The sequence below is a fragment of the Streptomyces sp. NPDC001568 genome, assembly GCF_042893755.1.
In the GTDB taxonomy this organism is placed as follows: Bacteria; Actinomycetota; Actinomycetes; order Streptomycetales; family Streptomycetaceae; genus Streptomyces.
In genome coordinates this window covers 285,025-397,252 of sequence record NZ_JBIAVF010000006.1, presented here as the reverse complement: position 1 = coordinate 397,252, position 112,228 = coordinate 285,025, and the positions used below count along the sequence as shown (strand labels likewise).

The following is a 112,228-nucleotide window of genomic DNA, read 5'->3' as shown; positions in this document are numbered from 1 at the left end:
CCGAAGTCCTTCGGAGTGAACACGGCGGCCACCCCGGCCGCCTTCAGCGACACCGCGTCGGCCTGGGGAATGATGCCGCCGACGATGACGGGGATGTCGCCCGCCCCCGCCGCGCGCAGGCGCTCCAGGACGTCGGGCACGAGCGCGCTGTGCGAACCGGACAGGATGGACAGTCCCACGCAGTGGACGTCCTCGGCCAGCGCCGCCGAGGAGATCTCCTCGGGCGTCAGCCGGATGCCCTGGTAGACCACCTCGAAGCCCGCGTCGCGGGCCCGCACGGCGATCTGCTCGGCGCCGTTGGAGTGCCCGTCCAGACCGGGCTTGCCGACCAGCAGGCGCAGTCGGCCGGAGCCGAGCTCGTCGGCCGTGCGGGAGACCTTCTCGCGGACGAGGGCCATCGGCGTGCCCGCCTCGGCCGTGACCGCGACCGGGGCCGAGGAGACCCCCGTCGGGGCGCGGAACTCGCCGAAGACCTCGCGCAGGGCGCTCGACCACTCGCCGGTGGTGACGCCGGCGCGGGCGCACTCCAGGGTGGCCTCCATCAGGTTCTCGGTGCCCGCCGCGGCTTCCTTGAGGCGTTCGAGGGCCTGCTGGGTGGTCGGGAAGACGAAGGGATCGCCGTTGCCCTGGCGGTCGGAGGACTCCTGCCGCTCGGCGCGCCAGCGACGGATGCGCTCCACGGTCAGCGCCTCGGTGGCCGGGTCGACCGTCATGATGGCGCCGTCCAGGTCGGCGGTGAGCGGGTTCTCCTCGGTCTGCTGGAAGCAGTTGACGCCGACGATCTTGTCCTCGCCGGCCTCGATCCGGGCGCGCCGCTCGGCGTGCGAGGAGACCAGCTGCGACTTGAGGTAGCCGGACTCGACGGCGGCCATCGCGCCGCCCATCTCCTGGATCCGGTCGATCTCGGCGAGGCACTCCTCGACCAGGGACTCGACCTTCGCCTCGATGACGTGGGAGCCCGCGAAGACGTCCTCGTACTCCAGCAGGTCGCTCTCGTGCGCCAGGACCTGCTGGATGCGCAGCGACCACTGCTGGTCCCACGGTCGGGGCAGGCCCAGCGCCTCGTTCCAGGCGGGCAATTGCACCGCGCGGGCGCGGGCGTCCTTGGAGAGGGTGACGGCCAGCATCTCGAGCACGATGCGCTGGACGTTGTTCTCGGGCTGTGCCTCGGTCAGGCCCAGGGAGTTGACCTGGACGCCGTAGCGGAAGCGCCGCTGCTTCTCGTTGGTGATGCCGTAGCGCTCGTGGGTGACCTTGTCCCAGATGCGGCCGAAGGCGCGCATCTTGCACATCTCCTCGATGAAGCGGACGCCCGCGTTCACGAAGAAGGAGATCCGGGCGACGACCTCGCCGAACCGCTCCTCGGGCACCTGGCCCGAGTCGCGCACCGAGTCCAGGACGGCGATGGCGGTGGACATCGCGTACGAGATCTCCTGGACCGGGGTGGCCCCGGCCTCCTGCAGGTGGTAGCTGCAGATGTTGATCGGGTTCCACTTCGGGATGTGGTTGACCGTGTACGCGATCATGTCCGTCGTCAGGCGGAGCGAGGGCCCGGGCGGGAAGACGTGCGTCCCGCGCGAGAGGTACTCCTTGACGATGTCGTTCTGGGTGGTGCCCTGGAGCAGGGCGATGTCCGCGCCCTGCTCCTCGGCGGCCACCTGGTAGAGCGCCAGGAGCCACATGGCGGTGGCGTTGATCGTCATCGAGGTGTTCATCTGCTCCAGGGGGATGTCCTGGAACAGTCGGCGCATGTCACCCAGGTGGGAGACCGGGACCCCGACCCGACCGACCTCGCCGCGGGCGAGGATGTGGTCGGGGTCGTAGCCCGTCTGCGTCGGCAGGTCGAAGGCGACGGACAGGCCGGTCTGGCCCTTGGCGAGGTTGCGGCGGTACAGCTCGTTGGACGCCTCGGCCGTGGAGTGGCCGGCGTACGTCCGCATGAGCCACGGCCTGTCCTTCTGGCGCTCTGTCATCTCAGGCGATCCTCTGCGGACTTCAGATGTTCCGGAACCGGTTGATGGCGTCGATGTGCTGGGCGCGCAGCTCGTGGTCGCGGACGCCCAGGCCCTCCTCGGGGGCCAGCGCGAGGACGCCGACCTTGCCCTGGTGGAGGTTGCGGTGGACGTCGTAGGCGGCCTGGCCGGTCTCCTCCAGGGAGTAGACCTTCGACAGCGTGGGGTGGATCTTGCCCTTGGCGATGAGGCGGTTGGCCTCCCACGCCTCGCGGTAGTTCGCGAAGTGCGAGCCGATGATGCGCTTGAGGGACATCCACAGGTAGCGGTTGTCGTACTCGTGCATGTAGCCCGAGGTGGAGGCGCAGGTGGTGATGGTGCCGCCCTTGCGGGTGACGTAGACGCTGGCGCCGAAGGTCTCGCGGCCGGGGTGCTCGAAGACGATGTCGATGTCCTCGCCACCGGTCAGCTCGCGGATGCGCTTGCCGAAGCGCTTCCACTCCTTCGGGTCCTGGGTGTGCTCGTCCTTCCAGAACTTGTAGCCCTCGGCGTTGCGGTCGATGACCGCGCTGGCGCCCATGGCCCGACAGATGTCGGCCTTCTCGGGGCTGGAGACCACGCAGATCGGGTTGGCGCCGCCGGCGAGGGCGAACTGGGTGGCGTACGAGCCGAGGCCGCCGCTGGCGCCCCAGATCAGGACGTTGTCGCCCTGCTTCATGCCGGCCCCGTTGCGGGAGACCAACTGGCGGTAGGCGGTCGAGTTGACCAGGCCGGGGGAGGCGGCCTCCTCCCAGCTGAGGTGGTCGGGCTTGGGCATCAGCTGGTTGGACTTGACCAGCGCGATCTCCGCCAGGCCGCCGAAGTTGGTCTCGAAGCCCCAGATGCGCTGCTCGGGGTCGAGCATCGTGTCGTTGTGGCCGTCGGAGGACTCCAGCTCGACCGAGAGGCAGTGCGCGACGACCTCGTCGCCGGGCCGCCAGGCGTTGACGCCGGGGCCGGTGCGCAGCACGACGCCCGCGAGGTCGGAGCCGATGACGTGGTACGGCAGGTCGTGGCGCTTGCTGAGCTCGCTGAGCTTGCCGTAGCGCTCCAGGAAGCTGAACGTGGAGACCGGCTCGAAGATCGAGGTCCACACGGAGTTGTAGTTGACCGACGAGGCCATGACGGCCACCAGGGCCTCGCCCGGGCCCAGCTCGGGCAGCGGGACCTGGTCGAGGTGGAGGGACTTGCGCGGGTCCTTCTCGCGGGTCGTGAGCCCCGCGAACATTTCCGCTTCGTCCTTGTGCACGGTGATCGCGCGGTACGAGTCGGGCAGCGGCAGCGCCGCGAAGTCTGCGGCGGTGGCGGACTGCGACTGAATCGCGTCCAGGATGTCCTTCACGGTATTGCCTCCGGCGAGCGCTGATGAGGGTGCGCTGAGGGATACGCGGCGTGCGCGTGGTGCGTGTGGTGTGGATGGTGCGAGTGCCGTCGGTCCGGCTGAGCGGTGGTGCGGGCCTGCCTGTGGTGGGGCGGGCGGGGGCCTGGTGACGCAGGCATCCGGGGCGCGTTCCGTGCCGAGTGGGCGTGGGCCGCGGGGACATCCGGACGAGATTCAACGTATGGCACCCCGTGTCACTCGACAAGGCACCGCGTGCCAAAACTTTCTCTCATTTGCCGATTGACCTGCGCAGATGAGCGATGATCGATCAGAGTTACCCGCGAGTAGGGGCAAGATGGACATACGACGACGGCCGCCCCCGAAACCGGGAGCGGCCGTTGTGACCGGAACCACCCGGCCGATGGCCGGGACGTTCGCCTACTTCTTCCTGAGCGCCTCTTCGATGGTCCGCATGACCTCGTCCAGCGGGGCGTCCGTACGGGCCACCGCGACCAGCACCTCGCCCTCGGTGCGCACCGCGGCCGGCGCCGGCGGCGCGGTGGCGCCCGCCGTGCGGCCCGCGCCGATCCCGGAACCGAAGGTCTTGCGGACGATCGAGAAGGCGTGGTCCAGCTGCGTCTCCACGTCACCCTGCCCGCCGGCCCGCAACCAGCGCCGCAGCACGTGGTTGTGGGCGGTCACCACCGCGGAGGCGGCCACCTCGGCCAGCAGCGGGTCGTCGTTGCCGTCGTGGTGGTCGGTCTCGTCGAAGTGCGCCAGCAGGTACCGGGTGAACAGCCGCTCGTAGCGGGCCACCGAGGCGATCTCCCGCTCGCGCAACGCCGGTACCTCGCGGGTCAGCCGGTAGCGCTCCACCGACACCGAGGGGGAGGCGGCGTACATCTTCATGACTTCCTTGATGCCCCGGCACACCGTGTCCAGCGGGTGCTCGTGCGCCGGTGCCACGTCCAGCACGGCCTCGGCGCGGGTCAGGGTGTCGTCGTGGTCCGGGAAGATCGCCTCTTCCTTGGACCGGAAGTGCCGGAAGAAGGTCCGGCGGGCCACCCCGGCGGTCGCGGCGATCTCGTCGACCGTCGTGGCCTCGTACCCCTTGGTCGCGAACAGCTCCATGGCCGCCGTGGCGAGCTCCCGGCGCATCTTGAGCCGCTGGGCGGCCGCACGGGTGCCGGCCGCGCTCTCCGGGACGTCCGGGGCGGAGGAGGCGCGGGGTGAGGTCTTGGCGGGCTGGGACATAGAGCGAAAGTACTTCATTCGCGCAGGGGAGCGCGCCTGTGGGGGGTGGACGGGGGACGGATGCGGGGGAGGGCCCGCACTGGGCTCGGGAGGGTTCGTCCGCCGTGAGGGTCCGGCGGACCCGAGCAACCCTCCCCACGCATCCTGCTCGGGGCCCGGCCGGTTACCGGCGGGCGTACTCACGGAATCCGCGGCCGGTCTTGCGCCCCAGGCAGCCCGCCGCCACCAGGTGCTCCAGCAGCGGGGACGGGGCCAGACCGGGATCGCGGAACTCCTGGTGGAGGACCTTCTCGATGGCGAGCGACACGTCCAGGCCGACCACGTCGAGGAGCTCGAAGGGCCCCATCGGGTAGCCGCCGCCCAGCTTCATCGCGGCGTCGATCTCGTCGATGCCCGCATAGTGCTGCTCGACCATCTTGATGGCGTTGTTCAGGTACGGGAACAGCAGCGCGTTCACGATGAAGCCGGCCCGGTCGCCGCAGTCCACCGGGTGCTTGCGCACCTTGCCGCAGACCTCGCGGACGGTGGCGTGCACGTCGTCGGCCGTCAGGACGGTCCGCACGACCTCGACCAGCTTCATCGCGGGAGCCGGGTTGAAGAAGTGCATCCCGATCACGTCCTGGGGCCGCGACGTCGCGCGGGCCACGGCGATCACCGGGAGCGAGGAGGTGGTGGTGGCCAGCACCGCGCCCGGCTTGCAGACCTTGTCCAGCCCGGCGAACAGCTCCTGCTTGACCACGAGGTCCTCCGCGACGGCCTCCACGGCGAGGTCCACCTCGGCGAACGCCTCCAGCGAACCGGCCGGCGCGATCCGCCCCAGGGTCGCGGCGGCGGCCTCCTCGGTCAGTCGGCCCTTGGACACCGCACGGCCCAGGGACTTCCCGATCGCGGCCTTGGCGGCCTCCGCCTTCTCCTGGCTGCGGGCCGCCAGCACCACGTCGTAGCCGGCCTGCGCGAAGACCTGGGCAATACCGCTCGCCATCGTCCCCGAACCGGCCACGCCGACCGAGGAGACCGGGCGACCCGCGCCGAGCAGCGAACCGTCCGGCGGGGTCTGCAGGTCGCGGACGATCACCGAACTGCCCGGAGCCTCGTACGTGTAGAAGCCGCGCCCGGACTTCTGCCCGGTCAGGCCGGCCTCGGCGAGGTGGCCGAGGATCGGGGCCGGGGCGTGCAGCCGGTCGCCGGAGGAGGCGTACATGGCCTCCAGGACGGTACGGGCCGTGTCCACGCCGACCAGGTCGAGCAGGGCCAGCGGCCCCATCGGGAGGCCGCAACCGAGTCGCATCGCCGCGTCGATGTCCTCGCGCGAGGCGTACTTGGCCTCGAACATGGCGGCGGCCTGGTTGAGGTAGCCGAACAGCAGGCCATCGGCGACGAATCCGGGCCGGTCGCCGACCGGCACGGGCTCCTTGCCCAGCTCGCGCGCCAGCTCGGTGACCGCCTCGACGGCCGGCGGCGCCGTGAGCACGCAGGACACGATCTCGACGAGCTTCATCGCGGGCGCCGGGTTGAAGAAGTGCAGGCCCAGGACGCGTTCGGGGCGCTGCGACTCGGCGGCGAGCCGGGTCACCGACAGGGCGTTGGTGCCGGTGGCCAGGATCGTGTCGGGCCGCACGATCGCGTCGAGCTCGCAGAACAGCCGGTGCTTGAGCTCGTAGTCCTCCGGGACTACCTCGATGACGAGGTCGGCGTCGGCGGCAGCGGCGAGGTCGGTGAAGGTGCGGAACCGGGCGAGGACGCCCTCGCGCTCCTGCTCGGTGATCAGTTCCCGGGTGACGGAACGGGCCGTGGCGGAGGCGAGGGAGGCGGTGGCGCGCCGGGCGGCGGCCTCGCTGACGTCGATGCCGATGACCTCGCGGCCGGCCCGGGCGAGGATCTCGGCGATGCCGGTCCCCATGGTGCCGAGGCCGACGACGGCGACGGTCCGGAGGGTGGACTGACTGGACGTGGACGGACGGTCCATCGCGGGACTCCAGTGGGAAGAGGGTGACGACTGAGGGTGGCGGCGCGCGGTGCACGGCGCGCGCGGAAGCCGCACGGAGGAAAGGAGGCCGTACGGGAGCAGGAGAAGAAGTCGCACGGTAAGGAAGGGAAGCCGTCGGCGAGGAGCCGTGCGGAAGGAACCGTGCGGGGCGGGCCCGGAGGGAAGCGCCCTGAGGGAGGGGCGCGGCGGGCCGGAGAAGCGGCACGACCCTGTCCCGGGGTCCTGCCGTGGTGGTGCGGTCGAACCGACTGGTACGGGGCGGCTGCGTCACCAGGCCGTCCACGTACGTATGGCAGTGACTGTAACCCGCCGGTAACTGGTGCGCCAGAGTGCGGAGATGTGACCTGGAACGCCCAAATGTACCGATCATCGATCATCGATCAACGAGGTGTTCGGAACGCCTGATTCCGGGGACCCGGCGCCCCTAGGGTGGGCGGGTGAACGACGTGCTGGAGCGCCTGCGGGCGGAGTCGACCGGATCCCCGGAGTACGAGGCGCTGCTCGCGGCGGACCCCGACGGCCTGGCGGACTCCCTGACCTCGGCCGGCCTGCCCCTGTGGGCCCGCGAACTGGCCGCGTACCGCCTCGGCCTGGCCGGGGACCGGCGGGCCTTCGAGGCGCTGGTGCTGCTCCTCAACCACCGGGACCCGCCGCGCTGCGAGGCCGCCGCCCGGGCGTTGGCCGTCCTCGACGACCCCCGCACCGCCCGCGCGGCCGCCGCCCTGGCCACCAACTCCCTGCGCACCGCCTACGCCCTGCACCCCGTACGGCTGCTGGCCGCGCTGCGCGCCCCCGAGTCGGCCCCCGCCCTGATCGCCACCCTGTCGCGGCTGCTCGCGCCGCACGACCCGTACTGGCGGGTGGCGCTCGCCTGCGTGGAGGGGCTGGGGGCGCTGGCCGACACCCGGTCCCGGGACGTCCTGGTCCGCGCCCAGTCCCACCCCCGCCTCGCGGTCGCGGCGACGGACGCCCTGGGCCGCCTGCCGGGCGCTTAGGTCGTCCCTGTCGAAGGGGCGGGCCCGGACCCCCGTCCCGCCCCGCCCCGGCCCGGATCAGTGGCGGAAGCCCAGGAGGCCGTGCAGGGCGGCGCCGCCCGAGGAGGGCGGGAGCGCCTTGGTCGCGGCGGCCGGGGTCGGGGCGGGCTGGGCCGGGCAGGTGGCGTCGGCCGCCGCTCCCGTGCGCAGGTACGCGGCGAGCTTCTCGTCCAGGCACTTGTTGCCGCTGAGCGCGATGCCGTGGTTGCCGCCGCCCTCCTCCACCACCAGCGCCGAACCCTTCAGCTTGTCCCGCATGCTCACCGCGCCGCCGAAGGGCGTGGCCGCGTCCTCCGTCGCCTGGAACAGCAGCGCCGGCGGCAGTTCGGAGTTCGTCACGTCCGGCGCCCGCAGGGACTCCGCCGGCCAGAACGCGCAGGGTGCGTTGTACCAGGCGTTGTTCCAGGTCATGAAGGGCGCCTTGGCGTGCGTGCGCCACATGTCGGCGCGCCACGCGTTCCAGTCGGTCGGCCAGGCCGAGTCCCGGCACTGCACCGCCGTGTACACGCTGTACCCGTTGCCCGCCGAGGGCTCCACCGCGCCGAACCGCTCGTACGCCGCCACCAGCGGCTTCGGGTCCTGCTTCAGGACGTACGCCGCGAAGGCCTCGGCCAGGTTCGGCCAGTAGCCGTTGTAGTAGCCGCCCGGCATGTACGTGTCCTCCAGCTCGGCCGGGCCCACCTTGCCGCCCGCCGGGGTCCCGCGCAGCGACTCCCGCATCCCGTACCAGAGCTTTTCGATCCGCGCCGGGTCGGTGCCCAGCCCGTACGTGGCGTCGTACGTGGCCACCCAGGCCAGGAACGCCTTGTGGCGGGCGTCGAACGCCAGGTCCTGGGCGAGGTTGTCCTGATACCAGACCCCGGCCGGATCCACCACGGAGTCCAGGACGAGCCGGTGCACGCGGTCCGGGTGCAGGCGGGCGTACACCGCGCCGAGGTAGGTCCCGTACGAGTACCCGAAGTAGCTGAGGCGCTGAGCCCCGAGGGCCGTGCGCAGCACCTCCAGGTCGCGGGCGGCGGAGACGGTGCCCACGTGCGGCAGCACGTCCGCGTGCTTGGCCCCGCAGGACGCGGCGAAGGCACGCACCCGCTCCAGGTTGGCCCGCTCGGTCTCCGGGTCGAGCGGCACCGAGTCGGGGCGCACGGGTTTGAAGTGCCCGGCGGCGCAGTCCAGCGTCGGCTCGCTCCTGCCGACGCCCCGGGGGTCGAAGCCGATCACGTCGTACTGGGCGGCCACGTCCTTGGGCAGGGCGGAGGCGATGAACCCCGCCAGGGCTCGGCCGCTGCCGCCCGGGCCGCCCGGGTTGACCAGCAGCGGGCCCTGGGAGGTGGCGGCCGTGTGCGGCACCCGGGTCAGGGCCAGGGAGATCTGCCGCCCGGCGGGCCGGTCGTGGTCGAGGGGGACGGGGAGGGAGGCGCACTGGAGCGTCGGGTGGCGCGGTGTCGCGCAGCCGGTCCAGCGCAGCGCCGCCTGCCCGGGCGCGGCGGCGGCCGGGGCCGCGGGGTCCGCGTCCGCGGGAGCTGCCGTGACGGGGCTCGTCAGCGCGGCGGCGACGGCGGAGATCGACAGCAGGACGGCGGCGCGCCTCTTCGCGGCGGCGCGCTTCTTCGTGGGGTGGAGCATGGGGCCTCCCAGCCGAGTGTTCTGGGCGGAATCGTCCCGGAAATCGGGCCCGGAAGGCGGGATTGGGCCGCGCGTTGGCCCGATGTGATGACCCTTCAAGGAACGCCGCGGGTCACAGCAGGGTCAGCTGCGTCGGTCCGGCCGCCGTCGTCCCGGCCGCCCCCGGCGCCGGGGGCCGGACCGCCCCGGTCCGGCGGGATGCCCCGCGCCCGCCCGGACCGATGCCGAATTCGGCCGCCAGTCGGTGGACTTGACGGGTGATCTGCCGCTGGTACCAGGTCGGCGCGTAGGAACCGCCCGCGTACATCCGTTCGTACCGTTCGACCAGGTGGGGGTGGTGCTCGCCCAGCCAGGCCGTGAACCACTCGCGCGCCCCGGGCCGCAGATGGAGTACCAGGGGTGTCACGGAGGTGGCCCCGGACTCCGCGACGGCCCGGACGGTGTCCCGCAATTGCTCGGGAGCGTCACCGAGGAAGGGGATCACCGGGGCCATCAGCACCCCGCACTCGATGCCCGCGTCGGTCAGGGTCCGTACGGCGTTCAGTCGGGCGGCGGGGGAGGGCGTACCGGGCTCCACGGTCCGCCACAGGGAGGTGTCGGTGAAGCCGACGGACACGGAGATGCCCACGTCGGTGACCTCGGCCGCCTCGCGCAGGAGGGGGAGGTCGCGCAGGATCAGCGTGCCCTTGGTGAGGATGGAGAACGGGTTGGCACGCTCCCGCAGCGCCTCGATGATGCCCGGCATCAGCCGGTAGCGGCCCTCCGCCCGCTGGTAGCAGTCCACATTGGTGCCCATCGCGATGTGCGCGCCGGTCCACCGGGGAGCCGCGAGTTCGCGGCGCAGCAGCTCCGGGGCGTTGGTCTTGACGACGATCTGCGAGTCGAATCCGAGGCCCGTGTCGAGGTCGAGGTAGGCGTGCGTCCGGCGCGCGAAGCAGTACACGCAGGCGTGGCTGCAACCGCGGTACGGGTTGACCGTCCACTCGAACGGCATGCGCGAGGCCCCCGGGACCCGGTTCACCAGGGACCGGGCCCGGACCTCGTGGAAGGTGATCCCCCGGAACTCGGGGGTGTCGATGGTGCGGGTCACGACGGCGCCGGCTCCGAAGAGCGCGGCGGGGCCGGTGGCGCGCGCGGCCCCGGCGCCGTCGGCGGTTCCGCCGGCGTCGGCCGCGCCGTCGGGGCCGTCGGCGGTGTTCGCGTTGTCGGTCAGGCTGTCCCAGCGCATCGGCGCCTCCCTCGGTGGCTCGGCCCGACAATAGAACAAATGTTCCCATGATCGTGCGGACCGGCACCTGCGGCCCGCGGGGGCCGGTGGCGGGGCGGACCGGATTTGGGCGCCCGGGCCCGAGGTGGTTGGCTTCGCCGTGACGAGCGATCACAACTGCTGGAGGAACAGGTATGGCGCAGGTCGAGGCCACCACGGAGCGGATCATCGCGGCCGACGCGGAGACCGTGTTCGACACGCTGGCTGACTACAGCGGCTCCCGCGGCAAGCTGCTCCCCGAGCACTACAGCGAGTACGAGGTCCGCGAGGGCGGCGACGGCGAGGGCACCCTGGTCCACTGGAAGCTCCAGGCCACCAGCAAGCGCGTGCGCGACTGCCTGCTCGAGGTCACCGAGCCCACGAACGGCCAGCTCGTGGAGAAGGACCGCAACTCCTCCATGGTCACCACCTGGACCGTGACCCCGGCCGGCGAGGGCAAGTCCAAGGTCGTGGTCGGCACCGTCTGGAACGGCGCCGGCGGCATCGGCGGCTTCTTCGAGCGCACCTTCGCGCCCAAGGGCCTCGCCCGCATCCACGACACCTTCCTCGACAACCTGGCCCGAGAAGTGGAGAACTGAGCGGGGCGGTTCGCCCGCCGCCCCGGGGCTCACCGGTTCGGGTGGAATTCCGGCGGTCCCGGGCCGCCGGAACCCCGTCCCGGTCCCGGGCCGCCGGCGCCGTCGGCGCTCCCGAGGCCGGCCCCCGCGGTGCGCCGCGCCACCGGCGCGGGCCGCTCCCCGCGGATGGCCCGCCCAGGGCCTAGGGTGGGCCTCCCGCGACCCGACCCACCGGGGGCCCGATGAAGATCCTCATCTCCGCCGACATGGAAGGCGCCACGGGCGTCACCTGGCCCGAGGACGTCCTACCCGGCGCGTCCCAGTGGGAACGCTGCCGCAGCCTGCTCACCTCCGACGTGAACGCCGCCGTACTCGGCTTCTACGACGGCGGCGCCGACCAGGTCCTCATCAACGAGGCCCACTCGACGATGCGCAACCTGCTGCTGGAAAAGCTCGACGCCCGCGCCGAACTGCTGACCGGCCGCCACAAGAACCTCTCCATGGTCGAGGGCGTCCAGCACGGCGACGTCGACGGCATCGCCTTCGTCGGCTATCACACCGGCGCCGGCGCCGAGGGCGTCCTCGCCCACACCTACCTCGCCAACTCCATCACCGGGGTCTGGCTGAACGGGCTGCCGGCCAGCGAGGGCATGCTCAACGCCCACGTCGTCGCCGAGTACGGAGTCCCCGTCATCCTCGTCACCGGCGACGACCTGACCTGCGTCGACGCGGCCGGCTACGCCCCGGACGCGATCACCGTCGCCGTCAAGGACCACGTGTCGCGCTACGCGGCCGTGTGCCGCACCCCCGCCCGCACCGCCGCCGACATCCGGGCCGCCGCCACCGAGGCCGCACGGCTGGCCGTCCGGTACGAACCGGCACGCGGCGGCCCCTTCACCGTCGAGGTGGAGTTCGACGCCGAACACCTGTCGCTCGCCGCCGCCGTCGTCCCCGGCGTCGAACGTCGCGGCGAGCGCAGGGTCGCGTACACCAGCGGGACCATGTACGAGGGGATCCGCACCTTCAAGGCGGTCACGACCGTCGTCTCGGCTGCCGTGGAGGAGCAGTATGGCTGACATGCACCGGGCGGCCGAGGGCGACGCGGCACTGGACGGAACGGCGTTCGACGAGGTGGTCGAGTTCACCTCCGCGCTGATCCGGATCGACACGAGCAACCGGGGCGGCGGTGACTGCCGCGAGCGGCCCGCCGCCGAATACGTCGCCGAACGGCTGGACGGCGCCGGGCTGGAGCCCCTCCTGCTGGAACGCACCCCGGGCCGCACCAACGTGGTGGCCCGCCTCGCGGGCACCGACCCCACCGCCGAGGCCCTCCTCGTCCACGGCCACCTCGACGTGGTCCCCGCCGAGGCCGCCGACTGGAGCGTGCACCCCTTCTCCGGCGAGGTCCGCGACGGGGTGGTCTGGGGCCGGGGCGCCGTGGACATGAAGAACATGGACGCGATGCTGCTGGCCCTCGTACGGGCCTGGGCGCGCCGGGGCGTACGGCCGCGCCGGGACATCGTGATCGCCTACACCGCCGACGAGGAGGACAGCGCCGTCGACGGGTCCGGATTCCTCGCCGACCACCACCCGCACCTCTTCGAAGGCTGTACGGAGGGCCTCAGCGAGTCCGGCGCCTTCACCGTGCACGCCGGCACCGGCCGCGCCCTCTACCCGATCGCGGCCGGTGAACGCGGCACCGCCTGGCTCAAGTTGACCGCGCACGGCACCACCGGCCACGGCTCGAAGCCCAACCGGGCCAACGCCGTCACCCGGCTCGCCGCCGCCGTCGCACGGATCGGCGCGCACGAATGGCCGGTCCGCCTGACCGCCACCGTCACCGCCTGCATCACCGAACTCGCCGCCCTGCAAGGCCTGTCCGTCGACCCCCGGGCTCCCGGCTTCGACGTCGACGCGCTGCTTCCCAGGCTCGGCCCGGTCGGCGCCCTCGTCGACGCCACCGTCCGCAACAGCGCCAACCCGACGATGCTCAGCGCCGGGTACAAGCTGAACGTCATCCCCGGGCACGCCACCGCCTACGTCGACGGACGCATCCTCCCCGGCGGGGAGGCCGAGTTCATGGCCACCCTCCAGGAACTCACCGGCCCCGACGTGCACTGGGAGTTCCACCACCGCGAGGTCGCCCTCGAAGCACCGGTCGACGGGCCCACCTTCGCCGTACTGCGCGAGTCCGTCGAGCACTTCGACCCCGACGGACACGTCGTGCCCTTCTGCATGGCCGGCGGCACCGACGCCAAACAGTTCTCCCGGCTCGGCATCACCGGCTACGGCTACTCCCCGCTCAAACTGCCCCCCGGCTTCGACTACTGGTCCCTCTTCCACGGCGTGGACGAACGGGTCCCCGTCGACGCCCTCCACTTCGGCGTCCGCGTCCTCGACCGCGCCCTGCGCGCGCTGTGAAGGGAGTCCTGTGATGGCGGCCCCCGGCCCGGTCCTGCCCTACGGCAGCTGGCCCTCCCCGATCGACGCCGCGCTCGCCGCCTCCCACGACGGTCGCCCCGAGTACCTGGGCACCGTCGGCGCCGAGGTGTGGTGGACCGAGCCCCGCCCGCGCGAGGGCGGCCGGCGCACCCTCGTGCGCCGCCCCGCCGACGGACGGGCCGCCCGGTCCGTGCTCCCCGCGCCGTGGAACGTGCGCAGCCGGTTCACCGAGTACGGCGGCCTGCCCTGGGCGGGCGCCGAACGGCCGACCGGCGGGCCGCTCGTGGTGTTCGTCCACCACGCCGACCAGCGGATGTACGCGTACGAACCCGACGCACCCGGTAGCCCCGGCCCGCGCCCCCTGACCCCGCTCTCCGCGGTCGGGGGCGGCCTGCGCTGGGCCGACCCGGTGCTGCGCGGGGCCGAGGTGTGGTGCGTGCTGGAGGAGTTCACCGGCCCCGGGCCGGGCGACGTGCGCCGGGTGACCGCCGCCGTACCGCTCGACGGCTCGGCCGCCGCGGACCGCGGCGCCGTACGGGAACTCACCGACGACCGGCACCGCTTCCGGACCGGGCCCCGGTTGTCCCCCGACGGGCGACGGGTCGCCTGGCTGGTGTGGGACCACCCCCGGATGCCCTGGGACGGCACCGAACTGCAACTCGCCGACGTGACCCCGCAGGGCACGCTGGGCGCGCCCCGGACGGTCCTCGGCGGCCCGGACGAGGCGGTGGCCCAGGTGGCGTGGGCCGCCGACGGGAGCCTGCTCGCGGTCAGCGACCGCAGCGGCTGGTGGAACCCGTACCGGGTGGACACCGGGGGCGGCGGGGCGGTCAACCTGTGCCCCCGCGAGGAGGAGTTCGGCGGCGCCCTGTGGAAGCCGGGCCTGACCTGGCTGGCCCCGCTGTCCGGCTCCCGCGCCGAGGGCTCCGGCGGCGGCCTGCTCGCGGCCTTGCACGGCCGCGGCTCCGCGGTGCTCGGCGTGCTCGACCCCGACAGCGGCGACCTCGTCGACGTCGCCGGCCCCTGGACCGCCTGGCAGCCCACCCTGGCCGTCAGCGGCACCCGCGTCTACGGGGTCGCCGCGAGCCCGCGCAGCGCCTACGAGGTCGTCGAACTGGACACCGCGACGGGCCACGCCCGCGTCGTCGGCGCCCACGCCACCGACCCCGTGGACCCCGCCCACTACCCGGAACCGCAGACCAGGACCTTTCCGGGCCCGGGCGGCCGGGAGATCCACGCGCACGTCTACCCGCCGCACCACCCCGCCGTACGGGCCCCGGCCGCCGAACGGCCCCCGTACGTGGTGTGGGCGCACGGCGGCCCCACCGACCACGTGCCGCCCGCCCTGGACCTGCACATCGCCTATTTCACCTCGCGCGGCATCGGCGTCGTCGAGGTGAACTACGGCGGCTCCACCGGATACGGCCGCGCCTACCGGGAGCGGCTGCGCGAACAGTGGGGGGTCGTCGACGTCGAGGACTGCGCGGCCGTCGCCCGCGCCCTGGCCGCCGAGGGCACCGCCGACCCCGCCCGGCTCGCCGTCCGCGGCGGCAGCGCCGGCGGCTGGACGGCGGCCGCCTCGCTGGCCGCCACGGACCTCTACGCCTGCGCCGCGATCATCTACCCGGTACTGGATCTGCGGGCCTTCGCCGCCGAGACCCACGACCTCGAATCCCACTACACCGACGGGCTGGCCGGACCGCCGCAGACCCTGGCCCTGCGCAGCCGCGAGCGGTCCCCGGTGGCCCGCGCCGACCGGATCACCGCCCCCTTCCTGCTGCTCCAGGGACTGGACGACCCGGTCTGCCCGCCCGCCCAGGCCGAGCGGCTGCTGACCGCGCTGCGGGGCCGCGCGGTACCGCACGCGTACCTCACCTTCGAGGGCGAGGGCCACGGCTTCCGGCGCGCGGAGACGATGATCACGGCCCTGGAGGCGGAACTGTCCCTGTACGCGCAGGTCTTCGGGATCGACCGGGACGACGTCCCCCGTCTGGCCCTGCACAGCTGACCGCCGGGCGCCCGGCGGGCGGATCATGGGCCCATGACCCACCAAGCCCCGAAGGGCGGCTCCTCCCCGGGCCGCGGCACGTTCACCCCGGCCCGCGTGGGCTTCCTCGTCCTCGCGGTCCTCACCCTCGTCTTCATCTTCGAGAACACCCGGTCGACGGAGATCCGGCTGCTGGTCCCGATCGTCACGATGCCGCTGTGGGTGGCGCTGCTCAGCACGGCGGTGCTCGGCGGGCTCTGCGGGGCCTACCTGGCCCGGCGCCGTCGCCCGAGGTAGCGCGGGCGGCGACGCCGGGCCGGCCCGGACGCGGCGCCCGACCGTTCGCCCGCGCCGACCGTTCGCCCGCGCCGACCGGCAGGGTCGCGCCGACCGGCAGGGTCGCGCCGGCGTCGGCTCGGGCGGGGGGCTCCTCGTCGACGGCTCAGGCCGTGTGCAGCCAGACGCGGAGCGGGCCGATCGGGGCGAAGCCGGCGCGGACGGCCGCGTCGAGGTCCTCCCCGTGCTCGTAGCCCACGACCGGCAGCCCCGGCCACAGCTCGGCGGCGGCGTCGAGGGCTGCCGCCCACGCGGAGTCCGTGCCGGCCGGGTCCGGGGCGAACAGGTTGGACACCCCGACCACCCCGCCCCCGACGTTGAGCACGGCTCCCGCCACGATGCGGCCGCCGGCGCGGCCCGCCAGGAAGGCGACGTCCGGGCGGAGCAGCTCCGGGCGGAACGGCCCCGACGGCTCCCCGCCGCCCCACGCCGCCGCCCAGTCGGCCAACTCCCCGGGGCCGCAGACCCGCGACCACCGCGGGCCGGCGCTCGGACGGGACGGCGCGGGCCCCGCCGGGCGGTGGATCCACCACGCCTCGAACAGCACCTCGAAGCCCGCCGGGGCCAGGTCCAGCGCGGCGAAGCCGTCCTTCACGCTGCATCCCGGCGAAGCCGTGTCGACGCCGGCCAGCACCTCGGCCGGCGTGGCCACCGGGGTCAGGGACACCGCGTCCGGATACAGCGCGGGGGTGCGTACGGCGCCGCTCCAGGCGGCCGGGGTGAAGGTGGTCGGCACCCCGTGGGCGCGGCTCACGGCGTCGCACCAGTCGGCGTTGTTGCGGGCCGCGGCGAGCAGCAGGGCGGAAAGGTCCTCAGCGATGATCACCGGGGGATGTTGTCACGGCCCCTAGCCTGGGGCGATGGAATATTCGCACTACGTCGTCACGGGCCCGGCGGTCGGCCTGCGCCCCTTCCGGCAGTCCGACGGACCCGAGTTCACCGCCCGCGCGCACGAGAGCCGGCACCTGCACCACCCCTGGCTGTTCCCACCCGTCACGGTGGCCGAGTACGAGCCCTACGCGGCCCGTCTCGCGGGCGACGAGGGCCGCGCCGGGTTCCTGGTCTGCGAACTCGCCACCGGGGCCATCGCCGGCTTCGTCAACGTCAACAACATCGTGCTCGGCGCCTTCCGGTGCGGCGCCCTCGGCTACGGGGCCTTCGCGCACGCCGCCGGACGCGGGCTCATGGGCGAGGCCCTCGGCCTCGTCGTCGACCACGCCTTCGCGCCGGCGGACCGGGGCGGCCTCGACCTGCACCGCCTGGAGGCCAACATCCAGCCGGCCAACACCGCCTCCATCGCCCTGGTCAGGGGCCGCGGCTTCCGCCTGGAAGGGTTCTCCCCGGACTTCCTGCGCGTCGACGGTGCCTGGCGCGACCACGAACGCTGGGCCGTCACCGCCGGAGAACCCCGTCGGTCGAACACCGGGACGGCGGAGCCCTCGTCGCCCAGGATGGGCTCATGAGAAGCCTCGTCCTCCTCGACGCCCCCTCCAACCTCGGCCTGCGGCCGCCCGCCCCCGGCACCGTACCCGGCGTCTACAAACTGGCCGGCGCCCTGCGGGAGCAAGGGCTGCTGCACCGGCTCGGCGCCCGAGAGGGCGGGGTCGTCGTCCCGCCGCGCTACGACCGGGGCGACTGGCGGGAGGGCGACGGCGTCTTCCACGCGACCGCGCTCGCGCGATACTCCACCGTGCTCGCCGACCGCGTCGAGAAGCACCTGCGGGCCGGCGAGTTCCCCGTGGTCCTCGGCGGCGACTGCTCCATCCAACTCGGCGCCGCGCTCGCCATGCGCCGCATCGGCCACTACGGACTCGCCGCGATCGACGGGTCCGCCGACTTCCGCCACCCCGGCAACGAGGCCGTCAACGGGCCCGTCGGCGCCGCCGCCGGCGAGGAACTCGCCCTGGCCACCGGCCGCGGCCAGGCCGACCTGACCGGCCTGGAAGGCCTCGGCCCCTACCTGCGCGACGAGGACGTACGCCTGTTCGGGCTCCGTGACGGCGACCCCGACCTCCCCGAGCTGCGCGCCGCCGGGATCACCGCCGCCACCGTCGGGGACATCCGCGAGCGGGGCGCCGCCGCCGTGGCCCGGGCCGCGCTGGAGGGACTGCACCCGCCGCGCACGGACGGCTTCTGGATCCACCTCGACGCCGACGTGTTGGACCCGTCCGTCATGCCCGCCGTGGACAGCCCGGACCCGGGCGGGCTGCTGCCCGACGAACTCGCCGGACTGCTCGACGTACTGGCCCGCTCGCCGCGCTGCGTCGGCCTCAACGTCACCGTCTACGACCCGGACCTGGATCCGGACGGGCGTGCGGGAGCACTGCTCGCCGATCTGGTCGCGGACGCCTTTGCGTAATCCTGACCGGTGGTGATCCGCGGAACCCCTGTGCACCGGCCGCGCCGGCGTGTTCCATTTCCCCATGGCCACCACCGTCCGACGTGCCCTGCTGACCCTTCCCGCAGCCCCGTTGGGTCCCGACAACCCCCTCCCCGCCCTGCGCGCACCCGACGGGGTGCACGTACCGGACGCACGCGCGCGCGACGGGCTGCCGCGCGACATGGCCCGCCAGATCGGGTACGAACCGCTGCGCTCGCTCCTGCCCGTCCCGGTCCGCGACGGGTACGGACGCGAGCGCGCGGAGCGCGAGTTCGCATCGGTCGTCATCGACAACGGCCTGCTGCGCGTCACGGTGCTGCCCGAACTCGGCGGCCGGATCCACTCCCTGGTCCACCTGCCGACCGGCCGCGAACTGCTCCACCGCAACCCGGTGTTCCAGCCCGCCAACCTCGCCCTCAACGGAGCCTGGTTCTCCGGCGGCATCGAATGGAACATCGGCGCCACCGGACACACCACCCTGTCCTGCTCACCGCTGCACGCCGCGCCCGTCCCCGCACCCGACGGGGGCGTGATGCTGCGGATGTGGGAATGGGAACGGCTGCGCGACCTGCCGTTCCAGGTGGACCTGTGGCTCCCCGCCGACTCGGAGTTCCTGCACGTCGGCGTCCGCGTCCGCAACCCGCACGAACGCCCCGCGCCCGTGTACTGGTGGTCGAACACCGCCGTCCCCGAGGAGCCGGGCAGTCGCGTCCTCGCCCCCGCCGACGAAGCCTGGCACCACGGCCACGAGCGCTCCCTGCGCCGTGTCCCCGTACCCGTCTGGGAGGGGGAGGACCGCAGCTACCCGCTGCGCAGCGAGTACCCGGCCGACTTCTTCTACGAGGTGCGCGACGCGGACGCGAACCGGCCCTGGATCGCCTCCCTCGACGCCGACGGGTACGGGCTGGCGCAGGCCTCCACCGCCCGGCTGCGCGGCCGCAAGCTGTTCGTGTGGGGCTCCGGAGCGGGCGGCCGGCGCTGGCAGGAGTGGCTGACCCGGCCCGGCGCCGGCGGCTACGCCGAGATCCAGGCCGGCCTGGCCCGCACCCAGCTGGAACACGTACGCCTCGAACCCGGGGCCGAGTTCAGCTGGTTGGAGGCCTACGGGCCGCTGCGCGCCGACCCCGCACGGGTGCACGGCGCCGACTGGGCGGCGGCCCGGGGGGCCGCCGCCGAAGCCCTGGACGACGTCCTGCCGGCCGCGACCCTCGACGCCGCCCACAAGGCGTGGCGGGCCCGCGCCGACACCGAACCGGGGGAGCGGATCGCCACCGGCTCCGGCTGGGGCGCCCTGGAGGTGCTGTGCGCGGGCCACACCCTGCCCGGCACCCCCTTCGAGGAATCCACCCTCGGCGCCGCCCAGGAACCCTGGCTGAGGCTGTGGCGCACGGGAGTGCTGCCCGCGCCGCGCAAGGCGGCCCCGCCCGGGGAGGCCCTCGTCGCCGGGCACTGGCGGGACATGCTGGAGACGGCCCCCGCCGACCCGCTCACCGAGTACCACCTCGGCGTCGCCCAGTGGCACGCCGGTGACGTGGCCCAGGCCGTGCGGAGTTGGGAACGCGGCCTGGCCCTGGCCCCCTCCCGCTGGCCCCTGCTGCGCTGCCTCGCGGTGGCCGACGCCCTGGCCGGGGATCCGCTGCGGGCCGCCGACCGGTACGCCGAGGCCTTCGCCGACCTGGTCGCGCAGAGCCGGGGCGGCGAGGCCTGGACCGCCGCCGAATCCGCCCTGGGCCGGGAGGCGATGACCGCGCTGCTCGCCGCGGGCCGGCCGGCCGCCGCGCGGGAGGTGTGGGACGGGCTCCGCCCGACGCTGCGCGAGCAGGGCCGGTTCCGGCTGCTCGCCGCCCGGCTGCTGGCGGCGGAGGGCCACGTCGGCGCGGCCCGCCGGCTCTTCGAGGACGGCTTCGAACTCGCCGACCTCCGCGAGGGCGAGGAGGCCCTGTCCGAACTCTGGGCCGAGCTGACGGACGCCCCGCTGCCGCCCGCGTACGACTTCCGCGTGCGCCCGCCGGGCGGCGAGGGCCCGGTGGGGTCGGCCTGAGAGGACCTCACGCCGGGCCGAGTTCGGCCCGGACGACCTCGGCCACCGGGCGGCGCAGCCGGGTGTGGTCGGGGTCGGCCGCGTACCGGGGGTGCCGGGCCAGGGACAGCTCCAGGGTCGGCAGGTCGAGCGGGACGGGGAAGGTGACCAGCCCGAACCGGCGAGCCGTCGCCGAGTGCACGCGGTCCCCGAGGAGGCCGACGAGGTCGGTGTCGAGCAGGGCCGGCAGGGCCGAGGCGCACGTCGGGTGGACGGCCACCACCCGGCGGGCGCGGCCCTGTTCGGCCGGCGGCGTGTCGATCGGGCCGGTGAACCGGCCGCGGCGCGAGTAGGTGAGGTGGTCGGCGGCGGCGAACCGATCGACGGTGACCGCGCGGTCCAGCAGGGGGTGACCGACCCGGAGGACGCCCCCGAAGCGGTCCGCCAGGAGCGGCTCCCTCCGGGTCTCCGGGGCGGGGTCGATGACGTCGCCGAGCTCCAGGTCGGCCAGGCCCTCGCGGAGGAACGGGACGTCCTGCGGGCCCTCGCCCAGGAACCGGAGGGCGACGCCGGGCGGAGCGCTAGCCGCGGCAGATCAGTTCGCCGTTCAGGACGGAGAACCAGGCGTCCGGGGCCTCGCCCCAGGTGTGCCAGGCGTGGGCGGCGGCGTCCAGGTCGGCGCGGGTGGCGTGGCCGCCGTCCGTGGCGATGGCCGCGTAGGCGGAAGCCGTCGTACGGTCCGCCCACAGGGAGGACCACCAGGCGATCTCCTCGGCCGTGGCGTAGCACCAGGCCGTCGCGGAGGCGGTGATCTCCGCGAAGTCCGCCGCGCGGGCCCACGACAGCAGGCGGCGGCCGGCGTCGGGCTCGCCCCCGTTGGCCCGGGCCACCCGCCGGTACAGGTCCAGCCACTCCTCCAGGCCCGGGGTCGCCGGGTACCAGGTCATCGCCGCGTAGTCGGCGTCGCGCACGGCCACGATGCCGCCCGGCCTACACACGCGGCGCATCTCGCGCAGGGCCCGTACCGGGTCGCCGACGTGTTGCAGCACCTGGTGGGCATGGACCACGTCGAAGGAGTCGTCGGGGAAGTCCAGGGCGTGGACGTCCGCCGTACCGAAGTCGATCGACCCGGCCAGGCCGCGTTCGACGGCGTGGGCGCGGGCCTGCTCGACCACGTCCGCCGCCGCGTCCACGGCGGTCACGCGGCCACCGGGGGCGACCAGCAGGGCCAGGTCCGCCGTGATGGTGCCGGGTCCGCAGCCCACGTCCAGTACCCGCATGCCCGGGCGCAGTTCCCCGGTCAGGTAGGCGGCCGAGTTGGCGGCGGTGCGCCAGCGGTGGGAGCGCAGCACCGACTCGTGATGGCCGTGCGTGTAGACGGCCGTCTCGCGGGCGGCGTCGGGCGCGTGGGCGTCGGTGGTGTGGGTGGCGTCGTTCATGGCGGAACCCCTCTTCGTCGAAGCGTCGTTGATCACGGTAGGGGATCGGGCCGGTATGTGAGACCTGCGTTTTGACATGTGGACACGATGCATGTGCGGCAAGGGAACGGGTCGAAGGCGCGGCGGGAGATGTGGGGCAACTCCCGCGTGGGGAGGTCGGTGGGCCGGCCGACGGGCGAGGTAGCCCGAACAGCCGTATAAAGGGCAGGGACGGGGGGCTGGTCGGCGGCGGCGGAAGGTGGACGCGGTGGCGGGGATGGCCGAGGGGACGACGCACGGCCTGGGCACCGCCCGGGCCTGGGGTCCGGTGTCCGTGGGACGCGGGCCCGTCCGGTACGGCCCCCCCGCCCCGGAACCCGGTCTGCCCGCCCTCCCCGAGCTGACCGCCGCCCTCGCCGCCGCCGCGGACCGGGCCGCCCCCGAACCGCCGGGTGGCGGGGAGCCCGTACGCGAGGCCGCCTGCCGGCACTGGGCCCGCCGCGGGCTCGCCACCGCCCCCGAGAACGTGGCCGCCGGGCCCGGCGCCCCCGCGCTGCTGCTGGCGCTGCTCGGCGCGTACGGCGGCGACGTGTTGCTGCCCCGCCCCTGTCCCGCCTGGTGGACCCCTCAGGTCCGACTGCTGGGACGGCGTGCCTACCACGTGCCGACCCCCGCCGAGTGCGGCGGCGTACCCGACCCGTACGCCCTGCTGGAAACCGTACGGAGGGTCCGCGCCGAGGGCGGCGACCCGCGCGTGCTGCTGCTGTCCGTGGCCGACGACCCGACCGGGACCGTGCCACCGCCCGAACTGCTCCGGGAGGCCTGCGAGGCCGCGGAGTCCGCCGGACTGTTCGTGGTCAGCGACGAGAGCTGGCGCGACACCGTCCACCGGCCCCGCGACACCCTCGTCCTGAGCCCCGCCGAGATGCTCCCCGACCAGGCGGCCGTCCTCGTCGACCTCTCCGGAGCGCTACTGCCCGGCGGTTGGCCCGCCGCCGTCCTGCGCCTGCCCGGCACCCCGCGCGGCACCTGGCTGCGCGCCCGGACCCTGGACATCCTCACCGCCACCGGCGCCCTGATCGCGGGCCCCGTCGCCGGGGCCGCCGCCCACGCCCTGGACGAGCCCGACGCGGTCACCGCGCGGGCCCGCGCGGCCGCCGCCCTGCACGGTTCGGTCGCCGCCGCCGCACACCGGGTGCTGCTGGCCGCCGGGGCGTTCGCCCGGCCCCCGGAGGCCGGCCGGCACCTGTACGCCGACCTGACGCCGCTGCGTGCCGGCCTGGCCCGGCACGGGGTGGGCGACGCCATGGAGCTGGAGGACTGGCTCGGCGCCCGGCTGGACGCTGCGACCCCCGGCGGCCAGCGCTTCGCGGACGACCTGGGCGCGCTGCGGGTCCGCCTCGCGACCGGACCGCTGCTGGGCGGCGACCCGCGGCAACGACTGGCCGCGCTGGAGTCCCCGGACCCGCTGGGCCTGCCGCACGTCCGGGCGGCGCTGGACGGGCTCGGCTCGGTCCTCGCCGAGCTGGCGGACTGACCGCCGCCCGTCCCCGAACTGGTGTCGTAGGATCCCCTGTTCATGGACGCGAGTGCGGAACCCGGGATGATCGCCGTCCCGCCGGGGCGGGTCACCCTGTCGGACCGCAGGACGCGGCGCAGCTGGGCCGTGGACCTCGCGCCGTACCGGATCGCGGCCCTGCCCGTCACCCAGGACCGGTACGCGGAGGTCACGGGGCTGCGCCCCGCCGCGGCCCGGGGCGACCGACTGCCCGTCGAGAGCGTGTCCTGGTGGGACGCCGTCCGGTTCTGCGACGCGCTGTCGGAGGGCGAGGGCCTGGCGCCCGTCCACCGCTTCCACCCCGACGGCCGGAGCGTCGAATTCGACGGATCCGCCGACGGGTACCGGCTGCCCACCGAGGCCGAATGGGAACACGCCTGCCGGGCCGGCACCACCGGACCGCACTACGGTCCCCTCGACGAGATCGCCTGGTACCGCGGCAACTCGGACGAACGCGTCCACGAGGTGGGCGGCAGGCTCCCCAACGCGTGGGGCCTGTACGACATGATCGGCAACGTCTGGAACTGGTGCTGGGACGTCTACGACGCCGAGGTCTACGGCGACTACCGGGTGCTGCGCGGCGGCGGCTGGTTCGACGAGCACTGGAGCTGCCGGGCCTCCGCGCGCCGCCGCAGCCACCCGAGCTTCCGGGTCGAGGACGTCGGCTTCCGCGTGGCCCGGTCCATGCCCCCGACCCCGACCGCGGGCAGCACCGCACAGGACGGAGAGGAAACCGATGGACGACCGTGAGCTGGTGTTCCTGGGCTCCGCCCGGCAGGCCGAACTCGTACGCGCCGGCAAGGTGTCGGCGCGCCGGCTCGTGGAGGCGACGCTGCGCCGGGCCGAACGGCTCGACCGCCTCGGGGCCTTCCGCGTACTGCTCGGGGAGCGCGCCCTGGCCGAGGCGGACGCCCGCGACGCGGCCCTCGCGGCGGGCGGACCCGGCGCGGCCGGACCGCTGCTCGGCGTCCCCGTCGCGATCAAGGACGAGCTGGACGTCGCCGGGGAGGTGACCACCTTCGGCGGCGCCGCCAACCTGGCACCGGCCCCGCACGACGCCGAGGCCGTCCGGCGGCTCCGAGCCGCCGGAGCGGTGATCATCGGAAAGACCACGATGCCGGAGTTCGGCCAGTGGCCGTTCACGGAGTCGGCCGCGCACGGCTACGCCCGCAACCCCTGGAACCCGACGCGCACCACCGGCGGATCCAGCGGGGGCAGCGCCGCCGCCGTCGCCGCCGGTCTGGCCGGCGCGGCGCTCGGCGGGGACGGCGGCGGCTCGATCCGGATCCCGGCCGCCTGCTGCGGCCTGTTCGGCCTCAAACCGCAGCGCGGCCGCGTCCCCACCGCCCCGCACCCGCACCTCTGGTACGCCCTCGGCACCATCGGACCGCTGACCCGCACGGTGCTGGACAGCGCCCTGCTGTACGACGTCCTCAGCGGCCCGGCCGAAGGGGACCGCTGGACGGCGCGACCCGCCCGGACGAGCTTCGTCCACGCCGCTTCCACCGAACCCGGCAGGCTGCGGATCGGGTACTCGGCCGTCCCCGCGGTCCCCGGCGTGCGCCCGCACCCCGAACACGTCGCCGCGCTCGACGACACCGTACGGATCCTGCGCGAACTCGGGCACGACGTACGGGAGGTGGACCCCCGCTACCCCGACACCACGGCGGCCTTCGCGGCGCAGTTCTGCGGGGGCGTCCGGGCCGAGGCGGCGGCCGTGGAACGGCCGGAGCTCCTGGAGCGGCGCACCCGCGGCACGCTGCGCCTCGCCCGGCTGGCGCCCGGGGCCGTGGTGGAACGGGCCGTTCGCGCGGGGGAGCGGCTGGCGGAGCGGGCCGATCGCTGCTTCGCCGGGGCCGACCTGCTGCTCACCCCGACCTTGGCCGCCCGGCCCCGGCGCGTCGGAGCCCTGGACGGGGTGGGCACGGTCGGCGCGATGGTTCGCTCGCTCCCGATGATCGCCTACACCGCCCTGTGGAACGTCACCGGTCACCCTGCGGCCTCCGTCCCGGCCGGCTTCGGCTCGGACGGGCTCCCGCTCGCCGTCCAACTGGTCGGCAGGGAACACGAGGAGACCACCGTCCTCCAGGTCGCCGCGCAACTCGAGGCCGCCCGCCCGTGGGCCCACCGGACCCCCGGCTCCTGACCCCGCCGCGGTAGGCCGACCGGGGGCGACCAGGACCGTCTCGTGCGGATCCTGCCGGGCCCTCCCCGTCCGGGGCTCGACCGACAGGATCCGAAGGAGACGGCCTACCGCCGGGCCCGCCGCCACACGGCCGGGCCCGCGCTGATCAGGAGCGTGACGCCGACGGCCAGCGCCACGCCCTTCCAGGGCTCGGAGAACAGCGAGCCGCCCAGGATCCCGATCAGCCCGTACGTGGCCGCCCAGGCGAGGCAGGCCGGGGCGTCGCCCCGGGCGAAGCGCCGCAGCGGCATCCCGGCCAACAGGCAGGCCAGCATCACCGGGATCCGGCCGGCCGGGACCAGCCGCGACAGCACCAGCACCATCACGCCGTTCTCGTCGAGCTTCGCCTGCGCCCGCTCCAGCCGGTCCGGTGCGGCCCGGCCGCGCAGCGACTCCAGCCAGCGCGAGCCGCCCCGCGAATGCACCCCGCGCCGCCCCAACCAGTACAGCGCGACGTCCCCTAGGAACGCCGCCGACGCGGAAACCCCGAACACCAGCAACAGCCCGAACGGCAGCGCCTGGTGGTGGAACGCCACCACGGCCGCCGTACTCACCAGCGCCCCCGTCGGGATCACCGGCACCAGCGCGCCCAGCGCCACCAGCACGAACAACGCCGGATAGCCGACCGCCTGTTGAGCGCTCTCCTGCGGCACCTGACCGGCGGCCAGGGCCGCCTCCCGCCACGGGATCACGGCAGCCGCACCCGCTCCCCGTGGGCCGGCACCCGTACCGTCACCTTCGGCGCGAGCCGACGAGCGTGCCGCGCGAACTCCTCACCCGGCGCGTGGAACTCGTGCGGACGCACCGCGTCCATGCCGATCGGCCAGTACGTCCCGTAGTGCACCGGCACCGCCGCCGCGGGAGCCAGGTCCGCCAGCGCCCTCGCCGCCCGCTCCGCGTCCAGGTGCCCCGGCCCCAGGTACGGGCCCCAGCCGCCGACGGGCAGCAGCGCCACGTCCACCGGCCCGACCTCCTCGGCCATCGTGTCGAACAGGCCCGTGTCCCCGGCGAAGTACGTCCGCGACGCGCCCTCGACCACGTACCCGAGCGCGGGCGACCGGTGCGGTCCGAACGGCAGCCGCCGCCCGTCGTGCCGCGCGCTGACCACCCGTACCCGTACGTCGTCCCGTACGGCGACCTCGTCGCCCGGGGCCACCTCCGCCACCACCAGGTCACGCAGCTCCGCGAGCCGCTCCAGGCCCGGCACCGCCCGGCGCGCCCCGCGCGGCACCAGCAGCCGGGTTCCGCGCGGCACGCGGGCCAGCGACGGCAGGTGCAGGTGGTCGGAGTGCAGGTGCGACACCAGCACCACGTCCGCCCGGGCCGCCTCGGGCGGGGGCAGCGCCCCGCGCCGCCGCCGCAGGTGCGCGAACCGCCGGGCGAACAACGGGTCGGTCAGCAGCCGCACCCCCGAGTCCCGCACCGTGCACGTCGCGTGCCCCCACCAGGTGATCTCGACCGCCACTGCGACCCTCTCCCTCCCTCGACCCCCTCCCGAGCTTAGGGGTGCCCGCGGGGATCCGCGCGGACGCGACCTCCCGGGCCGGGATCCCGCGACCCGATCCTCGCGGTCCCCTCCTGCGCGGGCCCGGATCGGAGTAGGGTCGGGCGCCATGGATGAGCTGCGCGTGGCCGCGATCGCCAGCCTGGCCCCGCTCGAGGAACTCGACACCGATCCCTTCGCCGTGGACACCCGGAGCCAGCACGCGATGTGCGGGCGCTGGGCCGCCGACCGGGGCTACGTGGTCACCCGACACCTGCTGTTCTACGGGTTGCGGGCCGACCACTGCGGACTGTGGTGCGACGTTGACGACGGCCGGATCGACCTGTTCGTCGCCCCCAACCGGCGGGTCCTGGCCCGGGCGCTGAGCTCGGTCGAGGAGTTCGCCGCCGAGTGCGAACGGCGCGGCGTACGGCTGGAGACCGCCGGGCTCGACGAGCCGCAGTACACCTCGGCGATGAAGGCCGAGGTGCACCGCCGGCTCTCCATGCCCACGGCCGGCTACGACGGAACCTAGGTCTCCTCCCCGCCTGCCCGCCACGGCTGCGCCATCCACCACCCGCCGTACGTCCGTGCGTCACCCGTGTCCGGCGCACCGCCCCACCGCCTGTGCGACGCTGGCCGGGGGGCCGCCGGCGGGGCGCGGCCCGGGACGCGAGGGACGGAGAACGGGCGTGGGGCGAGGGCGTTGGCGGTGGCGGGCCGCGGGCGGTGCGCTGATGCGGGTGGTGATCGTGTGGGCGGTGTCCACGCTCACCATGCTCGTCCTCGCCGGGATCCTGCCCGACTTCCGCCTCCAGTCCTCCGACAGCGACAGCATCACCCGGATCGGACTGACCGCCGCCTGGGGCGCCGGGGCCTTCGGCCTGCTGAGCGCGCTGGTGTGGCCGGTGATCGTACGGGCGCTCCTGCTGGTGCCCGCACTGGTCCTCGGGCTGCTCGTGTTCTTCCTCAACGGCTCGATCCTGCTGATGGCGCTCAGCCTGATCCCGGACGGCCGCGGCGCCGCCGCCCCCGAGACGGCCGTCGTCGTCGCCGCGGTGATGTCCGCGGTGGCCTCCGCCACCTCCACCGCCCTCGCGGTCCGCGACGACGAGGCGTACCGCCGGCGGCTGTACCGGCTCGCCGACCGCAGGCGCCGCCGCCAGCGCCGCACGGCCTCGCCCGGTGCGGCCGAGGCCGCACCCGGGGTGGTCTTCCTCCAGCTCGACGGCGTCGGGTACGAGGTGCTGCGCCGGGCCGCCGCGGACGGCCTGATGCCGACGGTGGCGGACTGGCTGGAGCGCAGCCACCGCCTCGCCCCCTGGCGCACGGACTGGTCCAGCCAGACCGGCGCCAGCCAGCTCGGCATCCTGCACGGCTCCAACTTCGACGTACCGGCCTTCCGCTGGTACGAGAAGGACACCGGCGAGGTGATGGTCTGCAACCGGCCCACGAGCGCCGCCGAACTCCAGCGCCGGGCCGTGCGCCGTACCGGGGACGCCGGGCTGCTCACCCTCGACGGCGCCAGCCGGGGCAACCTGTTCGGCGGCGGGGCCGACCAACTGGCGCTGGTGCTGTCCGTCGCCGCCCGACGGGGACGCGACAACCGCTCCCGCGCGGGCTACTTCGCGTACTTCGCCGATCCGGCCAACGCCGTCCGCACCGCCCTGTCCTTCACCGCCGAGGTGGGCCGTGAGATCGGTCAGTCGCTGCGCTCCCGGGCCCGCCGGACCGAGCCGAGGGTGGCGCGCGGCGGCCTGTACCCGGTGATCCGGGCCTTCGCGACGGTGATCGAGCGGGACGTGGTCGTCGCGGCGGTGATGGGGGACGTCCTGGCGGGCCGCGCCGCCGTCTACGCCGACCTCGTCGCGTACGACGAGGTCGCCCACCACTCGGGCCCGCACGGCGGGGACACCGACCGGGTACTGGCCCGGCTGGACCGGAGCCTCGCGCTGATCGCCCGGGCAGCCGAGCACGCCCCGCGCGGCTACCGCTTCGTGCTGCTCTCCGACCACGGCCAGAGCCCGGGGGAGACCTTCCTGGGCCGGTACGGGCTCACGCTGAAGGACCTCGTCCGGGCGGGCTGCGGACTGCCGGTCTCCCGGCGGGCCGGCGGCACGCGCAGCGGGGCCGAGGCCCGCGCGGCCGTGCTGGCGGCCCTGCACCGACCGGAGGACGAGGGTGAGGAGGCAGGGACGCCGGCGGGCTCCGACCCGGTGGTGCTGGCCTCGGGCAACCTCGCGTTGATCTCCTTCCCGGACCTGCCCGGGCGGGCCACGCGCCGGGCGATCGAGCGGGCCCACCCCGCCCTGCTGGCCACCCTGGCCAACCACCCCGGGGTCGGCTTCCTGCTGGTGGACGGCGAGGTGCTGGGCCCGGACGGCGCCTCGGCGCGGCTCGACGTCCCGGGCGCGGCGGAGGAGCTGCTCGCGCCGTTCGGCCCGGGCGCGGCCGAGGCGGTCCGCCGGACGGACTCCTTCCCGCACGTGGCCGACATCATGGTCAACTCGGCGTACGACCCGGCGAGCGGGGCCGTGCACGCCTTCGAGGAACAGATCGGCTCGCACGGCGGCCTGGGCGGGGAGCAGGCGCGCCCGTTCCTGATGTGGCCCATCGACCTGTCCGATCCGGGTCGGGAGCTGGTGGGGGCCGAAGCGGTGCACGTCGTCCTGCGCCGCTGGCTCCGGGAGGCGGACGGCCCCCAGGTTCCGCTCACCGACCGCCCGACGGAGGATCCCCGGCCTGAGCCCGAACCGGGCGGAGCCTTTCCTTCCGCAGGGGTGCCCGCACCGGACGAAACCCGGTGATTTGGTACGGAGTTCACGGTGCCCGACCATGGGGCGTCCTGACCAGCATGTGAGACATTCCGAGGCGCACCACCGATGACCAGCACCGCAGCCCCGACCATCGCCGGGGCCACGGGCCCCGCAGAGATCACGGACCCCACGGACTCCAGCGTCCCGGGCGATGGTGGCCCGCACGCCCGCCGCTTCGGCCTCCCGGTGGCCCTCTGCCTGGTCATGGGCAACATCATCGGCGGCGGGATCTTCCTGCTCCCGGCCTCGGTGGCGCCCTTCGGCACCATCAGCCTGGTCGCCTTCGCCGTCCTGACCCTCGGCGCGATCTCCCTCGCCCTGGTCTTCGGCCGCCTCGCCGAACGACACCCGCGCACCGGAGGCCCGTACGTCTACGTCCGCGCCGCGTTCGGTGACTTCGCGGGCTTCCTCGCCGCCTACAGCTACTGGATCACGGCGTGGGTCTCGAACGCCGCCCTCGCGGTGGCGGCCGTCGGCTACCTCGCTGTGCTGTTCCCCGCGATCGGGGACCACAAGTGGTCCATGTGCCTGGCGGCCCTCACCGTGCAGTGGCTGCCCGCCCTCGCCAACCTGGCCGGCACCCGGTACGTGGGCGCCGTCCAGGTCGTGGCCACCGTACTGAAACTCGCGCCCCTGCTGCTGGTCGCCGTCGGCGGGCTGTTCTTCTTCGACCCGGCCAACCTCGGCCCCTTCCGGGCCGGTGACCAGAGCGCCGTCGGAGCCGTCTCCGCCTCCGCCGCGATCCTCCTCTTCAGCTACCTCGGCGTCGAGTCCGCCGCCGTCAGCGCCGGCGAGGTCCGCGATCCGGCCCGCAATGTCGGCCGCGCCACCGTCCTCGGCACCACGGGCGCCGCCGTCGTCTACCTGCTCGGCACCCTCGCCGTGTTCGGCCTGGTCTCCCACGACGAGCTGATCTCCTCGCAGGCCCCCTTCAGCGACGCCGTCAACGCCATGTTCGGCGGCACCTGGGGCGGCACGCTCGTCGCCTGCGCCGCCGTGGTCTCGATGCTGGGCGCCCTCAACGGCTGGACGCTGCTCAGCGCGCAGACCCCGTACGCGGCCGCCAAGGACGGGCTCTTCCCGAAGGCCTTCGCGGTCAAGCGGCGCGGCGTCCCCGTGGTGGGCGTCCTGGTCACCGTGGCCCTCGCCTCCGGCCTCACGGTCTACAACTACACGGCCGGCTCCGAGGGCGTCTTCGAGGTGCTGGTCCTGGTCACCACCTTCACCGCGACCGTCCCCTACCTGCTCTCCACCGCCGCGCAGCTGTACTTCCTCGCCTCGGGGCGGGCCGACGAGGTCGCGCGGGGTCGCCTGGTCCGCGACGCCGTCATGGCCTGCCTGGCCTTCGGCTTCTCCATGTGGCTGGTCGCGGGCTCCGGCTACGCGGCCGTCTACCAGGGCGTGCTGTTCCTCTTCGCGGGCGTCCTCGTGCACGCCCTGATGGCAGCCCGCCGCCGCGCGACCGGCACCGCTGCCTGACCGGGGCCGAACACGACGACACCCCGGGGATCCGCGCGGGCTCGCGCCGGATCCCCGGGGTGTCGTCGTGCCGTGCCCGCCCCGGGGGCCGGTGTTCCGGCACGCCCGGGGCTCCTCGACGGTTTAGTCGAGGTAGTCGCGCAGCACCTGCGAACGCGACGGGTGGCGCAGCTTCGACATGGTCTTCGACTCGATCTGGCGGATGCGCTCACGGGTGACCCCGTACACGCGGCCGATCTCGTCGAGGGTCTTGGGCTGGCCGTCGTTGAGGCCGTAGCGCATGGACACCACGCCCGCCTCGCGCTCGGAGAGCGTCCCCAGGATCGACTGGAGCTGCTCCTGGAGGAAGGTGAACGACACCGCGTCGGCCGGCACGACCGCCTCGGAGTCCTCGATGAGGTCACCGAACTCGCTGTCGCCCTCCTCACCCAGCGGGGTGTGCAGGGAGATCGGCTCACGACCGTACTTCTGGACCTCGATGACCTTCTCGGGGGTCATGTCGAGTTCCTTGCCCAGCTCCTCCGGAGTGGGCTCCCGGCCGAGGTCCTGGAGCATCTGGCGCTGCACGCGGGCGAGCTTGTTGATGATCTCGACCATGTGCACGGGGATGCGGATGGTGCGCGACTGGTCGGCCATGGCACGCGTGATCGCCTGCCTGATCCACCAGGTCGCGTACGTGGAGAACTTGAAGCCCTTGGTGTAGTCGAACTTCTCCACCGCGCGGATCAGACCGACGTTGCCCTCCTGGATCAGGTCCAGGAAGAGCATGCCGCGGCCGGTGTAGCGCTTGGCCAGGGAGACCACGAGGCGGAGGTTGGCCTCCAGCAGGTGGTTCTTGGCACGCCGGCCGTCCTCGACGAGGATCTCCAGCTCGCGCTTGAACGCGGGCTTGTGGTCCTCCTCCTCTTCGAGCTTGTACTCGGAGAACAGACCCGCCTCGATGCGCTTGGCGAGTTCGACCTCCTGCTCGGCGTTGAGGAGCGGCACCTTGCCGATGAGCTTCAGGTAGTCCTTGACGGGGTCGGCGGTGGCACCGGCCACCATGACCGTCTGCGCCGGGGCGTCGTCCTCGTCGTCGTCGGACAGGACGAAGCCCTGGGTGCCGCCGGTCTTGGGGGCCTCCTCCTCGGGCTCGTCGGCGAGGTCCTCGGCTGCCCAGTCCTCGCCCTCGGCGGCGGGGGTCTCGCCCTCGTCGGAGTCCTTCGCGCCCTTCTTGCCGGCGGCGGTCTTCTTGGTCGCCGTCGCCTTCTTGGCGGCGGTCTTCTTGACCGTGCGCTTCTTGGGCTCGGCGGCGGCATCGGCCGCCACCTCCTCCTCGGCGCCGGCCGGCGAAGCGGATATCGCCGCCGCGGTGGCCGGGGCCGCCGTCTTGCGCGCGCCGATGGGGCGCGGCGCGGCGGCTGCCTTCTTGGTCACGGTGCGGGCCGGGGCCGCGGCCGCCTTGCGGGGCTTCTTCGCGGGAGCCTTGGTGGCGGGGGCGGCGCTGACGTGGAGGGCGACGCCCTCCTCGTCCAGGACCTGGTTCAGGCTGCGCAGGACCCGCTTCCACTGGTCCACCGGGATGCGGCCGGCCTCGAAGGCCTGGCGCACGTCGTCACCGTTGATGTGACCCTGCTCGCGGCCGCGCTCGACGAGCGCGACGAGGGCCTCCGATTCGGCGATCTCCGGAGGGAACGTACGGGACGGGCTGAGCGACACAAGGAGCCTCTCGTTGCGAACAGATAAGGGGTGAGCGGGACATCATCGCGCGAACTCGGGAAACAGACCCGAGGGGGGTCTGTATTCCGGGGCCGCGCGAGGACACCTGTCGGTTCATCGCATGCCCGAGTCGATTCGTTACGCGCTGAATTGAGTGACCTGCGCCACGCTGTGGCCGCGCAACCGATCCGGCGAAGATCCGTCCGCTCCGCGAACGCCTTTCCGTAGGCCCTCCTCTCAGTCCGTTTTGCGGGCTTCGATGAGGAAACGGGCGGTATGCGCGACGAACGGGCCCTCGCGTTCGATCCGTTCGTGGAGCTCGCGCAGCCGGTCCCGGTACTGCCCGACCGTGAAGCCGGGCACCATCCAGATCACCTTCCGTAGAAAGTAGATCACGGCTCCGATGTCATGGAACTCCGTCCGCAGTCGTTCGGAACGCAGATCGATCACTTCGAGGCCCGCCTTCGTGGCGTCGGCGACCGCGTCGTCGGGGTGCCGGCCGCGCCGGACGTGATCCGGCTGTGGGCCGAGGAAGTACTCGACGAGCTCGAAGACGCTCGCCGGGCCGACCTGCTGGGAGAGGTAGGCGCCGCCCGGCGTCAGTACCCGGGCGATCTCGTCCCACCAGATGGTCACCGGGTGTCGACTGGTGACCAGCTCGAAGGCCCCGTCGCCGAAGGGCAGCGGAGGCTCGTCGGTGTCCGCGACCACCACCGCGCCCAGGGGGTGCAGCAGACGGGTCGCCTTCTCGATGTTCGGCGGCCACGATTCGGTGGCCGCCATCAGCGGCGGCAGCGGCCCCGATCCCGCGAGCACCTCACCACCGCCGGTCTGGATGTCCAGGGCGGAGCGCACCCGGGCCAGGCGTTCACCGAGGAGCCCCTGGTAGCCCCAGGAGGGCCGCTGCTCGGTCGCCCGCCCGTCGAGCCAGGAGAAGTCCCAGCCGTCCACGGACACGGATTCGGCCTCGGCGACGAGATGGTCGAAAGTGCGCGTCATGTCTCGATCGTCCCAGCTCCGGCGCCGAGGAACCAGTGGATAAGTCGACTACAGTGGGCGGCGGGCCGTGACTGGCGTTCGGGTGGATCACCACCGGGGAGCGGCCCGGCGTACGTCGTACGTCGACTGCCGCGCGCCTGGGCGAACCGCGATCCGCAGCGACGTTCAGGAGATCCCATGACGACTGCCACTGCCCAGCTGATGGACGGCACCGCCGTCGCCCGCCGCATCTCGGAGCGGACCGCCGCCCTCGCGGCGAAGATCACCGAGCGCACCGGCACCGCCCCCTGCCTGGCCACCGTCCTCGTCGGCGAGGACCCGGCCTCGGTCACCTACGTGCGCATGAAGCAGAACCGTTGCGCCAAGGCCGGCATCACCTCCCGCCACGTGGAACTGCCGGCCGCGACCACCACCGAGGAACTGGTCGCCGCCCTCAATGAACTCTCGGCGGACCCGCGGATCAGCGGCATCCTGCTGCAGCACCCCGTCCCGCACCACATCGACGAGCGCGCCGCCTTCGAGGCCATCGCCCCCGGCAAGGACGTCGACGGCGTCACCATGCACTCCTTCGCCGCCATGGGCTTCGGCCTGCCCGGCTTCGTCTCCTGCACCCCCGGCGGCATCATGCGCCTGCTGGAGGCCTACGACGTGGACCTCACCGGCAAGCACGCCGTCGTCGTCGGCCGCAGCGCCATCCTCGGCAAGCCGGCCGGCATGCTGCTGCTGGAGCGCAACGCCACGGTCACCTACTGCCACTCCCGCACCGTCGACCTGCCCTCGATCGTGCGACAGGCGGACGTCCTGGTCGCCGCCGTCGGCAAGGCCGAGTTCATCCGCGGCGAGGACATCAAGCCGGGCGCGGTCGTACTGGACGCCGGATACAACGAGGGCAACGTCGGCGACGTCCACTTCGAGTCGGCCGCCGCCCGCGCCTCCCTGATCACCCCCGTGCCCGGCGGCGTCGGCCCGATGACCATCGCCGTCCTGCTGGAGCAGACCGTGCGGGCCGCCGCCGCGCAGGCCGGGCTGGACCTCGCGGAGCTCTGACCGCTGCCGCGCACGACGGCCTTCGGCGTGCGGCGAACGCCCCGGACCCCCGCGGTCCGGGGCGTTCAGCCCTTCCGGTCCCGGTCCCGGCCCGAACGGACCCCACCCCGCGCGTACGGTCCGTTCAGGCCGGGGCGGGCGCGGTCGCCGCGCGGCGGGCCGCCGCGACGACGGGGGAGCGACGGAACTCCCTGGCCAGCGGAGCCAGCGGCTGCCCGCCGAGCCGGTACGGGGCCGGTCCGTCCGGGCCGGCGCAGGCCGGGGCGCCCCCGCCGGCCGCCCGCTCGGCGGCCGCCCGGTGCCGGCAGGCGGCGGCGAGCATGGCGGCGTCCGCCACCACGGCGGCGGCCGGCCCGTCGAGGCCCTGGCCGCGAGCGGCGTCGTAGGCGGCGGACCGTACGGCGGGGTCGAGCCAGTGCGCGAGGGCCAGTAGCCCGTCGTCGATGACCGACTCGCGGTGGATCAGCCGGATCCCGACCGGGGACCACCAGGTCAGCGGCACCGTCGTCACGCTCCGGGAGGCGAACCCGCGCAGGGCCTTCCACAGCGGGCGCAGCCGCCGGTACTGGCTGAAGTCCCGCCAGAGCGCCGACCCGCCGAGCATCGGCACGAGGAACCCCGACCCCACCAGCAGCGCCGCCGCCGAGGCCATCGGCGGGGCCGCGTACGTGGACAGGAAGTCCCAGTCCCGCCCGGCCCAGCGCGCGCCCACCGCGGCCCACTTCGCGGCGAGGTACCCGAGGTCCATCAGCCCGCCGAGCATCAGCAGCGCGAGCCCCGAGCGCAACGGCCGCAGCGCGGGGTCCACGCGCAGCGTCCACTTGAGGCAGAGCACGCTCAGCGCCGTACTGCCCACGGTGTGCGCCAGCAGGTAGCAGACGATCATCTCGCGCAGCCACGGGGTGTTCGCGTAGTACGTGTCCAGGTCCCGCAGCCGTTCCACCGGCGCGTCGCCGATCACGAACAGGGCGACGATCAGGGCGCACACGGTGCCGAACGCCCACACCGTCACGCGCGTGGCCCGCCGGACGTCGGCCGCCGGGCCCCCGGCCCAGTGCAGGATCAGGACGACCGAGGCCCCCGAGAACGCGGTGAGGAAGCCGTAGACGAGCGGTGCGGCGCAGTTCACCACGCCGGTGACCTCGTTGACCGCTGCCAGCGACGCCGGCGCCGCCAGGAAGGTGAGCAGGCAGCCGACCACCAGCAGCGCGCAGACGGCCCGCATCAGCGGTTGGTCCCAGTTCCGGCGCAGCGCGGGGGCCTTGATCAGCAGGGCCAGGACCATGACCGACCCCGCGCAGTACAGGGCGAGGTCCTCCCTCACCGGGAGCGGCCGGCCGGGTCCGGGTCGGCTCCCAGGCCCCGCCCCCGGGTCCCGCCCCTTCCGTCCGCTCCGCCCGTTCCGCGTGCTCCGCCCGATCCGTCGGACCCGTCGAGCCCGGCGACGGTCCGTTCGGCGGCGGTCAGCGGCGGGGCCTTGAGGGCGCCCCGCGGGGAGGCCCGCAGCACCCGCCGGAAGACCTCGGGGCGCAGCCGGCGGGTGGGCGGGCCGGTCAGGGTGATGACCTCCAGGAACGCGGCGGTCAGCGGCTCCTGGGTGGTGGCCCCGGTCATGAGCCGGCCCACGTACGCGTCGAGGAGCACCGCGCCGGGCCCGGGCCTGGGGCCGGTCGCCCCGGGATACCGGATGTCCTGCGAGGTGGCCAGTTCCCACGCGGTGGCGACCTGCCGGGCGAGCGCGCGCTGGGCGGCGTTGCCGAAGCCGGGCCGGGCGAGGCCGCCGGCGCGCAGCAGGGCGCGGACGGCGAGCAGGCCGCGGGCGGCGACCGTCATGCCGTGCCCGTAGAGCGGGTTGAAGGTGGCGACGCAGTCGCCGACGGCGAAGAACCCGTCGGGCAGGTCGGCCTGCTCGAAGTGGATCCGCCGGTTCGCGGTGTCCTGCGTGACGACGACGTCGCTCAGCGGCTCGCGGCCCGCCAGGAGGTCGCCGACGATCGGGTGCCGCGCGGCCCTGGCGAACGGGAGGAAGGCATCGGGGTCGTCGGTGGGACGGCCGCCCCGGGTGCCGGACAGGGTGGCCTGCCACAGGCCGTTCTCGATCGGCACGATCGTCGCGGTCCGCCCGGGTACGGGGACCCGCGGGTCGGCCTGCACGCTGACGATCGGGAAGCCCAGCTCGTGCGCCCCCTCCGGAGCCTCGAACAGGCGCGTCGCGCAGACCAGCCCGGAGTCGACCTCGGAGCGCCGGATGCCGCTCACGCCGACCGCCGCCAGCCGGCTCAGGGCCCGGGAGCCACGACCCCCGGCGTCGACGACGAGATCGGCCGCCACGAACCGCCCCTCCTCGTCGGGGGTGTCGACGCGGACGCCGGTGATCCGGTCGGCCGTCCCCTCCAGGCTCCGTACGCGGCTCCGCCGGAGGGTGGTGACCCCCGGGAGCGCGGTGACCCGGTTCCGGACCACGGAGTCGAGCAGGTCCCGGCTGCAGGAGACACCGAATTGCTTCTCGCCGCACCGGGGGAGCCAGCCCCGCGCCGTCATGACGACCAGGTCCGTGGGCAGGCCGCGGCGGATCGCGCCGGCCGCCGTCCACTGCGCGCCGATGCCCGGCAGGATGGCCTCGATCGCGCGCGCCCCGCCCGACCACAGGACGTGGGCGTGCCGCGCCTGTGGGAGGCCGCGCCGGGGCCGCGGGCCGTCGGACGCCCCATCGGCGTCGACGATCGTGACCGTCGCGTACTCGGCGAGTACGGCGGCCGCGAGGAGGCCGGCCAGGCCGCCGCCGATGACGACGGCGTGGCGGGGCGGGGTGGACTGGGTCATCGTGTGGTGCTCTCTGTCAGGCCGCGCGGAGGGCGGGCGGCGAAGCTGGGGAACGGCGGGCGGCCAGGACGGCGACGCCGTGCGGGGCGGCTCAACGGCCCCATCCGAGCGAGGTGTTGATGCGCTCGATCTCCTCCGGGAACTGCTCCTGTCGGGTCGGCGGAAGGAAGGCCTTGAGGAGCATGCCGAGGTACAGGCCGAAGGTCTCGGCCCGGATCTCCGCGGGATCCTCCCGGTCGGCGCGGGCGGCGGCCTGCCGGACCACCCGGCCCAGCGGCGCATCCGCGCGCAGCAACTCCACGAGACCGCCGTGGGGGGCCGCCAGGCGGGCGGCGACCGCCATGCCGGGGCCGTGCGCGTCGCAGGTGCCCTCGTGGACGTGCCACAGCTCGTGGCAGGCGATGACGAGCTGGTGTTCGGGCCGGGTGCGGGCCTCGATGACGAGCAGGTCCCGGTCCTCCAGCTCCAACCACAGGCCGCTCGCGGTGTCGGGCGGAAAGGGAACCAGGCGGAACTCCAGTGGCCGGCCGCCCCGGCGGCGCGCGAACGCGGAGCAGAGCGCGCCGATGAGCCGGTCGACGTCGGAGGGCGCCACCGGGCGCACATCGGCCAGCAGCGCGGCGCCGAGGCTCCGCATGGTCCGGCTGGTCCTCATGACGCCTTCTCCCCGTCGGGTTCCGTCGGCCCGGGACCGGCTCCGGGCGCGGGTACGCGGGGCGCCGGTCGGCCCTCGCGCGCGAGGAGTTCGTCCAGGTAGTCCGCGAGGGACTTCCAGCCCGCCGGGGAGAGCCGTCCGGCGCGCGTGACGATGCTCCGTACGTCATGGGCGCGCAGCACCGAGAGCATGGGGTTCTCCCCGTTCGTGCCGTCCGCCCCACCGGACCGCAACTCGCCCTCGATGCAGCCCAGTACGCCGGCCAGCGCCTCGGCGTCGCCGGCCATCAGGAAGCCGCCCTCCACGCCGTAGAAGCGCTGGATCCCGGCAGCCGCGGCGAGGTTGGGCAGCCCCTCGCCGCGGGTGAGCCGGGTCAGGGACTGGCCGGAGGCGTCGAAGGACCCGGCGATGGCCGTCAGGGAGTGGGGTTGGCCGTCCGCGCGCGGTCGGGTCCGGCGCAAGTGCTCGAACCGCAGCCGTACTTGTTCGCGCAGCGGCAGCCTCGGCGGGTTCCCGTCGAGGGTGAGGCGGATGGCCCGCGGGGTGAGGCCGCTGAGGTACGAGAGGTGGTCGAGGTCGTCCGCGGCGGCGGGACCGTCCGGGGCCGCGGTGGCCAGGGCCCGCTCCACCGCGCTCTTGCTGTCGGCCAGCAGGAAACCGGCGTACACCCCGAAGAACCGCTGCACACCGGCCGCGTGGCCGAGCCGGGGCAGTCCGGTGCCCGCGTTGAGCGGACCGAGGGAGGCGCCGGGGGCGTCGAAGTCCTCGGCGATGGCGGCGAGGGACCACTCCCGGCCGTGCTTGTCGCGGCGGGTGGCCCGCAGCCGCAGGAACCGCCCGTGCACCCGTCGCTCCAGGGGTACTTCGACCGCTGTGCCGGTCACCACCCCCGGAATCATGGCCGGTTCGACCCCGGACAGATGCGCGAGCCGTTCCACGGACAGCACTTCGGCGGGATCCTGACCGCACTGCCCGGCCAGTTCCGCCACACGGTCCCAGGCCGCGCTGAGGTCGGGTCGGGCGGGGGCTCGCACCGGGAAGCCCTCCGTAAGTCGACAGGACGTTCGAGTGAACGGACTCCGTGAAGCCTAGTCCCCGGCCCTTCACCGAACCAGCACAACCCCAACATTCCCTGCGGTCGGTCTCAAAGAAGGTTGGCCCTCCGCGCCGTGAAACACAGTCGTGACGGCCCCCACCGTGCTGGTAGGAAAGGACGATGGATATCGAAGACCTCCACCCCACGGACCGTCTGATCGCCGAACGGGCCTGCGAGCGCCTGATCCTGGAGTTCGTCCGCGAGCTCGATCTCGGGCACCCCGGTGACGTGGCCGAGCTCTTCACCGAGGACGGCGTCTGGGAATGGGCCTTCGACGGCCGAAGGTCCCAGGGTCGTGAGGCGCTTCGGGCCTACTTCGGTTCCCGACCCGCGGACCGGCTCTCGCGCCGCCTGTGCACGAACATCCTGGTGACCCTCACCTCGGCCACGACGGCGACCGCGACCACCTACTTCACGACCTACCGCGTCGACGGACACACCGGCGCGGGCTACGTGCCCCCTCGCATTCCCACGCAGGTGGGGCACTACGAGGACGCCTTCCGCAAGGTCGACGGCCGTTGGCTGCTCAGCCGCCGCTCGCTGTTCCTGTCCTTCGCCGGCCCCACCGACCGACTCGCCCCGGCCGACGAGCGGTAGCGGGCGCGCGGCGCTCCACGGCGCCGCCGGATAATGCCGTGCCGCGCCGCCGGCCGCAGGGCAGACTCACCGCATGGTGGACATGTGGGCGTTCCGGGACGCGGTGGGCGAATGGGCGGCGGGCGGGCCCGGCGGACCGGCCGGAGAGCTGGCCGCGCGGCTCGGGCTGCGGACGGCGGTGCTGCTCGAAGGGCCGAGCGACCTGGAAGCCGTCGAGGCCCTGGCCGAACGGCAGGGACGGGACCTCGCCGCCGAAGGGGTGGCCGTCCTGTCGATGCGCGGCGCGATGAACGTGGCCCGGTACGCCGGCCTGCTCGGGCCGCCCGGACTGGGCCTGCGCCTGACCGGCCTGTGCGACGAGAACGAGCGGGGCTTCTACGAGCGCGGCCTGGCGCGGGCCGGAGCGCCGGGCGCGACCTTCTTCGTCTGCGCGGCGGACCTGGAGGACGAACTCATCCGCACGCTCGGCACGGCGCGCGTCGAGGAGATCATCGAGGCCGAGGGCGACCTGCGCGCCTGGCAGACCCTGCTGCACCAGCCCGCTCACCAAGGCCGCCCCCGGCAGCGACTGCTGCGCCGCTTCCTCGGCACGAAGAAGGGCCGCAAGATCCGCTACGGCCGTCTCCTGACGGAGTCCCTCGCCGCGGACCGGATCCCGCCCCCGCTCGCCGACCTCCTACGAAGCCTGTGACCACCCCGCGCGGGGACCGGATCCCCTGACGTACGCCGGCACCCACTGCTCGCGAGTCGCAGGTGAGAAGGGGGGCGCGCGCGCCCGTTCACGGCATGGCGTCACCCCGTTCCAGCACGTTCCTTCATCGACGCTTGCCGGGACGTCGGGCTGTCCAGGTGGACCACCACGCTCGTGTAGAAGCGGTGAACGGCGTCGTCGACGCTGCGGATGAAACCGGTCTCGGCATTCCCGCGGCTGCTTCCCATGCCCTTGAACAGGGACAGGCGGAAGCCGGTGATGCGGGTGTTGCTGTTCGGGGGGAGCATGCCCGCCGGCTCCGGGCGGAGCCGTTCCAACGTGCCCCGTGGCCCTCCCGTCCCTCCTTCGACCCGGGTTTCGACGTGGAGGTCTGCCGGCGCCTCCGCCAGACGTCGGACGAGGCGTTTGGCCCAGGTCAGCGGGTAGCCCTGCTCGGGTGCGGGGAACTCGATGGAGGTGCGAAGCTTGCCGGTACGCAAGTCGGCGCAGATCCCCAGGATTCCGGGCGTTCCCTCGATCCGGAGCTCTGCCTGAAGCTTGCCGTCGAGGCACAGCTGATCGGCACATTGGATGCGGCGGGTCTTCGGATCCGCTCCACGCTTGGATCTCTGGACGGGCAGAACCTTCTGTCCGAGTTCACCACCGAGACTGAGGCAGATCTGACGGATGAGCCGTTCCCAGCTCTCGACCAAGTCCAGGGAGCGCGGATCGCCCTGGCACAGCGTTTCGTCGTTGATTCCGTTGCGTACGGGAACCCAGGCCGATCCCATGTTCTGGAAGCCGTGGCAGCCGGAGTTCTCGTGCCGCAGGTAGTGGAGCAGTTCTTGGAGCAGCCAGGCATGCGCCTTGTCCCCGACGCCCTCGTACCGGATCAGCATCTGTGCCTGGTAAGCGACTTCGGCCCACGACAGGTGCCGGAGAGCCACCTTGTGCTTGCGCCTTCCGTCGATCTTGATGTCGACGAGCGGGCTGCCTTCCAACGCGACGTCGTTCGACAGCGTGATCACGGCCTCGTAGCCACGACGTGCGGCGATGTCCACGTACGCCTGCACCTGCTCGGACTTGAGTGCGTTGCCGTTGGTCTTGGCCTCCACCAGAGCGGTCCACAGTTTGCCGGCCCGCTCGACACGAATCACCCCGTCGGGGCGCCGCGGTGTATCTCCGTGCGGCAAGGAGACCTCGGTGAACGTCTCCATACGGCCCGCCGGCGCTCCGAATGCCGCGGTAAGTCTCCGTCCGAATTCCGGCACCTGCGCCATCACTGACAGCAGTACCGACGTGGCGCGCATCTCTCGGTCCCGGTCGCTCCTGAGCACCGAGAGCGGGAAGAGCCTGGCCTGCTGCCAGGACTCATTGTCCGCCAAGGATTTCCGGGCAACGCTGGGCAGCGTGACCTTCTTCTTGGCGGTGCGAGGCCTCGCCGCCTTCTTCGCTTCCACCTCGTCGAAGGGCGGACGGGGATCCGGAACCAGGCCCGGCGAAACGCGGGATTCCTGCTCAACTGCCGCAGCAGGAACCGACGCCACGGTTTCCGCGCTGCTCTCTTCGCCGCTCGGAACCTCTTCCGCGTCCGCGCGGTCGTCGATGTCGACACCGAAGTCCGCGGCCAGGCCCGCCAGGCCGGCTCCGTAACCCTGTCCGACGGCGCGGAACTTCCATTCCTCCTCACGCCGGTACAACTCGCCGAAGATGATCGCGCTCACCGGGCCGGCGTCATCAATGGCAAAGCTGAGAAGGTTCTCCCCGCCTCCATCGGCCAATGTCACCTTCAGGTCTTCCAGCTCTCCGAAGCCGGCTCCTTCGTAGCGGCTCGCCGCTACGACCATCCGGTCGATGCCGGGCGGCACCACGGTCAGGTCGAAGCTGATCCGGTCCTCGTCGCCGCTTTCCGTCGGCGTCTTCCCGAGCAGTTGTACGCTTCCGTCAGGTGCTACCGCGTTGTTGTAGAAGTAGAAGTCGCCGTCACCGCGTACTTTGCCGTGCGCGTCGAGCAGCAGGACGGACACGTCCGCGTCGCCTTCACCGGTCGGGCTGACCCAACTCAAGCTGACGATCAGCGAACTGACGTTCTCGCTCAGCGCGGCCAGCGCCACGTTCGAACCCTTGACCATCTCACGCATGGAACCCCCCAGATCTCGCACATCGGGCACGCGACCGCCCCACCGAGCCACCCGTCCCGGGCTGCCGCCGCGAGACGCGCGGCGCCTTCGGACTCGTGTGCTGTTCAGTTGACGGTGTCGGGCGACAGCACCGTGGATGCGGCGGCGTGATCCGGGCAGGCGGCCCACCAGCTGTCGCCGCCGGCGTCGCCGACCCGCACGCTCCATGCCGGGGTGCGGGAGCAGGGAGCTCCCCAGGTGCACTCGCCCCGTGCCGAAGCCGTGCCGCCCCCGTGATTGTCAGCTGCCCACGGGCGCTTCTCTCGGAGTTCCATGGCGCACATTGAAGCGGAGGTGCCCGTGCCCTCGCCGCGGAACGGGCTTATTCGCCAGAGCCATCGGAGGCGACACGGCCTGGATCCGTGGGGACGGGCATGGACGACAGGACGCGCGCACCCCTGGGGCGGGCAGGTACGGGGGGCCTCGTACCCGAGCCCTCGTCCGGCCCTTCCTTACGTCGGAGGTAATCGACCACCGTCCCGGGCGGCGGCACAGTGGGGGCATCGGGTTCCGGGGGCGCGCACTCGCCTCCGGGGTCCGGTGCCCACCCCCGCGCATCCGACCTCGATGGAGGCTGACCACCATGTCCGCGACCCTGTTCGGCATCGCCCGCACCACCGTCCCGCAGACCGCCCTGCGCCGCTTCCTCGCACTGGACGCCGTGGTCACCTCCGGCAACGGGGTGGCGTACGCCGCGTTCTCCGCCCCGCTCGGCCGGCTGCTCGGCGTCGACGGGACGCTCCTGTTCGGCCTCGGGGTCTTCCTGCTCCTGTACGGCGCCGGCGTTGGGCTGCTCGCCTCCCGGCCCCGGCCGTCGGCCTTCCCGGTGAAGGTGGTGATCGAGGCCAACTACGCCTGGGCGGCCCTCAGTCTGGTCGCGCTGTTCGTCGGACCGGCGCCCACCACCGCGGGCGCGGTGTGGATCCCGGCGCAGGCGCTGACGGTCGCCTCGTTCGCGCTGCTCCAGCAACTGGCGCTGCGCGCCGCCGACTCAGGAACCCGTTGAGCGCAAGTACTTCGCCGTCGCCGGGTCGGCCGGCAGGAGCGTTTCGATGGCCAGCTCGGCGACGGTCACGTCCATCGGCGTGTTGAAGGTGGAGATCGACGACACGAAGGACAGGATCTGCCCGTCGTGCTCGACCCGCAGCGGCAGCGCGATGTACGGGACCGACTCCCGGGGCTCGGCGTCGTCGGGTCGGTCCGCGACCGGGTACGCGGCGACCTCCTCGTACAGGGCGCGCAGCGCGGGGGAGCGGGCCAGGGCGATCTGCCGCTCCATCTGCTCCAGCAGGTGACCGCGCCATTCGCGCAGGTTGTGGATCCGCCGGGCCAGACCGTCGGGGTGCAGGGTGATCCGCATGACGTTCAGTGGTGGGGCGAGGAGGTGTTCCGGCATCCCGTCGAGGAGCATCATCACGGCCCGGTTCGCGGCGACGACGTCGTAGGTGGCGTCGACCACCAGCGCCGGATACGGGTCGTAGGCGGTCATCAGCCGTTCCAGGCTCTCGCGGAGCACCTCCATCGCGGGGGCGTCCAGCGGGGTGTGCGCGTACCGGGGGGCGTAACCGGCGGCGACGAGAAGGGCGTTGCGGTCCCGCACCGGTACGTCGAGGTGATCGGCGAGCCGCAGCACCATCTCCTCGCTCGGCCGGGACCGGCCGGTCTCCACGAAGCTGATGTGCCGGGAGGAGGAGTCGGCACGGCCGGCCAGCTCCAGCTGGCTGATGCCGCGCCGCTCCCGCCAGGTGCGCAGCAGGTTCCCCACAGTCGCCGTCGTCATGGCCCCGACGTTAGCCGAGGACGGCGCGATCGAAAGCCCCGGCGGGACACGCACGCACCGTGGCGCGGTAGGTCCCCTGCGGCCCGTGTTGTGCGAACCTTGACTCCACGTCACGGACGTGCAAAAGACGTGGAGTCAGTGGAGCCGAGGGACGAGGAGCCGGTGCATGCCGAGTGAGCCGCTGTCGCAGAAGGACATCGAGGACCGCCTGCGGGAACTTCCGGGCTGGGCCTTCGAGGACGATCGGATCTTGCGCACCTACCGGCTGGGCACGCACTTCGCGGCCAGTGCGCTGGTCGCCCACATCGCCGCCGTCCAGGACGAGTTGAACCACCACTCCGACCTCACCCTCGGCTACGACACGGTCCGTCTCTCGGTCAACAGCCACGACGCCGGCGGGGCCGTCACCGAGGCCGACTTCGCGCTCGCCGAACGCGTCGAAGCCCTCGCCCCGGCCCACGGCGCGAGCTGAGGCCCCGCTCCGGGCGGGGCCGGCGGCGGTCACGGCGGGAGCCCCGTACCCGAGGTGTCGGGTACGGGGCTCCGTACGTCCCTGGAGGCGCCGCTACAGCGGCTCCAGCCGCCACCACTGGGACGGGGAGTCGGTGTCCTCGCCCTGACGGGCCCGGCCCTCCGCATCGGCCTCCAGGGGCAGTCCGCTGATGCAGGCGATCAGCGACACCACCCCGGGGTCGTCCAGGTGCTGCTCGACGAGCCACTCCTGGGCTCCGAAGGCGTTGGGCCGCCACACCTGCACCCGGGCGCCGCTGTCCGTGGAGGCGTTCGCGACGTCCAGGCGCCGCTCGTTGTCCTCGCTCACCAGGTGGAAGACGCCGCCGCCGCTGTGCACGGGGGAGATCCGCCAGCGGCGGGCCGCCGCCGGCGCGGGAGGCCCGTCCGGGCCGACCCGCACCCGCGAGGCGCCCTCCAGCTGGAGGACCAGCCCGCTCTCGACGTTCCTGATCCGGTAGAGCCCGTCGGGAAGGTTCACGCCGGCGCCCTCAGACGTCGAAGACGGCCGGGTCCGGCCCGATGCGCCGGCCCGCCGCACTCGCGCCCAGGGCGTCCAGCGCGGCGAGGTCGGCGGCGTCCAGCTCGAACCCGAAGACGTCCAGGTTCTCCCGGATCCGGGCGGGGGTCACGGACTTCGGGATCACCACGTTGCCCAGCTGGAGGTGCCAGCGCAGCACCACCTGTGCGGCGCTGCGGCCGTGCCGGGCGGCGATCTCCGCGACGGCGGGCAGCGTCAGCAGCTCCTTGCCCTGGCCCAGCGGGGACCAGGCCTCGGTGACGATGCCCCGCTCCGCGTGCAGGGCGCGCAGCTCCTCCTGCGGGAACAGCGGATGCAGCTCGATCTGGTTCACGGCGGGCACCAGGTCGCTCACCTCGCCGAGCCGCTCCAGGTCCCGGGGACGGAAGTTCGACACGCCGACGGCCTTCGCGCGGCCGTCGGAGGCGATCTCCTCGAAGGTCTTCCAGATGGTGAGGAAGTCCTCGCGCATCGGGCGCGGCCAGTGGATCAGGTACAGGTCGACGTGGTCGAGGCCCAGCTTGCCCAGCGAGTCCTCGAACGCGCGCAGCACCGCGTCCCGGTCCCAGGTCCGCGACGACCCGTTCCACAGCTTGGTGGTGACGAACAGCTCCGCGCGCGGCAGTCCGGAGGCGGCCAGCGCCCTACCGGTACCGTCCTCGTTGCCGTACACGGCCGCGGTGTCGATGCTGCGGTAGCCGGCCTCCAGCGCGGTGCCGACGGCCTCTCGCGCCTCGGAGTCCGGGACCTGCCAGACGCCGTATCCGAGCTGGGGCATGAGCGTGCCGTTGTTGAGCTTGACGGTGGGGACCTGGTTCACGTGCGGTCGATTCCCTCGGGTCGGTGCGGCCGTGGCGCGCCACGGTGTACGAGGGGCGACAACCGGCCCCCCGTACACCGTATTCCCGCCACCGGACGCGAGGCCCCCCGGCCGGCCGGGCCGTGAACCGCGTCAGGTCGTACCGAGGTACGCCTCCCTCACCCGGGGATCCGCCCGCACCTCGGCCGCCGTCCCCTCGGCGAGGACCGCGCCGAGGTCCAGCGCGACGACCCGTGCGCACAGGTCCATCACGAAGGCCACGTTGTGCTCGACCAGCAGCACCGCGCAGCCCTCCTCCTCGGCGAGCCGCCGCACCACCGCGGCGAGCTGCTCCCGTTCCGGCGCCGACATCCCGGACGCCGGCTCGTCCAGCAGCAGCACCTTCGGCGGGTCGGCCACGGCGCGCGCCAGCTCGGCCATCCGGGCCCGACCGACGGGCAGCCCGCCCGCGTACCGCTCCCCGAGCGCCCCGATCCCGCAGGACGCCAGGACCCGTTGCCCCCGCTCGCGCCGCTCCCGCTCCAGTCGGCGGCGCGCCGGGAGCGCCAGCAGGTCGGCGCCGAGGCCGCCCCCGCCGCCCCGCCACTCCTGGGCGACGAGCACGTTGTCGGCCACGCTCAGCTGCCCGAACAACTGCTGGCGCTGGAACGTACGGCGCATCCCGTGTCGGGCCCGCCAGACGGGGGAGCGGCGGGTGACGTCCGCCCCGTCGAGCAGGATCCGCCCCCGGTCGGGCCGACGGATCCCGGACAGGACGTCGAACAAGGTGGTCTTCCCCGCCCCGTTCGGCCCGATCAGCCCGCACACCTCCCCGGCGCGGACGCCCAGGTCCACCCCGGTCAGGGCCCTCACCCCGCCGAAGCGGACACCGACCCCGCTCGCCTCCAGTACGTAGCCGCTCATGTCGCCATCCCCAGGTAGGCCTCGGTGAGCCGGTCCGTCTCCACCTCGGCCCGGGGGCCGCACCAGGAGACCCGGCCCTGGGTGAGGTAGGCCACGGTGTCGGCGATCCCCAGGATCTCCGCGGCCTTCTCCTCCACCAGCAGCAGCGCGCTGCCGGCGTCCCGGATCTCGGTGAGCAGCCCGTACACCTCGTCCACGACGCGCGGCGCGAGCCCGAGCGAGGGCTCGTCCGCGATCAGCACCTGCGGCGGGCGCTCCAGCAAGGGGGCGAGGGCCAGCATCTGCTGCTCCCCGCCCGACAGCGCCCCGGCCACCACGGCCCGCCGCTCCCCGAGGCGGGGGAAGCGGTCGTAGACGGCGGCCCGGGCGGCGGCCTCCGGGAGGTACAGGGCCAGGTTCTCCTCGATGGTGAGCGCGGGGAAGATCCCCCGCCCTTCCGGCGCCAGCAGGACCCCGGCCCGGGACCGGAGCACCGCCCCCTCCCCGGTGGCGTCCCGCCCGCCCACGAGGACCGTCCCGCCGGTGACGGGCAACAGTCCGGCGGCGACCCGGCAGGCGGTGGACTTCCCGGCCCCGTTGGGTCCGAGCACGGCGAGGATCTCACCGCGACGCACGGTGAGACCGACCCCGTGCAGGACGAGCCCGCCGTCGTACCCGGCGGTGACGTCCCGCAGTTCCAGCGCGGGCACCCCCGGAGCGCGACGGCCCCCGTCCTCACCTCCGACCGTCGAAGGGGGCCGGCCATGCGGCCGACGGGCGGCCGGGACGGTGACCGGGCCGGGACGCGCACCGGGCGACCCGGCGGCGGTCCCCGGCTCCGGCCCGTCCTCCGTAACGGCTCCGCTTCCGCTTCCGGCTCCGGCTCCGGCTCCGGTTCCGCTTCCGGTTCCGCCGCCGGGCGATGCCGGGTCCGCCCCGGGCGACGTCCCCGCCCCGGCAGCCGCCGCCCGGCGTGCCCGGCGTACGGGGAGGGCGGCGCAGTACCCGTCCGGATCGTTGGCGAGCGCCAGTCCCGCCAGCCCGAAAAGGATCACCGGGAGGTGCGCCGACTCCGTCACCCAGTCCGACAGCACCCGCGGGGCCACGGCGAAGACCAGCCCCGCCACCACCGCGTACTGCGGTCGCCGCACCCCGGCCGCCACGACGACCGCGAGCCACACCAGCCCCGTCATGGCCGTGAAGTCGGTCGCCGTGATCCGGGTGTTGTACGAGGCGTACAGGACGCCGCCGAAGCCGGCCAGCCCGGCCGACAGCATGAACAGCGTCAGCTTCGTGCGCAGGACGGACACCCCGGACGCCATGGCCGCCGCCGGCGCCGACCGTACGGCGAGCATCGCCCGCCCCGACGGCGAATCGCGCAGCGCGCCCAGCGCGGCGGCCACCACGGCGGCCAGGACCACGAGGGCCACCCCGAAGGCCCGGTCGTCCGACAGGTCGAGCGGTCCGATCACCGGCCGCGGGACGGACCAACCGGAGTCGCCGTTGCGCAGCCACCGCAGCTGGAACAGCACCTGGTCGGCGAGGAAGGCCAACGCCAGCGTGGCCAGTGCGAGGGAACGCCCGCCGAGCCGCAGCGCCGGCAGCGCGACCAGCGCCCCGAGCAGGGCCGCCGCGCAGGTGCCCACCGCCAGCGCCGCCACGAAGGGCCAGCCCCGACTCATCAGGAGGCCCGCGACGAGCGCGGCGCCCGTGACGAAGGTGGCCTGGGCCAGCGACACCATCGCGCCGAGCCCGGTCACCACGGTGAACGACATGAACACCAGCGCGATGGCCAGGCCCTGTGCGAGCAGCCCCGTCCAGAAGGGGGTGGTGACGGTGTAGAACGCCACGCACAGCAGGGCCGCGGCCACCGCCCAGCCACCCCAACGACGCGTCCAGGACGCGCCCGCCAGATGGTCGGGGGACGGTACGTCGACCGCGGCGACCCCCGCGGTGCGCGCCCGCCGGGTCAGCACGAGCAGCCCCCCGAACAGGATCAGGAACGGCACCGCCGTGCGGAACCCGGTGATCCCCTCGGCGAAGGAGGCGTAACCGGCGACCAGGTTCTGCAGGACCCCGAGCCCCAGCCCGCCGGCGAAGGCCAGCGGTACGGACGCGAACCGGCCGATGACGGCGGCGGTCGCCGACACGAACAGGAACAGGGTGAAGTCGTGCGCGGACAGCCCCAGCAGCGGGGTCGCGAGCACCCCCGCGAGCCCCGCCAGACCCGACGAGATCATCCACGCCACCGACGACAGCCGGTCGGCGCTGATCCCGCGCAGCTCGGTCAGCGACCGGTTGTCGACGGCGGCCCGCAGCCGCAGGCCCAGCCGGGTGTGACGCATGAGCACCCACAGGGCGACGGCCACCACCGCCGTGACGACCCAGGTGATCAGCTGGTCGGAGTCGATGCCGACGCCGTCCGCGAGCTGCCAGGACCGGGCCGGGCTCGGCCCCACCCCGGGCAGCCCGAACTGGTTCTCGGCGGGCCGGACCGGCGCTCCCGCCTCGCCCAGCAGCTCCACCGTCCACAGCCCGGCGGCGGGCAGCGCCACGAGCAGCCCGATGGTCGCCACGATCTGGGCGGTCTCCCCGACCCGGGCGAGCCGCCGGAACATCAGCCGGTCCAACCCCCAACCGAGCCCGGGCGCCAGGACGCACACCACCAGCAGCGCCGCGGGGACGGCGGGCCAGCCCAGTCCGGAGTGCAGCTCGTAGAAGGTGAGCGCGCACAGGTAGGCGGTGGCGCCGTGCGCGAAGTTGAACAGCCCGGACGCCGAGTACGACAGCACCAGCCCGGTGGCCAGCAGCGCGTACAGGGCGCCGGACACCAGGCCGCTCAGTACGAAGACGAGCAGGTCTTCCATCCCGCTGCCCCGGCCCTCAGGTGAAGGGGATCGGTTCGTGGCACTTGAACGGCACGGACACCTCGTACGTGCCTTCCCTCAGCTGTACGAGCGCCCCGCAGCCGAAGCTGTCCTTCTGCCCCTTCGGCAGCGACCGGTCGCCGACGAGGGTGCCGGTGTCGGAGAACCCCTGCGCGGCGGCCTGGAACGACGCGACGGTCAGGTCCTTCCCGGCCTTCTGCGCGATGGACAGGAAGAGGTCGGCGGACATGTAGCCGGTCAACATGTGCATGTTGAGGGGCACTTCCTGACCGCCCGCCGCCGCCTTGATGTCCGCCTTGAAGCGGGCCATGCCGGCGCTCCGCGATTCGAAGGGCTCGAACTGGAGCAGGACGTGCACCCCGTCGAGGGCCTGCTTGGTGGCGTCCTTGGCGAGCAGCCCCGGGTCGTAGTCCGTCGGGTCGGACAGCAGCCCCTTGTAGCCGCCGCGCTTGAGCGCGGTGAACAGACCGATGTTGTTGGGGGTCTGCATGACGGAGACGACCGCGTCGGGGGCCTTGCCGCCGTTGCTGCCCAGGATGTCCTTGACGTACGCCGACCAGTCGCTGGGCACGGCGGTCGCCGGGACGGAGGCCTTGGCGTAGGACACCGTGAACCCGGCGCTGGTGAAGCCCTGTTGGAACGTGCGGATGCCGAACTTCCCGGCGTCGCTGTCGTTCGCGATGATCGCCACCGACTTGCCCTGCTTGCCGCCGAGGACCTGGCCGATGCCCTCGGGCCAGGTCTGGTTGATGCTGCCGCCGGGACTGGGGACCAGGCACCCGTTGAACCCGTAGATGTGCTTGGGGCCGCAGAAGGACGGCAGGGTGCCCCAGCCGAAGGTGGGGACCTGCTCCTGTTCCAGGAAGTCGGCTCCGGAGAAGGTCACCGAGCTCATCGGGGAGACCGCGAACACCTTGTCCTGCTGGACGAGTTTGCGGGCGGCGGCCAGGTTCCTACCGGGGTCCTGGCCGTCGTCCTCCGCGCCGATGTAGTCGATCCTGCGGCCGTTGACGCCGCCCTCCGCGTTGGCCCGCAGGTAGCGGGCCTTGGCCCCGAGGTCGGTGTCCTTCTTGCTGTAGCCGCCGGCGCTCGTCATCGACACGATGCCGCCGACCTTGATGGAGTCGGCGCTCACTCCGCGCACGGCCTGCGCCCCGGTTCCGGGCTTGCCGGGATCGGTGTGGTTGGAGGCGGAGTTGCAGGCGGAGACGAGCGCGAGGGCGGCCGCCACGGCGGCCAGGGCGCGGATGGGTCGCGACATGGGTGGATCCCCCTCGGGTCGGAATCCCCGCATTCTGTGCGTGAGCTGACGTACCGTCAATATCAATGACGAAGTGAAATGACGGGCCGTCAGATTCCGTCGGTTCCCTCGTCGGCGATCCGCCGGGGGTGCGTCGCCGCTTGCGGCGGACCTACCCGTCACGATGGGTACAGGTCCGCCACCTCCCGCGCGTACGCCTTCTCGATCGCCCGACGCTTCAGCTTCAGCGACGGGGTCAACAGCCCGCGCTCCTCGGTGAACTGCTCGGCCAACACCCGGAACGTCCGGATCCCCTCGGCCTGCGAGACCAGGGTGTTGGCCGCCACCACCGCCCGCCGCACCTCGGCCGCCAGCTCCGGATCACCCACCACCTCGCGGGCCGTCAACTGCGGCAACCCCCGCATCGACAGCCAGTGCGCGACCCCCTCCATGTCCAGGGTCACCAGCGCCGCGATGAACGGCCGGTCGTTGCCCACCAGGACGCACTGCGCCACCAGCGGGTGCGAGCGCACCCGCTCCTCCAACGCGGTCGGCGACACGCTCTTGCCGTTGGAGGTCACCAGGATCTCCTTCTTGCGCCCGGTGATGGTGAGGTACCCGTCGCGGTCGAGCCGGCCCAGGTCCCCGGTCGCCAGCCAGCCGCCGCGCAACACCTCCGCCGTCGCCCGCGGATCGTTCAGGTAGCCGGAGAAGACGTGCCCGCCGTACAGCCACACCTCTCCGTCCTGCGCGATGTGGACCGTACTGCCCGGGATCGGCTGCCCCACCGTCCCGTACTTCGTCGCCCCCGGCGGATTCGCGGTGGCTGCCGCGGACGACTCCGTCAATCCGTACCCCTCGAACACCCTGATCCCCGCGCCGTCGAAGAACAGCCCGAGCCGTCTCGACATCGCCGAGCCGCCCGACATCGCGTGCCGCACCCGGCCGCCCATGGCCTCGCGGACCTTCCCGTACACCAACTTCTCGAACAGCTGGTGCTCCATCCGCAGCCCCGCCGAAGGTCCCGGTCCCGTCCCGAAGGCCTTCTCCTCACGGGCCTCCGCGTACCGCACGGCCGTCTCCACCGCCCGGTCGAAGGGCCCCGTACGCCCCTGCGACTCGGCCTTGCGCCGGGCCGCCGCGAACACCTTCTCGAAGACGTGCGGCACCCCCAACACGAACGTCGGTCGGAACGCGGCCAGGTCCGGGAGGAGTTCAGCCGCCGCCAACACCGGTTGGTGCCCCAGCTTCACCCGCGCCCGCACCGCCGCCACCTCCACCATCCGCCCGAAGACGTGCGCCAGCGGCAGGAACAACAGCGTCGACGGCTGCTCGCCCGGCCCCGCCCGGAACACCGGCTCCCAGCGGGCCACCATCGTGTCGGCCTCGAACATGAAGTTCGCGTGGGTGAGCACACAGCCCTTGGGCCTGCCCGTGGTCCCCGAGGTGTAGATGACGGTCGCCACGGCGTCCGGGGTGACGGCCCGCCGGTGCCGGTGCACCACGTCCTCGGCGACCGTGCGGCCGTCCGCCACCAACTCCTCCACCGCGCCCGCGTCGAGCTGCCACAACCGCCGCAGCCCGGGCAACCCCTCGATGCCCGACCCGACCGTCATCGCCTGGTTCTCGTCCTCCACCAGGCACCCGACGCAGTCCGCGTCCTGGAGGATCCACTGGACCTGGTCCGCCGAGGACGTCGGGTAGATCGGCACCGGCTGCGCCCCGATCGCCCACAGCGCGAAGTCGAACAACGTCCACTCGTAGCGGGTACGGGACATCAGCGCGACCCGGTCCCCGAACCGGATGCCCTGCGCGAGCAGTCCCTTGGCCAGCGCGAGCACTTCCCCGGCCAGCTCCCGCGAGGTCACGTCCCGCCACACCCCGCCCGTCTTGCGGCCGAGGACCACCCGGTCCGGGTCCTGCCCCGCGTACTCGAAGACCACGTCGGCCAGACCGCCGACCGGCGCGCCCGCGACCACGGGTGGGACGGTGAACTCGCGCAACATCCCGCTCCTCTCCCTGGGGCGCCGCGACGCTACCCCACGGGGCCCCACCCCCGGCAGCCCCCGGGAAACCTCCACAAGATCCCTACGGGCAGCTTCGGGGCCCGGTCCGACCCCGGCCCGGTGCCCTGCCCGGCGGCCCGGTGTCCGACCCGCCGGCCGGCTCCCGCCGCCGGTTCACGCCGGCCTGCTGAGCCGGTCCCCGCCCGCGAGGACGGCGGCCGCCAGGGCCTCACCGGCCGGCGTCGGCCGCCGGCCCTGGAGCAGCGCGAACTCCACCGGCCCCAACTCCGGCAGACCTCCCACCCGGGCCAACCCCGGCGGGATCAGCCCCCGGGCGTGCGCCATCACCCCGAGGCCGGCGCGGGCCGCCGCGATGAGGCCGCTCAGGCTGCCGCTCGTACAGGTGATGCGCCAGGCCCGGCCGTCGCGCTCCAGTACCTCGAGGGCCCGGGCCCTGGTGATCCCCGGCGGCGGGAACAGGATCAGCGGCACCGGACGCTCGGGATCCACCCGCAGCCCCTCGGCCCCGATCCACACCATGCGGTCCCGCCACACCAGCCGGCCCCGCTCGTCCTGCGGACCGCGCCGCTTGGCCAGCACCAGGTCCAGCCGCCCCGCGTCGAGCCGCTCGTGCAGCGTGCCCGACAACTCCACCGACAGCTCCAGGTCCACCTCGGGGTGCTCGTGCCGGAACCCCTCCAGGATCTCCGGCAGCCGGGTCAGCACGAAGTCCTCCGACGCCCCGAACCGCAGCCGCCCGCGCAACCGGGTCCCCGTGAACCAGGCGACCGCCCGCTCGTGCGCCTCCAGAATGGTCCGCGCGAACCCCAGCAGCGCCTCACCGTCCTCGGTCAGCGCCACGCTGTGCGTGTCCCGTACGAAGAGCGGTCGCCCGGTCGCCTCCTCCAGCCGCCGCACGTGCTGGCTGACCGTGGACTGCCGCACCCCGAGCCGGTCCGCGGCCTGCGTGAAGCTCAGCGTCTGGGCCACCGTGAGGAACGTACGCAGCTGAACCGGGTCGTACATGCGGCCATGCTAGGCCGTACCTCGGCCGGTCGAGCGGGCGGCGCGGGTCGGGTGGGATCCCGGGGACGGGACGGCCCGCACCGTGCCGTCCCCCGCGCGGCGAACCGGTGACGCGCCCGACCCGGTCGGTGGGCGGGGGAGCCGCCCGCCCCGGCGGCCGGCGCACCTGCCGTCGCCGGGGCTCCATCGCGATCCGTGATGACAGTCAGTGTGGTGTGCCGGTTTCCCGATGAGCGGGGATTCGCGACCATGGCAGTGGTCCCGCCCCGCGGCCAGGCCGCGGAGCCCCGATCGGCCCGTCCGGTCCGGCCCCGCCCGTACGCCCCGACAGCAAATGAGCCCCGCATGCGCCGCCCCCGACTGCCCTCCCGGCTCCCGCTGGACCCGTACATACTGGCCCTGCTCGGGACCGTCGGGCTTGCCGCCCTGTTCCCCGCCCGCGGCCAGGCCGCCGGCGTCGCGAGCGGCGCCGCGACCGCTGCGGTGGCGCTGCTCTTCTTCCTCTACGGGGCCCGCCTCTCCACCCGCGAGGCCCTGGAGGGCCTGCGCCACTGGAGGCTCCACCTCACCGTTGTGGCCTGCACCTTCGTGCTCTTCCCGCTGCTCGGCCTGGCCGCCGGTCTCCTCGTGCCCGGCCTGCTGACGCAACCCCTCTACAGCGGCCTGCTCTTCCTCTGTCTGGTCCCCTCGACCGTCCAGTCGTCCATCGCCTTCACCTCCATCGCCCGGGGCAACGTCCCCGCCGCGATCTGCGCCGGCTCCTTCTCCAGCCTCATCGGGATCGTGCTGACCCCCCTGCTCGCCGCCGCCCTGCTCGGCGGCGGCTCCGGAGGCTTCTCCCTCGACTCCCTCCTCAAGATCGTCGTACAGCTCCTGGTGCCCTTCCTCCTCGGCCAGTTCCTGCGCCCCCGGGTCGGCGGTCTCCTCGTCCGCCGCCGGCAGGTCCTCGGCCTCGTCGACCGCGGCTCGATCCTGCTCGTCGTCTACGCCGCCTTCAGCGCGGGCATGGCCGCCGGGATCTGGCGCCAGGTCAGCCTTCCGCGGCTCGGTGCGCTGATCGTCGTGGAGGTCGTGCTCCTCACGGTGATGCTGCTCGCCTCCTGGTACGGGGCCAAGCGCCTCGGGTTCAACCGCGAGGACCGCGTCGCCATCCAGTTCGCCGGTTCGAAGAAGAGCCTCGCCGCCGGAGTCCCCATGGCGGGCGTCCTGTTCGGGGCCCAGGCCGGCCTCGCGGTGCTGCCGCTGATGCTGTTCCACCAGATGCAGTTGATGGTCTGCGCGGTGCTGGCCCGACGGCGCGCCCAGGACCCGGTGCCCCGCGCCCCCGATGATGTGGCGGAGGTCTCCCACGCCGTCCGACACCCCGCCGCACAGGGCCGGTAACGTGCGTCGGTGACCTGGATACGCCCGCTCGCCGCCAACGCCCCACGCCCCTGCACCCTGGTGGTCTGCCGGGGCTGCTGTTGCGGGGACCCCCGCAAGAACCCGGGCTCCGACCACGCCGGTCAACTCGCCCGGCTGCGCGAGGCCGCGGCCGCGTCGGGGGGCCTGCTGGCCGTCCGGACGAGCGACTGCCTCGGACCGTGCGCCCAAGCCAATGTCATCGTCGTGCAACCCACCACGGAGAACCGCCGCAGGGGAGCCCGCGCGGTCTGGTTCGGCTTCGCCCTGGACGACACCGCCACGGACGAGATCATCGCCTGGGCCGAGTCCGGCGGACCGGGCAGCACCCCGCTGCCCGCCACCCTCGACCTCCACCGCATCGACCCGCCGGAACCGAAGCCGGCCCCCACCCCGCGCCGCGGTCGCCGTCGTTAGGTCGTCCCCTCCGCCCGGGCCGGGGCCTACGGAAGGTCGATCCGGTGCTCGCCCGCGTACACGTTCATGTCCCGGCCCCGCAGGAAGCCCACCAGCGTCAGACCCGACTCCAGCGCCAGGTCCACCGCCAACGACGACGGGGCCGACACGGCCGCCAGGACCGGTATCCCGGCCATGACCGCCTTCTGCGCCAGCTCGAAGGACGCCCGGCCCGAGACCAGCAGCACCGCTCCCTTCAGCGGCAGTCGGCCGGCCTGGGCGGCCCGTCCGACGATCTTGTCCACCGCGTTGTGCCGCCCCACGTCCTCCCGTACGTCGAGCAGCTCGCCCGCCGCCGAGAACAGCCCGGCCGCGTGCAGCCCGCCCGTACGGTCGAACACCTTCTGCGCCGCTCGCAGCCGGTCCGGCAGCTCGGCGAGGAGATCCGGGGTGACCCGTACCGGATCGTCGGCGATGCCGGGGAAACGCGTCGCGGTGCGGACCGCGTCCAGGCTGGCCTTGCCGCACAGGCCGCAGGAGGAGGTCGTGTAGACGTTCCGTTCCAGCGTGATGTCCGGCAGCGGCACTCCCGCGCCCAGCTGCACGTTGACCACGTTGTAGGTGTTGGAACCGTCCTCCGTGGCGCCCTCGCAGTAGGTCACGGCCCGGACGTCGGAGGCGTGCGCGATGACGCCCTCGCTCACCAGGAAGCCGACCGCCAGCGCGAAGTCGTCCCCCGGCGTGCGCATGGTGATGGCCAACGGTTTCCCGTTGAGCCGGATCTCCAGCGGCTCCTCGGCCACCAGCGTGTCCGGGCGGACCCCGACCACCCCGTTCCGGATTCGCACGACGCGGCGCCGTTCGGTCACCCGTCCCATGGCGATCGACCATCCGTTCTGTCCTCGTCGTGCACCTGACGAGGACATTCTCCCGGATCTGCGGCCCACGACGTCCTCGGCAGGAAGTTGCTCGGAATTCTCCAAACATCGGTGTGAGATTCCTGTTGGGTCACGCGCCCCCGTACCGACCGGTAGCAGGCGAAGCTGGGAAATCCTGACTTCCGTACAAAGGGGGACCCCGCCCATGACCGGTTCACGCGTGGTGGCGCTAGGGCACTACCAGCCCGCGAAAGTGCTCACCAACGAGGACCTCGCGGCCATGGTCGACACGAACGACGAGTGGATCCGGTCCCGGGTCGGCATCCGGACCCGGCACGTCGCGGGCCCCGAGGAACCGGTCGACGAGCTGGCCTACCAGGCCGCCGGGAAGGCCCTCGCGAACGCCGGACTGACCCCCGACGACATCGACCTCGTCCTGGTGGCCACCTCCACCGCCATCGACCGCTCGCCCAACATGGCCGCGCGCGTCGCCGCCAAGCTCGGCATGGGCGGCGGCCCGGCCGTGATGGACATCAACGTCGTCTGCTCGGGCTTCACGCACGCGCTGGCCACCGCCGACCACGCCATCCGGGCCGGTTCCGCCACTCGCGCCCTGGTCATCGGCGCCGACAAGATGACCGAGATCACCGACTACACCGACCGCGCCACCTGCGTCCTGACCGGCGACGGCGCCGGCGCGGCCGTCGTCGAGGCCTGCGCGGAGCCGGGCATCGGGCCCGTCCTGTGGGGGTCGGTACCGGAGATGGGTCACGCGGTACGCATCGAGGGCACGCCCCCGGTGTTCGCGCAGGAGGGCCAGTCCGTCTACCGCTGGACCACCAGCCAGCTGCCGCCGCTGGCCCGCAAGGTCTGCGAGAAGGCCGGGATCACCCCCGAGGAACTCGCCGGGGTCGTCCTCCACCAGGCCAACCTGCGCATCATCGAGCCCCTCGCCGCCCGGATCGGCGCCGTGAACGCCGTCGTCGCGCGGGACGTCGTGGACTCCGGGAACACCTCGGCGGCCAGCATCCCCATGGCCCTCTCGAAGCTCGTGGAACGCCGTGAGATCCCCGCCGGCGCCCCCGTCCTGCTGTTCGGCTTCGGCGGCAACCTCTCCTACGCGGGCCAGGTCATCCACTGCCCGTAGCCGAGGGCCGCACCACCCGGGACCCCGATGCCGTGTCCGTACCGGCATCGGGGAGGGCCGGGGGACCCGCACGACCGGAAGGGTCGGTACGGGCGACGGCTCCACGCGACGACCGGCTGAACGCGGGAGCCGAGCGCTCATCGCCGGGCCCCTCGCGAGACGATCCGTCCCGCCAACCGGCGTCAGGCATGCTCGCAGGTCAGCGCGGCGTGGCGGAGTGCGGGCGCCCCGGATAACTGGTCGGAACCCCGCCGATCCTTTGCTATTGTTGTCCATGTCGCCGCGGGAAACCGGGGCCGACCACCTGGTCCGGGTGGCGGAATGGCAGACGCGCTAGCTTGAGGTGCTAGTGCCCTTTATCGGGCGTGGGGGTTCAAGTCCCCCCTCGGACACGAGCAAGAGCCCCACACATCGTGTGGGGCTCTTCTGCGTTCCCGTGTCCCCCGTGTCGGGGGAGGCGGGCGGGCGTCACATCCGGAGCACCCCCAGGCCGTCGGGGGGCGGGAGCGTGCCCGGCACGACCTCGGTGAAGGTGCGGGGGAGCGAGAGGCGCGGGCCGTCGGGGGCGGGCGCGTCGAAGAGGTAGGCCGTCGCCGCAGCGGGGTCGCTGACCAGGTGGGGGCCGTCCGGCGCGGGCGCGCCGCAGCTCATCCGGGTCAGCGGGGCACGGAAGAGCCGGCCCAGGTGGCGCAGCGTCTCCGGTGTCATCCGGGTCGACGGGGGCGCGGCCTCGGGTACGGGGCCCGCCGGCGCGGCGTCCGGCGGGATGGCGCCCGACAGCAGCAGCGCCAACAGCACCGGGACGGCCTTGCGGCGCAGGGCCTCGGTCGCCGAGCGCAGCCGGTGGGCGTGGGCGGCGGGCAGGGACAGGGCGAGGCTGCCGGCCGCGTCGCCCGTCGCGATCGGGACGGCCGCGCAGACGACACCGGGGGAGTACTCGCGGAGGTCGAAGACGGGGGCGCCCGGGGCGACCGCGTCGAGGGCGTTGAACAGGGCCCGGCTGTCGGTGATGGTGCGCGGCGTGAGCCGGGCGGGACGGTGGCGGGCCACGTGGTCGGCCCGACCGTCGTGGTCGAGCTGTGTCAGCAGGCACTTGCCGACCGCGCTGGCGTGCGCGGCCGCACGGAAGTCCACCCACTCCCGCACCGGCGGAGCCCCCGGCCCGTCCGCCATCTGGGTGATCCGGACCTCGCCCTCCGTGTACCGGCTCAGGTACACGGCGGCGCCCGCGCTGTCGCGGGCCAGGGCCAGGGTGCGCTGGAGCTGCCCCGCCAGGCCCTGCCCGCCGGGGGCTCCGAGCCGGTCCAGGGCCGGGCCGCGCGCCCAGACCCCCGCGCCCGGGCGGTACGCGTACTCCTCCTCGCACAACATGGTGAGCAGCGGGCCGAGTCGCGCCTCGGTCAGGCCCGTCTCCCGTGCCAGCAGGCCGGTCCGGACGCCCAGCGGGTACCGCTCCAGCACCCGTACGACGTCCAGCGCGCGCCGCGCCTGCGCCATGGCCTCGCCGGTCCCGGCGGCCCGGGAGCCCGCCGCCCGCGCGGCCGAGGTCAACGCGGGATGGCGCAGCGGCCCCGCGCCGGGGCGGGGGTGGGGGGCGCGGAGCGGGGGCGGCGGCAGGAACGCGGCCAGCACCGGGACCAGCCCCGGCAGCGGCAGCGGCACCGGGCCCAGGTCGGGATCGTCCGACTGGTCGACGTAGCGCAGGACCGCGGCCTGGGCGCACAGCCGTACCTCGCGCAGTTCGCGGCGGCCGCTCGGACGGAAACCGCGCAGGCCCAGCTCGCGAGCCCAGACCCGGGCGTCGTGGTGCTCACCGCGCCGGGAGTGGTCGAGGAAGAGACAGTAGGCGGCGGGCGCGGTGCGCGCGGTGCCCGCGCCGGCCGCGAACTGCCACCAGAAACGCGATCCTTCGCGCAGGCCGGCCAGGTGCAGCAGGCAGCCGAAGACGACCGCGCCCGGCAGGTCGGCGTGCCCGCTGTCGAGGAAGCGGCCGAGATCGCGCTCGGCGCGCGGGTCGCAGACGACGGTGAGGCAGACGGCTTTCAGGTCGCGGCGGGCCCGCTCGGCGTCGAGGGGGCAGTCGCGGGCCGGATCGCTCCAGCCGAAGGGACGTCGCCGGGCCCGGACCGGGGAGGGCACGCCGGGTACGAGGGGGACGCGCAGCAGCCTGGCCTCGGCGCTGCCGAGGTCGTAGTGCGGATAGCGGTCGCGGACGCCGGCCCGGTCCAGGAACTCGGCCAGCGGGCGCGGGTTCCCGGCGCGGTCGCGGCCCTCCGGCGGCCTCATGATTGCGCGTCCGCGTCGAGCAGCCGGGCCAGCCGCCGGTGCGCCTGGCCGAGCTGCGAGCGGACCGTGGCCTCATCGACGCCCATCACGGCGGCGGCCTCTCCGGGGGTGCACCGGAGTCCGTAGCGGAGCATCACGGTGTCCCGCTGCCGCTCCGCGAGGCGCGAGACGGCGGAGTAGAAGCGGATCGTGTCGGTCAGCACCTCGTACCGATCGGCGTGCGCCTCCTTGAGGGCGGCCTCGAAGGCGCTGATGTCCATCGGCTCGGGCTGCCCGCGGCGGGGGTCGCGGCGGCGCTGCCGGTCGACGAGGCGCTGCTTCAGGACGGTCCAGGCGTACGCGTCGAGGCGGTCCATGTGGAGCATCCGGAGCCACTCGTTCATGATCGAGTCGAAGGTGGCGTCGACGGCGTCCTCGGCGGCGGCGTCGGAGCCGAGCTGGAGGTACGCGAAACGCATGTACGCGGGCCGCCGGTTCGCGTGGAAGGCCCAGTACGACAGGCGCGCGGTCGGATCCCACTGGCTCATCGGCGTCGGCTGCCGGCGCCGACTCGGCAGCCCCACGGCCCCACCGGACTCCTCCGGTCCGCCATCGTTCACCGTTCCCCACCTCATCCCCTGGTGCGGGGGCCATCAGATCAGCGCGGGCGCACTCGGAGGGCGCAGAGAAGAAACCTGGAAATATTACGTTCGGTGATGACCGAATCCCGATCGATCTCGATCGCGTGAGGGCCTGACCAGCGCATACGCATATGCCGGATGCGATCCCGGAGTCGTCGCGCACCGGAGGACGAGCCCACGGCGTGTGACCATCCCAAGATTCACTCGTTCGTCTGAGCGTGGCCACCTCACAGCGATTCGGTTCCACCGCCGTCGAACAGGCCGAGGCGGTGCTCGTCGAGCACTACCCCCACTTGGTCCGCCTCGCGTACGTCACCCTCCCCGACTCCCTCGGGCGGCACCCCCGGGTGCTCCTGGCGCACCGGGCCGTGCAACGGGCGCTGCCCCGAGCCGGCGGCGGCCCCGACCCGGGCGGGCCCGGCGGCCCCGACAGCCCGGGCGGACCCCTGGGCGGCGTACGGGTCCGGGTGCTGCGCGCCGCCCTCGCCCCCGCCGGGCGGGCGCGCGGGCTGCTCGCCCGGGTCGGTTGGCCGCCCGCGCCGCCCTTCGTCTGGGGGTTGCGGTTCTGGCCCCCGGCCGGCGGGATCGACGAGGCGGCCCGGCTGTTGGCGGGCGCGCCGGCCCCGGTCCGCGCCGCCTTCGTGCTGCACCGGCTGGACGGACTGCCCGAGGAGGCCGTCGTACGGCTGCTCGGCGCGGCCGGCGCCGCCGACCCGGCCGACGGGGTCCGCGAAGCCCTGGCCGTACCCGTCGACGCGGAGCTCCTGTCGGCGCTGCGCGCCCCGGAGTTCGACTCCAGCATGGTCGGCACCCGACCCACCGACCTGCTGCGCCGCCGCCGCAGGGTCCGCGCCGGGTGGGCCGCCGTGGCGGCACTGGCCCTGATCGGCGGGGTCCTCGTCGCCGACGGGAGCCCGGTCGCGACCCCGACCGCACCCGCCGCGGGGCCGGTCGCGGCAGGGGTGCTCGACCCCGCGCGACTGGTCCGGGTCCCCGCCGAGGCCTGGGCCGACACCGCCCGGGTCGACTTCACCGCCTGGCCCGCCCGCGGCGCCCGCACCGCCGACCGGTCCCTCCTCGCCCGGGCGCTGGGCGCCTGGGCGGCCCGGCCCGGCGGCGTCACCGTCACGGCCGCCCCCGGTACCGCCACCGATCCGCCGGCGCACCACCCCCACCTGCTGTACGCCGGGAACGTCGCCGGAGCGGGGGCCGGGGCGGGCGGAGGCGCCCGGGCAGTGGTGCTGCTCCTCGACGGCGACCGCGTGGTCCGCTACACCGAAGCCGCGGCCGCCCCCCGCGGACGGACCCTCGACTTCGCCCGCACCGACGAGGCCGGGGTCACCACCGCCGCGGCCCTCGCCCTCGGCCCGCCCGCCGACGGGGAACCCGCCCGCTACCTGCTCGCCCCCTGGATCGCCACCGCGGGAACCCGCGACCTGCTCCGCCCCGGGGACGCCACCACCGCACTGGTCGTCGGCGCCGACGGGGTCACCGCGCCGGCCGCGACGCCCCGGGGCGCCGGGCCCTGCGACGCCTGGCCCGCGCTCGAACTGACCTCCTCCGCCCGGATCGTGGAGAAGCACTCCTTCGTCCTCGCCGACCTGGGCACGCCGACCCCCGTCCACCTCACCTACACCCCGCTGCCCGACGGTCCCGGGGCCGTCGCCGCCCGCCAGCCCCGCGAGGCCACCGGCGCCGCCGCCCGCGCCGCCTGGGCGCCCGTCGCCTGCCGGCTGCGGGAGCTGCGCGGTGGCGGCGTACGGGCCGTGAACGTCTGGGACTTCGCCGCCTCCGAACTCCCCGACGGCGCCGGCCGGGCCGTGTGGACCTGCACCCGCGCCTCCGGCTGGGCCGGACCGGGCGACGTCCTCGTCCAACTGCGGTTGCCCGCCGGGCCGCCGCAGGACGTCACGCGGGCCCGGTCCACCGCCGCCTGCGGACGCTTCGGCCAACACCTCCTCGCAGGCACCCGCTGGCGCTCCCCGGCGGGCCGCTGGTACCTCCTCGCCGCCGGGAGCCGCGAGGTCGCCGGCATCACCGCGTCCGGCGCGGTCCGCGCGGAGGCGAACGGCCGCACCCTCACCGCCCCGTCCCCGGCGGAGGCGGCGCCGGTGTCCCTGACGGGCCGCCTCGCGAGCGGCGGCCGGATCACCGCCCTGGACGGCGCGGGGGGCGGCCGGGACTGAGAGGGGCGGTGGTCGCGGCCGGCGCGTTCGCGGTGTCCGTCGCCGGCTCGGACCGGCGTCGTGGCCGGTCCGGCTCCCGGACGCCGGTCGGGGGCCTGGTCCGCCGCCTGTAGCATGGGCCCATCGCGAGGGCCGTGACGGAGAGGTCACCACCCTCGCTTTTGCGTTACGTCCACCCCGACAAATGCGGCGCGTGCCCTTTCGACGGTTCGATACGATGAACCCCATCACGGTCCGTCACCGGCACATCGTCACCGCATGAACGAAATGGAGCATCCGAGGATGGCTCGACACCTGATCACCAGCGCGCTTCCGTACATCAACGGGATCAAGCACCTGGGCAACATGGTCGGGTCGATGCTTCCGGCGGATGTGTACTCCCGGTACCTCCGCCAGCGCGGCCACGACGTCCTGTACATCTGCGCCACCGACGAGCACGGCACCCCCGCCGAACTCGCCGCGAAGGAAGCCGGCATCTCCGTCGCCGACTTCTGCGCGCAGGCCCACGACGCCCAGAAGGCGGTCTACGACGGCTTCGCGCTGTCCTTCGACTACTTCGGCCGCAGCTCCTCCCGGCAGAACGCGGAGATCACCCAGCACTTCGCGCGCAAGCTCCAGGAGAACGGCTTCATCGAGGAGCGGGCGATCCGGCAGGTCTACTCGCCCGCCGACGAGCGCTTCCTGCCGGACCGCTACGTCGAGGGCACCTGCCCGCACTGCGGCTACGACAAGGCCCGCGGCGACCAGTGCGAGAACTGCACCCGCGTCCTGGACCCCACGGACCTGATCGAGCCCCGCTCGGCCATCTCCGGCTCCACCGAGCTGGAGGTCCGCGAGACCAAGCACCTCTTCCTCCTCCAGTCGAAGCTCCAGGTCGAGGTGGAGGCGTGGGTCGCCGAGCACGAGGAGGAGTGGCCGCAGCTGGCGTCCTCCATCGCCCGCAAGTGGCTGACCGAGGGCCTGCACGACCGCGCGATCACCCGTGACCTCGACTGGGGCGTACCCGTCCCGGCCGACACGTGGCCCGAACTGGCCGCCGACGGCAAGGTCTTCTACGTCTGGTTCGACGCCCCGATCGAGTACATCGCCTCCACCAAGGAGTGGGCGGACGCCGACCCGGCCAACCGCGACTACACGTCCTGGTGGTACGAGGCCGAGGACGTGCGCTACACGCAGTTCATGGCCAAGGACAACGTCCCGTTCCACACGGTGATGTTCCCGGCCACCGAGCTCGGCACCCGCGAGCCGTGGAAGAAGGTCGACTACGTCAAGGCCTTCAACTGGCTGACGTACTACGGCGGCAAGTTCTCCACCTCGCAGAAGCGCGGCGTCTTCACCGACCAGGCCCTCGCCATCCTCCCGGCCGACTACTGGCGCTACTTCCTCATCGCCAACGCCCCCGAGTCCGACGACTCGTCCTTCACGTGGGAGCACTTCGCCGCCACGGTCAACAAGGACCTCGCCGACACCCTCGGCAACTTCGTCAACCGGGTCCTGTCCTTCTCGCGCAAGCGCTTCGGCGACGACGTCCCCGCGGGCAACCAGGCCGGCGAGGTCGAGGCGAAGCTCGGCGGGCAGATCGCCGAGCTGCTGGCCGAGTACGAGGGCCACATGGAGACCCTCCAGTACCGCAAGGCCGCCGCCGCGCTGCGCGCCCTGTGGTCGGCCGGCAACTCCTACCTGGAGGAGAAGGCCCCCTGGCTGGAGATCAAGACCGACCCGGAGGGCGCGGCGCTCACCCTGCGCACCGCGATGAACCTCATCCACCTCTACTCGGTGGTCTCCGAGCCCTTCATCCCGGCCTCGGCGCACGCCATGCGCTCCGCGTTCTCCCTCGCCGACGACACCGCGACGTGGGTGACGCCGGAGCAGGCGAAGGCGCTGGACGCGGTCCCGGCCGGCACCCCGTTCACCGTCCCGCCGGTGCTCTTCGCGAAGATCACCGAGGAGGACCTGGAGTCCTACCGCGAGCGCTTCGGCGGCTCCCCGGAGGCCTGAGGCTCCCGGAGGCCCGAGGCCCCCACGCCTGCCCGCCCGGAGGGGCGCGGCCCCACCACGGGCCGCGCCCCTCCGGCGCGTGCGGGCGGCGTCGGGAGGTGGGGAAACCGGGTCGCCAGGTAGGGGAAACCCCACCACGAAGAGGCCACCTGGGCGTGCAGACCCGGCGGGGGTCGCGCGGCTGGAATGGGTCCATGACCCCTTCCCGTACCGCCCGGTGGACCGCCGGCTGGCTGCTCGCCGCCGGCTGGGCGCTCTCGTTCCCGCTGTTCTCCTCGCTCGGGCCGCACCGGCTGTGGGGGTGGTGCGCCGGAGCCGGGTACCTCGCCGCCGCCGGGGCCACCGCCCTCGGCCGGCGCCGTGCCGCCCTCGGCGCGGCTCTGCTCGGGGCGATCGCGGTACCGCTCGTGTACCTCGTGCTGACGGGTCAGGGGCAGTCCGAGGTCGCCGTGATCGAGCGGGCCGGGCGGCTCCTGCTCCGGACCGGACGGATCTACGTCGACCAACCCGCCGGGGTCGAGGAGTACACCCCCTACCTGCCCGGCATGGCGCTCCTCGGCGTGCCCCGCGCCCTGCTGGAGGGCGCCTTCGGCGCGGGCGGGAGCTGGGCGGTGCGGCCGTTGGGGGACGCCCGGATCTGGTGCGCGGCCGTCCTGTTCGGCGCCCTGTGGGCCGGGCGCCGACTGCTCGGCGGAACCCGCTCGCCCCTGCTGCCGGTGCTGGTGGCCTCCCCGGTGGTGGCGCTGCCGCTGGTGGTCAGCGGGGTGGACCTGCCGTTGGCGGGCCTGTGCTGCCTGGCGCTCGCCGCGGCCGGATCCGGGCGACCCGGGCTGTCCGGGGCGGCGCTCGCCGCGGCGTGCGCCCTCAAGTGGACCGCGCTGCCCGCGGTGGCGGTCGCCGTCGCGCTGCTCGGGGCCCTGCGGGGAGCGCGGGCCGCCGTGCGCTGCGCCGCCGTCGCCACCGCCGGAACCGTCGCGCTGGTGCTGCCGGGCCTGCTGCTCCAGCCGGCGGAGCTGTGGCGGCAGGTGTTCGCCTTCCCCACCGGCCGCGCGGACGTGCCGACCCCGGCGAGCAGTCCGCTGCCGGGACACCTGTTGGCCGAACTCGGCCCATGGGGTTGGTATCTGACAGTAGGTCTGTTGCTGCTCGGCGGCGTGGCGGTCGCCGTCTCGCTGGTGGTGCGACCGCCCCGTACGGTCGAGGCCGCCGCCCACCGGCTCGCCCTCGGCCTGACCCTGGCCTTCCTGTTGGCGCCGGCGGGCCGCTTCGGCTACCTGGCGCTCCCCGTCCTGCTGGTGGCCTGGGCCCGCACCGCGGCTCCGGTGGGCGCGTCCCGCGTGGTGGCCCGCTCCCGGCGGCGCGCGGAGCCGGCCGAAGTCCGGTAGGGACCCGTGCCGGCGCGGCCCGATCCCCCGAGGGGGCGGCTCAGGCCCCGGCTGTGGAGCCGCGGAGGTGGGCGAGGACCGCCAGGACGCGGCGGTTGCCCTCGGTGGGGTCCAGCTCCAGCTTCGCGAAGATGTTGCCGGCGTGCTTGACCACCGAGGCCTCCGTGATGAACAGGCGCTCCGCGACCGTCTGGTTGTTGAGTCCCTCCGCCATCAGTGACAGCACCTCCCGCTCGCGCGGGGTGAGGCGGCCGAGGGGTTGCTCCCGCGGCGCGGGAGCGAGCAGGATGCGGACCACCTCCGGGTCGATGACCGTCTGTCCGGCGTGCACCCGCCGCAGGGCGTCGAGGAACTCGGTCACCTCACCGACCCGGTCCTTGAGCAAGTAGCCCAACCCGCCCCCCGGGCCCGCCGAGAACAGCTGGGTCGCGTACGCGGTCGCCACGTACTGGGACAGCACGAGCACCGGCAACGAGGCGTCCCGAGAACGCAGTTCCAGCGCCGCGCGCAGCCCCTCGTCGCGCAGGCCGGGCGGCATGCGCACGTCGGTGACGACCACGTCCGGCCGTTCGGCCTCCACGGCCCGCAACAGCCCGGGAGCGTCACCGACGGCCGCCACGACCCGGTGCCCGCCGAGGGTCAGCAACTCCGACAGTCCGGCCCGCAGCAGTACCGAGTCCTCGGCGAGGATCACCCGGAGCACGGCACCTCCACGCGGAGTTCCGTCGGCCCGCCCGCCGGACTGGACACCATCAGCCTGCCCTGCAACATCGCCACCCTGTCCGCCAGACCCGCCAGGCCCGCCCCCGCGCCGGGGTCCGCCCCGCCGCGGCCGTCGTCGGTGATGGTGAGGGTGAGCCGGCCGCTCTCGACCCTACCGGCGACACCGACGTGCGAGGCGCCACTGTGCTTCGCGGCGTTGGCGAGGGCCTCCGTGACGGTGAAGTAGGCGGTGGTCTCCACCGGTTCGGGCAGTCGCGGCACCGGCAGGTCCACGGTCACCGGCACCGGATGGCGCAACGCCACCTCGGCGACGGCCGCCGCCAGGCCGTGGTCGGTCAGCACCTGCGGGTGGATTCCCCGTACCAGGTCCCGCAGTTGCTCCAGGGCGAGCTTGGCCTCGCCGCGCCCCCGGCTCACGAGCCCGGCAGCGCCGGCCGCTCCGGGAACCTTGCGCAGCTCCAGCTCGGCCAGGCCCAACGTCATGCTGAGCGCCACCAGTTGTTGCTGTGCTCCGTCGTGCAGGTCCCGTTCGATCCGTCGTCGTTCCGCCTCGAAGGCGTCGACGAGACGCACCCGCGAACGGGTCAGCTCCAGTACCCTGCCGTCCTCCTCGCGCGGCCCCAGCAGCAGTCGCGCCGTCTTCACCTGCGCCCCGGCGAGCAGGGCGCCCGCGTAGGCGGTGACGACCAGCCCCACCAGCCCCACCGCGGTTCCGGCCAGGCCCTCCACGGGATCCGCCACCGCGCGGCCGGGGATCAGCATCACCGTGTCCGGGGCGATGGCCCACACGGTGACGGGCGTGGCGATCAGGATCGCCGAGAACGCCAGCAGCGTGATCACTCCGAAGCCGGCCGCCCCGAAGACGGGCCCGAGCAGCGCGGCGTACCCGAACTCCCGCCAGGTGGACCGCTCCCGCAGCCGCGTCCGCAGCCGGGCTGCCGGCCCCGCCCCGGCCAGGGAGGTGTGCGGATCCGCCACCGGGTGCGGATCGACCCAGCGCAGCCGTCGCCGCTCCAGCCGCCCGAGCGGGACCGCGCCGGCCACCGCCGCGAGCAGCAGCCCCAGCCCGATCCCGACCACGGACAGCACCACCCCGAACCCGACGAGCAGCACCAGCACCACCAGCACCGGGTACCCGACTACGGCTCCGCTCGCCAGGTACGCCCAGCAGCGCCACGGCCACCACGAACCCAGGAAGCGCAGCGGCCGGCGCATCGCGCCCCGTACGGCGACGGCCGGCTCGCCGCCGCCCGTGTCCCCCACGGCCCCCACTACGCGCCGACCGCCACGTCGTCGGTCCCGGTCCGGGAGCGGACCTGCTCCATCGGACCGTCGTCCTCGTCGAAGAACTCCTCCGGGATGGCGAGCCGGGGCATGGGTCTCCTCCGTAGGGTCGGTAGGGAGCAACCCTACGTACCCCGAAGGCGCGGTGGCACGCCGCACCCGCCGCACCCGCCGGCTCCGCGTCCTGCGCCTGCCGCCTGCCGAACAACGGATCCCCGGGGCGGCGTTCCGCTCACAGGGCCGCGCCCAGGGCGAGGAACCCGCAGATCGGCACCAACGGGATCGCGGGCAGGGGCCGGACGAACAGTGCGGAGAGCTGCGGGAACGACCAGTCCAGCTCCCACGCGTACGGGCGGGCGTCCGCCACGGATGACGTACAGGATCGTGACCACGGTGAGCACCACCCCCATGACGGAGCGCGGCAGGATGCCCTCGCCGAGGGAGGCCGTGCCGGGCGGGCCGGGCCGGCCTTCCGGTGCGGCCGGGGCGGTGCGGCCGGGGCGGTGCGGACTGGGCGGGGGCGTTCGTCCGCGCCGCGAGGGTGCCCTGCTCCGGTGCTGCCACCCGTCACCGTCCTTCCGCCACCCGGGCGATCCCCGCTGAGCTGCGGATTCGCGCCTCCGATCATGGGTGGGGCGGTCGGACGCGGCGTGGTGTGGTGGGCCGGCAGGGTGGAGGGAGGACAAGAGGGGGATAGTCGTAAGGGGACTCGTGCCGGCCGCGGGACCGGCCCCTCCTCCGTACCCGGACGTGCATAGGATCGGCGACATGAACCGGACAGGGCCCAGGGCAGAACTCGGCGACTTCCTGCGGTCGCGCCGCGCGCGGATCCGTCCCGAGGACTCGGGAGTGGCCTCCTTCGGCGGCCGCCGCAGGGTTCCCGGGCTGCGCCGGGAGGAGCTGGCGCAGCTCGCCGGGGTCAGCGTGGACTACTACACCCGGTTCGAGCAGGGCCGCGCCGAGAACCCTTCCGAGACGGTCGTGGCCGCCGTGGCCGCCGCCCTGCGGCTGGACGCGGCGGAGACGGACCACCTCACCCGGCTGGTGCGCAACACGGGCCGGGCCGGCTCCGCGGTGGACCCCGCCGCGGCGGCCGCGGCGGCGGACGCGCAGCAGGTCCGTCCGGGGCTGCGCAGGCTGCTGGAGGCGATGCCCGAGACCCCGGCCTTCGTGCTGGGCCGGCGCACGGACATCCTCGCCTGGAACCCGCTCTTCGCGACCCTGGTGACCGACTTCGCGGCGCTGCCGCCGGAACGCCGCAACAAGGCCTGGCTGGTTTTCCTGCACCCCGAGGTGCGCGGCCGTTTCGTCAACTGGGAGACGAAGGCACGCGACCTCGTCGCCTACCTCCGCTTCGACCTTGCCCGGCACCCCCACGATGCCCGCTTCACCGCGCTGATCGAGGAACTGGCCGATCGCAGCCCGGAGTTCGGGCCCATGTGGCAGGCCCAGGAAGTGGCGGAGAAGACCCACGGCGGATACCACCTGAGGCATCCGCTGGTCGGCGAGTTCACCCTCGCCTACGAGAGCCTCAGCCCGCCCGACGATCCCGACCAGACCCTGATCACCTACACGGCGGAGGCCGGCTCGCCGTCCGAGGCCGCGCTGCGGATCCTGGCCGGTACGGTCGCCCCGACCACCGACACCCCGGCGCGACCCGGAGCGCCCAGCGACAGTCGTACGTAGACCGTTCCTCTCGGACACGGATCCCGACCTGTTCGCCGCGTGTCGAACTCGCCCCTTGATCGTTTCTTCAGCCGTAACCCTCATGTGGCTGCCGATCGGGAGGACCGCGGTGACGGCTTGGCAGTACTTCGCCGGGGCGGGCCTGGTGGCCGCGCTCTGCCCCCTGCACGGTCACGTGGCCGTCGCGGGTGACGGCAACGGCCGCGGGGCCCGGGTGGACGTGTGCGTGCCCGGAGGGACGGTACGACCCCCCGGTGGCCGGCCGCGCCCCGTCGAGCCGCCCGTGGTGCGCCCCCCGGCGCCGTCCCCGGTGACGCCCTCCCCCCGGGTCACGGTGTCCCCGGCCGGGCGGCCCACGGCGCACCACCCCGGGGTCGCCCCCGGCCTCCCCGCGCTCCCCGCCCCGGCCGCCCCCGCCGACCCGCCCGGGCCCGTGGCCCCGGCGCCGGTTGACGACGCGAAGCCCGCCGCGGCTGCGCCGGCCGCCGGGGAGCAACCGGAGACCGCGACCACCGAGGACGCCGCCCCGCCCGCGCCCGGGGCCGCCGTCGCCTTCGCCAGTGCCTTCCGCATGCGCCCGTACCACTCGGCGGCCTTGGAGCGGCGCGGCCCGGACGGTCTCGGCACCATGACGCTCATGGCCGTCGTCACCACCCCCGCCGTGCTCGCGGCCGCCGCGCTGCGGCCCCGCTCCAAGAGCCGCGGATAGCGGCCCCGACCCGCGCACCCCTCGTACCACCGCACCAACGAACGGGAGATCCCTCGTGTCCGAATGGCTGGTCCTGGCCATCGCCATGGCGCTCGTCTGCGCCCTCGTCCTCACCATCACCACGATCCGGCACCGCCGGGTCGCGGCCGACGAGGACACCAGCGAGACCCCCGACGTCATCGAGTACATGACGATGATGGTCGGGGTGGTCTACGCGATCGTCCTGGGCCTGGCCATCGCGGGCGTCTGGGAGGCGCGCGGCGCCGCCGAGGACAGCGTGCGCCGCGAGGCCCAGTCCCTGTACGAGGTCACCCAGCGTGCCGACGTCTACCCGGCCGCCGTCCGCGACCGGATCCGCGGCGAGGTGGACGCGTACGTCACCCACACCGTCGACGTGGACTGGCCGCGGCTGACGGCGGGCGAGGCGACCACCCCCGAGGGCGGCGTGCTCCTCGGCAAGCTGCGCACCGACGTCACCCACCAGAGCCCGGCCACCGAACTCCAGGCCCAGGCCTACCAGCCGCTGCTCGACCACATCGCGACCGCCGACGACGCCCGCCACTCGCGCACCCAGAGCTCCGGGTCCACCCTGCCCGGGGTGGTCTGGTTCGGGTTGCTGGTCGGCGGCATCGTCACGATCGGGCTGATCTTCACCCTGCAGATCCGCCGCTCCGGGCGCGAACTGCTGCTGGCAGGCCTGTTCAGCGCGCTGATCGTGTTCCTGCTGTTCATGGTCTGGAGCTTCGACGCACCGTACGGGCGGGACGGCGTCGACTCCGCCGGCCCCTTCCAGGACCTGTTCCCGGCGGTCTCGGTGACCGCCTCCCGCTGAACCGCGGCCGGGACCGCTGCCTGATCCCCGTCCGGGGGTCAGGCCCCCGGTACGGGCGCGTGCCGTCGCGCGGCGGCCACCAGCGGCGAATGCCGCAGGGCGTGCGAGATCCGTACGAGGTCGCGCGGCCCGTCGGCCATGATGAGCACGTGGTCCTCCGCGTCCGCGTCGAGGTCCCCGAGGCCGTCCGGGTCGGCGGCGCAGGCCCGCACGGCGGCCGCCACCATCGCCGCGTCGGCGACCGCGCGGGCCGTCTCCTCGTCCGCGCCGTCCGCCAGGGCCCGTTCGTAGGCCTCCTCCCGCTGCCGGCGGTCGAAGCAGGGGCCGAGCCGCAGGAACCCGTCGTGGATGTCCGACTCCCGCTGGATCACCCGGATCTCGGCCGGTGACCACCACGACATCCGGACCGACGGCGTCCCGCGGGGCGCGGTGCTGTGCACCTCGTGCCACAGCGCGCCGAGCCGCCGGTACGTCGCCCAGGTGTGCCAGTGGTCGGAGGCCCGCTGGCACACCAGCGGCATCACGAAGCCCACGGCGCTGACCAGCGCCCCGGCGGAGGCCAGCGGCGGGGCGGCGTAGGTGCTGAGGTCGTCCAGGTTGTTGCCGGTCCAGCGGGCGATGACCGCCGCGAACTTCGTGGCGTCGTAGGTGAGGCTGAAGGCGTAGCCCGACACGATGGTCACCAGGCCCGTCCGCAGCCAGCCGTGCACCTGGAGGGACCAGCGCCAGCACATCGCGACCATCGTCATCGCGGCCACGTTGTGGGCCAACAGGTAGAAGGCGATCATCACGCGGATGTACGGGGTGTTCGCGTAGTGCGTGTCGAAGTCGCGCAGCCGTTCCTCGGGCACGTCACCGAGCACGAACAGCACGATGATCGCCACGATCACGACGGAGTAGCCGGCGATCCAGCGCTGCGAGGTGCGCCGCGTCTCCTCGGCCGGACCACCGCGCCAGTTGAACACCAGGACCAGGCAGGAGGCGCTGAAGGCCGTCATCAGGCAGTACACCAGCGGGGCGGAGAGGTTGGGTATCCCCGTCCAGCGGTTGACGGCCGCGATGGTGGGCGGGGCGGCGAACGTGAACACCGCTCCGGCCAGGACGAGCAGTACGCAGACGGATCGCAGGAGCGGGTCGCGCCAGTTGCTGCGCAGCGCCGGCAGTTTGAAGACGAGGGAGATCGCCATCGCGGCTGCCGGGATGTAGTAGTCCTGACCCTTCAACGGTGGTTCCTGTTCGACTTCAACGTTCTTTCCTGTGCCCCCGGTAGCCGAGCGAGGTCTCGATGCGACCCGCCAGTTCGTCGCGTTGGGCCGGGGCCCGGTGACCGGCGGATCCGGCGAGCCAGGTGCGACACCTACTGCCCAGGAGTAATCCGAAGGTCTCGGCCTCCGTCTCCTCCTGGACGTCGGCGCGGGTGCGCGCGGCGACCCGTCGGACGGTTTCGCCGAGATCGGCCTCGTCGGTGAGCAGGCGGGCGGCGACGGCGGCGCCGTCGACGTGGTGGCTGCAGTGGCCGGCCTTCATGTGCCACAGCTCGTGACCGAGGATCACCAGCTGGTGATCCGGTGCGGTGCGTTCCTCGATGACCACCAGGTCGCGGTCCGCCATGTCGAGCCACAGCCCACTGGCCGTTCCCTGCGGGAACGCGGCCATACGGAAGTCCACCCGACGACCCCGGTGCCTGCTCATGCCCGCGCACAGGGCGGCGTAGAGGTCCACGGGTTCGACGGGGGCGGTCAGCGTGAGGCCGGCCACCAGCTCCGCGCACAACCGCCGCTGCGCTCTGCCTATGCTCACCGTTCTCCCCGTCGGCGTGGATCCGGATCAGGATTCAAGGATCAGATCCAGACTTTCGACTGGGTCATGATTCGTTCGGTTTGACACTTTCGAGAAGCATGTCCAGCCATTCGGTCACCTTGTCCCGGTGCTTGTCGCTGGGCAGTTGGGCGGCGCGCCAGGCGATGCCCCGTACACCGTGGTTCTGCAGGAGTCTTGCCAGCGGATCGCCGGCCGAAGCGGCTTCCGCCGGTACGGTTTGCCGTTCGCGCCCCGCGAAGTCCTGGAGCAGCTGCTGCTCGGTGCGCTGGAGGGCGTCGGTGAGGGCATCGGCGTCGTGGGCGGTGAGGAAGCCGGCGTGCACTCCGAAGAAACGCTGGATCGCGTCACAGTGTTCCATGGTGGGGCGCCGGTCGCCGTTGATGAGGGCGCCCGCCTGCTGCCGGGACATTCCGGCGCCGTCCGCGATCTCCTGCTGGGTGTAGCGCCGGCCGTTGGGTTTGACCCGGGTGCGCCGGAGCAGGTCGAGGCGCTGGAGGAAGCGGGCCTGGAGGTCGGGTTCGCCGGCGGGGCGACCGTCGAGGAGGGTTTTGATCACGTCCGTCGGGACGCCGGAGGCCTCCGAGAGTCGCCGCAGGTCGAAGACCTGGTTCAGGGTGCGGCCCATTTTGTTCGCGAGTTCGGCGACCCGCGTGACGGTCGCTGCCAGGGGCGCGTTGGCCACCGCGACGGGAGCCGGGAAGCCGTCTGTCACCAGTGGTTCTCCTAGATCGCGCGAGGTCAGTGGGCACGTGGTCGGCCTCAGGGAATCTATCCGCTCTGCCTCGGGAGAGCTAGAACTTGCCACAGCTGTGGCGGGAATGAGCTGTCGCCAGGCTGGAATTGCCACAATAGTTGACACTCGAATGAAGTCGGTAGCAGGATCGCCACACGGAAATGAAGATCCAGACCGTGAGGAGGGGGAGCTCTCGGTGCCACATCTCGCAGCGGTGGGCCCGTCCGATGGCCTCGTCCGAGCCGGTGAGGAACGCCTGGCGGGCGAAGAAACCGCGCGTGGCGCAGTGCGGTCGGAACGGCGCAAGGAGATTTTGCGCCAGCGCCGTGAGGAACTTGGGCTGAGCCAGGAGGACCTCGCGTCGCGGCTGCGCATCAGCGTGCGCGCCTACGGAAACTGGGAGCGCGGACTCGTCAAGGAGTGGACGGACCGCAAGCTCCTCGCCCTGGCCGAGGCCTTGGAAATGAGCGAGCGGCAATGCTTCTGGCTCTTCCGGGTCATGGTCGACCGCGATCCGCCGCCCACCTGGCGCGCGGCCGAGGAGAGCCGGCTGCCCCAGGACCCGGCCCAGCGCGACTACCTGTGTGACTACGCGGCCCTGATGGAGGCCGTTCCCTACCCGAGTTTCCTGGTGGACCACCGATGGGACGTGGCCCTCACCAACTCGGCCTTCGACCAGCTCTTCCAGTCGGTGCGCCCGCATCCGACGGCCCTGCCGGACGACAACTTCCTGCGCTTCGTGCTGTTCCACCCGGACGCCGCGGCCGTGTTGGAGGACCACGAACCGGGCTGGTGCGTACCGCTGTTGGCGCAGTTCGCGACCGCGCTGTCGGCCGCGCCCGAGGACGAGGGGCTGCGGAGCATCCGACAGGAGGTGGCCCGTGACCCGTTCATGGAGGCCGCCTACCGCTACGGCGTCCCGCACTGGCTGAGCACCCACGGCGAGGCGGCGGCCGAACAGGACGGAGCGGTACGAACGGTGCGTCATCCCGACCCGGGGTGGGGCGTGGTGCGCTGCCGCATGGTGGCGGAATCCAGCCGAATGCTGGAAGCGATGGGACTCACCCGGATCACCCTGGTGCTCTCGGCCCCGCAGGGCCTGCCCAAGGGACCGGTGCGCGGCGGGGGCGGAATCCCGCAGCAGCAGGGGGCGCGGCTGCGGGCCGTGCCGTCGTTGGAGGACTGACCTACCGGGGCCATCGGCCCCCGCCCGGCTGTCGCGGTGGGTCACCACCGCCTGGATGCCACGATCCGTGCCACGATCCGCGTCACGCGCGGAGGCCACGGACCGTGGCATCGTTCGTGTCGGGGGACGCGGCACGGACCGCGGCTCCCGGCGGACGCGACGACCCCTCGGGTCCGGTGGTCCGGCGGGTCCGCCGGTCCGGTGGTGTCCGGTGCGGTGGGTCCGGTGGTGACGGCGAAAGGACGGTAAGAGGCGTGCGGTTGACCATCCTCGGCGGGGGCGGATTCCGCGTCCCGCTCGTTTACGGAGCACTTCTCGGGGATCACGCCGAGGGCCGGGTGTCACACGTGACCCTGTACGACGAGGATCCCGGCCGGCTCACCGCCATGGCCCGGGTGCTCGCCGGTCAGGCTGCTGCCGCCGGCGTCCCGGACGCCCCGACGGTCACCGCCACCCGGGACCTGGACGAGGCCCTGCGCGGGGCCGACTTCGTCTTCTCCGCCATCCGCGTCGGCGGCCTGGACGGCCGGGCCGCGGACGAGCGGGTGGCGCTGGCCGAGGGGGTGCTGGGTCAGGAGACGGTCGGCGCGGGCGGTGTCGCGTACGGCCTGCGGACCGTGCCGGTGGCCCGGGAGATCGCGCGCAGGATCGCCCGTACGGCGCCCGATGCCTGGGTCATCAACTTCACCAACCCCGCCGGCTTGGTCACCGAGGCGATGGCGGAGGAACTGGGTGACCGGGTCATCGGCATCTGCGACTCGCCGGTCGGGCTCGGCCGCCGGATCGCGCGACTGCTCGGTGCCCGTCCCGAGGACGCCTGGATCGACTACGTCGGCCTCAACCACCTCGGCTGGGTGCGCGGCCTGCGGATCGCCGGCCGCGACGAACTGCCCCGACTGCTGGCCGACACCGAGGCGTTGGAGTCCTTCGAGGAGGGCCGGCTGTTCGGGGCCGAGTGGCTGCGCTCGCTGGGGGCGATCCCGAACGAGTATCTCCACTACTACTACTTCAACCGTGACACCGTACGGGCCTACCAGGAGGCCAAGCAGACGCGCGGCGCCTTCCTGCGCGACCAGCAGCGGAGCTTCTACGCCGAGGCCGGGGGACCCGGGGCGTCCGCCGGATCCGCGCTCTCGGCCTGGGACCGGACGCGGGCCGAGCGGGAGGCCACGTACATGGCCGAGAACCGGGAGGTGGCCGGCGTCGGCGAGCGCGAGGAGAGCGACCTGGAGTCCGGTGGCTACGAGAAGGTCGCGCTCGCCCTGATGCGGGCCATCGCCCGGGACGAACGCGCCACCTTGATCCTCAACGTCCGCAACCGGGGCACCCTGTCCGTGCTCGACGCGGAAGCGGTCATCGAGGTGCCCTGCCTCGTCGACGCCAACGGCGCCCACCCGGTCGCCGTCGCCCCGCTGCCCCTGCACGCGGTGGGCTTGGTGACCTCGGTCAAGGCGGTCGAACGTGAGGTGCTGGCCGCGGCGCGGAGCGGCTCGCGGACGGACGCGGTCAAGGCCTTCGCCCTGCACCCGCTGGTCGACTCCGTGACCGTGGCCAGGAAGCTGGTCGACGGCTACGCGGCGGAGCACCCGGGCCTCGCCCACCTGCGCTGATTCCGGGCCGGGATCACCCGTACGGCCTTGTGCCGCATGCGGGACGGCGGGGGCGCTGTGAGAGTGCGACTGTGACCACAGCCCCCGCCACGGCCCCCGCGCCCCCGGTGCTCGACCGGCGGCGGCGCAACGTCATCTTCGGCACGATCATGCTGGGTGTGCTGCTCGCGGCCCTCGACCAGACGATCGTGGGCACCGCGCTGCCCACCATCGTGGCGGACCTCGGCGGCGGCGACCACATGTCGTGGGTGGTGACCGCCTACCTCCTCGCGGAGACCGTCTCGACGGTGCTGGTCGGCAAGTTCGGTGACGTCTTCGGCCGGAAACTGATCTTCCAGATCTCGGCGATCGTCTTCATCACCGGGTCCTTCCTGTGCGGCTTCGCGAGCAACATGACGCTCCTGATCCTGTGGCGCGGAGTCCAGGGCGTCGGCGCGGGCGGGCTCATGGTCACCGCGATGGCGCTGATCGCCGACGTGGTGCCGCTGCGCGAACGCGGCAAGTACCAGGGCGCGATCGGCGCCGTCTTCGGCGTGGCCACCGTCATCGGGCCGCTGCTGGGCGGGCTGTTCACCGACTCCCTGAGCTGGCGCTGGTGCTTCTACGTCAACGTCCCCATCGCCATCCTCGTGGTGATCGCGGCCGCGCGGACCATCCCCTCGGTCCGGGCCGCCGGCAAGACCGTGATCGACTACCTCGGCATCGCGCTTGTCTCGGTCGGCGCGAGCGCCCTGATCCTCGGCACCAGCTGGGGCGGCAACGAGTACGCCTGGTCCTCCCCGATGATCATCGGCCTGTTCGGGATCGGTGTCCTGGCCCTGGCGCTGTTCTGTCTCGCGGAGGTCCGCGCCGCGGAACCCATGCTCCCCATGAGGCTGTTCGGCAATCCGGTCTTCTCGATCTGCTCCGTCCTGAGCTTCGTCGTCGGCTTCGCGATGCTCGGCGCGATGACCTTCCTGCCGACCTACCTGCAGTACGTGGACGGCGACTCGGCCACGGTCTCGGGCGTCCGGACCCTGCCGATGGTCATCGGACTGCTCATCGCCTCCGTCTTCAGCGGCAACTTCGTCAGCAAGACCGGCCGCTACCGGATCTTCCCCATCGCCGGCTGCGCGGTGATGGGCCTCGGCCTGTACCTGCTGTCGCTGATGGGACCGGGCACCAGCGCCTGGTTGGCATCCCTCTACATGTTCGTACTGGGCACCGGCATCGGCCTGTGCATGCAGGTGCTGACCATCGTCGTGCAGAACACCGTCGACTACGCCGACCTCGGCACGGCCACCTCCGGCGTCACCTTCTTCCGTACGCTCGGCAGCGCCTTCGGGACCGCCGTGTTTGGCACCATCTACGCCAACACCCTGACCCCCGCGCTGAAGACGGCGGTCGCCGAGGCGGCCCGCGCCACGGGCGAGGACCCGGCGCGGCTGGCCGCGGCCTCGCAGAGCCCCATGGGCGTACGCGGCCTCGATCCGGAGGCGGCCGCCCCGGTGATCGCCGCGTACTCGGACACCATCCAGACGGTGTTCCTGTGGACGGTCCCGGTGGCCGTGGTCGGCTTCGTGGTCGCGCTGTTCCTCAAGGAGGTCAAGCTGCGGGACTCCGCCCGCGCCGGGTCCACCGACATGGGCGACGGCTTCGGTTCGCCCGCCACGGCCTCCGGGGACTCCGCCAAGCTGCTGGAGCTGGCCGTCGGCAAGATCGTACGGAACATGGGAGCGCAGGACGCGCGCGGCATCGTGAACGCCTCCGACACCCGGCTGGACATCGCGGGCGCGTGGGCGGTCATGCAGGTCGAACGGATGACCCGGACGATCGGCCACGCGAGCCTCGGCCTCATCGCCGGGCGGCGCTCCGTGCCGCCCGAGGTCCTGCTCCCCGTCTACGACCGGATGGTGGAGGAGGGCTACCTCACGCGCGACGGGCACTTCTTCTCCCTGACGCGGGCCGGGCAGCGGGAGGCGGACGTCATCTCCGCGGCCTGGGCGCAGTGGCTCGGGGACCAGTTGGAGAAGGACCGCGGTCGACCGCGCAGCGCGGAACTGCGGGTGGCGGCCGACGCGATCGCGAAGCGGCTGCTGGCGGAGGACCTGGCCGAGGGCAACTTCGCGCCGGGCGTCGGACAGCGGGCCTGAGGGGGTTGTTCCGGTTCGCCTTGGGGAGGGCGTGGGGTGGAACTCCCGTGCGAGCCGGGGGAACTCCCGGTGGACGGCGGACGTCCTACGTGGTGAGACGTGTGCGGTGACGGGGACGACGGGGGACGGACATGGCGATCACGTTGGCCGAGGAGATCATGCTGTTGTCCCTGGACGACGAGTCCGGGGCGGCGAAGCAGCGGCAGGCGGCGGGATGGGCCGTAGCGGGCGCCATCCTGCTCGAACTCGTCATGGCGGAACGGGTGTCGGTGTCGGGCAAGTACCTGACGCTCGTCGACGCCGACCCCACCGGGGAACAACTCCTCGACGGCAGGATCCTGTTGATCAAGGCCTGGCTGCGGGACCGGGACAAGCGTCGGGTGACGGAGTGGCTGACCAAGGACCACACCAAGGCGGTCGCCGCGACCCTGGAGAGCCTGGGCGAGCGCGGGCTGGTCGTCGAGGAGGTGCGCAAGGTCTTCGGGGTGTTCCCGCAGCGGCGCTACCCCGAGGCCGACGGCTCCGTGGAGCGCGCACTGCGTGAGCGGCTCGCCGCGGTCGTCCTGGAAGGCTCCGAGCCGGACGAGCGGACGGCGGGGCTGATCTCACTGCTCCACTCGGCCAAGCTGCACCGATTGGCCTTCCCGGGTCGGGAGGACAAGGCCGTGGTCCCGAGGATGCGGGAGCTGGCCGCCGGTCAGTGGGCCGCCGAGAGCGTGCGCATCGCCATCCGCGACATGCAGGCGGCGATGCTCGCGGTCACCGCCGCCACCGTCGTGGCGGCCACCGCCTAGTGCTCTGACCGCATAGGTTCACCGGCTTGGGGTGGTGTCCGGAGCTGGAGGTATCAGCTTGGGGCCGTCTTACCGTTCGTTGGGGGTGTTCTCCATCGCCCACCTGCGGAAGAGGACGAGTACCTCGGTGAGGTTGCCTGGTCCGCATGCGGCGTCGAAGGTCATGTCGGAGGTCCGGGCCATGACCCAGTCGTTCTTGCTGCGTTTGAGGTCCTGGCGAGGGAAGTCGTGTCCCTCCAGGTCGGTGTCCTCCAGATCGATGCGGACGGACCAGCCGGGGTTGTCGAGCGTCTCGATCTTGACACCCCACTCGTGCTCCCAGTCCTCGTTGCACTGTGCGGAGTACCAGGCCTGCAGCCACTCCAAGACGTTCTCGGCTTTGTTCATGGCACGAGATGCTAGGTCAGCCGCGAGGCCAGGGCCGGACCGCGGATGGTGTTCGCCTTCGATGAATTCGGCCCGCTGGGAATCCGCCCCACCACAGGCTCCTGCTGGGCTGCCCAGACCAAGCCCGACCGCATCCCGGTGACCTACCACCGCACCCACGGCGTCACCTGCTTCCACGGCTGCTACTCCATCGGCGACGACACCCTGTGGGGCGTCAACCGCCGCCACAAAGGCTCTGCCCAGTCCCTGGCCGCGCTGGGATCGATCCGTGCGGCCCGACCCGACGACGCACCCATCTCTCGCCGCCGAACGCAAGGAACGCGCCCGCATCCGCAGCGCGAAAGCCATCCGCTGGGGCGGATGCCCCCTCACCGACGCAGCCTGACCCCAAACCGGTGAACCTCTGCGGTCAGAGCACTAGGTTCGGGGCGCGGAAGCCGTCGGGCGGGCCCGACGGGCTCGGCGGGCGGCCTCGGCGGGTGGGTCGGCGTCGGTTCAGGAGTCGGCGCCGGCCGTGTTGCGGCAGGTGTAAGAGGCGTCCTGGGGCGGGGGAGCGAGCTCCGGGCGCCAGCTGTGCAGCACCGCGGCCGTGGGGGCGTAGAGCTCCCCCGGAATTCCGGCCGGGGCGAACCACTCCCAGCGGACGATCTTGTGGGGTTCGGTGACCCGGGGCGTGCCGGTGGCCGAACGGGTCACGGCCGCCGCCGTCAGCCGGGTCACCCCGGACGTCGAGTCGATCCCGACGGCGAGCACCTCGACGCCGTCGGGCGCGGTGCGCAGGTCCGTCTCCTCGGCCAGTTCGCGGGCCGCGGCCTGCTCGAAACCCTCACCGGGGTCGACCTTGCCGCCCGGGAGCTCCCAGCGGCCGTCGTGCGCCTGCCCGAGCAGGATCCGGTCATCGGCCCCGATCACGATCAGTCCGACGCCGACCACGGCGTGGGGGCGGGGCGCGGCTCGTTCGGGGCGTTCGTTCCCGTCGGTCATGGTTCCATTTGCCGGTTCGGCAACGTGATTTGTCAAGCGCCGCCGGCCGGGCGCACCCTCGCGGCCATGGACAACGTGACGCGCAGCGAATTCGACGTGGTGATCGTGGGCGGCGGTGCCGCCGGGCTCGCCGGGGCGCTGACCCTGGCCCGGGCCCGCAGGTCGGTGCTGGTGCTCGACTCCGGGGCGCCGCGCAACGCGCCCGCCGCGCACCTGCACGGATACCTGGGTCGTGACGGCGAGAGCCCCGTCGGGCTGCTGGCCCGGGGGCGGGAGGAGGCGGCCGGGTACGGGGCGCAGTTCCGGTCCGGGCGGGCCGGGACCGCGATCGTCGCCGACCGGGCGGAGGACGGCTTCCTGGTGCGCTGCGGGGACGGTTCGGCCGTCCGGGCGCGACGGCTCCTGGTCGCGACCGGGTTGGTGGACGAGCTGCCCGAGCTGCCCGGGCTGCGGGAGCGCTGGGGGCGGGACGTGCTGCACTGCCCGTACTGCCACGGCTGGGAGGTCCGGGACCAGCCCCTGGCGGTTCTCGGGACCGGCCCGCTCGCGGTGCACCAGGCCCTGCTGTGGCGGCAGTGGAGCCCCCGGGTGACCCTCGTCGCGCACGACGCGCGGCCCGGCCCCGAGGACCGGGAGGCACTGGCCGCCCGAGGCATCGCCGTGGTCGAGGGCAGGGCGACGGGCCTGGTCGTCCACGGGGACCGGCTGACGGGGTTGGAGCTGGCCGACGGTGCGACGGTGGCGTGCCGGGCGGTGGTGGTGGCTCCGCGGTTCACCGCCCGTTCGGCCGTGCTGAGCGGACTGGGTCTGCCGACGACGACGGTGGAGCGCGGCGGGGTGCCGATCGGCACCTGCGTCGCATCCGATGCGGCCACCGGAGCCACGGCCCTGCCGGGCGTGTGGGTCGCGGGGAACGTGACCTCCCCGGTGGAGCAGCTGTCCGGTGCGGCGGCCCAGGGCGTGCGCGCCGGCGCCGCGATCAACGCGGACCTCGTCGAGGCGCAGACGCGCGAGGCGGTCGCGGCGTGGCGGGCCGGGGGCGGGGAGGGCGGTCGGTAGGCGGTGGGCGGCCGGTCGGGAGGGCGCCGGGGCGGCGGGGTGGCGGTCGGGAGCGCGGCGATTCGGACAACCGTGCGGGTTTCGTTCGAGGCTCGTCCGTGCAGGCTCTCGCGGTGTGATCGTCGTACGGTTCATCGGCCGCCCAGGGGGATGCAATGGCACACGTACTGGTCATCGGCGGAGGGATCGCGGGGTTGGCCACCGCCCTGCTCGCGGCGCGGCGCGGACACACCGCCGAACTGTTCGAGCGGGACACCCGCGCCCCCGGTACGGCCCTCGACCGGGACTTCTTCCGCTGGCGGCGACCGTCCGTACCCCAGGCGGCGCAGCCGCACGCGCTGCTCGGAGCGGCCCGCAAGGTGCTGCTCGGCGAACTGCCCGACGTACACGCCGAGATGCTCAGGCTCGGCGCGCGGGAGCGGCACGAACTGGACTGGTTCGACGCCCGCCCGCCGGCGCGGCCCGGCGACGAGGACCTCGTCATGCTCCAGGCCCGCCGCATCGTGCTGGAGAGCGCGCTCGCCACGGCCCTGCGCGCCGAACAGGGCGTGGTCACCCGGTACGGGGAACCCGTGGAGGGGCTCGTCACGGTCGGCGAGGACGGAACCGGAACCGACCCCCGTGTCGATCCCCGCGCAGACCCTCGCGCAGAACCCGCGGACCCTCGCGCCGGCATTCGGGTGACCGGGCTGACCACCGGCAACGGGGCGTACGAGGGGGACCTGGTCGTGGACGCCGCCGGGCGGCGCGGCGGCGTCGAGCGCCTGCTGGCGGCGGCCGGCTGCCGTCCCGCCGCCGTCGAGCGGCACCGCACCGGGCTCGCGTACTTCTGCCGTTGGTACCGGCTGCCCGAGGGCATGGAGGAGGGGCCGCGCCGACCGTGGACCGTGACCGGCGGGGCGTTCGCGGGCTGTGCGGTCTTCCCGGCCGACAACCGGATCTTCGCCGTCACGCTGTTCGTGCACACCGACGATCCCAGTCGGGGCGCGCTGCGCACCCCGGCCGTCTTCGACGCCGCCGTACGCGCCTTCCCGCCGGGCGCGGCCTGGCTGGAGACCGGCGCCGAACCGCTGTCCGGCGTCCTGGCCATGGCGAGCCTCGACAACCGGTGGAGCGCCCTGGCGGACGAGCGGGGTCCCGTGGTGAGCGGGCTCGTCCCGGTCGGGGACGCCCTCACCCACACCAACCCGACCCTGGGGCAGGGCACCTCGCTCGCGCTGTGGGCCGCGCACCGGGTGGCCCGGTCGGCGCACCGGGAGCCGGGGACCCTCCGCTTCGCCGCCGAGTACCACGACTGGGCCGTCCGGACGCTGAAGCCCTGGTTCGACTTCCAGGTCGTCGCCGACACGGCCATCGGGGCGCGCTTCGCGACCCGTGCGGGGCGGACGGGGACGGCGCGGGAGGTGGCCGCGCTGTTCGACTGCGCGCTGGAGGACCCGGAGGTGATGCGGGCCCGCGCGAAGGTCCGGCACCTGGCCGAACCCCCCGAACGGGCGTACGCGGACCCCCGCATCCGGGCCCGCGTGACCCGGTGGCTGGCCGCCCGCCCGGACTACGCCCCGAACGCGGTGGGTCCGGACCGGGCGCAATGGGAAAGGCTCACGGCGGTCTGAGGGCCACCCGGCGGCGCGTCTCGGGGGGCGGGGCAGGGCCGCGTTCCCGCAGGCCGGGGATCCGCGGGTTCCGGCCCCGGCGGCGTGTCAGCCACCGGCTCCCAGGACTTCGGCGAGGTCGTAGCCGATGACCTCCTCCAACTGGGCGTACGTGCAACCGAGCGGGGTCCGGTCCGGGCGCCAGCGGCGGAACTGGGCGGTGTGCCGGAAACGGTCGCCCTCCATGTGGTCGTAGGCCACCTCGCAGACGCGCTCGGGGCGCAGCGGCACCCAGGAGAGGTCCTTCTTGCCGGTCCAGCGGCTCTGGGCGCCGGGCAGGCGGGCGCTCTCGTGCGCGGATTCCTCGGCCCAGGCGGCCCAGGGGTGTTCCCGAGGATCGTCCATGCGCAACGGCGCGAGCTCCTCGACCAGTTCGGCGCGGCGCTTCATCGGGAAGGCCGCGCAGACGCCCACGTGCTGGAGGGTTCCGTGCTGGTCGTGGAGCCCGAGGAGGAGCGATCCGATGATCGGACCGCTCTTGTGGAAACGGAAACCCGCGACGACGACGTCGGCCGTACGCTCGTGCTTGATCTTGAACATGAGGCGGGCATCGGGCCGGTACGGGAGGTCGAGGGGTTTCGCGATCACCCCGTCCAGTCCGGCGCCCTCGAACTGCTCGAACCACTCCCGCGCGAGCGCGGGATCGGTGGTGGCGGGCGCGAGGTGGACGGGGGGACGGGCGGTGGAGAGGACCTGGACGAGGGCGCCGCGGCGCTCGGCGAGCGGGGTGTCGAGGAAGGCGTCGTCGCCGAGGGCGAGCAGGTCGAAGGCGACGAAACTGGCGGGTGTCGTCTCGGCCAGGAGTTTCACGCGCGAGGCGGCGGGATGGATGCGTTCGGTCAGCCGGTCGAAATCGAGCCGCCCGTCGTGCACGATCACGATCTCCCCGTCCACCACGCAGCGATCCGGCAGGTTGTCCGTCAATGCCGCCACCAGCTCGGGAAAATACCTGGTCAAGCTCTTGCCGGTGCGGCTGCCGATCTCGACCTCGGCGCCGTCGCGGTACACGATCGCCCGGAAGCCGTCCCATTTGGCCTCGTACTGCATGCCGTCCGGGATGGCGGACACGGACTTGGCGAGCATCGGCTTCACGGGGGGCATCACCGGCAGTTCCATAGACAGGATTCTGCGGTGGTACGTCCGGCCCCGCCCGGTATGCGCACCCGGGCGAGCCCGCCTACCGTGGCGCACATGGCTGCTGCGGGTGGTGCGATCGAGCTCGACGCGGGCGGGCGGGCGGTACGGCTGTCCAGCCCGGACAAGGTCTACTTCCCCGAGCGGGGACTCACCAAGAGGGACGTCGCCGAGTACTACCTGGCCGTCGCCGACGGCATCACGCGCGCCCTGCGCGACCGCCCCACGACCCTGGAACGGTTCCCGGACGGGGTGGAGGGCGAGTCCTTCTTCCAGAAGCGAGCACCCAAGAACCTGCCCGACTGGATCCCGACCGCCCACATCTCCTTCCCCAGCGGCCGCACGGCGGACGAGATCTGCCCGACCGAGCCCGCCGCCGTCCTGTGGGCCGCCAACCTGGGCTGCCTCACCTTTCACCCCTGGCCGGTGCGCCGCGACGACACCGACCGGCCCGACGAACTCCGCATCGACCTGGATCCGCAGCCCGGCACCGACTACCACCACGCGGTGGCCGCCGCCCACGAACTGCGGGCCCTGCTGGACGAGCTGGGGCTACGGGGCTGGCCCAAGACCTCGGGCGGGCGCGGCCTGCACGTCTTCGTGCCGATCGCACCCCGCTGGACGTTCACCGAGGTCCGGCGCTGTGCCATCGCCCTGGGCCGGGAGCTGGAGCGGCGGATGCCGGGCAAGGTCACCACGGCCTGGTGGAAGGAGGAGCGCGGCGAGCGGATCTTCGTGGACTACAACCAGACGGCGCGCGACCGGACCATCGCCTCCGCGTACTCCGTCCGCCCGCGTCCCCACGCCCCGGTCTCGGCGCCGCTGCGCTGGGACGAGGTGGACGACGCGGAACCGCGCGACTTCGACATCGTGACCATGCCGGCCCGCTTCGCCGAACTGGGCGACCTGCACGCCGAGATGGACGACCACGCCTTCTCGCTCGACACGATCCTGGAACTCGCCGACCGGCAGGAACACGACCACGGCCTGGGGGACATGCCCTACCCCCCGGACTACCCCAAGATGCCCGGCGAACCCAAGAGGGTCCAACCGAGCCGGGCCAAGCACGAGGACGGTCCCGATACCGCCTGAGAGGGCGTTCATTCGGCGAGCGCCGGTCGATCGAGTTGGGGAACACTGTGCGGATGACCTCCGCGACATCCCCCACAGCACGGGAACAAGCCCTTCGACACGTCGCGGAACTGGCATCGGGCCCTCCGGTGGATCCGGCGCTTCGGGTGACCCTCAACTTCCACCCGGACCGGCTGTTGCACGGCAAGCCGATCCTGGACGCCCTGGCCGAGGACGGCGTCTACCGCTCGCAGTTCGTCACGGGGACCAGCAACGGCGGACTCACCGCGCATCCCGGTGGCGACCGGTGGCGTTGGGAGAGCCGGATCTTCGACGGGGCGTACGACGCGGCGAGCGCCCATGAGCGTCCCGTCTACGGCGCGTTGAACTTCCGTCGCAAGCCGTTCGGTGGGGCGCCGCGGTTCGGCTCCGCCCACTTCCGGCTGTCGGCGCGGACCCTGGCGCGGACGACGTTCTGCTACCCGGACAGTTTCCTCGAACCCTCGGATTTCGGCGTCGCGGCCCGCATGGGCCTCGTCGCTCTGGCCCTCGCCGATCGGCAGGACGAACTCGACGACTACGTCGAGGCCCAGGTGCACGGGCAGGTCCGGCTGCGCCGCGATGCGGAGGCGCTGGTCCTGGACCCCTGCTTCCGAGACACGCCGGTCGAGGCCGCGGCCCTGCGTCTTGGCTGCCCGGTGGAGTGGCACCCCGGTTTCCGACTCGGGGTCGAGGAACTCCGACGTCACCCGGACTATCGCGGCCGGGACCACGTCGACCTGGGCGCGCGGATCGCGGTCGACGGCGTGCTCGACCCTCGGATCGTCGGGAATGCCGTACGTGCCGGCCTCCACGACCCCCAGGCCGTCAAGAAGGTGTGGCACTGCCTCGCGCGGTTCGGGACGCCCGCGGAGGCCGCCGCCGAACCGGCGCCCCCGGTACCGGAGGCGGTACCGATGGAGGGGGCGGGGGCGGTGGCCGATGGTGAGTGATCGGCGGCGTGAGGCCGCCGCGCCAGGGTGTCGGCCGCTGCTGTTCCTGGATGTCGACGGGCCGCTGATCCCCTTCGGGGGGACGGGATACCGGACGTACCCGGGGCGGTGGGAGACGTACGGGAACCCGCTGTTGGCTCGGCTCGACCCCCGCGTCGGTGCGCGGCTGCTGGCGTTGCCCTGTGATCCGGTGTGGGCCACGACGTGGGTCGAGGAGGCCAACGAGGCCGTCTCGCCGATCCTGGGACTGCCTCGACTGCCCGTGGTCGAGTGGCCGGAGCCGGCTGCCGACGAGGGGCGGGACGGCCTGCACTGGAAGACCCGGCCCCTCCTGGCCTGGGCGGGGGACCGGGCGTTCGCCTGGTTCGACGACGAGATCACCCCGGCCGACCGCGCCTGGGCCGCCGCCCACCACCCGCGACCCGCCTTCCTCCACCGGGTCGACCCCCGTACCGGCCTCACCGAACCGGACTTCGAAGCCCTCACGCACTGGCTGACCACCCTGACGGCCTGAGTCCGGCAACCAGAAGGCACATCAACGGTTGTTCGCCGGCCGCGGACGACAACCGGTCGCCTTGCGGAAGAGTTTGCGCGCAGGTGCTCGGCGGCGTCTCAGTCGAGGCAGAACTCGTTGCCCTCGATGTCCTGCATCGTGATGCACGACTCGTTCTCCTCGTCGGCGAGGAGAACGTATTGGCGTATCGCGCCGAGCGCGACCAGTCGGGTGCACTCGGCCTCCAGGGTGGCGAGGCGCTCAGCGCCCACGAGCCCGGTGCCGACCCGTACGTCAAGATGCACCCGGTTCTTGGCCACCTTCCCCTCGGGAACGCGCTGGAAGTACATGCGCGGGCCCACCCCCGAGGGATCGGAGCAGACGAAGCCCGCATTGCGACGCTCGGCCGGCAGCGAAAGGTTGTAGGCGTCCCACGTGGCGAACCCCTCCGGCGGCGCCGGGGCGACGTAGCCCAGCACCTCGCACCAGAAACGGGCGACGCGCTCAGGGTCCGCGCAGTCGAAGGTCACCTGGAACTGCTTGATCGTTGACATCGGACCACCATAGTGGCGCGTGGACGGATCGGCGCCGGAGGGGAGTTGAGCTGCTCCAAAATAAGCACGAACGACCGTGCTAATATTTTTCCATGGTCCGGCCGACGTCAATCGGTCCCGCGGAGATCCGGAGGAGTGGGCATGCGTCCCATGGCTGCACTGGTGAGCGTCACCCTCGACATCGCCGCCCGGGTTGCCCCGGGCCTCGCGGGAAAGGCCGCCTTCGCGTTGTTCATCCGGCCGCTCGGGCGGCCCCCGTTGCGGCCCGCGGAGGTCGAGGTGATGGGGCGGGCCGAGCGGGGCCGGTTGACCGTGAACGGCGCGTCCGTCACCACCTACCGGTGGGGAGACGGCCCGCGCCCCGTGCTGCTGGTGCACGGCTGGTCCTCGCGCGCCTCGCGGTTCGCCGCCTTCGTGGAGGCGCTCCGCGCCCGGGGACACAGCGTGGTCGCCTTCGACGCCCCCGGGCACGGGGAGTCCGGCGGTCGGGCCGCCTCGATACGCGACTTCCGCGAGGTCATCCACGGACTGCACCGCGAACACGGGGAGTTCTCCGCCATCGTGGCCCACTCCATCGGGGTCCTGTCGACCCTGTTCACCCTGCGGGACGGCATCCGCGTGGAGCGGGTGGTCGGCATCGGGGGAGTGGCCCACTTCGACTACGTCATCGAAGGGTTCCGCCACGCCCTGCCCGCCGGGCCGGCCGTCGTACGGGCCCTGCGCGGCCATGTGGAACACCGGCTCTTCGCCGGAACCCCGGACATCTGGCGCCGCCTGGATGCCCGCCTCGACCCGGGACCGGCTCCCGAACGCATCCTGCTCGTGCACGACACCGAGGACGATACGACCACCCCCGCCCAATCGCGGGGGCTCGCGGAGGCCTACGGGGAGCGTGCCCGGCTGATCGAGACCCGCGGACTCGGCCACCGGCGCATCCTCCGCGACCCCGAAGTGGTCGCGGCGACGGCCGAGTTCCTCGCCGGAATGAAGTCCGCCCCGGCTCGCTGAGCCGCCCCGGCCCGTCCGCCCCCCGTCAGGCGGCCACGCCCGTCGTGGGCGGTCGTTCCGGGAGTTCCTCCGGGGTGGCCGCGGCCGTCCTCAGGCGGTCGAGGATGCCCCGGCCGGCCCGCTCGTAGGCGACGGTGTCGTCGAGGAGCAGCGAGTGGGCGTTGGACAGTTCCATCAACGCGATGATCTCGAAGGCCAGTTGCGGCACGTCCGTCGCCCCGAACGTCTCGCGGAAGGCGCCCGTCAAACGGGCCTCGTCCAGTACCCGTTCCACGTAACGCGTCCAGTCGGAGCGCGCCGTGGCGATCTCGTCGCGCACCGGGCCGGGTCGCGCGTCGAACTCGGCGGAGACCGTGTAGAAGAAGCACCCGCCGGGGAACACCCGTCCCGCCGAGTAGGCGATCCACCGCTCGCACAGCAGCCACGCCTTGGCGACGCCCGCGGGCTCCTCGCGCACCGGGCGTACGACCTGCTCCACGAACACGTCCACCGCAGCGCGGACGGTCGCGAGTTGGAGGTCCTCCTTGGAGCCGAACAGGGCGAAGACCCCGCTCTTGCTCAGCCCCAGATCGGTGGCGATCCTGCCCAGCGACAGACCCTCGAGACCGTCCACCGAGGCGATCCGCACGGTCCGGTCGAGTACGGTCCGCCGCGTCTGGTTCCCGCGCTCCACGCGCCCGTCTGCCATGCGGCCAGCTTACCGAACGCACGATCGTTCACTGTGTGGCAAGGGATCAGTGTGCCGGTGTGTGCGGGTGTTGATCGCGCGTTGATGAGACGTACATCGGGGGGAGCCACGATCGGCGCATGTCGATGAACACCACCACCAGCACCACCCCCGCCTGGTACGCCCTCGCCCTGTGCGCCCAGACGGGCCCGAGCTTCTTCTTCCCCGAGCCCGGCTCCTCGCTGCGGGACGCGAAGCGGCTGTGCGGGGCGTGCGAGGGGAGGACGGCGTGCCTCGAGTACGCCCTGGCCAACGACGAGCGCTTCGGCGTCTGGGGCGGCCTCTCGGAAGCGGAACGGCAGGCCCTGCGCCCGCGCGGCTGACGTACGCCCGCGGCGCCGCTTCCCGCGCCCCCGGCGGCCTACGCCCACGGGTGCGGCGCCGCGCACGACGAAGCCCCGGGGAGCACGGCCCTCCCGGGGCTTTCGGCGTGGACCGCCCGACGGGCGGGCGGGTGGGCCGGGGTCAGCCCTTGCGGGCGGCCACGCGTGCGGCGCGGGCCGCGAGGCGCTCGTCGAACTTGCGGGCCTCGCTGTCGAGCCCGTCCATGAACAGGCCGAGCTCCTCCTGGGCCTGCAGGCCCTCGGGGCCCAGACCGTCGATGTCCATGATCTTGAGGAAGCGGATCACGGGGCTCAGTACGTCGTCGTGGTGGATCCGCAGGTTGTAGACCCCGCCGATCGCCATCTGCGCGGCCATCCGCTCGAAGCCGGGCATGCCGTGACCCGGCATCCGGAAGTTGACGACCACGTCCCGGACGGCCTTCATCGTCAGGTCCGGGGCGATCTCGAAGGCCGCGCCCAGCAGGTTGCGGTAGAAGATCATGTGCAGGTTCTCGTCCTGCGCGATGCGGGCCAGCATCCGGTCGCAGACGGGGTCACCGGACTGGTGACCGGTGTTGCGGTGCGAGATGCGGGTCGCGAGCTCCTGGAAGGCCACGTACGCGACGGAGTGCAGCATCGAGTGGCTGTTGTCGGACTCGAAGCCCTCCGACATGTGCTGCATGCGGAACGCTTCGAGCTTGTCCGGGTCCACGGCGCGCGAGGCCAGCAGGTAGTCGCGCATCACGATGCCGTGTCGGCCCTCCTCGGCGGTCCAACGGTGGACCCAGGTGCCCCAGGCGCCGTTGCGGCCGAAGAGCGTCGCGATCTCGTGGTGGTAGCTGGGGAGGTTGTCCTCGGTCAGCAGGTTGACGACCAGCGCGATCTTGCCGATGTCGGTGACCTTGGACTGTGCCGGGTCCCAGGCCTCGCCGTCCTCGAAGAAGCCGGGGAAGTTCCGGCCCTCGCTCCACGGGACGTACTCGTGGGGCATCCAGTCCTTGGTGACCTTCAGGTGGCGGTTGAGTTCCTTTTCGACCACCTCTTCCAGCGCGAACAGCAACTTGGCGTCGGTCCACGCCTCCGAGCTGCCGAGGTGGGGAGAGGTGATCGTCACGGGTACTCCTGGGTGCAAAGCGAATTACCTACGGTTCCGTAGCCTACGGAGTCGTAGGTTAAGCGCGACATCAAGGCGAGCCAAGCCCCAGGGGTGACTATGCCCCGTTACATCCGGTTATTTGCGCAGTTTGAAAGCGTGCTGGGTGGGTTTTGAGGCCCGAGATTCACTTCGAATAGTGGACTCCGGTCCCTGGTTTTGACGTTCCGGGTCGCCGGATGCGGGTCGTGACGGATGTGGTCGGCGCAGGTCCTGAAATACCACGGGAATAGATCATGTAGGCGTACAAGTGGTGGCAGTGAAGACGCCTGTTGCGCTACGGTCGGTAGTGCGGATCTCACGCGGGGCGACCCCGGGCCCGTGCGGGCGCTTGCCCGTACCGGTGTGCCCGGCCGGAGGCCACGGCGTGCACCGCACCACCTTCTACACCACATCACCCTGGATGCGGCATCCCTTGTACGCCGCCGCCGTATCACCCCGCACGCGACACGACTCTGCACGCGACATGACTCTGCACACGACATCACCCGGCACATGACGCCACCCGGCACGACGCCACCCCGTGCGCGCCGCGCGCACCCCGCACCCCCGCACCGAGGACATCAGAAGTGGGAGCAGCACGATGACGGGCACCCTCCGCGGCCTGCGAGCTGACCGCGAGTTCCGGCCGGCCCCGCCCCTCGCGGAGAAACTCCGCCACTCGGTGCGCCTGCCCGGTGGCCCCCACGGCGCCGGGGCCGCGCGGGCGACCGTACGGTCCCTGCTGCTGCGGCACGGGCTGGCCGACCTGTGCCCCGCCGCCGCCCTCGCGGCCTCCGAGCTCGTCTCCTGCGCCGACCGGTTCACGCCCGGCCTGGACATGACGCTCACGGTGCGCTGGCAGTTCGACGCGCTGCGGATCGTCCTCTACGACCAGCACCCCGCGCACGCCTCGCCCGACGACGGGGAGGAGTGCCGGCGGCAACGCAGTCGGGCGATGTGGCTGCTGGCCCGGGCCGTGGAGTCCGGCGGCGGGGACTGGGGGCTCACCCCCGTACTGACCCCGCGCGGCGGCACCAAGTCCTGGGCTCTGCTGTCCCGTTGAGGGCGGGTCGGGCCCGGCCGAACCCGCCCCGGACCGCCGCGACGCTCAGTCCTCCCAGCGGGACTGCCTGACCTCCTCCGCCGTCGTCGACCGCAACTCGCCGTCGAGCAGCAGCCACCGGGTGATGCCGATCGACTCCAGGAACGGCACGTCGTGGCTCGCCACCAGCAGGGCGCCCTCGTACGACTCCAGGGCGCCGGTGAGCTGTCGTACGCTCGCGAGGTCCAGGTTGTTGGTCGGCTCGTCCAGCATCAGCAACTGGGGAGCCGGCTCCGCCAGCAGCAGCGCCGCGAGCGCCGCCCGGAAGCGTTCGCCGCCCGACAGGGTGCCCGCCGCCCGGTCCGCGCGGGCCCCTCGGAAGAGGAAGTGCGCGAGCCGCGCCCGGATCACGTTGTTCGTGGCGTGCGGGGCGAACCGCGCCACGTTCTCCGCGACCGTCCTCCCGTCGTCCAGCACGTCCAGGCGCTGCGGCAGGTAGCGCGTCGGCACGTGCGTGACCGCCTCGCCGGAAACGGGCGGGACGAGGCCGGCGATGGTTCGCAGCAGCGTGGTCTTGCCCGACCCGTTGCCGCCGACCAGCGCGATCCGCTCAGGCCCGCGCACTTCCCGGACGCCCGCCACCTCCACCCCGTGGGCCAGGCGCAGATCAGTCATCGTCAGCACCCGACGCCCCGGCGGGACCTGGGTGGCGGGGAGGTCGATCCGGATCTCGGCGTCGTCGCGGACCGCCTCCACGGCCTGGTCCAGCCGCTCCCGGGCTTGCGTCAGCTTCTCCGCGTGCATGATGCGGTGCTTGCCGGCCGACTCCTGGGCGGCCCGCTTGCGGGCACCCATCACGATCTTCGGCTCGCGCTTGTTCTCGTACATCTTCTGGCCGTACCGCTTGCGTCGAGCCAATTTCACCTGGGCTTCGACGAGTTCGCGCTTCTGGCGTTGGACGTCGCCCTCCGCGACCCGGACCATGCGCTCGGCGGCCTCCTGTTCGGCGGCGAGCATGTCCTCGTAGTCGGAGAAGTTCCCGCCGTACCAACGGACTTCGCCGTCGCGCAGGTCGGCGATCTGATCGACGCGCTCCAGCAGTTCGCGGTCGTGACTGACCAGGACCATCACCCCGGTCCACGATTCGACGGCCGCGTACAGCCGGCGCCGGGCCCGCAGGTCCAGGTTGTTGGTCGGTTCGTCGAGGAGCAGTACGTCGGGTCGGGCGAGCAGCAGAGCGGCCAGCCGCAGCAGGACGCCCTCGCCGCCGGACAGTTCGCCGACCGTGCGGTCCAGGCCGATCCCGGCCAGGCCGAGCTGGTCGAGCGTCGCCAGGGCCCGTTCCTCCACGTCCCAGTCGTCGCCGAGGGCGGCGAAGTTCGCCTCGGTGGCCTCGCCCGCCTCGATGGCGTGCAGGGCCGCGCGGGTGTCGCGGATGCCGAGGACCTCGTCCACCCGGGCTCCGGTGGCGAGGGTGACGTCCTGCGGGAGGTGGCCGATGGACCCGGCGACGGCGATCTGGCCACCGGAGGGGCGCAGTTCACCGGCGACCAACTTCAACAGGGTTGACTTGCCGCATCCGTTGAGGCCGATCAGGCCGGTGCGGCCCGGGCCGACGGCCCAGTGGAAACCGTCGAGGACGGGAGTGCCGTCGGGCCATTCGAAGGAAACGTCGGAACAGGTGACATGGGTAGGGGCATGACTCATGGAGGCCTCCAGGTTGCGTGGATGGTGCGTGCAACGCGGGGAGACAGCCGACTGTCACGTGGTCGTGTCGGTGGTCGGTGTCTCGAACCTCAGACGAGCAACGTCCTACTCCGTTTCGGCGGCAATGGGGCGTTCACGAAGCTACGGACGGCCGTGGCCGCCCGCAACCGAATATCCGGCGGGGGTCAGCAGGACCCGCGCATCAGCTCGGCCAGGCTGTGGTCCATGTCCAGGTAGTGGTGCTCCAGCCCCAGCGGTACGACGACGGCGGCGCGGTCCAGGAACCGCTGGAGTTCGCCCGTCACCATCAGCACGATCGCCACCCCCTCGGCCGCGTGGAACTCGATCGTCGTGCGGTCACCGTCGTACGGGCGCACCCGTACGTCGCCGGTGCCGGACGGCTGCCGGATGCCGGACGACAGCAGCTCGCGGGCGAAGGTCCACGAGACCTCGACGCCCTCCAGGGTGGCGAGCGCGGGGAAGGCCATGCGGACGGCGAAGGGATCGGCCCGGTCGTAGCAGAGGGTGACGGGCACGGTCTCGACCTTCGGCGCGGTGGCGATCAGTCGGGCCTGCACGGCCTGCTCGATGACAGTGATCAAGGCTCGCTCCCTTGCGGCGGATCTGCGGCCGGGCTGTGGGGTGGAGTCCGGCAACCGGATAGACGCCGGAATCGGCACATCCGTGCATGCGGGATGACGTGAGCTGTGTCACCGATTGGCCGGATCTCGCCCGTGTGATCGCACAGAGTGACGATGGCGGGACGGTGTGCCAAGGATCGGTCGACCGATCGATGGGCCCCGGGCCCTCGGATTAAGTCCTGTTACCGCTCACTCCACAGGCCCAAAGTCGCCCGCGGGTACCACGAACGGCCCCATGAGGCGCCCTGGACGGAGATCGCGGGGTGCGTTAGCTTCCGGCGCCATGAGACTTCTGGGAGTTGGCATGTGCGCGGCAGCCCTGTTGGTGGCGTCGGTGGCCGCCCCGGTGCAGGCGGACACCGGTGCCCCGGCATCCGCCGGAGCGGGCTTACGGGGCCACGGCTGGTCGGTGAAGTCCACCGACAAGGACTCCCGCTTCCGCGGCCTGGCCGCGGTCGGCCGGAGCACGGCCTGGGTCGCCGGTTCCAAGGGCGTGGTGCTGCGCACCGTCGACGGGGGCCGCAGCTGGCGGGACGTCTCGCCGCCCGGAGCCGTCGCCGAGGGGCTGGAACTGCGCGACATCGAGGCCTTCGACGCCCGTCGGGCGGTGGCCCTGTCCATCGGCGAGGGCGAGGCGTCCCGGGTGCTGCGGACCGAGGACGGCGGGATCACCTGGACCGAGACCTTCCGCAACCCCGATCCGCGGGCCTTCTACGACTGCCTGACCTTCTTCGACTCCCGCCACGGCCTGGCCATGAGCGACCCGGTGGACGGCAAGTTCCGCATCCTGGCCACCGAGGACGGCGGTCGCACCTGGGAGGTGTTGCCGGACGCGGGGATGCCGGCCGCGCTCCCCGGCGAGGCCGGGTTCGCGGCGAGCGGCCAGTGCCTGGTCGCCTCCGGCCCGCGCGACGTATGGCTGGCCACCGGCGGCGGCCCGACGGCCCGCGTGCTGCACTCCGGCGACCGCGGGCGGACCTGGCGCGCGGCCGACGCCACGGTCCCCGCCGGGGACCCCGCGCGCGGGGTCTTCGCCCTCGCCTTCCGCGACCGTACGACGGGTCTCGCGGTCGGCGGCGACTACCGCACCGGCCAGGCCTCGCCGCAGGCCGCCGCACGCTCCACCGACGCGGGCCGCAACTGGACCCGGTCGGCGACGCCGCCGCCCGCTTACCGGTCGGGCGCGACCTGGTACCCGTACGGGCGGTCCACCGCCCTCGCCGTCGGACCCACCGGGACGGACGTCACCACGGACGCCGGCCGCACCTGGCGGTCGCTGGACCCCGGCTCGTTCGACACCGTCGACTGCGCGCCCGACGGAGGCTGCTGGGCGGCGGGGGAGAAGGGCCGGGTGGCCCGACTGGAGCGGCACTGACTCCGGTCGCACGGGCGGGCGGGGCCGGCTGCTGTGGGCGCGGGGCAGGCCGGGCCCGTCGCTGTCGGGCGTTGCCGGTCCGGCAGTCGGTCCGGGTCGGACCGGCAGTCGGACCGGCAGCCGGACCGGCAGTGGTCGGGTCGGGTCAGGTCGCCGGGTTCTCGCGGACCGTGGCGAGGTCCGACGAGGTCTTCGTGGCGAGGAACTCGGTGATCCGGTAGGCGCAGACGCCGGCGACGGCGAAGGGGTCCCCGGCCGCGATCTTCTCGATCTCGGAGCGGGAGACGCCGCCGGCCAGGATGACGCCACCGTCGCGCGGGACCTTGCGGCCGGACGCGAGGAAGACGCCGCCGGCGTAGTGGCCGTCCAGCCAGGCGACGTGCGCGTCCATCAGGTCCTCGACGTCTTCGATGGGCGCGGTGTAGGTGAGCTCCATGACGAACATGATCGCCAGGCTACTCTCGGACCATCATGACGAGTGTGAAGACCCCCGCCGACGAGGCCGAGGCCCGGGCGATACAGGACGAACTGCGCCATCACGTCGTGCTCACCGAGACCGGCCCGCCGCCCGGCGCGGGCCTCGTCGCCGGTGTGGACGTCGCCTACGACGACGCACGCGACCTCGTCGCGGCCGCGGCCGTCGTGCTGGACGCCGCCACCCTCGCGGTCGTGGCCGAATCCACCGCCGTCGGGCACGTCAGCTTTCCGTACGTCCCCGGACTGCTCGCCTTCCGCGAACTGCCCACCGTGCTCGCCGCGCTGGAGGCCCTGACCGTCACCCCCGACCTCGTGGTCTGCGACGGATACGGCCTCGCCCACCCGCGCGGCTTCGGCCTCGCCTGCCACCTCGGCGTGGTCACCGGGCTCCCCAGCATGGGCGTCGCCAAGAACCCCTTCACCTTCACGTACGAGGAGCCGGGCGCCCGGCGCTCCGACGCCGCCCCGCTGCTCGCGGCGGACGGCGCCGTGGTCGGCCGGGCGCTGCGCACCCAGGACGGGATCAAGCCCGTCTACGTGTCCGTGGGCCACCGCGTCACGCTGGACAACGCCTGCGCCCACGCCCTCGCGTTGAGCCCCCGCTTCCGGATCCCGGAGACCACCCGGCACGCCGACTCGCTGTGCCGCCGCGCCCTGCGCGACGCGGTCGGCTGACGCGACCGGCTGACGCGATCGGCCGGGGTCGAACCCGGTCGGCCCCCCGTCGGCCGGCCGTCGGGTTCAGTCCTCCGCCGCGACCCGGAAGCGGATGCCCGCCTTCTGCAGTCGGTCCAGCAGGGCGTCGCCCATCGCCACGGTCGTGGTGAGCTGCCCGGCGGCGTCCGGCAGGGCGTCGTGGGCCAGGCACAGCGCGGACTCGGCCAACATCTTCGCCGTCTCCCCGTACCCCGGGTCGCCGCCCGAGACCTCGGTGAACACCCGCCGGCCCCCGCCCTCCCCGACGAAGCGGACGGTGAACCAGCTGCGCGCCCGGCGCTGCGCGTCCGGGCCGCTGCCCGGCTCCCAGCGGTCCATCAGCCACCGGCGGGCCGCCGGGACCTGCGCCAGCGCGGCCACCGCGCCCACGGCCGCCGTACCGCCGACGGCGACCGGCAGGTGTCGTACCGCGGCGTAGTGCCGGTAGCGGAAGTCCGGCCCGTACCGCGCCAGCGCGGCCGCCGACCGGGCCACGACCGCCGGATCGAGGGTGGGCAGCGGCAGCGCCCACGAGCCGGTCTCCCGGCTGAAGCGCGGGGAGCCCACGGGTCCCCGTACGCGACGCCCGGGCAGCCTCGGCTCGTGCAGGCGGCGGGAGCGGGCCGCGGCCAGGGTCTGCGGACCCCGGCCCAGCGCGGTGAGGGCGGAGGCCAGGGTGCCGCCGGAGAACAGGGCGTTGGACCGGACGAACCCGTCCACCCGCAGCGGCACGCCCTCGGGCAGCCGGTTCACCGTGAACCAGGCCCCGAGGTCGGCCGGGATCGAGTCGAAGCCGCAGGCGTGCACCAGCCGCGCCCCCGTCTCCCGGGCCCGCGCGTCGTGGGCGACGTACATCCGGTCGACGAACTCCGGCTCACCGGTCAGGTCGACGTAGTCGGTGCCGGCCTCGGCGCAGGCCTCGACCAGCTCCGCCCCGTACCAGACGTACGGGCCCACGGTCGTGGCCAGCACCCGGGTGGAGGCGGCCAGTTCGCGCAGGGCCGGGCCGTCGGAGGCGTCCGCGCGCAGCAGCGGCAGGTCGGCGCAGGCAGGGTTCAGGTCGGTCAGCCGCTCGCGCAGCCGCTCCAACTTGGCCGGGTCGCGCCCCGCGAGGGCCCAGCGGCAATCCGCCGGGGCGTGCGCGGCGAGGTACTCGGCGGTCAGGGCTCCCACGAAGCCGGTCGCGCCGAAGAGCACGACATCGTGGGCCCGTTGCGGACGCTCCTTGCGGACGTGCTGGTTCATGAACCGCTCCTCCCGGCTGGTATCGGTGGCTGAGGCTAGCGTGGGAGTCGACTGTCCGTGCGGGCAGGTGTGACCTGCGGTAAGTGGGAGGCGTCGATGAAGGCTGCGGTGCGCAGGTGGGAGGCGGTGCGGGAGTTCGCCCTGGGACTGCCGGAGGCCGTTGAGGAGCACCCGTGGGGGCCCGAGGACGCGGTGGTGAAGGTCAACAAGAAGATCTTCGTGTTCCTGGGGAACGCGGACGGCCCCGACGCCCCCGGCGTGTCCGTGAAGCTGAAGGACGAGGCGCTGCACGGCCACGCGATGACGGCGCCGGGGGCCGAGCCCACCGGGTACGGGCTGGGGCGGGCGGGCTGGGTCTCGGTGCCGTTGGGGGAGAAGGGGGCGCCGACGGCCGAGGTGTTGTGCGAGTGGGTGGAGGAGAGCTACCGGACGGTGGCGCTCAAGCGGCACGTCAAGGAACTGGACGCGCGGATCGCGGAACGGGCCGACGGCGAAATCGACTAAGCGCTTGCTCTTGTGCTGAGTGGAACGCGTTCCTAGCATCGCTGGTGTTACATCAGTTGTGTCACACACTCGCACCAGGGGCGCTGGGGGCTCGATGGCAGTGACGGGATCAGGAACGGAGCCGGGCGCGACACCGGCCGCGGAGCCCGGGGCGGGTTCCGCGCCGGCCGGCGGCCCGCTCGCGGGCGTGCGCGTCGTCGAACTGGCGGGCATCGGCCCGGGCCCGTTCGCCGCGATGCTCCTGGCCGACCTGGGCGCGGACGTCGTCCGGGTGGACCGGCCCGGCGGGGGCGGCCTCGCCGTCGACCCGGCGTACGACGTCACCAACCGCAACAAGCGGTCCGTGCTGATCGATCTGAAGGCCGACGGGGGCCCCGCCCGGGTGCTCGACCTGGTCGAGCGCGCCGACGTCCTGATCGAGGGGTTCCGCCCCGGGGTCGCCGAGCGGCTCGGGGTCGGCCCCGCCGACTGCCACGCCCGCAACCCCGCCCTGGTCTACGGTCGGATGACCGGCTGGGGCCAGGACGGGCCGCTCGCCCACACCGCCGGGCACGACATCGCGTACATCGCCGTCACCGGGGCCCTGGGCATGATCGGCAGGCCCGACGAGCCGCCGGCCGTGCCCGCCAACCTGGTCGGGGACTACGCGGGCGGTTCGCTCTACCTCGTCATCGGGGTCCTCGCCGCGCTCCGGCACGCCCGCACGCCCGGCGGCGCCGGGCAGGTCGTGGACGCCGCGATCGTCGACGGCACCGCCCACCTCACCGCCATGATCCACGGCATGGTCGCCGCGGGCGGCTGGCAGGACCGGCGCGGGGTCAACCTCCTCGACGGCGGCTGCCCGTTCTACGGCACCTACGAGACCTCCGACGGCGGCCACATGGCGGTCGGCGCGCTCGAGCAGCAGTTCTACGACACCTTCGTCGGCCTTCTCGGCCTCGGCGACCGGGCGCCCGCCCGCAAGGACCTGGCGCGTTGGGGCGAACTCCGCGAGGCGGTCGCCGAGCGCTTCAAGTCCCGTACGCGCGCGCAGTGGACCGAGGTCTTCGAGGGCACCGACGCCTGCGTGGCCCCCGTGCTGTCCCTGCGCGAGGCGCCGCACCACCCGCACCTCGCCGCCCGGGGCACCTTCACCGACTTCGGGGGCATCACCCAACCGGCCCCCGCTCCCCGGTTCTCCGTCACCCCGACCGCCGTCACCACGGGTCCGGCGCGGCCGGGCGCCGACACCGCGTCCGTGGCCGCCGACTGGGACGTACCGGCCCTGCTGGGGAAGGACGCCTGATGGAACTCTCGATGATGCTCGACTACGCGGGCGATCCGCGGCGGGCGGCCGACGCGGCGGCCGAGCTGGAAGACGCCGGACTGGACGCCCTGTGGGTCGCGGAGGCCTGGGGCTTCGACTCCCCGACGATCATGGGGTACCTGGCGGCGCGGACCGAGCGGATGAAGATCGGCTCGGCCATCGTCAACGTCTACTCCCGCACCCCCGCCCTCATCGCCCAGACGGCCGCCGGGCTCGACGCCCTCTCGGGCGGCCGGGCCCTGCTCGGCCTCGGGGCGTCCGGCCCGCAGGTGGTCGAGGGCTGGCACGGGAAGACGTACGACCGGCCGCTCGGTCGGACCCGGGAGACCGTCGAGCTGTGCCGGCGGATCTGGCGCCGCGAGACCATCGACCACCACGGCATCACCGACATGCCGCTCCCGCCCGAGAAGGGCGGCCGGCACGGCAAGCCGTTGAAGATCCTGACCCGGCCGGTCCGCGACCGGATCCCGGTGTACGTGGCCTCGCTCGGCCCGGCCAACGTGGCGATGACCGCCGAGATCGCCGACGGCTGGTTGCCGACCCTCTTCATCCCGGAGAAGGCCGGCGCGGTGTGGGGGAGCGCGCTCGCCGAGGGCGCGGCCCGACGGGCCCCGGAACTCGGCCCGCTCGACATCGTCGCGGGCGGTCTGCTCGCCATCGGAGAGGACGCCGCCGCCGCACGGGACCTCGCCCGCCCGCAGATCGCCCTGTACGTCGGGGGCATGGGCGCGCCCGGCAAGAACTTCTACAACGACCTCGCCGTCGCCTACGGGTACGGCGAGGAGGCCCGCAGGATCCAGGAGCTGTACCTGTCCGGCCGCAAGCGCGACGCGGCCGCCGCGGTCCCGGACGAGTTCTGCGAGCTCATGACCCTGTGCGGACCCGCGGGCTACGTGCGCGATCGGATCGAGGCCTTCCGCGAGGCGGGCGTCACCATGCTCAACGTCACGCCCGTCGGCCCGGAGCCGGCCCGGCTGATCGAAACCGTCAAGAACTGGCTTGAGGAGGCCCCCCGATGAAGCGCCGGATCTTCGACGCCGACCACGACGCGTTCCGCGAGAGCGTCCGCACCTTCCTGACCAAGGAGGTGCTGCCGCACTACGAGCAGTGGGAGAAGGACGGCATCGTCAGCCGCGAGGCCTGGCTGGCCGCGGGCCGGCAGGGGCTGCTGGGCCTGGCCGTCCCGGAGGAGTACGGGGGCGGCGGCAACACCGACTTCCGCTACGCCGCCGTGATAGCGGAGGAGTTCACCCGGGCCGGCACCCCGGGGCTCGCCATCGGCCTGCACAACGACATCATCGGCCCGTACCTGACCTCCTTGGCCACCGAGGAGCAGAAGCGCCGCTGGCTGCCCGGCTTCTGCTCCGGCGAGACCATCACCGCCATCGCGATGACCGAACCGGGCGCGGGCTCCGACCTCCAGGGCATCCGCACCCGGGCCGAGGACCGGGGCGACCACTGGCTGCTCAACGGCGCCAAGACGTTCATCTCCAACGGCATCCTCGCCGACCTCGTCATCGTGGTCGCGAAGACCACCCCCGAGGGCGGGGCGCACGGGCTGTCCCTGTTCGTCGTCGAACGCGGCGCCGAGGGCTTCGAGCGCGGCCGCAACCTCGACAAGATCGGCCAGAAGGCCCAGGACACCGCCGAGTTGTTCTTCAACGACGTACGCGTGCCCAAGGAGAACCTGCTCGGCGAACCGAACGGCGCCTTCCTCCACCTGATGACCAACCTCGCGCAGGAGCGGATGGGCATCGCCATGGCCGGCATCGCCGCCGCCGAGCACCTGCTGGAGATCACCAGCCGGTACGTGAAGGAACGCGAGGCCTTCGGCCGCCCCCTGTCCAAGCTCCAGCACATCCGCTTCGAGATCGCGGAGATGGCCACCGAGTGCGCGGTCACCCGTGCCTTCCTCGACCGCTGCATCACCGACCACTCCAACGGCGAACTCGACCACGTCCACGCCTCCATGGCCAAGTGGTGGGCCACCGAACTCCAGAAGCGAGTGGCGGACCGCTGCCTGCAACTGCACGGCGGCTACGGCTACATGACCGAGTACCGGGTCGCCCGGGCCTTCACCGACGGCCGCATCCAGACCATCTACGGCGGCACGACCGAGATCATGAAAGAGATCATCGGCCGTTCCCTGCTGGGCTGAAACCTCCCCTTGGAAACCTCCGAAAGGCTTGACCAGTGAGCACCGAAGCTTACGTATACGACGCGATCCGCACCCCGCGCGGTCGCGGCAAGGCCAACGGCGCCCTGCACGGCACCAAGCCGATCGACCTGGTCGTCGGCCTCATCCACGCCCTGCGCGAGCGCAACCCCGGCCTGGACCCGGCCACCATCGACGACATCGTCCTCGGCGTCGTCGGCCCCGTCGGGGACCAGGGCTCCGACATCGCCCGGATCGCCGCCATCGCCGCCGGGCTCCCCGACACCGTGGCGGGCGTACAGGAGAACCGCTTCTGCGCCTCCGGCCTGGAGGCCGTCAACCTGGCCGCCGCCAAGGTCCGCTCCGGCTGGGAGGACATGGTCCTCGCGGGCGGCGTCGAGTCCATGTCCCGCGTCCCGATGGCCTCCGACGGCGGTGCCTGGTTCGCCGACCCGATGACCAACTGGGACACCGGCTTCGTACCGCAGGGCATCGGCGCCGACCTGATCGCCACCATCGGCGGATTCTCCCGCCGCGACGTGGACGAGTACGCCGCCCTCTCCCAGGAACGGGCCGCCGCGGCCGTCAAGGCGGGCCGCTTCGCCAAGTCCGTCGTCCCGGTCACCGACCGCAACGGCCTCGTCGTCCTGGACCACGACGAGTTCATCCGCCCCGGCACCACCGCCGACACGCTGGCCAAGCTCAAGCCGTCCTTCGCCGACATCGGCGACCTCGGCGGCTTCGACGCCGTCGCGCTGCAGAAGTACCACTGGGTCGAGAAGATCGACCACGTCCACCACGCGGGCAACTCCTCCGGCATCGTCGACGGCGCCTCCCTCGTCGCCATCGGCTCACGCGAGGCGGGGGAGCGGGGCGGTCTCACGCCGCGGGCCCGCATCGTCTCCGCCGCGGTGTCCGGCTCCGAGCCCACGATCATGCTCACCGGCCCCGCCCCGGCCACCCGCAAGGCCCTCGCCAAGGCCGGCCTCACCATCGACGACATCGACCTCATCGAGATCAACGAGGCCTTCGCCGGCGTCGTGCTGCGCTTCGTCGCCGACATGGGCGTCTCCCTCGACAAGGTCAACGTCAACGGCGGCGCCATCGCGCTCGGCCACCCGCTCGGGGCGACCGGCGCGATGATCCTCGGCACGGTCATCGACGAACTGGAGCGCCAGGACAAGCGCTACGGGCTCGTCACCCTGTGCGTCGGCGGCGGCATGGGCGTCGCCACCATCGTCGAACGCCTGTAGCCCGGCGGCAGGTCGACGCCCCCGCCCGCGGCGCGCGGACAGCGCCCGCGGTGACCGCCCGGGGCGCCGCCCGCACCCCCGTGGCCCCGCCCGCCCGGCCCCTGCCGATCCAGACCTTCACGGAGAGACCCACCCCATGACCGAGACCCGCACCATCCGCTGGGAACAGGACGAGACCGGCGTCGTCACCCTCGTCCTCGACGACCCCGACCAGTCCGCCAACACCATGAACCAGGCCTTCAAGGACTCCATCGCCGCGATCGCCGACCGCGCCGAGGCCGAGAAGGACTCCATCCGGGGCATCATCTACACCTCCGCGAAGAAGACCTTCTTCGCGGGCGGCGACCTCAAGGACATGATCCGGCTGCGGCCCGAGGACGCGCGGCTCGCCTTCGACACCGGCACCGAGATCAAGCGCTCGCTGCGCCGCATCGAGACCCTCGGAAAGCCCGTCGTCGCCGCCATCAACGGGGCCGCCCTCGGCGGTGGTTACGAGATCTGCCTGGCCTCGCACCACCGCGTCGCACTCGACGCGCCCGGCTCGAAGATCGGCCTGCCCGAGGTCACCCTCGGCCTGCTGCCGGCCGGCGGCGGCGTCACCCGTACCGTCCGGCTCATGGGCATCGCCGACGCGCTGCTCAAGGTCCTGCTCCAGGGCACCCAGTACAACCCGGCGCGGGCCCTGGAGAACGGCCTGGTCCACGAACTGGCCGCCACCCCCGAGGAGATGCTGGCCAAGGCGCGCGCCTTCATCGACGCCAACCCGCAGTCCCAGCAGCCGTGGGACGTACCCGGCTACCGGATCCCCGGCGGCACCCCCTCGAACCCGCGGTTCGCGGCCAACCTCCCGGCCTTCCCGGCCAACCTGAAGAAGCAGCTGAACGGCGCCCCGTACCCGGCCCCGCGCAACATCCTGGCCTGCGCCGTCGAGGGCTCCCAGGTCGACTTCGAGACCGCGCTGACCATCGAGGCCCGCTACTTCACCGAGCTGGTCACCGGGCAGACCGCCAAGAACATGATCCAGGCCTTCTTCTTCGACCTCCAGGCCGTCAACGCCGGCCGCAGCCGCCCCGGCGGCGTCGAACCCCGCACGGTCCGCAAGGTCGCGGTCCTCGGCGCGGGCATGATGGGCGCCGGCATCGCCTACTCCTGCGCCCGCGCGGGCATCGAGGTGGTGCTCAAGGACGTCACCCCCGAGGCCGCCGCCAAGGGCAAGGCGTACTCCGAGAAGCTCCTCGACAAGGCGCTCTCCCGGGGCCGCACCACCGAGGCCAAGCGCACCGAACTCCTCGCCCGGATCACCACCACCGCCGAGGCCGCCGACCTGGCCGGTTGCGACGCCGTGATCGAGGCCGTCTTCGAGGACACCTCCCTCAAGCACAAGGTGTTCCAGGAGATCCAGGACGTCATCGAGCCCGACGCGCTGCTCTGCTCCAACACCTCGACCCTGCCGATCTCCGGCCTCGCCGAAGGGGTGAAGCGGCCCGCCGACTTCATCGGGCTGCACTTCTTCTCGCCCGTCGACAAGATGCCCCTCGTCGAGATCATCAAGGGCGAGCAGACCGGTGACGAGGCCATCGCCCGCGCCTTCGACCTGGTCCGCCGGATCAACAAGACGCCGATCGTCGTCAACGACTCGCGCGGCTTCTTCACCTCGCGGGTCATCGGCCAGTTCATCAACGAGGGCGTCGCGATGGTCGGCGAGGGCATCGAGCCCGCCTCGATCGAGCAGGCCGCCGCCCAGGCCGGCTACCCGGCCAAGGTGCTCTCCCTCATGGACGAGCTCACCCTCACCCTCCCGCGCAAGATCCGCAACGAGACCCGCAAGGCCTTCGAGGCCGAGGGCCGCGCCTGGGCCGAGCACCCGGCCGACACCGTCATCGACCGGATGGTCGACGAGTTCGACCGCCCCGGCCGCAGCGGTGGCGCCGGCTTCTACGCGTACGACGAGGCCGGCAGGCGCGCCGGCATCTGGCCGGGCCTGCGCGAGCACTTCACCAAGGAGGGGTACGAGATCCCCTTCGACGACATGAAGGAGCGGATGCTGTTCTCCGAGGCCCTGGACACCGTCCGCTGCCTCGACGAGGGCGTCCTCACCTCGATCGCCGACGCCAACATCGGCTCCATCATGGGCATCGGTTTCCCCGCCTGGACCGGCGGCGTGATCCAGTACGTCAACGGCTACGAGGGCGGTCTGCCCGGCTTCGTGGCCCGCGCCCGGGAACTGGCCGAGAAGTACGGCGAGCGCTTCACCCCGCCCGCCTCCCTCGTGGCGAAGGCCGAGCGCGGCGAGACGTACGCGGACTGATCGAGGCGGAGCGCACGCCGCCCGGCGCGGCGGGACGTTCACCGTCCCGCGGCGGCCGCCCCGGTCCCGGCCTCGGGACCGGGGCGGCCGTGCGTGCCGGCCTACCGGGCGCCTTCGCGCAGCACCGCGAAGGCGCCGCGCGGCTCGGCGCCGTCCGGGGCGGACCAGCGGGCCAGCACCTGCCCCCGTACGTCCTCCCCGGTGGCGGGCCCCGGGCGCAGGACCCGGGCCAGGCTGAGGGTCACCGGCGCCCCCTGCGCCGTCGCGAGGACGGTGGCGTCGGTGGTCTCCGTCACCTGCGGCAGCGCGGCCGGGAGGTCGGCGACGGTGCGCACCTGCACCGTCGGGTCGGGCGCGTCGCTCTCGCTCTGCGCCTGCGCCACGGCCCGACCCGCCAGCAGCGCGAGCAACTGGCCGACCAGCACCGGGTCGCGTGCTCCGTCGTAGACCCAGCGCTTGCCGAGCACCCCGTGCTCCATGGTGCCGATCAGGCCCGCCTCCGCGCCGTCGAGCGGGGCCGCGCGGTAGGTGAGCGGCGTCAGGTAGGCGGGCGCGGCGTCGCCGGACCCGTCGGTGACGACCATGAACTCGATGCCCACCTCGCCCTCGGGATCGTCGAGCCGGAACCCGCCCGCCCTGGCGAGCGCCGGGCCGGCGGTGGTGCTCCGGTACCAGGGCCGCGACGGGAGCCAGGCGGCGAGGAGTTCGACCTTGGTCGGGGTCAGCGTGGTGTGGTGGATGACTGCCATGATCGCGAAACTACTCGCGCCACCGGGCCCGCGCGAGGGTTTTGCCCGTCAGCCGGACTCGGGGACGAACGCCGCGCGCAGTTCCTCCTTCAGGGACCGCTGGAAGGCCGTCACCAGCGCCTGCACCACCATCGGTTGCATGTGCGCGGACAGCGCCTTCATCGACTCCACCCGCTCCGGGTCGCTCTCACCCTCGGTGAACGGCCCCCACACCTCGTCGCGGAACAGGGCCGTCAGCTGGTGCGCCGCCGTCCGCGCGTGCTCCAGCAGCAACCGCCGGGCCACCAGGATCGTCTCGTGCGCGATCGGTACGTCGAGCAGCGCCACCCCCAGCCGCAACAGCCCCGGATCGACCCGGAACCCGTCGCCCGAGGCGGCCACCACGTTCATCGCGGCCAGCCGGCGCAGGTCACCGTCCGTCAGGTCCCGCCCGGCACGCCGCTCCAGCTCGGCCCGCGACACCTCCTCGGCCGTGTCCGGGGCCCAGGTGGCCACCAGGGCCCGGTGGATCGCCAGGTCGTGCGCGCTCAGATCGTCGGGCAGCGCGTCCAGGTAGCGCTGGATCGCCGACAGGGTCATGCCCTGGTGCTGCAACTCCTCGATCAGCGCCAGCCGGGACAGGTGCTCCGGGCCGTAGTGCCCCACCCGACGGGGTCCGATCACGGGAGGGGGCAAAAGTCCGCGCGTGCTGTAGAACCGTACGGTGCGGACGGTGACGCCGGCCTTCGACGCCAGCTCGTCGACGGTGAGCATCGGCTCGGTTGCCCGGTCGGCCATCGTCTGCGCCTCGCTCTCTGCTCCACAGCTTGGGTTCAACAGTATTGCTGTCGCACCAACGATGTGAAACGGCCAGGAGCTGCCCATGACCACGAACCTGCGACTGCCCGGACGGCCCGAAGGGATCACCCTCCCCGTCCTGCTCGCCCGCAACGCCGCCGAACACGGATCCCTCGCCGCGCTCTCCTGGCGCGAGGGAGCCGAATGGCGGACCCTCACCTGGAGCGAGGTCCGCCGCAAGGTCGCCGTCCTCGCCTCCGGGTACGCCGCCCTCGGCGTCGAGCGCGGCGAACACGTGCTGCTGATGATGGGCAACCGGCCCGAGCACTGGCTCACCGACCTCGCCCTCGTCCACCTCGGCGCCGTCCCCGTCACCGTGTACGGAACCTCCGCGCCCGAGCAGATAGCCCACATCGCCCGCCACAGCCGGGCCCGGCTGGCCGTCGTCGAGGGCGCCCGCGAACTCGCCCGGTGGGAACCGCTGCTGGCCGACGACACCGTCCCCCTGGAGCGCCTCGTGGTCGCCGAGGCCGCCGAGGCCGGACCGCACCGCACCTACGGATCGCTGCACGCGAGCGGCGCCCGGCTGCACAGCTCCGACGTCTTCGAGAAGGCCTGGCAGGAGATCCGCCCCGAGGACCCGCTGACCGTCGTCTACACCTCCGGCACCACCGGGGACCCCAAGGGCGTCCGCCTGACCCACCGCAACATCATGCTCCAGGCCGTCCGCCTCGACCGGAACACGGACCTGCCGGAGCACGCCGAGCACATCTGCTACCTGCCCTTCGCCCACATCGCCGAGCGGATCCTCGGCATCTACCTGCCCCTGCTGCGCGCCGCCCACGTCCGGCTCGTCGGCGACCCCACCGCCGTGGCGGCCGCCGTCCGCGAACTGCACCCCGTGCAGTTCTTCGGGGTGCCCCGGGTGTGGGAGAAGCTCGCCGCCGGCGTACGGGCCGTCCTCGCCCAGTTGCCGCAGGAGCAGCAGCGGGCCATCGAGGAGGCCGGCGACCTGGCCCGGGCCCGGGCCGGCCACCGCGAACGCGGCGAGGAGGCGCCGGCCGCGCTCGAAGCCTCGTACGCCGAGGCGCGCGAGCGGGTACTGGAGCCGCTGCTGCGCCTGGCCGGGCTGGACCGGCTCGTGTGGACGGCCAGCGCCACCGCGCCGATGCCGATCGACGTGGTGCGGTTCTGGGCGGGCTGGGGGATCACCATCATGGACGCCTGGGGGCTGACCGAGACCTCCGGCGTGTGCACCGTCAACAGCCCGGACGGGTTCCGGCTGGGCTCGGTGGGCCGCCCCATCGAGGGGCTGGAACTGCGCGTCGCGCAGGACGGGGAAATCCTCGCCCGCGGCGCGACCGTCTTCGCCGGCTACCTGAGGCCCGACGGATCGCTGGAGGCCGCCTGCGACGCCGACGGCTGGTTCCCGACCGGGGACATCGGCCGGATCGACGACGACGGCTTCCTGTGGCTGACGGACCGCAAGAAGGAGCTGATCATCACCTCGAACGGGAAGAACGTGTCCCCGGCCCTGGTGGAGAACACGGTCAAGGAGCATCCGCTGATCGGCCAGGCCCTGGTCCACGGAGACGGTCGCTCCTACCTCGTCGCCCTGCTGGTCCTCGACCCCGAACTGGCGCCGGCCTGGGCGGCCGCCCGCGGCATCGGGGCCGCCCCGCTCGAGGCGCTGGCCGCGCACCCGGCCGTTCTGGACGAGGTCGCCCGCGCCGTCGAGGTCGCCAACGCCCGGCTCAACCGCACCGAGCAGATCAAGCGGTTCCGGCTGCTCGCCGCGGAGTGGGGGCCGGAGTCGGGCGAGCTGACGCCCTCGCTGAAACTGCGCCGCCGCGTGGTCCGGGAGAAGTACGGCGACCTGATCGAAAAACTGTACGAGACGCCGTAACCCGGACGGCCCCGCCCGGTGAGCGGGCCCGCGCTCACCGGGCGAGTGTGGGGAAATGTCGACAGATTCCTCCGGGTCCCCGGGCCCTCACGCCGGGGCGGGGTGACGGCCCGTGGGAGTGCTGCGTGACCACCCCGAACTGGCCCTCTTCCTGTGCCTGGCCGCCGGCTACCTCCTCGGCAAGCTGCGGGTCGGTCCGATCACCCTCGGCGGCATCTGCGGCACGCTGATCGTCTCCCTGCTGCTGGGCGCCTGGGCCCACATCGAGATCTCCGCCGACGTCAAGACGATCTTCTTCGCGCTGTTCATCTTCGCCCTCGGCTACCTGGCGGGCCCGCAGTTCTTCGCCAACCTCAACCGCAAGAGCATGCGCTTCTTCGCGCTCTGCCTCATCGAGCTGGTCTGCGTCCTCGGCCTCGCCTACCTGCTGGCGAAGGCCTTCGACCTCGACGTCGGCACGGCCTCCGGCATCCTCGCCGGCGCCGCCACCGAATCGGCCGTCGTCGGCACCGCCACCGAGGCCATCGCCAAACTGCCCGACCTGACCGCGGAGCAGATCACCACCTACCAAGGACATGTGGCCACCGCCTACACGGTCTGCTACCTCTTCGGCCTGGTCACCATCGTGATCTACACCAGCCAGATCATGCCGATGCTGCTGCGCGTCAACCTGCGCGACGCCTCCCGCGAGCTGTGGGAGCGGATGCGCGGGGGCGGGTCGGCCCTGGAGAGCGACGAACGCGAGGCCCTGCCGGGCCTGGTCGGCCGGACCTACCTGGTCACGACCGCCGACGGTCGTACGGTCGGCGACCTGGAGGCCGGCTTCGGCGGACGGGTCACCGTCGAGGCCGTCAAACGCGGCTCCAGGACGCTCACCCCCGCACCGGACCTCGCGCTCACCCTCTCCGACCTGGTCCTGATCGTCGGCCGCCGCTCGAACACCATCGAGGCCGGCCGCGCCATCGGCCCGGAGACCCCCGGCATCCCGGGCGTGGACACCCCACTGGTCACCAGCCAGATCGCGGTGACCGACCGCTCCGTCTCCGGCAAGACCATCGACCGGATCGTGCACGAGCACCCTGAGTTCGCCCGCAGCGGCGTGTACGTGACCGACGTGCTCAGGGGCGACCAGAGCCTGCCGGCCACCCCCGAGACGGTGATCGAGCGGGGCGACGTCGTCACCCTGGTCGGCGCCCGCTCCGGCCTGAACAAGATCGTCGCCAAGATCGGCACGGTCGCGAAGAACGACGCCACCGACTTCGTCTACCTCGGCCTCGGCATCGCGGCCGGCTCCCTCCTCGGCCAGGTCGTCGTCCGCATCGGGGGCGTCCCGCTCTCGCTGGGCACCGGCGGCGGTTGCCTGGTCTCCGGCCTGCTCTTCGGCTGGTTCCGCTCCCGCCGACAGACCTTCGGCGCCTTCCCGCCCCAGGCCGCGACCACCATCAAGGACATGGGCCTCGCGGTGTTCATCGCCTGCACCGGCCTCACCTCCGGCCCGCAGGCCTGGCCGCTGCTCAAGGAGTACGGGGCGCTGCTGCCCTTCGCCGGGATCGCCATGGTCCTCGTACCGGCCACGCTCTCGCTCGTCATCGGCCGCAAGCTCCTGAAGATCGAACCCCCGCTGCTCATCGGAGCGATCGCCGGCCAGCAGTGCTCCACGCCGGCCATCACCTCCGTCACCCAGGTCGCCCAGAGCTCCGTACCGATGCTCGGCTACACGATCACCTACGCCCTCTCCAACTTCCTGTTGCCCCTGACCGGTCCGATCCTCGTCGGGATCCTCGGCGCCTGAGCCCCGTACACCACCGGATGGCACCCACATGATCGACTTCCTGAACCGCAACATCTTCCAGCCCCACCCCGAGCTGCTCGTCTTCCTCACGGTGGCGGTCGGGTTCTTCGTCGGCAAGCTCCGCTACAAGGCGATCGCCCTCGGCGCCGTCACGGGCTGCCTGATCGTGGGACTGGTCTTCGGGGCGCAGTTCAAGGTCACCATCGACGGGACCGTGAAGAACCTCTTCTTCACGATGTTCCTCTTCGCCCTCGGCTACAAGGTCGGGCCCCAGTTCTTCCGGGGCCTGAAGAAGGACGGCCTGCCCCAGGTCATCAACGCCGTCATCGTCTGCGTGACCGGGCTGCTGGTCTGCTGGGGCTTCGCCTCCTTC

The 112,228-nt window shown here is 73.2% G+C and carries 97 protein-coding genes, 1 tRNA gene, 3 pseudogenes and 1 riboswitch (2 of these 102 running past the window's edge); of the genes and pseudogenes, 54 read left to right on the top strand and 47 right to left on the bottom strand.

The window, feature by feature from the left end; translation table 11 throughout:
• From ACFY0I_RS14175 to ACFY0I_RS14160, 4 genes are all read right to left on the bottom strand, one after another.
• On the bottom strand, positions 1 to 1,973 hold the 5' portion of the coding sequence (locus ACFY0I_RS14175) for a protein meaA (RefSeq protein ID WP_388894322.1). 88 nt of this gene lie to the left of the window's left edge; 1,973 of the gene's 2,061 nt are visible here — the first part of the coding sequence; its start codon is at positions 1,971 to 1,973; its stop codon lies beyond the left edge, outside the window.
• Between the two features lie 22 nt (positions 1,974 to 1,995).
• Positions 1,996 to 3,333 (bottom strand): crotonyl-CoA carboxylase/reductase, encoded by a 1,338-nt coding sequence (ccrA, locus tag ACFY0I_RS14170; protein ID WP_388894319.1) that lies wholly within the window; start codon positions 3,331 to 3,333, stop codon positions 1,996 to 1,998.
• Positions 3,334 to 3,750: 417 nt separating this feature from the next.
• Complete coding sequence (locus ACFY0I_RS14165; RefSeq protein WP_388894316.1) at positions 3,751 to 4,566, bottom strand: TetR family transcriptional regulator; 816 nt, start codon at positions 4,564 to 4,566, stop codon at positions 3,751 to 3,753.
• A gap of 163 nt (positions 4,567 to 4,729) precedes the next feature.
• A complete protein-coding gene (locus ACFY0I_RS14160) occupies positions 4,730 to 6,532 on the bottom strand; it encodes a 3-hydroxyacyl-CoA dehydrogenase family protein (RefSeq protein ID WP_388894313.1) in 1,803 nt (600 codons plus the stop codon).
• Between the two features lie 458 nt (positions 6,533 to 6,990).
• Between ACFY0I_RS14160 and ACFY0I_RS14155 the strand changes: the two genes are divergently transcribed.
• Entirely contained in the window at positions 6,991 to 7,548 is a 558-nt protein-coding gene (locus ACFY0I_RS14155) for a HEAT repeat domain-containing protein (protein WP_388894310.1), read from the top strand.
• 57 nt (positions 7,549 to 7,605) lie between these two features.
• On the opposite strand, the gene ACFY0I_RS14150 is transcribed toward ACFY0I_RS14155, so the two are convergent.
• Together ACFY0I_RS14150 and ACFY0I_RS14145 are read right to left on the bottom strand one after the other, a co-directional pair.
• Entirely contained in the window at positions 7,606 to 9,210 is a 1,605-nt protein-coding gene (locus ACFY0I_RS14150) for an alpha/beta hydrolase (protein ID WP_388894308.1), read from the bottom strand.
• Positions 9,211 to 9,322: 112 nt separating this feature from the next.
• Positions 9,323 to 10,438, bottom strand: coding sequence for an Rv2578c family radical SAM protein (locus ACFY0I_RS14145; RefSeq protein WP_388894305.1), 1,116 nt, complete (start codon positions 10,436 to 10,438; stop codon positions 9,323 to 9,325).
• Between the two features lie 173 nt (positions 10,439 to 10,611).
• Between ACFY0I_RS14145 and ACFY0I_RS14140 the strand changes: the two genes are divergently transcribed.
• The 5 genes from ACFY0I_RS14140 (at position 10,612) to ACFY0I_RS14120 (ending at position 15,760) form a co-directional block, all read left to right on the top strand.
• Entirely contained in the window at positions 10,612 to 11,055 is a 444-nt protein-coding gene (locus ACFY0I_RS14140; protein WP_388894304.1) for an SRPBCC family protein, read from the top strand.
• A 221-nt stretch (positions 11,056 to 11,276) separates the two neighbouring features.
• The gene (locus ACFY0I_RS14135) at positions 11,277 to 12,110 is read left to right on the top strand and encodes a M55 family metallopeptidase (protein WP_388894301.1); all 834 of its coding nucleotides are present in this window, start codon (positions 11,277 to 11,279) and stop codon (positions 12,108 to 12,110) included.
• Position 12,111: 1 nt separating this feature from the next.
• A complete protein-coding gene (locus ACFY0I_RS14130; RefSeq protein ID WP_388894454.1) occupies positions 12,112 to 13,455 on the top strand; it encodes a M20/M25/M40 family metallo-hydrolase in 1,344 nt (447 codons plus the stop codon).
• 13 nt (positions 13,456 to 13,468) lie between these two features.
• The gene (locus tag ACFY0I_RS14125; protein WP_388894298.1) at positions 13,469 to 15,484 is read left to right on the top strand and encodes a prolyl oligopeptidase family serine peptidase; all 2,016 of its coding nucleotides are present in this window, start codon (positions 13,469 to 13,471) and stop codon (positions 15,482 to 15,484) included.
• A 33-nt stretch (positions 15,485 to 15,517) separates the two neighbouring features.
• Positions 15,518 to 15,760, top strand: a complete 243-nt coding sequence (locus tag ACFY0I_RS14120; protein ID WP_388894295.1) for a DUF1049 domain-containing protein — start codon at positions 15,518 to 15,520, stop codon at positions 15,758 to 15,760.
• A 145-nt stretch (positions 15,761 to 15,905) separates the two neighbouring features.
• Here ACFY0I_RS14120 and ACFY0I_RS14115 read toward each other — a convergent pair whose 3' ends face one another.
• Positions 15,906 to 16,625 carry a hypothetical protein gene (locus tag ACFY0I_RS14115; RefSeq protein ID WP_388894292.1) on the bottom strand — a complete coding sequence of 240 codons (720 nt, stop codon included), beginning with the start codon at positions 16,623 to 16,625 and terminating at the stop codon, positions 15,906 to 15,908.
• 34 nt (positions 16,626 to 16,659) lie between these two features.
• Between ACFY0I_RS14115 and ACFY0I_RS14110 the strand changes: the two genes are divergently transcribed.
• The 3 genes from ACFY0I_RS14110 to ACFY0I_RS14100 all read left to right on the top strand — a co-directional run bounded on the left by ACFY0I_RS14110 (position 16,660) and on the right by ACFY0I_RS14100 (position 20,220).
• Complete coding sequence (locus ACFY0I_RS14110; protein WP_388894289.1) at positions 16,660 to 17,262, top strand: GNAT family N-acetyltransferase; 603 nt, start codon at positions 16,660 to 16,662, stop codon at positions 17,260 to 17,262.
• On the top strand, positions 17,259 to 18,158 hold the full coding sequence (locus ACFY0I_RS14105) for an arginase family protein (RefSeq protein WP_388894286.1): 900 nt from the start codon (positions 17,259 to 17,261) through the stop codon (positions 18,156 to 18,158). Before ACFY0I_RS14110 ends, ACFY0I_RS14105 begins: the two co-directional genes overlap by 4 nt.
• A gap of 64 nt (positions 18,159 to 18,222) precedes the next feature.
• Positions 18,223 to 20,220 (top strand): DUF5107 domain-containing protein, encoded by a 1,998-nt coding sequence (locus ACFY0I_RS14100; RefSeq protein WP_388894283.1) that lies wholly within the window; start codon positions 18,223 to 18,225, stop codon positions 20,218 to 20,220.
• Between the two features lie 7 nt (positions 20,221 to 20,227).
• Here ACFY0I_RS14100 and ACFY0I_RS14095 read toward each other — a convergent pair.
• Positions 20,228 to 20,761 (bottom strand): annotated as a pseudogene (locus ACFY0I_RS14095) (LysR substrate-binding domain-containing protein); the annotation flags it as partial.
• Between the two features lie 19 nt (positions 20,762 to 20,780).
• Complete coding sequence (locus ACFY0I_RS14090) at positions 20,781 to 21,638, bottom strand: class I SAM-dependent methyltransferase (RefSeq protein ID WP_388894280.1); 858 nt, start codon at positions 21,636 to 21,638, stop codon at positions 20,781 to 20,783.
• 256 nt (positions 21,639 to 21,894) lie between these two features.
• On the opposite strand from ACFY0I_RS14090, the gene ACFY0I_RS14085 reads away from it, so the two are divergent.
• Genes ACFY0I_RS14085 through ACFY0I_RS14075 form a run of 3 tightly spaced genes read left to right on the top strand, consistent with a single transcriptional unit; the run spans position 21,895 to position 25,321 of the window.
• On the top strand, positions 21,895 to 23,154 hold the full coding sequence (locus ACFY0I_RS14085; protein ID WP_388894451.1) for an aminotransferase class I/II-fold pyridoxal phosphate-dependent enzyme: 1,260 nt from the start codon (positions 21,895 to 21,897) through the stop codon (positions 23,152 to 23,154).
• 42 nt (positions 23,155 to 23,196) lie between these two features.
• The gene (locus tag ACFY0I_RS14080; protein WP_388894277.1) at positions 23,197 to 23,925 is read left to right on the top strand and encodes a formylglycine-generating enzyme family protein; all 729 of its coding nucleotides are present in this window, start codon (positions 23,197 to 23,199) and stop codon (positions 23,923 to 23,925) included.
• Complete coding sequence (locus ACFY0I_RS14075) at positions 23,912 to 25,321, top strand: amidase (RefSeq protein WP_388894274.1); 1,410 nt, start codon at positions 23,912 to 23,914, stop codon at positions 25,319 to 25,321. Before ACFY0I_RS14080 ends, ACFY0I_RS14075 begins: the two co-directional genes overlap by 14 nt.
• A gap of 104 nt (positions 25,322 to 25,425) precedes the next feature.
• Here ACFY0I_RS14075 and ACFY0I_RS14070 read toward each other — a convergent pair whose 3' ends face one another.
• Together ACFY0I_RS14070 and ACFY0I_RS14065 are read right to left on the bottom strand one after the other, a co-directional pair.
• The gene (locus tag ACFY0I_RS14070; RefSeq protein ID WP_388894271.1) at positions 25,426 to 26,052 is read right to left on the bottom strand and encodes a DedA family protein; all 627 of its coding nucleotides are present in this window, start codon (positions 26,050 to 26,052) and stop codon (positions 25,426 to 25,428) included.
• Positions 26,049 to 26,825: an MBL fold metallo-hydrolase gene (locus tag ACFY0I_RS14065; protein ID WP_388894268.1), complete on the bottom strand. Its 777-nt coding sequence runs from the start codon at positions 26,823 to 26,825 to the stop codon at positions 26,049 to 26,051. Before ACFY0I_RS14065 ends, ACFY0I_RS14070 begins: the two co-directional genes overlap by 4 nt.
• Positions 26,826 to 26,973: 148 nt before the next feature.
• On the opposite strand from ACFY0I_RS14065, the gene ACFY0I_RS14060 reads away from it, so the two are divergent.
• The 3 genes from ACFY0I_RS14060 to ACFY0I_RS14050 all read left to right on the top strand — a co-directional run bounded on the left by ACFY0I_RS14060 (position 26,974) and on the right by ACFY0I_RS14050 (position 31,138).
• Complete coding sequence (locus ACFY0I_RS14060) at positions 26,974 to 27,378, top strand: hypothetical protein (protein ID WP_388894265.1); 405 nt, start codon at positions 26,974 to 26,976, stop codon at positions 27,376 to 27,378.
• Positions 27,379 to 27,580: 202 nt separating this feature from the next.
• Complete coding sequence (locus ACFY0I_RS14055) at positions 27,581 to 29,650, top strand: phage holin family protein (RefSeq protein ID WP_388894449.1); 2,070 nt, start codon at positions 27,581 to 27,583, stop codon at positions 29,648 to 29,650.
• Between the two features lie 75 nt (positions 29,651 to 29,725).
• Positions 29,726 to 31,138, top strand: a complete 1,413-nt coding sequence (locus tag ACFY0I_RS14050) for an amino acid permease (protein WP_388894263.1) — start codon at positions 29,726 to 29,728, stop codon at positions 31,136 to 31,138.
• A 123-nt stretch (positions 31,139 to 31,261) separates the two neighbouring features.
• Here ACFY0I_RS14050 and ACFY0I_RS14045 read toward each other — a convergent pair whose 3' ends face one another.
• Both ACFY0I_RS14045 and ACFY0I_RS14040 read right to left on the bottom strand, forming a co-directional pair.
• Positions 31,262 to 32,836 carry an RNA polymerase sigma factor gene (locus tag ACFY0I_RS14045; protein WP_388894260.1) on the bottom strand — a complete coding sequence of 525 codons (1,575 nt, stop codon included), beginning with the start codon at positions 32,834 to 32,836 and terminating at the stop codon, positions 31,262 to 31,264.
• A 237-nt stretch (positions 32,837 to 33,073) separates the two neighbouring features.
• Positions 33,074 to 33,835 (bottom strand): methyltransferase domain-containing protein, encoded by a 762-nt coding sequence (locus ACFY0I_RS14040; RefSeq protein WP_388894257.1) that lies wholly within the window; start codon positions 33,833 to 33,835, stop codon positions 33,074 to 33,076.
• A gap of 57 nt (positions 33,836 to 33,892) precedes the next feature.
• Positions 33,893 to 33,985: riboswitch (ZMP/ZTP riboswitch) on the top strand.
• 27 nt (positions 33,986 to 34,012) lie between these two features.
• On the opposite strand from ACFY0I_RS14040, the gene ACFY0I_RS14035 reads away from it, so the two are divergent.
• Complete coding sequence (locus ACFY0I_RS14035) at positions 34,013 to 34,882, top strand: bifunctional 5,10-methylenetetrahydrofolate dehydrogenase/5,10-methenyltetrahydrofolate cyclohydrolase (protein WP_388894254.1); 870 nt, start codon at positions 34,013 to 34,015, stop codon at positions 34,880 to 34,882.
• Between the two features lie 124 nt (positions 34,883 to 35,006).
• Here the strand turns inward: ACFY0I_RS14035 and ACFY0I_RS14030 are convergent, their stop codons facing one another.
• The 4 genes from ACFY0I_RS14030 to ACFY0I_RS14015 form a co-directional block, all read right to left on the bottom strand.
• Entirely contained in the window at positions 35,007 to 36,206 is a 1,200-nt protein-coding gene (locus tag ACFY0I_RS14030) for an MAB_1171c family putative transporter (RefSeq protein WP_388894251.1), read from the bottom strand.
• On the bottom strand, positions 36,203 to 37,705 hold the full coding sequence (locus ACFY0I_RS14025) for an NAD(P)/FAD-dependent oxidoreductase (RefSeq protein ID WP_388894248.1): 1,503 nt from the start codon (positions 37,703 to 37,705) through the stop codon (positions 36,203 to 36,205). The genes ACFY0I_RS14030 and ACFY0I_RS14025 overlap by 4 nt, the downstream gene beginning before the upstream one ends.
• A 91-nt stretch (positions 37,706 to 37,796) precedes the next feature.
• Entirely contained in the window at positions 37,797 to 38,360 is a 564-nt protein-coding gene (locus ACFY0I_RS14020; RefSeq protein WP_388894245.1) for a toxin-antitoxin system, toxin component, read from the bottom strand.
• Entirely contained in the window at positions 38,357 to 39,394 is a 1,038-nt protein-coding gene (locus ACFY0I_RS14015) for a hypothetical protein (protein WP_388894242.1), read from the bottom strand. Before ACFY0I_RS14015 ends, ACFY0I_RS14020 begins: the two co-directional genes overlap by 4 nt.
• 182 nt (positions 39,395 to 39,576) lie before the next feature.
• Between ACFY0I_RS14015 and ACFY0I_RS14010 the strand changes: the two genes are divergently transcribed.
• The gene (locus tag ACFY0I_RS14010) at positions 39,577 to 40,053 is read left to right on the top strand and encodes a nuclear transport factor 2 family protein (protein WP_388894239.1); all 477 of its coding nucleotides are present in this window, start codon (positions 39,577 to 39,579) and stop codon (positions 40,051 to 40,053) included.
• A 73-nt stretch (positions 40,054 to 40,126) separates the two neighbouring features.
• Complete coding sequence (locus tag ACFY0I_RS14005; protein ID WP_388894237.1) at positions 40,127 to 40,744, top strand: TOPRIM nucleotidyl transferase/hydrolase domain-containing protein; 618 nt, start codon at positions 40,127 to 40,129, stop codon at positions 40,742 to 40,744.
• A 101-nt stretch (positions 40,745 to 40,845) separates the two neighbouring features.
• Here ACFY0I_RS14005 and ACFY0I_RS14000 read toward each other — a convergent pair whose 3' ends face one another.
• Positions 40,846 to 42,885: a TerD family protein gene (locus tag ACFY0I_RS14000; protein ID WP_388894234.1), complete on the bottom strand. Its 2,040-nt coding sequence runs from the start codon at positions 42,883 to 42,885 to the stop codon at positions 40,846 to 40,848.
• Between the two features lie 622 nt (positions 42,886 to 43,507).
• On the opposite strand from ACFY0I_RS14000, the gene ACFY0I_RS13995 reads away from it, so the two are divergent.
• The gene (locus ACFY0I_RS13995) at positions 43,508 to 43,930 is read left to right on the top strand and encodes a hypothetical protein (RefSeq protein WP_388894231.1); all 423 of its coding nucleotides are present in this window, start codon (positions 43,508 to 43,510) and stop codon (positions 43,928 to 43,930) included.
• Here ACFY0I_RS13995 and ACFY0I_RS13990 read toward each other — a convergent pair.
• Entirely contained in the window at positions 43,916 to 44,704 is a 789-nt protein-coding gene (locus tag ACFY0I_RS13990) for a helix-turn-helix domain-containing protein (RefSeq protein WP_388894228.1), read from the bottom strand. The genes ACFY0I_RS13995 and ACFY0I_RS13990 overlap by 15 nt on opposite strands.
• 166 nt (positions 44,705 to 44,870) lie before the next feature.
• Here ACFY0I_RS13990 and ACFY0I_RS13985 point away from each other — a divergent pair, with 166 nt between their 5' ends.
• Positions 44,871 to 45,176, top strand: a complete 306-nt coding sequence (locus tag ACFY0I_RS13985; protein WP_388894226.1) for a 4a-hydroxytetrahydrobiopterin dehydratase — start codon at positions 44,871 to 44,873, stop codon at positions 45,174 to 45,176.
• Between the two features lie 93 nt (positions 45,177 to 45,269).
• On the opposite strand, the gene ACFY0I_RS13980 is transcribed toward ACFY0I_RS13985, so the two are convergent.
• The 7 genes from ACFY0I_RS13980 to ACFY0I_RS13950 form a co-directional block, all read right to left on the bottom strand.
• Complete coding sequence (locus ACFY0I_RS13980; RefSeq protein ID WP_388894223.1) at positions 45,270 to 45,695, bottom strand: RICIN domain-containing protein; 426 nt, start codon at positions 45,693 to 45,695, stop codon at positions 45,270 to 45,272.
• A 10-nt stretch (positions 45,696 to 45,705) separates the two neighbouring features.
• On the bottom strand, positions 45,706 to 46,554 hold the full coding sequence (locus ACFY0I_RS13975; protein WP_388894220.1) for an aldo/keto reductase: 849 nt from the start codon (positions 46,552 to 46,554) through the stop codon (positions 45,706 to 45,708).
• A gap of 132 nt (positions 46,555 to 46,686) precedes the next feature.
• Complete coding sequence (locus ACFY0I_RS13970; protein WP_388894217.1) at positions 46,687 to 47,457, bottom strand: ABC transporter ATP-binding protein; 771 nt, start codon at positions 47,455 to 47,457, stop codon at positions 46,687 to 46,689.
• Positions 47,454 to 50,303 (bottom strand): ATP-binding cassette domain-containing protein, encoded by a 2,850-nt coding sequence (locus ACFY0I_RS13965; protein ID WP_388894215.1) that lies wholly within the window; start codon positions 50,301 to 50,303, stop codon positions 47,454 to 47,456. The genes ACFY0I_RS13970 and ACFY0I_RS13965 overlap by 4 nt, the downstream gene beginning before the upstream one ends.
• 16 nt (positions 50,304 to 50,319) lie before the next feature.
• Positions 50,320 to 51,585, bottom strand: coding sequence for an ABC transporter substrate-binding protein (locus ACFY0I_RS13960; protein ID WP_388894212.1), 1,266 nt, complete (start codon positions 51,583 to 51,585; stop codon positions 50,320 to 50,322).
• Between the two features lie 158 nt (positions 51,586 to 51,743).
• On the bottom strand, positions 51,744 to 53,567 hold the full coding sequence (locus ACFY0I_RS13955; protein WP_388894446.1) for an AMP-dependent synthetase/ligase: 1,824 nt from the start codon (positions 53,565 to 53,567) through the stop codon (positions 51,744 to 51,746).
• A 177-nt stretch (positions 53,568 to 53,744) separates the two neighbouring features.
• A complete protein-coding gene (locus ACFY0I_RS13950) occupies positions 53,745 to 54,596 on the bottom strand; it encodes a LysR family transcriptional regulator (RefSeq protein ID WP_388894209.1) in 852 nt (283 codons plus the stop codon).
• 345 nt (positions 54,597 to 54,941) lie between these two features.
• Here ACFY0I_RS13950 and ACFY0I_RS13945 point away from each other — a divergent pair, with 345 nt between their 5' ends.
• Both ACFY0I_RS13945 and ACFY0I_RS13940 read left to right on the top strand, forming a co-directional pair.
• Entirely contained in the window at positions 54,942 to 55,979 is a 1,038-nt protein-coding gene (locus ACFY0I_RS13945) for a bile acid:sodium symporter family protein (RefSeq protein WP_388894206.1), read from the top strand.
• 9 nt (positions 55,980 to 55,988) lie between these two features.
• A complete protein-coding gene (locus ACFY0I_RS13940; protein WP_388894203.1) occupies positions 55,989 to 56,414 on the top strand; it encodes a (2Fe-2S) ferredoxin domain-containing protein in 426 nt (141 codons plus the stop codon).
• A gap of 26 nt (positions 56,415 to 56,440) precedes the next feature.
• Here ACFY0I_RS13940 and fdhD read toward each other — a convergent pair whose 3' ends face one another.
• On the bottom strand, positions 56,441 to 57,271 hold the full coding sequence (gene fdhD / locus ACFY0I_RS13935; protein ID WP_388894200.1) for a formate dehydrogenase accessory sulfurtransferase FdhD: 831 nt from the start codon (positions 57,269 to 57,271) through the stop codon (positions 56,441 to 56,443).
• A 205-nt stretch (positions 57,272 to 57,476) separates the two neighbouring features.
• Here fdhD and ACFY0I_RS13930 point away from each other — a divergent pair, with 205 nt between their 5' ends.
• Together ACFY0I_RS13930 and ACFY0I_RS13925 are read left to right on the top strand one after the other, a co-directional pair.
• A complete protein-coding gene (locus tag ACFY0I_RS13930) occupies positions 57,477 to 58,418 on the top strand; it encodes a beta-ketoacyl-ACP synthase III (RefSeq protein ID WP_388894197.1) in 942 nt (313 codons plus the stop codon).
• A 307-nt stretch (positions 58,419 to 58,725) separates the two neighbouring features.
• Positions 58,726 to 58,810: transfer RNA gene (locus tag ACFY0I_RS13925), tRNA-Leu, on the top strand.
• Between the two features lie 385 nt (positions 58,811 to 59,195).
• Here the strand turns inward: ACFY0I_RS13925 and ACFY0I_RS13920 are convergent.
• Both ACFY0I_RS13920 and ACFY0I_RS13915 read right to left on the bottom strand, forming a co-directional pair.
• A pseudogene (locus tag ACFY0I_RS13920) lies at positions 59,196 to 59,915 on the bottom strand (IclR family transcriptional regulator C-terminal domain-containing protein); the annotation flags it as partial.
• A 785-nt stretch (positions 59,916 to 60,700) separates the two neighbouring features.
• The gene (locus ACFY0I_RS13915) at positions 60,701 to 61,303 is read right to left on the bottom strand and encodes a sigma-70 family RNA polymerase sigma factor (protein ID WP_388894194.1); all 603 of its coding nucleotides are present in this window, start codon (positions 61,301 to 61,303) and stop codon (positions 60,701 to 60,703) included.
• A 239-nt stretch (positions 61,304 to 61,542) separates the two neighbouring features.
• Here ACFY0I_RS13915 and ACFY0I_RS13910 point away from each other — a divergent pair, with 239 nt between their 5' ends.
• The 3 genes from ACFY0I_RS13910 (at position 61,543) to ACFY0I_RS13900 (ending at position 66,893) form a co-directional block, all read left to right on the top strand.
• Entirely contained in the window at positions 61,543 to 63,510 is a 1,968-nt protein-coding gene (locus ACFY0I_RS13910) for a hypothetical protein (protein ID WP_388894192.1), read from the top strand.
• A gap of 282 nt (positions 63,511 to 63,792) precedes the next feature.
• Positions 63,793 to 65,508 carry a methionine--tRNA ligase gene (metG, locus tag ACFY0I_RS13905; RefSeq protein WP_388894443.1) on the top strand — a complete coding sequence of 572 codons (1,716 nt, stop codon included), beginning with the start codon at positions 63,793 to 63,795 and terminating at the stop codon, positions 65,506 to 65,508.
• A gap of 194 nt (positions 65,509 to 65,702) precedes the next feature.
• A complete protein-coding gene (locus ACFY0I_RS13900; protein ID WP_388894189.1) occupies positions 65,703 to 66,893 on the top strand; it encodes a glycosyltransferase 87 family protein in 1,191 nt (396 codons plus the stop codon).
• A gap of 40 nt (positions 66,894 to 66,933) precedes the next feature.
• Here ACFY0I_RS13900 and ACFY0I_RS13895 read toward each other — a convergent pair whose 3' ends face one another.
• The 3 genes from ACFY0I_RS13895 to ACFY0I_RS13885 all read right to left on the bottom strand — a co-directional run bounded on the left by ACFY0I_RS13895 (position 66,934) and on the right by ACFY0I_RS13885 (position 69,267).
• Positions 66,934 to 67,596 (bottom strand): response regulator transcription factor, encoded by a 663-nt coding sequence (locus ACFY0I_RS13895; RefSeq protein ID WP_388894186.1) that lies wholly within the window; start codon positions 67,594 to 67,596, stop codon positions 66,934 to 66,936.
• Positions 67,584 to 68,831, bottom strand: a complete 1,248-nt coding sequence (locus tag ACFY0I_RS13890; RefSeq protein ID WP_388894440.1) for a sensor histidine kinase — start codon at positions 68,829 to 68,831, stop codon at positions 67,584 to 67,586. Before ACFY0I_RS13890 ends, ACFY0I_RS13895 begins: the two co-directional genes overlap by 13 nt.
• 301 nt (positions 68,832 to 69,132) lie before the next feature.
• Positions 69,133 to 69,267 (bottom strand): hypothetical protein, encoded by a 135-nt coding sequence (locus ACFY0I_RS13885; RefSeq protein WP_388894183.1) that lies wholly within the window; start codon positions 69,265 to 69,267, stop codon positions 69,133 to 69,135.
• Positions 69,268 to 69,668: 401 nt separating this feature from the next.
• Here ACFY0I_RS13885 and ACFY0I_RS13880 point away from each other — a divergent pair, with 401 nt between their 5' ends.
• From ACFY0I_RS13880 to ACFY0I_RS13870, 3 genes are all read left to right on the top strand, one after another.
• Positions 69,669 to 70,586 carry a helix-turn-helix transcriptional regulator gene (locus ACFY0I_RS13880; RefSeq protein ID WP_388894180.1) on the top strand — a complete coding sequence of 306 codons (918 nt, stop codon included), beginning with the start codon at positions 69,669 to 69,671 and terminating at the stop codon, positions 70,584 to 70,586.
• A 109-nt stretch (positions 70,587 to 70,695) separates the two neighbouring features.
• Positions 70,696 to 71,295 carry a hypothetical protein gene (locus ACFY0I_RS13875; RefSeq protein WP_388894177.1) on the top strand — a complete coding sequence of 200 codons (600 nt, stop codon included), beginning with the start codon at positions 70,696 to 70,698 and terminating at the stop codon, positions 71,293 to 71,295.
• Positions 71,296 to 71,350: 55 nt separating this feature from the next.
• The gene (locus ACFY0I_RS13870) at positions 71,351 to 72,127 is read left to right on the top strand and encodes a hypothetical protein (RefSeq protein WP_388894174.1); all 777 of its coding nucleotides are present in this window, start codon (positions 71,351 to 71,353) and stop codon (positions 72,125 to 72,127) included.
• Between the two features lie 38 nt (positions 72,128 to 72,165).
• Here the strand turns inward: ACFY0I_RS13870 and ACFY0I_RS13865 are convergent, their stop codons facing one another.
• From ACFY0I_RS13865 to ACFY0I_RS13855, 3 genes are all read right to left on the bottom strand, one after another.
• On the bottom strand, positions 72,166 to 73,350 hold the full coding sequence (locus ACFY0I_RS13865) for an MAB_1171c family putative transporter (protein ID WP_388894172.1): 1,185 nt from the start codon (positions 73,348 to 73,350) through the stop codon (positions 72,166 to 72,168).
• A gap of 19 nt (positions 73,351 to 73,369) precedes the next feature.
• Entirely contained in the window at positions 73,370 to 73,927 is a 558-nt protein-coding gene (locus tag ACFY0I_RS13860; RefSeq protein WP_388894169.1) for a toxin-antitoxin system, toxin component, read from the bottom strand.
• Positions 73,928 to 73,991: 64 nt separating this feature from the next.
• Positions 73,992 to 74,660, bottom strand: a complete 669-nt coding sequence (locus tag ACFY0I_RS13855; RefSeq protein WP_383990965.1) for a helix-turn-helix domain-containing protein — start codon at positions 74,658 to 74,660, stop codon at positions 73,992 to 73,994.
• 334 nt (positions 74,661 to 74,994) lie between these two features.
• Between ACFY0I_RS13855 and ACFY0I_RS13850 the strand changes: the two genes are divergently transcribed.
• The 4 genes from ACFY0I_RS13850 (at position 74,995) to ACFY0I_RS13835 (ending at position 80,403) form a co-directional block, all read left to right on the top strand.
• Entirely contained in the window at positions 74,995 to 75,867 is an 873-nt protein-coding gene (locus tag ACFY0I_RS13850) for a helix-turn-helix domain-containing protein (RefSeq protein ID WP_388894166.1), read from the top strand.
• 254 nt (positions 75,868 to 76,121) lie between these two features.
• The gene (locus ACFY0I_RS13845; RefSeq protein WP_388894163.1) at positions 76,122 to 77,477 is read left to right on the top strand and encodes a 6-phospho-beta-glucosidase; all 1,356 of its coding nucleotides are present in this window, start codon (positions 76,122 to 76,124) and stop codon (positions 77,475 to 77,477) included.
• Between the two features lie 149 nt (positions 77,478 to 77,626).
• A complete protein-coding gene (locus ACFY0I_RS13840; RefSeq protein WP_388894437.1) occupies positions 77,627 to 79,609 on the top strand; it encodes an MDR family MFS transporter in 1,983 nt (660 codons plus the stop codon).
• Between the two features lie 131 nt (positions 79,610 to 79,740).
• On the top strand, positions 79,741 to 80,403 hold the full coding sequence (locus ACFY0I_RS13835; protein ID WP_388894160.1) for a GPP34 family phosphoprotein: 663 nt from the start codon (positions 79,741 to 79,743) through the stop codon (positions 80,401 to 80,403).
• Positions 80,404 to 80,472: 69 nt separating this feature from the next.
• Here the strand turns inward: ACFY0I_RS13835 and ACFY0I_RS13830 are convergent, their stop codons facing one another.
• Entirely contained in the window at positions 80,473 to 80,790 is a 318-nt protein-coding gene (locus ACFY0I_RS13830; protein ID WP_388894157.1) for an immunity 53 family protein, read from the bottom strand.
• Positions 80,791 to 80,829: 39 nt separating this feature from the next.
• On the opposite strand from ACFY0I_RS13830, the pseudogene ACFY0I_RS13825 reads away from it, so the two are divergent.
• Positions 80,830 to 81,087: pseudogene (locus ACFY0I_RS13825) on the top strand (IS630 family transposase); the annotation flags it as partial.
• A gap of 198 nt (positions 81,088 to 81,285) precedes the next feature.
• Here ACFY0I_RS13825 and ACFY0I_RS13820 read toward each other — a convergent pair.
• Positions 81,286 to 81,774, bottom strand: a complete 489-nt coding sequence (locus ACFY0I_RS13820; protein ID WP_388894154.1) for an NUDIX hydrolase — start codon at positions 81,772 to 81,774, stop codon at positions 81,286 to 81,288.
• 66 nt (positions 81,775 to 81,840) lie between these two features.
• On the opposite strand from ACFY0I_RS13820, the gene ACFY0I_RS13815 reads away from it, so the two are divergent.
• Positions 81,841 to 82,833, top strand: coding sequence for an NAD(P)/FAD-dependent oxidoreductase (locus ACFY0I_RS13815; RefSeq protein ID WP_388894151.1), 993 nt, complete (start codon positions 81,841 to 81,843; stop codon positions 82,831 to 82,833).
• Between the two features lie 155 nt (positions 82,834 to 82,988).
• The gene (locus ACFY0I_RS13810; RefSeq protein ID WP_388894148.1) at positions 82,989 to 84,446 is read left to right on the top strand and encodes an NAD(P)-binding protein; all 1,458 of its coding nucleotides are present in this window, start codon (positions 82,989 to 82,991) and stop codon (positions 84,444 to 84,446) included.
• A gap of 87 nt (positions 84,447 to 84,533) precedes the next feature.
• Here ACFY0I_RS13810 and ACFY0I_RS13805 read toward each other — a convergent pair whose 3' ends face one another.
• Positions 84,534 to 85,601, bottom strand: coding sequence for an ATP-dependent DNA ligase (locus tag ACFY0I_RS13805; protein ID WP_388894145.1), 1,068 nt, complete (start codon positions 85,599 to 85,601; stop codon positions 84,534 to 84,536).
• 75 nt (positions 85,602 to 85,676) lie between these two features.
• Here ACFY0I_RS13805 and ligD point away from each other — a divergent pair, with 75 nt between their 5' ends.
• From ligD to ACFY0I_RS13790, 3 genes are read left to right on the top strand one after another with little or no spacing between them, the layout of a single operon-like run.
• On the top strand, positions 85,677 to 86,711 hold the full coding sequence (gene ligD / locus ACFY0I_RS13800) for a non-homologous end-joining DNA ligase (RefSeq protein WP_388894142.1): 1,035 nt from the start codon (positions 85,677 to 85,679) through the stop codon (positions 86,709 to 86,711).
• Positions 86,712 to 86,764: 53 nt separating this feature from the next.
• Positions 86,765 to 87,682 carry a DUF3626 domain-containing protein gene (locus ACFY0I_RS13795; RefSeq protein ID WP_388894139.1) on the top strand — a complete coding sequence of 306 codons (918 nt, stop codon included), beginning with the start codon at positions 86,765 to 86,767 and terminating at the stop codon, positions 87,680 to 87,682.
• Positions 87,672 to 88,196 carry an HAD domain-containing protein gene (locus ACFY0I_RS13790; RefSeq protein WP_388894136.1) on the top strand — a complete coding sequence of 175 codons (525 nt, stop codon included), beginning with the start codon at positions 87,672 to 87,674 and terminating at the stop codon, positions 88,194 to 88,196. The genes ACFY0I_RS13795 and ACFY0I_RS13790 overlap by 11 nt, the downstream gene beginning before the upstream one ends.
• 98 nt (positions 88,197 to 88,294) lie before the next feature.
• On the opposite strand, the gene ACFY0I_RS13785 is transcribed toward ACFY0I_RS13790, so the two are convergent.
• On the bottom strand, positions 88,295 to 88,729 hold the full coding sequence (locus ACFY0I_RS13785) for a VOC family protein (RefSeq protein WP_388894133.1): 435 nt from the start codon (positions 88,727 to 88,729) through the stop codon (positions 88,295 to 88,297).
• Positions 88,730 to 88,870: 141 nt separating this feature from the next.
• On the opposite strand from ACFY0I_RS13785, the gene ACFY0I_RS13780 reads away from it, so the two are divergent.
• The gene (locus ACFY0I_RS13780) at positions 88,871 to 89,737 is read left to right on the top strand and encodes an alpha/beta hydrolase (RefSeq protein WP_388894130.1); all 867 of its coding nucleotides are present in this window, start codon (positions 88,871 to 88,873) and stop codon (positions 89,735 to 89,737) included.
• Positions 89,738 to 89,762: 25 nt separating this feature from the next.
• On the opposite strand, the gene ACFY0I_RS13775 is transcribed toward ACFY0I_RS13780, so the two are convergent.
• Entirely contained in the window at positions 89,763 to 90,425 is a 663-nt protein-coding gene (locus tag ACFY0I_RS13775; RefSeq protein ID WP_388894127.1) for a TetR/AcrR family transcriptional regulator, read from the bottom strand.
• Positions 90,426 to 90,544: 119 nt separating this feature from the next.
• On the opposite strand from ACFY0I_RS13775, the gene ACFY0I_RS13770 reads away from it, so the two are divergent.
• A complete protein-coding gene (locus ACFY0I_RS13770) occupies positions 90,545 to 90,787 on the top strand; it encodes a WhiB family transcriptional regulator (RefSeq protein ID WP_388894124.1) in 243 nt (80 codons plus the stop codon).
• A gap of 142 nt (positions 90,788 to 90,929) precedes the next feature.
• Here the strand turns inward: ACFY0I_RS13770 and ACFY0I_RS13765 are convergent, their stop codons facing one another.
• The gene (locus ACFY0I_RS13765) at positions 90,930 to 91,901 is read right to left on the bottom strand and encodes an acyl-ACP desaturase (protein WP_388894121.1); all 972 of its coding nucleotides are present in this window, start codon (positions 91,899 to 91,901) and stop codon (positions 90,930 to 90,932) included.
• 622 nt (positions 91,902 to 92,523) lie between these two features.
• Between ACFY0I_RS13765 and ACFY0I_RS13760 the strand changes: the two genes are divergently transcribed.
• Positions 92,524 to 92,985 (top strand): ATP-binding protein, encoded by a 462-nt coding sequence (locus tag ACFY0I_RS13760; protein WP_388894118.1) that lies wholly within the window; start codon positions 92,524 to 92,526, stop codon positions 92,983 to 92,985.
• Positions 92,986 to 93,030: 45 nt separating this feature from the next.
• Here ACFY0I_RS13760 and ACFY0I_RS13755 read toward each other — a convergent pair whose 3' ends face one another.
• Both ACFY0I_RS13755 and ACFY0I_RS13750 read right to left on the bottom strand, forming a co-directional pair.
• On the bottom strand, positions 93,031 to 94,671 hold the full coding sequence (locus tag ACFY0I_RS13755; RefSeq protein WP_388894115.1) for an ABC-F family ATP-binding cassette domain-containing protein: 1,641 nt from the start codon (positions 94,669 to 94,671) through the stop codon (positions 93,031 to 93,033).
• 185 nt (positions 94,672 to 94,856) lie between these two features.
• Positions 94,857 to 95,273 (bottom strand): SsgA family sporulation/cell division regulator, encoded by a 417-nt coding sequence (locus ACFY0I_RS13750; protein WP_388894112.1) that lies wholly within the window; start codon positions 95,271 to 95,273, stop codon positions 94,857 to 94,859.
• Positions 95,274 to 95,595: 322 nt separating this feature from the next.
• Between ACFY0I_RS13750 and ACFY0I_RS13745 the strand changes: the two genes are divergently transcribed.
• Positions 95,596 to 96,687, top strand: a complete 1,092-nt coding sequence (locus ACFY0I_RS13745) for a WD40/YVTN/BNR-like repeat-containing protein (protein ID WP_388894109.1) — start codon at positions 95,596 to 95,598, stop codon at positions 96,685 to 96,687.
• A gap of 145 nt (positions 96,688 to 96,832) precedes the next feature.
• On the opposite strand, the gene ACFY0I_RS13740 is transcribed toward ACFY0I_RS13745, so the two are convergent.
• Complete coding sequence (locus ACFY0I_RS13740) at positions 96,833 to 97,132, bottom strand: YciI family protein (protein ID WP_388894106.1); 300 nt, start codon at positions 97,130 to 97,132, stop codon at positions 96,833 to 96,835.
• Positions 97,133 to 97,158: 26 nt separating this feature from the next.
• Here ACFY0I_RS13740 and ACFY0I_RS13735 point away from each other — a divergent pair, with 26 nt between their 5' ends.
• A complete protein-coding gene (locus ACFY0I_RS13735) occupies positions 97,159 to 97,839 on the top strand; it encodes an endonuclease V (protein ID WP_388894103.1) in 681 nt (226 codons plus the stop codon).
• A 66-nt stretch (positions 97,840 to 97,905) separates the two neighbouring features.
• Here the strand turns inward: ACFY0I_RS13735 and ACFY0I_RS13730 are convergent, their stop codons facing one another.
• A complete protein-coding gene (locus ACFY0I_RS13730) occupies positions 97,906 to 99,105 on the bottom strand; it encodes a saccharopine dehydrogenase family protein (RefSeq protein WP_388894100.1) in 1,200 nt (399 codons plus the stop codon).
• A gap of 96 nt (positions 99,106 to 99,201) precedes the next feature.
• On the opposite strand from ACFY0I_RS13730, the gene ACFY0I_RS13725 reads away from it, so the two are divergent.
• From ACFY0I_RS13725 to ACFY0I_RS13700, 6 genes are all read left to right on the top strand, one after another.
• Entirely contained in the window at positions 99,202 to 99,609 is a 408-nt protein-coding gene (locus ACFY0I_RS13725) for an MmcQ/YjbR family DNA-binding protein (RefSeq protein WP_388894097.1), read from the top strand.
• Positions 99,610 to 99,703: 94 nt separating this feature from the next.
• The gene (locus ACFY0I_RS13720) at positions 99,704 to 100,894 is read left to right on the top strand and encodes a CaiB/BaiF CoA transferase family protein (protein WP_388894094.1); all 1,191 of its coding nucleotides are present in this window, start codon (positions 99,704 to 99,706) and stop codon (positions 100,892 to 100,894) included.
• Positions 100,894 to 101,934 carry an LLM class F420-dependent oxidoreductase gene (locus tag ACFY0I_RS13715; RefSeq protein WP_388894091.1) on the top strand — a complete coding sequence of 347 codons (1,041 nt, stop codon included), beginning with the start codon at positions 100,894 to 100,896 and terminating at the stop codon, positions 101,932 to 101,934. The genes ACFY0I_RS13720 and ACFY0I_RS13715 overlap by 1 nt, the downstream gene beginning before the upstream one ends.
• Positions 101,931 to 103,073 (top strand): acyl-CoA dehydrogenase family protein, encoded by a 1,143-nt coding sequence (locus ACFY0I_RS13710; protein ID WP_388894089.1) that lies wholly within the window; start codon positions 101,931 to 101,933, stop codon positions 103,071 to 103,073. The genes ACFY0I_RS13715 and ACFY0I_RS13710 overlap by 4 nt, the downstream gene beginning before the upstream one ends.
• Positions 103,074 to 103,108: 35 nt before the next feature.
• Positions 103,109 to 104,323, top strand: coding sequence for an acetyl-CoA C-acetyltransferase (locus ACFY0I_RS13705; RefSeq protein WP_388894086.1), 1,215 nt, complete (start codon positions 103,109 to 103,111; stop codon positions 104,321 to 104,323).
• Positions 104,324 to 104,459: 136 nt separating this feature from the next.
• A complete protein-coding gene (locus tag ACFY0I_RS13700; RefSeq protein ID WP_388894083.1) occupies positions 104,460 to 106,631 on the top strand; it encodes a 3-hydroxyacyl-CoA dehydrogenase NAD-binding domain-containing protein in 2,172 nt (723 codons plus the stop codon).
• Between the two features lie 101 nt (positions 106,632 to 106,732).
• On the opposite strand, the gene ACFY0I_RS13695 is transcribed toward ACFY0I_RS13700, so the two are convergent.
• Together ACFY0I_RS13695 and ACFY0I_RS13690 are read right to left on the bottom strand one after the other, a co-directional pair.
• Positions 106,733 to 107,380, bottom strand: coding sequence for a 1,4-alpha-glucan branching protein (locus tag ACFY0I_RS13695; protein ID WP_388894080.1), 648 nt, complete (start codon positions 107,378 to 107,380; stop codon positions 106,733 to 106,735).
• Between the two features lie 48 nt (positions 107,381 to 107,428).
• A complete protein-coding gene (locus ACFY0I_RS13690) occupies positions 107,429 to 108,157 on the bottom strand; it encodes a MerR family transcriptional regulator (protein ID WP_388894077.1) in 729 nt (242 codons plus the stop codon).
• An 85-nt stretch (positions 108,158 to 108,242) separates the two neighbouring features.
• Between ACFY0I_RS13690 and ACFY0I_RS13685 the strand changes: the two genes are divergently transcribed.
• The 3 genes from ACFY0I_RS13685 to aspT (ACFY0I_RS13675) form a co-directional block, all read left to right on the top strand.
• Positions 108,243 to 110,063, top strand: a complete 1,821-nt coding sequence (locus ACFY0I_RS13685) for an AMP-dependent synthetase/ligase (protein WP_388894075.1) — start codon at positions 108,243 to 108,245, stop codon at positions 110,061 to 110,063.
• A 112-nt stretch (positions 110,064 to 110,175) separates the two neighbouring features.
• On the top strand, positions 110,176 to 111,855 hold the full coding sequence (gene aspT, locus ACFY0I_RS13680; RefSeq protein ID WP_388894072.1) for an aspartate-alanine antiporter: 1,680 nt from the start codon (positions 110,176 to 110,178) through the stop codon (positions 111,853 to 111,855).
• Between the two features lie 28 nt (positions 111,856 to 111,883).
• Positions 111,884 to 112,228, top strand: the start of a protein-coding gene (gene aspT, locus ACFY0I_RS13675; RefSeq protein ID WP_388894069.1) for an aspartate-alanine antiporter. The gene runs 1,359 nt beyond the window's last position; the window shows 345 of its 1,704 coding nt (coding positions 1-345); it begins with the start codon at positions 111,884 to 111,886; its stop codon lies beyond the right edge, outside the window.

Bases quoted from the DNA above. Each gene is read 5' to 3' on its own strand.
- ACFY0I_RS13700 (WP_388894083.1), top strand. From the start codon at position 104,460: ATGACCGAGACCCGCACCATCCGCTGGGAACAGGACGAGACCGGCGTC.
- ACFY0I_RS14125 (WP_388894298.1), top strand. From the start codon at position 13,469: ATGGCGGCCCCCGGCCCGGTCCTGCCCTACGGCAGCTGGCCCTCCCCG.
- ACFY0I_RS14130 (WP_388894454.1), top strand. From the start codon at position 12,112: ATGCACCGGGCGGCCGAGGGCGACGCGGCACTGGACGGAACGGCGTTC.
- ACFY0I_RS14010 (WP_388894239.1), top strand. From the start codon at position 39,577: ATGGATATCGAAGACCTCCACCCCACGGACCGTCTGATCGCCGAACGG.
- ACFY0I_RS13950 (WP_388894209.1), bottom strand. From the start codon at position 54,596: ATGTACGACCCGGTTCAGCTGCGTACGTTCCTCACGGTGGCCCAGACG.
- ACFY0I_RS14100 (WP_388894283.1), top strand. From the start codon at position 18,223: ATGGCCACCACCGTCCGACGTGCCCTGCTGACCCTTCCCGCAGCCCCG.
- ACFY0I_RS13815 (WP_388894151.1), top strand. From the start codon at position 81,841: ATGGACAACGTGACGCGCAGCGAATTCGACGTGGTGATCGTGGGCGGC.
- ACFY0I_RS13990 (WP_388894228.1), bottom strand. From the start codon at position 44,704: ATGACGACGGCGACTGTGGGGAACCTGCTGCGCACCTGGCGGGAGCGG.
- ACFY0I_RS14085 (WP_388894451.1), top strand. From the start codon at position 21,895: ATGGCCGAGGGGACGACGCACGGCCTGGGCACCGCCCGGGCCTGGGGT.
- ACFY0I_RS13985 (WP_388894226.1), top strand. From the start codon at position 44,871: ATGCCGAGTGAGCCGCTGTCGCAGAAGGACATCGAGGACCGCCTGCGG.
- ACFY0I_RS13945 (WP_388894206.1), top strand. From the start codon at position 54,942: ATGCGCCGCCCCCGACTGCCCTCCCGGCTCCCGCTGGACCCGTACATA.
- ACFY0I_RS13695 (WP_388894080.1), bottom strand. From the start codon at position 107,380: ATGGCAGTCATCCACCACACCACGCTGACCCCGACCAAGGTCGAACTC.
- ACFY0I_RS14025 (WP_388894248.1), bottom strand. From the start codon at position 37,705: ATGACCCAGTCCACCCCGCCCCGCCACGCCGTCGTCATCGGCGGCGGC.
- ACFY0I_RS13715 (WP_388894091.1), top strand. From the start codon at position 100,894: ATGGAACTCTCGATGATGCTCGACTACGCGGGCGATCCGCGGCGGGCG.
- ligD (WP_388894142.1), top strand. From the start codon at position 85,677: ATGGCTGCTGCGGGTGGTGCGATCGAGCTCGACGCGGGCGGGCGGGCG.
- ACFY0I_RS13830 (WP_388894157.1), bottom strand. From the start codon at position 80,790: ATGAACAAAGCCGAGAACGTCTTGGAGTGGCTGCAGGCCTGGTACTCC.
- ACFY0I_RS13795 (WP_388894139.1), top strand. From the start codon at position 86,765: ATGACCTCCGCGACATCCCCCACAGCACGGGAACAAGCCCTTCGACAC.
- ACFY0I_RS14075 (WP_388894274.1), top strand. From the start codon at position 23,912: ATGGACGACCGTGAGCTGGTGTTCCTGGGCTCCGCCCGGCAGGCCGAA.
- ACFY0I_RS14050 (WP_388894263.1), top strand. From the start codon at position 29,726: ATGACCAGCACCGCAGCCCCGACCATCGCCGGGGCCACGGGCCCCGCA.
- ACFY0I_RS14145 (WP_388894305.1), bottom strand. From the start codon at position 10,438: ATGCGCTGGGACAGCCTGACCGACAACGCGAACACCGCCGACGGCCCC.
- ACFY0I_RS13730 (WP_388894100.1), bottom strand. From the start codon at position 99,105: ATGAACCAGCACGTCCGCAAGGAGCGTCCGCAACGGGCCCACGATGTC.
- ACFY0I_RS13785 (WP_388894133.1), bottom strand. From the start codon at position 88,729: ATGTCAACGATCAAGCAGTTCCAGGTGACCTTCGACTGCGCGGACCCT.
- ACFY0I_RS13835 (WP_388894160.1), top strand. From the start codon at position 79,741: ATGGCGATCACGTTGGCCGAGGAGATCATGCTGTTGTCCCTGGACGAC.
- metG (WP_388894443.1), top strand. From the start codon at position 63,793: ATGGCTCGACACCTGATCACCAGCGCGCTTCCGTACATCAACGGGATC.
- ACFY0I_RS14090 (WP_388894280.1), bottom strand. From the start codon at position 21,638: ATGAACGACGCCACCCACACCACCGACGCCCACGCGCCCGACGCCGCC.
- ACFY0I_RS13810 (WP_388894148.1), top strand. From the start codon at position 82,989: ATGGCACACGTACTGGTCATCGGCGGAGGGATCGCGGGGTTGGCCACC.
- ACFY0I_RS13890 (WP_388894440.1), bottom strand. From the start codon at position 68,831: ATGCGCCGGCCGCTGCGCTTCCTGGGTTCGTGGTGGCCGTGGCGCTGC.
- ACFY0I_RS14165 (WP_388894316.1), bottom strand. From the start codon at position 4,566: ATGTCCCAGCCCGCCAAGACCTCACCCCGCGCCTCCTCCGCCCCGGAC.
- ACFY0I_RS14110 (WP_388894289.1), top strand. From the start codon at position 16,660: ATGGAATATTCGCACTACGTCGTCACGGGCCCGGCGGTCGGCCTGCGC.
- ACFY0I_RS13740 (WP_388894106.1), bottom strand. From the start codon at position 97,132: ATGTTCGTCATGGAGCTCACCTACACCGCGCCCATCGAAGACGTCGAG.
- ACFY0I_RS14080 (WP_388894277.1), top strand. From the start codon at position 23,197: ATGGACGCGAGTGCGGAACCCGGGATGATCGCCGTCCCGCCGGGGCGG.
- ACFY0I_RS13690 (WP_388894077.1), bottom strand. From the start codon at position 108,157: ATGGCCGACCGGGCAACCGAGCCGATGCTCACCGTCGACGAGCTGGCG.
- ACFY0I_RS13735 (WP_388894103.1), top strand. From the start codon at position 97,159: ATGACGAGTGTGAAGACCCCCGCCGACGAGGCCGAGGCCCGGGCGATA.
- ACFY0I_RS14135 (WP_388894301.1), top strand. From the start codon at position 11,277: ATGAAGATCCTCATCTCCGCCGACATGGAAGGCGCCACGGGCGTCACC.
- ACFY0I_RS14055 (WP_388894449.1), top strand. From the start codon at position 27,581: ATGCGGGTGGTGATCGTGTGGGCGGTGTCCACGCTCACCATGCTCGTC.
- ACFY0I_RS14140 (WP_388894304.1), top strand. From the start codon at position 10,612: ATGGCGCAGGTCGAGGCCACCACGGAGCGGATCATCGCGGCCGACGCG.
- ACFY0I_RS13790 (WP_388894136.1), top strand. From the start codon at position 87,672: ATGGTGAGTGATCGGCGGCGTGAGGCCGCCGCGCCAGGGTGTCGGCCG.
- ACFY0I_RS14000 (WP_388894234.1), bottom strand. From the start codon at position 42,885: ATGCGTGAGATGGTCAAGGGTTCGAACGTGGCGCTGGCCGCGCTGAGC.
- ACFY0I_RS14020 (WP_388894245.1), bottom strand. From the start codon at position 38,360: ATGAGGACCAGCCGGACCATGCGGAGCCTCGGCGCCGCGCTGCTGGCC.
- ACFY0I_RS14035 (WP_388894254.1), top strand. From the start codon at position 34,013: ATGACGACTGCCACTGCCCAGCTGATGGACGGCACCGCCGTCGCCCGC.
- ACFY0I_RS14005 (WP_388894237.1), top strand. From the start codon at position 40,127: ATGGTGGACATGTGGGCGTTCCGGGACGCGGTGGGCGAATGGGCGGCG.
- ACFY0I_RS14120 (WP_388894295.1), top strand. From the start codon at position 15,518: ATGACCCACCAAGCCCCGAAGGGCGGCTCCTCCCCGGGCCGCGGCACG.
- ACFY0I_RS13995 (WP_388894231.1), top strand. From the start codon at position 43,508: ATGTCCGCGACCCTGTTCGGCATCGCCCGCACCACCGTCCCGCAGACC.
- ACFY0I_RS13725 (WP_388894097.1), top strand. From the start codon at position 99,202: ATGAAGGCTGCGGTGCGCAGGTGGGAGGCGGTGCGGGAGTTCGCCCTG.
- ACFY0I_RS13755 (WP_388894115.1), bottom strand. From the start codon at position 94,671: ATGAGTCATGCCCCTACCCATGTCACCTGTTCCGACGTTTCCTTCGAA.
- ACFY0I_RS14105 (WP_388894286.1), top strand. From the start codon at position 17,259: ATGAGAAGCCTCGTCCTCCTCGACGCCCCCTCCAACCTCGGCCTGCGG.
- ACFY0I_RS14160 (WP_388894313.1), bottom strand. From the start codon at position 6,532: ATGGACCGTCCGTCCACGTCCAGTCAGTCCACCCTCCGGACCGTCGCC.
- ACFY0I_RS13930 (WP_388894197.1), top strand. From the start codon at position 57,477: ATGACCGGTTCACGCGTGGTGGCGCTAGGGCACTACCAGCCCGCGAAA.
- ACFY0I_RS13760 (WP_388894118.1), top strand. From the start codon at position 92,524: ATGACGGGCACCCTCCGCGGCCTGCGAGCTGACCGCGAGTTCCGGCCG.
- fdhD (WP_388894200.1), bottom strand. From the start codon at position 57,271: ATGGGACGGGTGACCGAACGGCGCCGCGTCGTGCGAATCCGGAACGGG.
- ACFY0I_RS13745 (WP_388894109.1), top strand. From the start codon at position 95,596: ATGAGACTTCTGGGAGTTGGCATGTGCGCGGCAGCCCTGTTGGTGGCG.
- ACFY0I_RS13840 (WP_388894437.1), top strand. From the start codon at position 77,627: ATGCTGGGTGTGCTGCTCGCGGCCCTCGACCAGACGATCGTGGGCACC.
- ACFY0I_RS13820 (WP_388894154.1), bottom strand. From the start codon at position 81,774: ATGACCGACGGGAACGAACGCCCCGAACGAGCCGCGCCCCGCCCCCAC.
- ACFY0I_RS13960 (WP_388894212.1), bottom strand. From the start codon at position 51,585: ATGTCGCGACCCATCCGCGCCCTGGCCGCCGTGGCGGCCGCCCTCGCG.
- ACFY0I_RS13710 (WP_388894089.1), top strand. From the start codon at position 101,931: ATGAAGCGCCGGATCTTCGACGCCGACCACGACGCGTTCCGCGAGAGC.
- ACFY0I_RS13775 (WP_388894127.1), bottom strand. From the start codon at position 90,425: ATGGCAGACGGGCGCGTGGAGCGCGGGAACCAGACGCGGCGGACCGTA.
- ACFY0I_RS13880 (WP_388894180.1), top strand. From the start codon at position 69,669: ATGAACCGGACAGGGCCCAGGGCAGAACTCGGCGACTTCCTGCGGTCG.
- ACFY0I_RS14150 (WP_388894308.1), bottom strand. From the start codon at position 9,210: ATGCTCCACCCCACGAAGAAGCGCGCCGCCGCGAAGAGGCGCGCCGCC.
- ACFY0I_RS13900 (WP_388894189.1), top strand. From the start codon at position 65,703: ATGACCCCTTCCCGTACCGCCCGGTGGACCGCCGGCTGGCTGCTCGCC.
- ACFY0I_RS13720 (WP_388894094.1), top strand. From the start codon at position 99,704: ATGGCAGTGACGGGATCAGGAACGGAGCCGGGCGCGACACCGGCCGCG.
- ACFY0I_RS13805 (WP_388894145.1), bottom strand. From the start codon at position 85,601: ATGGAACTGCCGGTGATGCCCCCCGTGAAGCCGATGCTCGCCAAGTCC.
- ACFY0I_RS13770 (WP_388894124.1), top strand. From the start codon at position 90,545: ATGTCGATGAACACCACCACCAGCACCACCCCCGCCTGGTACGCCCTC.
- ACFY0I_RS13780 (WP_388894130.1), top strand. From the start codon at position 88,871: ATGCGTCCCATGGCTGCACTGGTGAGCGTCACCCTCGACATCGCCGCC.
- ACFY0I_RS13965 (WP_388894215.1), bottom strand. From the start codon at position 50,303: ATGGAAGACCTGCTCGTCTTCGTACTGAGCGGCCTGGTGTCCGGCGCC.
- ACFY0I_RS14060 (WP_388894265.1), top strand. From the start codon at position 26,974: ATGGATGAGCTGCGCGTGGCCGCGATCGCCAGCCTGGCCCCGCTCGAG.
- ACFY0I_RS14040 (WP_388894257.1), bottom strand. From the start codon at position 33,835: ATGACGCGCACTTTCGACCATCTCGTCGCCGAGGCCGAATCCGTGTCC.
- ACFY0I_RS13685 (WP_388894075.1), top strand. From the start codon at position 108,243: ATGACCACGAACCTGCGACTGCCCGGACGGCCCGAAGGGATCACCCTC.
- ACFY0I_RS13970 (WP_388894217.1), bottom strand. From the start codon at position 47,457: ATGAGCGGCTACGTACTGGAGGCGAGCGGGGTCGGTGTCCGCTTCGGC.